Annotated in this window: 103 protein-coding genes and 2 pseudogenes (1 of these 105 cut by a window edge); 55 read left to right on the top strand and 50 right to left on the bottom strand. The window is 73.2% G+C overall.

The window, feature by feature from the left end:
• Nucleotides 1-128: 128 nt before the first annotated feature.
• Nucleotides 129-893: a VOC family protein gene (locus tag ACF07S_RS11020; protein ID WP_391974041.1), complete on the bottom strand. Its 765-nt coding sequence runs from the start codon at nucleotides 891-893 to the stop codon at nucleotides 129-131.
• Nucleotides 894-1,015: 122 nt separating this feature from the next.
• Entirely contained in the window at nucleotides 1,016-1,414 is a 399-nt protein-coding gene (locus tag ACF07S_RS11025) for a VOC family protein (RefSeq protein ID WP_391964146.1), read from the bottom strand.
• Nucleotides 1,415-1,497: 83 nt separating this feature from the next.
• Here ACF07S_RS11025 and ACF07S_RS11030 point away from each other — a divergent pair, with 83 nt between their 5' ends.
• Nucleotides 1,498-2,073 carry a GNAT family N-acetyltransferase gene (locus ACF07S_RS11030; protein ID WP_391964145.1) on the top strand — a complete coding sequence of 192 codons (576 nt, stop codon included), beginning with the start codon at nucleotides 1,498-1,500 and terminating at the stop codon, nucleotides 2,071-2,073.
• Here the strand turns inward: ACF07S_RS11030 and ACF07S_RS11035 are convergent.
• Nucleotides 2,063-2,746: a glycerophosphodiester phosphodiesterase gene (locus ACF07S_RS11035; RefSeq protein WP_391964144.1), complete on the bottom strand. Its 684-nt coding sequence runs from the start codon at nucleotides 2,744-2,746 to the stop codon at nucleotides 2,063-2,065. The two genes, ACF07S_RS11030 and ACF07S_RS11035, sit on opposite strands and share 11 nt — an antisense overlap.
• A gap of 253 nt (nucleotides 2,747-2,999) precedes the next feature.
• Between ACF07S_RS11035 and ACF07S_RS11040 the strand changes: the two genes are divergently transcribed.
• The 3 genes from ACF07S_RS11040 to ACF07S_RS11050 are packed head-to-tail and all read left to right on the top strand — an operon-like array spanning nucleotide 3,000 to nucleotide 6,249.
• Nucleotides 3,000-4,397, top strand: a complete 1,398-nt coding sequence (locus tag ACF07S_RS11040) for a DUF6421 family protein (protein WP_391964143.1) — start codon at nucleotides 3,000-3,002, stop codon at nucleotides 4,395-4,397.
• A 38-nt stretch (nucleotides 4,398-4,435) separates the two neighbouring features.
• Nucleotides 4,436-5,182: an SDR family NAD(P)-dependent oxidoreductase gene (locus ACF07S_RS11045; protein ID WP_391964142.1), complete on the top strand. Its 747-nt coding sequence runs from the start codon at nucleotides 4,436-4,438 to the stop codon at nucleotides 5,180-5,182.
• Entirely contained in the window at nucleotides 5,179-6,249 is a 1,071-nt protein-coding gene (locus tag ACF07S_RS11050; protein ID WP_391974111.1) for a threonine aldolase family protein, read from the top strand. Before ACF07S_RS11045 ends, ACF07S_RS11050 begins: the two co-directional genes overlap by 4 nt.
• A 257-nt stretch (nucleotides 6,250-6,506) precedes the next feature.
• Here ACF07S_RS11050 and ACF07S_RS11055 read toward each other — a convergent pair whose 3' ends face one another.
• On the bottom strand, nucleotides 6,507-7,235 hold the full coding sequence (locus ACF07S_RS11055) for a lysophospholipid acyltransferase family protein (protein WP_391964141.1): 729 nt from the start codon (nucleotides 7,233-7,235) through the stop codon (nucleotides 6,507-6,509).
• A gap of 239 nt (nucleotides 7,236-7,474) precedes the next feature.
• On the opposite strand from ACF07S_RS11055, the gene ACF07S_RS11060 reads away from it, so the two are divergent.
• The 8 genes from ACF07S_RS11060 (at nucleotide 7,475) to ACF07S_RS11095 (ending at nucleotide 14,753) form a co-directional block, all read left to right on the top strand.
• Nucleotides 7,475-7,831 carry a TlpA family protein disulfide reductase gene (locus ACF07S_RS11060; protein WP_391964140.1) on the top strand — a complete coding sequence of 119 codons (357 nt, stop codon included), beginning with the start codon at nucleotides 7,475-7,477 and terminating at the stop codon, nucleotides 7,829-7,831.
• Nucleotides 7,832-8,042: 211 nt separating this feature from the next.
• Nucleotides 8,043-8,552 (top strand): flavin reductase family protein, encoded by a 510-nt coding sequence (locus tag ACF07S_RS11065; RefSeq protein ID WP_391964139.1) that lies wholly within the window; start codon nucleotides 8,043-8,045, stop codon nucleotides 8,550-8,552.
• A 217-nt stretch (nucleotides 8,553-8,769) separates the two neighbouring features.
• A complete protein-coding gene (locus ACF07S_RS11070; protein WP_391964138.1) occupies nucleotides 8,770-9,558 on the top strand; it encodes an electron transfer flavoprotein subunit beta/FixA family protein in 789 nt (262 codons plus the stop codon).
• A gap of 55 nt (nucleotides 9,559-9,613) precedes the next feature.
• Nucleotides 9,614-10,576 (top strand): electron transfer flavoprotein subunit alpha/FixB family protein, encoded by a 963-nt coding sequence (locus ACF07S_RS11075; RefSeq protein WP_391964137.1) that lies wholly within the window; start codon nucleotides 9,614-9,616, stop codon nucleotides 10,574-10,576.
• Between the two features lie 270 nt (nucleotides 10,577-10,846).
• Complete coding sequence (locus ACF07S_RS11080) at nucleotides 10,847-12,178, top strand: DUF6986 family protein (protein WP_391974042.1); 1,332 nt, start codon at nucleotides 10,847-10,849, stop codon at nucleotides 12,176-12,178.
• Nucleotides 12,179-12,257: 79 nt separating this feature from the next.
• Nucleotides 12,258-12,755, top strand: coding sequence for a DUF2975 domain-containing protein (locus ACF07S_RS11085; protein ID WP_391964135.1), 498 nt, complete (start codon nucleotides 12,258-12,260; stop codon nucleotides 12,753-12,755).
• Entirely contained in the window at nucleotides 12,755-12,991 is a 237-nt protein-coding gene (locus ACF07S_RS11090; RefSeq protein ID WP_391964134.1) for a helix-turn-helix domain-containing protein, read from the top strand. The genes ACF07S_RS11085 and ACF07S_RS11090 overlap by 1 nt, the downstream gene beginning before the upstream one ends.
• Nucleotides 12,992-13,037: 46 nt before the next feature.
• Nucleotides 13,038-14,753: a protein kinase gene (locus tag ACF07S_RS11095; protein WP_391964133.1), complete on the top strand. Its 1,716-nt coding sequence runs from the start codon at nucleotides 13,038-13,040 to the stop codon at nucleotides 14,751-14,753.
• A gap of 37 nt (nucleotides 14,754-14,790) precedes the next feature.
• Here ACF07S_RS11095 and ACF07S_RS11100 read toward each other — a convergent pair whose 3' ends face one another.
• Nucleotides 14,791-15,885, bottom strand: coding sequence for a LacI family DNA-binding transcriptional regulator (locus ACF07S_RS11100; RefSeq protein WP_391964132.1), 1,095 nt, complete (start codon nucleotides 15,883-15,885; stop codon nucleotides 14,791-14,793).
• A 242-nt stretch (nucleotides 15,886-16,127) separates the two neighbouring features.
• Between ACF07S_RS11100 and ACF07S_RS11105 the strand changes: the two genes are divergently transcribed.
• The 3 genes from ACF07S_RS11105 (at nucleotide 16,128) to ACF07S_RS11115 (ending at nucleotide 18,596) form a co-directional block, all read left to right on the top strand.
• Nucleotides 16,128-17,099, top strand: coding sequence for an ROK family protein (locus ACF07S_RS11105; protein ID WP_391974043.1), 972 nt, complete (start codon nucleotides 16,128-16,130; stop codon nucleotides 17,097-17,099).
• Nucleotides 17,100-17,220: 121 nt separating this feature from the next.
• Nucleotides 17,221-17,412, top strand: coding sequence for a hypothetical protein (locus ACF07S_RS11110; protein WP_391964130.1), 192 nt, complete (start codon nucleotides 17,221-17,223; stop codon nucleotides 17,410-17,412).
• Nucleotides 17,413-17,555: 143 nt separating this feature from the next.
• Nucleotides 17,556-18,596 (top strand): NUDIX domain-containing protein, encoded by a 1,041-nt coding sequence (locus ACF07S_RS11115; protein ID WP_391974044.1) that lies wholly within the window; start codon nucleotides 17,556-17,558, stop codon nucleotides 18,594-18,596.
• Between the two features lie 21 nt (nucleotides 18,597-18,617).
• Here the strand turns inward: ACF07S_RS11115 and ACF07S_RS11120 are convergent, their stop codons facing one another.
• Together ACF07S_RS11120 and ACF07S_RS11125 are read right to left on the bottom strand one after the other, a co-directional pair.
• Nucleotides 18,618-19,400, bottom strand: a complete 783-nt coding sequence (locus ACF07S_RS11120; protein WP_391964128.1) for an MBL fold metallo-hydrolase — start codon at nucleotides 19,398-19,400, stop codon at nucleotides 18,618-18,620.
• 75 nt (nucleotides 19,401-19,475) lie between these two features.
• Nucleotides 19,476-20,837 (bottom strand): dipeptidase, encoded by a 1,362-nt coding sequence (locus ACF07S_RS11125; protein WP_391964127.1) that lies wholly within the window; start codon nucleotides 20,835-20,837, stop codon nucleotides 19,476-19,478.
• A gap of 194 nt (nucleotides 20,838-21,031) precedes the next feature.
• On the opposite strand from ACF07S_RS11125, the gene ACF07S_RS11130 reads away from it, so the two are divergent.
• Entirely contained in the window at nucleotides 21,032-22,270 is a 1,239-nt protein-coding gene (locus ACF07S_RS11130) for a geranylgeranyl reductase family protein (protein WP_391974045.1), read from the top strand.
• Between the two features lie 291 nt (nucleotides 22,271-22,561).
• Here ACF07S_RS11130 and ACF07S_RS11135 read toward each other — a convergent pair whose 3' ends face one another.
• Nucleotides 22,562-23,449 carry an SDR family oxidoreductase gene (locus ACF07S_RS11135; RefSeq protein WP_391964125.1) on the bottom strand — a complete coding sequence of 296 codons (888 nt, stop codon included), beginning with the start codon at nucleotides 23,447-23,449 and terminating at the stop codon, nucleotides 22,562-22,564.
• 119 nt (nucleotides 23,450-23,568) lie between these two features.
• Nucleotides 23,569-24,732 (bottom strand): MFS transporter, encoded by a 1,164-nt coding sequence (locus tag ACF07S_RS11140; RefSeq protein ID WP_391964124.1) that lies wholly within the window; start codon nucleotides 24,730-24,732, stop codon nucleotides 23,569-23,571.
• Nucleotides 24,733-24,995: 263 nt separating this feature from the next.
• Between ACF07S_RS11140 and ACF07S_RS11145 the strand changes: the two genes are divergently transcribed.
• Both ACF07S_RS11145 and ACF07S_RS11150 read left to right on the top strand, forming a co-directional pair.
• Entirely contained in the window at nucleotides 24,996-25,571 is a 576-nt protein-coding gene (locus tag ACF07S_RS11145) for a hypothetical protein (RefSeq protein ID WP_391974046.1), read from the top strand.
• 190 nt (nucleotides 25,572-25,761) lie between these two features.
• On the top strand, nucleotides 25,762-26,388 hold the full coding sequence (locus tag ACF07S_RS11150) for a class F sortase (RefSeq protein ID WP_391964122.1): 627 nt from the start codon (nucleotides 25,762-25,764) through the stop codon (nucleotides 26,386-26,388).
• 53 nt (nucleotides 26,389-26,441) lie between these two features.
• Here ACF07S_RS11150 and ACF07S_RS11155 read toward each other — a convergent pair whose 3' ends face one another.
• From ACF07S_RS11155 to ACF07S_RS11175, 5 genes are all read right to left on the bottom strand, one after another.
• Entirely contained in the window at nucleotides 26,442-28,079 is a 1,638-nt protein-coding gene (locus ACF07S_RS11155) for a cellulase family glycosylhydrolase (protein WP_391964121.1), read from the bottom strand.
• A 75-nt stretch (nucleotides 28,080-28,154) separates the two neighbouring features.
• Nucleotides 28,155-29,243 (bottom strand): GDSL-type esterase/lipase family protein, encoded by a 1,089-nt coding sequence (locus ACF07S_RS11160; RefSeq protein ID WP_391964120.1) that lies wholly within the window; start codon nucleotides 29,241-29,243, stop codon nucleotides 28,155-28,157.
• Between the two features lie 172 nt (nucleotides 29,244-29,415).
• Nucleotides 29,416-30,909: a tripartite tricarboxylate transporter permease gene (locus tag ACF07S_RS11165; RefSeq protein ID WP_391964119.1), complete on the bottom strand. Its 1,494-nt coding sequence runs from the start codon at nucleotides 30,907-30,909 to the stop codon at nucleotides 29,416-29,418.
• A gap of 1 nt (nucleotide 30,910) precedes the next feature.
• Nucleotides 30,911-31,450, bottom strand: a complete 540-nt coding sequence (locus ACF07S_RS11170) for a tripartite tricarboxylate transporter TctB family protein (RefSeq protein ID WP_391964118.1) — start codon at nucleotides 31,448-31,450, stop codon at nucleotides 30,911-30,913.
• Nucleotides 31,447-32,430 carry a Bug family tripartite tricarboxylate transporter substrate binding protein gene (locus tag ACF07S_RS11175; RefSeq protein ID WP_391964337.1) on the bottom strand — a complete coding sequence of 328 codons (984 nt, stop codon included), beginning with the start codon at nucleotides 32,428-32,430 and terminating at the stop codon, nucleotides 31,447-31,449. The genes ACF07S_RS11170 and ACF07S_RS11175 overlap by 4 nt, the downstream gene beginning before the upstream one ends.
• A 305-nt stretch (nucleotides 32,431-32,735) precedes the next feature.
• Between ACF07S_RS11175 and ACF07S_RS11180 the strand changes: the two genes are divergently transcribed.
• Nucleotides 32,736-33,512, top strand: coding sequence for a response regulator (locus ACF07S_RS11180; RefSeq protein WP_391964117.1), 777 nt, complete (start codon nucleotides 32,736-32,738; stop codon nucleotides 33,510-33,512).
• Between the two features lie 232 nt (nucleotides 33,513-33,744).
• On the opposite strand, the gene ACF07S_RS11185 is transcribed toward ACF07S_RS11180, so the two are convergent.
• The 3 genes from ACF07S_RS11185 to ACF07S_RS11195 form a co-directional block, all read right to left on the bottom strand.
• Nucleotides 33,745-34,416: a phosphatase PAP2 family protein gene (locus tag ACF07S_RS11185; RefSeq protein WP_391964116.1), complete on the bottom strand. Its 672-nt coding sequence runs from the start codon at nucleotides 34,414-34,416 to the stop codon at nucleotides 33,745-33,747.
• A gap of 191 nt (nucleotides 34,417-34,607) precedes the next feature.
• Nucleotides 34,608-36,443 (bottom strand): glycoside hydrolase family 15 protein, encoded by a 1,836-nt coding sequence (locus tag ACF07S_RS11190; protein ID WP_391974047.1) that lies wholly within the window; start codon nucleotides 36,441-36,443, stop codon nucleotides 34,608-34,610.
• 60 nt (nucleotides 36,444-36,503) lie between these two features.
• Nucleotides 36,504-37,283, bottom strand: a complete 780-nt coding sequence (locus ACF07S_RS11195) for a DeoR/GlpR family DNA-binding transcription regulator (RefSeq protein WP_391974048.1) — start codon at nucleotides 37,281-37,283, stop codon at nucleotides 36,504-36,506.
• A gap of 124 nt (nucleotides 37,284-37,407) precedes the next feature.
• On the opposite strand from ACF07S_RS11195, the gene ACF07S_RS11200 reads away from it, so the two are divergent.
• Together ACF07S_RS11200 and ACF07S_RS11205 are read left to right on the top strand one after the other, a co-directional pair.
• The gene (locus ACF07S_RS11200) at nucleotides 37,408-38,289 is read left to right on the top strand and encodes an SIS domain-containing protein (RefSeq protein ID WP_391974049.1); all 882 of its coding nucleotides are present in this window, start codon (nucleotides 37,408-37,410) and stop codon (nucleotides 38,287-38,289) included.
• A gap of 20 nt (nucleotides 38,290-38,309) precedes the next feature.
• The gene (locus ACF07S_RS11205) at nucleotides 38,310-39,179 is read left to right on the top strand and encodes a ketose-bisphosphate aldolase (protein ID WP_391974050.1); all 870 of its coding nucleotides are present in this window, start codon (nucleotides 38,310-38,312) and stop codon (nucleotides 39,177-39,179) included.
• Nucleotide 39,180: 1 nt separating this feature from the next.
• Here the strand turns inward: ACF07S_RS11205 and ACF07S_RS11210 are convergent, their stop codons facing one another.
• Nucleotides 39,181-40,326, bottom strand: a complete 1,146-nt coding sequence (locus ACF07S_RS11210) for a methyltransferase (RefSeq protein ID WP_391964111.1) — start codon at nucleotides 40,324-40,326, stop codon at nucleotides 39,181-39,183.
• A gap of 133 nt (nucleotides 40,327-40,459) precedes the next feature.
• Here ACF07S_RS11210 and ACF07S_RS11215 point away from each other — a divergent pair, with 133 nt between their 5' ends.
• From ACF07S_RS11215 to ACF07S_RS11225, 3 genes are read left to right on the top strand one after another with little or no spacing between them, the layout of a single operon-like run.
• Nucleotides 40,460-41,734, top strand: a complete 1,275-nt coding sequence (locus tag ACF07S_RS11215; protein ID WP_391974051.1) for an ROK family protein — start codon at nucleotides 40,460-40,462, stop codon at nucleotides 41,732-41,734.
• Nucleotides 41,731-42,621 carry an NAD(P)-dependent oxidoreductase gene (locus tag ACF07S_RS11220; RefSeq protein WP_391974052.1) on the top strand — a complete coding sequence of 297 codons (891 nt, stop codon included), beginning with the start codon at nucleotides 41,731-41,733 and terminating at the stop codon, nucleotides 42,619-42,621. Before ACF07S_RS11215 ends, ACF07S_RS11220 begins: the two co-directional genes overlap by 4 nt.
• 36 nt (nucleotides 42,622-42,657) lie before the next feature.
• Nucleotides 42,658-43,080, top strand: a complete 423-nt coding sequence (locus ACF07S_RS11225) for a PPOX class F420-dependent oxidoreductase (protein WP_391964108.1) — start codon at nucleotides 42,658-42,660, stop codon at nucleotides 43,078-43,080.
• Between the two features lie 173 nt (nucleotides 43,081-43,253).
• Here ACF07S_RS11225 and ACF07S_RS11230 read toward each other — a convergent pair whose 3' ends face one another.
• The 4 genes from ACF07S_RS11230 to ACF07S_RS11245 all read right to left on the bottom strand — a co-directional run bounded on the left by ACF07S_RS11230 (nucleotide 43,254) and on the right by ACF07S_RS11245 (nucleotide 45,797).
• Nucleotides 43,254-43,838: a DUF4865 family protein gene (locus tag ACF07S_RS11230; RefSeq protein WP_391974053.1), complete on the bottom strand. Its 585-nt coding sequence runs from the start codon at nucleotides 43,836-43,838 to the stop codon at nucleotides 43,254-43,256.
• Nucleotides 43,839-43,871: 33 nt separating this feature from the next.
• A complete protein-coding gene (locus ACF07S_RS11235; RefSeq protein ID WP_391964106.1) occupies nucleotides 43,872-44,435 on the bottom strand; it encodes a TetR/AcrR family transcriptional regulator in 564 nt (187 codons plus the stop codon).
• Between the two features lie 298 nt (nucleotides 44,436-44,733).
• Nucleotides 44,734-45,279, bottom strand: coding sequence for an ATP-binding protein (locus ACF07S_RS11240; RefSeq protein WP_391974054.1), 546 nt, complete (start codon nucleotides 45,277-45,279; stop codon nucleotides 44,734-44,736).
• A gap of 194 nt (nucleotides 45,280-45,473) precedes the next feature.
• The gene (locus ACF07S_RS11245) at nucleotides 45,474-45,797 is read right to left on the bottom strand and encodes a hypothetical protein (protein ID WP_391964104.1); all 324 of its coding nucleotides are present in this window, start codon (nucleotides 45,795-45,797) and stop codon (nucleotides 45,474-45,476) included.
• A gap of 334 nt (nucleotides 45,798-46,131) precedes the next feature.
• Between ACF07S_RS11245 and ACF07S_RS11250 the strand changes: the two genes are divergently transcribed.
• Entirely contained in the window at nucleotides 46,132-47,256 is a 1,125-nt protein-coding gene (locus tag ACF07S_RS11250) for a PLP-dependent cysteine synthase family protein (RefSeq protein WP_391974055.1), read from the top strand.
• 216 nt (nucleotides 47,257-47,472) lie between these two features.
• Here the strand turns inward: ACF07S_RS11250 and ACF07S_RS11255 are convergent, their stop codons facing one another.
• Complete coding sequence (locus tag ACF07S_RS11255; protein ID WP_391964102.1) at nucleotides 47,473-48,330, bottom strand: DeoR/GlpR family DNA-binding transcription regulator; 858 nt, start codon at nucleotides 48,328-48,330, stop codon at nucleotides 47,473-47,475.
• A gap of 286 nt (nucleotides 48,331-48,616) precedes the next feature.
• Between ACF07S_RS11255 and ACF07S_RS11260 the strand changes: the two genes are divergently transcribed.
• Nucleotides 48,617-50,983, top strand: coding sequence for a hypothetical protein (locus ACF07S_RS11260; RefSeq protein WP_391974112.1), 2,367 nt, complete (start codon nucleotides 48,617-48,619; stop codon nucleotides 50,981-50,983).
• 5 nt (nucleotides 50,984-50,988) lie between these two features.
• Here ACF07S_RS11260 and ACF07S_RS11265 read toward each other — a convergent pair whose 3' ends face one another.
• The 3 genes from ACF07S_RS11265 to ACF07S_RS11275 all read right to left on the bottom strand — a co-directional run bounded on the left by ACF07S_RS11265 (nucleotide 50,989) and on the right by ACF07S_RS11275 (nucleotide 55,087).
• Nucleotides 50,989-53,424, bottom strand: a complete 2,436-nt coding sequence (locus ACF07S_RS11265; RefSeq protein WP_391964101.1) for a right-handed parallel beta-helix repeat-containing protein — start codon at nucleotides 53,422-53,424, stop codon at nucleotides 50,989-50,991.
• Nucleotides 53,425-53,777: 353 nt separating this feature from the next.
• The gene (locus ACF07S_RS11270; protein ID WP_391974056.1) at nucleotides 53,778-54,605 is read right to left on the bottom strand and encodes an MOSC domain-containing protein; all 828 of its coding nucleotides are present in this window, start codon (nucleotides 54,603-54,605) and stop codon (nucleotides 53,778-53,780) included.
• Nucleotides 54,606-54,646: 41 nt separating this feature from the next.
• Nucleotides 54,647-55,087 carry a DUF6643 family protein gene (locus tag ACF07S_RS11275; protein WP_391964099.1) on the bottom strand — a complete coding sequence of 147 codons (441 nt, stop codon included), beginning with the start codon at nucleotides 55,085-55,087 and terminating at the stop codon, nucleotides 54,647-54,649.
• A 296-nt stretch (nucleotides 55,088-55,383) separates the two neighbouring features.
• Here ACF07S_RS11275 and ACF07S_RS11280 point away from each other — a divergent pair, with 296 nt between their 5' ends.
• Nucleotides 55,384-56,643, top strand: coding sequence for a TerD family protein (locus ACF07S_RS11280; RefSeq protein ID WP_391974113.1), 1,260 nt, complete (start codon nucleotides 55,384-55,386; stop codon nucleotides 56,641-56,643).
• Between the two features lie 6 nt (nucleotides 56,644-56,649).
• Here the strand turns inward: ACF07S_RS11280 and ACF07S_RS11285 are convergent, their stop codons facing one another.
• On the bottom strand, nucleotides 56,650-57,867 hold the full coding sequence (locus ACF07S_RS11285) for a glycosyltransferase (RefSeq protein ID WP_391974057.1): 1,218 nt from the start codon (nucleotides 57,865-57,867) through the stop codon (nucleotides 56,650-56,652).
• A gap of 16 nt (nucleotides 57,868-57,883) precedes the next feature.
• On the opposite strand from ACF07S_RS11285, the gene ACF07S_RS11290 reads away from it, so the two are divergent.
• The 6 genes from ACF07S_RS11290 to ACF07S_RS11315 all read left to right on the top strand — a co-directional run bounded on the left by ACF07S_RS11290 (nucleotide 57,884) and on the right by ACF07S_RS11315 (nucleotide 64,410).
• On the top strand, nucleotides 57,884-58,678 hold the full coding sequence (locus ACF07S_RS11290) for a glutamate racemase (protein ID WP_391964097.1): 795 nt from the start codon (nucleotides 57,884-57,886) through the stop codon (nucleotides 58,676-58,678).
• 50 nt (nucleotides 58,679-58,728) lie between these two features.
• Nucleotides 58,729-59,274: a hypothetical protein gene (locus ACF07S_RS11295; protein ID WP_391964096.1), complete on the top strand. Its 546-nt coding sequence runs from the start codon at nucleotides 58,729-58,731 to the stop codon at nucleotides 59,272-59,274.
• A gap of 55 nt (nucleotides 59,275-59,329) precedes the next feature.
• Complete coding sequence (lnt, locus tag ACF07S_RS11300) at nucleotides 59,330-60,940, top strand: apolipoprotein N-acyltransferase (protein ID WP_391974058.1); 1,611 nt, start codon at nucleotides 59,330-59,332, stop codon at nucleotides 60,938-60,940.
• A gap of 56 nt (nucleotides 60,941-60,996) precedes the next feature.
• Nucleotides 60,997-61,521 carry an NUDIX domain-containing protein gene (locus ACF07S_RS11305; protein WP_391964094.1) on the top strand — a complete coding sequence of 175 codons (525 nt, stop codon included), beginning with the start codon at nucleotides 60,997-60,999 and terminating at the stop codon, nucleotides 61,519-61,521.
• 9 nt (nucleotides 61,522-61,530) lie between these two features.
• The gene (locus ACF07S_RS11310) at nucleotides 61,531-62,331 is read left to right on the top strand and encodes a 3-hydroxybutyrate dehydrogenase (protein WP_391964093.1); all 801 of its coding nucleotides are present in this window, start codon (nucleotides 61,531-61,533) and stop codon (nucleotides 62,329-62,331) included.
• Nucleotides 62,332-62,418: 87 nt separating this feature from the next.
• Nucleotides 62,419-64,410, top strand: coding sequence for a helix-turn-helix domain-containing protein (locus ACF07S_RS11315; protein WP_391974059.1), 1,992 nt, complete (start codon nucleotides 62,419-62,421; stop codon nucleotides 64,408-64,410).
• Between the two features lie 45 nt (nucleotides 64,411-64,455).
• Here ACF07S_RS11315 and ACF07S_RS11320 read toward each other — a convergent pair whose 3' ends face one another.
• Together ACF07S_RS11320 and ACF07S_RS11325 are read right to left on the bottom strand one after the other, a co-directional pair.
• On the bottom strand, nucleotides 64,456-65,841 hold the full coding sequence (locus ACF07S_RS11320; protein WP_391964091.1) for an MFS transporter: 1,386 nt from the start codon (nucleotides 65,839-65,841) through the stop codon (nucleotides 64,456-64,458).
• Between the two features lie 350 nt (nucleotides 65,842-66,191).
• Nucleotides 66,192-66,497: a hypothetical protein gene (locus ACF07S_RS11325; protein ID WP_391974060.1), complete on the bottom strand. Its 306-nt coding sequence runs from the start codon at nucleotides 66,495-66,497 to the stop codon at nucleotides 66,192-66,194.
• Between the two features lie 177 nt (nucleotides 66,498-66,674).
• On the opposite strand from ACF07S_RS11325, the gene ACF07S_RS11330 reads away from it, so the two are divergent.
• Complete coding sequence (locus tag ACF07S_RS11330) at nucleotides 66,675-67,472, top strand: SDR family oxidoreductase (protein ID WP_391974061.1); 798 nt, start codon at nucleotides 66,675-66,677, stop codon at nucleotides 67,470-67,472.
• A 258-nt stretch (nucleotides 67,473-67,730) separates the two neighbouring features.
• Entirely contained in the window at nucleotides 67,731-69,266 is a 1,536-nt protein-coding gene (locus ACF07S_RS11335; protein ID WP_391964088.1) for a glycoside hydrolase family 43 protein, read from the top strand.
• Nucleotides 69,267-69,432: 166 nt separating this feature from the next.
• Here the strand turns inward: ACF07S_RS11335 and ACF07S_RS11340 are convergent, their stop codons facing one another.
• Together ACF07S_RS11340 and ACF07S_RS11345 are read right to left on the bottom strand one after the other, a co-directional pair.
• Entirely contained in the window at nucleotides 69,433-70,320 is an 888-nt protein-coding gene (locus ACF07S_RS11340) for a septum formation family protein (RefSeq protein WP_391974062.1), read from the bottom strand.
• 326 nt (nucleotides 70,321-70,646) lie between these two features.
• Nucleotides 70,647-72,371 carry a VanW family protein gene (locus ACF07S_RS11345; RefSeq protein WP_391974063.1) on the bottom strand — a complete coding sequence of 575 codons (1,725 nt, stop codon included), beginning with the start codon at nucleotides 72,369-72,371 and terminating at the stop codon, nucleotides 70,647-70,649.
• Between the two features lie 453 nt (nucleotides 72,372-72,824).
• Here ACF07S_RS11345 and ACF07S_RS11350 point away from each other — a divergent pair, with 453 nt between their 5' ends.
• From ACF07S_RS11350 to ACF07S_RS11380, 7 genes are all read left to right on the top strand, one after another.
• Nucleotides 72,825-73,217, top strand: coding sequence for a VOC family protein (locus ACF07S_RS11350; RefSeq protein ID WP_391964084.1), 393 nt, complete (start codon nucleotides 72,825-72,827; stop codon nucleotides 73,215-73,217).
• Nucleotides 73,218-73,384: 167 nt separating this feature from the next.
• Complete coding sequence (locus ACF07S_RS11355) at nucleotides 73,385-73,615, top strand: DUF3072 domain-containing protein (protein WP_391974064.1); 231 nt, start codon at nucleotides 73,385-73,387, stop codon at nucleotides 73,613-73,615.
• A 232-nt stretch (nucleotides 73,616-73,847) separates the two neighbouring features.
• A complete protein-coding gene (locus tag ACF07S_RS11360) occupies nucleotides 73,848-74,360 on the top strand; it encodes an SRPBCC family protein (protein WP_391964082.1) in 513 nt (170 codons plus the stop codon).
• 118 nt (nucleotides 74,361-74,478) lie between these two features.
• The gene (locus ACF07S_RS11365; protein ID WP_391974065.1) at nucleotides 74,479-76,809 is read left to right on the top strand and encodes an FdhF/YdeP family oxidoreductase; all 2,331 of its coding nucleotides are present in this window, start codon (nucleotides 74,479-74,481) and stop codon (nucleotides 76,807-76,809) included.
• 347 nt (nucleotides 76,810-77,156) lie between these two features.
• Nucleotides 77,157-78,713, top strand: coding sequence for a protein kinase (locus ACF07S_RS11370; protein ID WP_391974066.1), 1,557 nt, complete (start codon nucleotides 77,157-77,159; stop codon nucleotides 78,711-78,713).
• A 483-nt stretch (nucleotides 78,714-79,196) separates the two neighbouring features.
• Complete coding sequence (locus ACF07S_RS11375; protein ID WP_391964079.1) at nucleotides 79,197-79,607, top strand: DUF2243 domain-containing protein; 411 nt, start codon at nucleotides 79,197-79,199, stop codon at nucleotides 79,605-79,607.
• Nucleotides 79,562-80,530, top strand: a complete 969-nt coding sequence (locus ACF07S_RS11380) for a cytochrome c oxidase assembly protein (RefSeq protein ID WP_391974067.1) — start codon at nucleotides 79,562-79,564, stop codon at nucleotides 80,528-80,530. Before ACF07S_RS11375 ends, ACF07S_RS11380 begins: the two co-directional genes overlap by 46 nt.
• A gap of 6 nt (nucleotides 80,531-80,536) precedes the next feature.
• Here ACF07S_RS11380 and ACF07S_RS11385 read toward each other — a convergent pair whose 3' ends face one another.
• Complete coding sequence (locus ACF07S_RS11385; RefSeq protein WP_391964077.1) at nucleotides 80,537-80,695, bottom strand: hypothetical protein; 159 nt, start codon at nucleotides 80,693-80,695, stop codon at nucleotides 80,537-80,539.
• Nucleotides 80,696-80,826: 131 nt separating this feature from the next.
• Between ACF07S_RS11385 and ACF07S_RS11390 the strand changes: the two genes are divergently transcribed.
• The 4 genes and pseudogenes from ACF07S_RS11390 (at nucleotide 80,827) to ACF07S_RS11405 (ending at nucleotide 83,537) form a co-directional block, all read left to right on the top strand.
• Complete coding sequence (locus tag ACF07S_RS11390) at nucleotides 80,827-81,291, top strand: hypothetical protein (RefSeq protein ID WP_391964076.1); 465 nt, start codon at nucleotides 80,827-80,829, stop codon at nucleotides 81,289-81,291.
• Nucleotides 81,288-82,463, top strand: a complete 1,176-nt coding sequence (locus ACF07S_RS11395) for a zinc-dependent alcohol dehydrogenase (RefSeq protein ID WP_391964075.1) — start codon at nucleotides 81,288-81,290, stop codon at nucleotides 82,461-82,463. Before ACF07S_RS11390 ends, ACF07S_RS11395 begins: the two co-directional genes overlap by 4 nt.
• Before the next feature lie 12 nt (nucleotides 82,464-82,475).
• Entirely contained in the window at nucleotides 82,476-83,183 is a 708-nt protein-coding gene (locus ACF07S_RS11400; protein ID WP_391974114.1) for a phosphodiesterase, read from the top strand.
• Nucleotides 83,184-83,313: 130 nt separating this feature from the next.
• Nucleotides 83,314-83,537: pseudogene (locus tag ACF07S_RS11405) on the top strand (DUF6400 family protein).
• 396 nt (nucleotides 83,538-83,933) lie between these two features.
• Here the strand turns inward: ACF07S_RS11405 and ACF07S_RS11410 are convergent.
• Nucleotides 83,934-85,877, bottom strand: coding sequence for an ATP-binding cassette domain-containing protein (locus ACF07S_RS11410; protein WP_391964074.1), 1,944 nt, complete (start codon nucleotides 85,875-85,877; stop codon nucleotides 83,934-83,936).
• 337 nt (nucleotides 85,878-86,214) lie between these two features.
• Here ACF07S_RS11410 and ACF07S_RS11415 point away from each other — a divergent pair, with 337 nt between their 5' ends.
• Entirely contained in the window at nucleotides 86,215-86,808 is a 594-nt protein-coding gene (locus tag ACF07S_RS11415) for a helix-turn-helix domain-containing protein (protein WP_391964073.1), read from the top strand.
• A 12-nt stretch (nucleotides 86,809-86,820) separates the two neighbouring features.
• Here the strand turns inward: ACF07S_RS11415 and ACF07S_RS11420 are convergent, their stop codons facing one another.
• Nucleotides 86,821-87,846: an SMP-30/gluconolactonase/LRE family protein gene (locus tag ACF07S_RS11420; RefSeq protein WP_391974068.1), complete on the bottom strand. Its 1,026-nt coding sequence runs from the start codon at nucleotides 87,844-87,846 to the stop codon at nucleotides 86,821-86,823.
• Between the two features lie 171 nt (nucleotides 87,847-88,017).
• Between ACF07S_RS11420 and ACF07S_RS11425 the strand changes: the two genes are divergently transcribed.
• The 3 genes from ACF07S_RS11425 (at nucleotide 88,018) to ACF07S_RS11435 (ending at nucleotide 92,207) form a co-directional block, all read left to right on the top strand.
• The gene (locus ACF07S_RS11425) at nucleotides 88,018-89,826 is read left to right on the top strand and encodes a flavin-containing monooxygenase (RefSeq protein WP_391964071.1); all 1,809 of its coding nucleotides are present in this window, start codon (nucleotides 88,018-88,020) and stop codon (nucleotides 89,824-89,826) included.
• Nucleotides 89,827-90,069: 243 nt separating this feature from the next.
• Nucleotides 90,070-91,131, top strand: a complete 1,062-nt coding sequence (locus ACF07S_RS11430) for a nitrous oxide reductase family maturation protein NosD (protein WP_391974069.1) — start codon at nucleotides 90,070-90,072, stop codon at nucleotides 91,129-91,131.
• Between the two features lie 47 nt (nucleotides 91,132-91,178).
• Nucleotides 91,179-92,207, top strand: coding sequence for a methyltransferase (locus ACF07S_RS11435; protein ID WP_391974070.1), 1,029 nt, complete (start codon nucleotides 91,179-91,181; stop codon nucleotides 92,205-92,207).
• A 106-nt stretch (nucleotides 92,208-92,313) separates the two neighbouring features.
• Here ACF07S_RS11435 and ACF07S_RS11440 read toward each other — a convergent pair whose 3' ends face one another.
• The 7 genes from ACF07S_RS11440 to ACF07S_RS11470 are packed head-to-tail and all read right to left on the bottom strand — an operon-like array spanning nucleotide 92,314 to nucleotide 97,580.
• The gene (locus ACF07S_RS11440; RefSeq protein ID WP_391964068.1) at nucleotides 92,314-92,649 is read right to left on the bottom strand and encodes a TcmI family type II polyketide cyclase; all 336 of its coding nucleotides are present in this window, start codon (nucleotides 92,647-92,649) and stop codon (nucleotides 92,314-92,316) included.
• A gap of 26 nt (nucleotides 92,650-92,675) precedes the next feature.
• Nucleotides 92,676-93,158 carry an SRPBCC family protein gene (locus ACF07S_RS11445; protein ID WP_391964067.1) on the bottom strand — a complete coding sequence of 161 codons (483 nt, stop codon included), beginning with the start codon at nucleotides 93,156-93,158 and terminating at the stop codon, nucleotides 92,676-92,678.
• A gap of 1 nt (nucleotide 93,159) precedes the next feature.
• Complete coding sequence (locus ACF07S_RS11450) at nucleotides 93,160-93,420, bottom strand: acyl carrier protein (protein WP_391964066.1); 261 nt, start codon at nucleotides 93,418-93,420, stop codon at nucleotides 93,160-93,162.
• Nucleotides 93,421-93,448: 28 nt separating this feature from the next.
• Nucleotides 93,449-94,696 carry a ketosynthase chain-length factor gene (locus tag ACF07S_RS11455; RefSeq protein ID WP_391964065.1) on the bottom strand — a complete coding sequence of 416 codons (1,248 nt, stop codon included), beginning with the start codon at nucleotides 94,694-94,696 and terminating at the stop codon, nucleotides 93,449-93,451.
• On the bottom strand, nucleotides 94,693-95,961 hold the full coding sequence (locus tag ACF07S_RS11460; protein ID WP_391964064.1) for a beta-ketoacyl-[acyl-carrier-protein] synthase family protein: 1,269 nt from the start codon (nucleotides 95,959-95,961) through the stop codon (nucleotides 94,693-94,695). Before ACF07S_RS11460 ends, ACF07S_RS11455 begins: the two co-directional genes overlap by 4 nt.
• A complete protein-coding gene (locus tag ACF07S_RS11465) occupies nucleotides 95,958-96,425 on the bottom strand; it encodes a cupin domain-containing protein (protein ID WP_391964063.1) in 468 nt (155 codons plus the stop codon). Before ACF07S_RS11465 ends, ACF07S_RS11460 begins: the two co-directional genes overlap by 4 nt.
• Nucleotides 96,426-96,455: 30 nt before the next feature.
• Nucleotides 96,456-97,580 carry a SchA/CurD-like domain-containing protein gene (locus tag ACF07S_RS11470; protein WP_391974071.1) on the bottom strand — a complete coding sequence of 375 codons (1,125 nt, stop codon included), beginning with the start codon at nucleotides 97,578-97,580 and terminating at the stop codon, nucleotides 96,456-96,458.
• A 235-nt stretch (nucleotides 97,581-97,815) separates the two neighbouring features.
• Between ACF07S_RS11470 and ACF07S_RS11475 the strand changes: the two genes are divergently transcribed.
• A complete protein-coding gene (locus tag ACF07S_RS11475) occupies nucleotides 97,816-99,537 on the top strand; it encodes an FAD-dependent oxidoreductase (RefSeq protein ID WP_391974072.1) in 1,722 nt (573 codons plus the stop codon).
• Between the two features lie 185 nt (nucleotides 99,538-99,722).
• Here ACF07S_RS11475 and ACF07S_RS11480 read toward each other — a convergent pair whose 3' ends face one another.
• Nucleotides 99,723-100,691 (bottom strand): hypothetical protein, encoded by a 969-nt coding sequence (locus ACF07S_RS11480; RefSeq protein ID WP_391964060.1) that lies wholly within the window; start codon nucleotides 100,689-100,691, stop codon nucleotides 99,723-99,725.
• A gap of 146 nt (nucleotides 100,692-100,837) precedes the next feature.
• Complete coding sequence (locus ACF07S_RS11485) at nucleotides 100,838-102,283, bottom strand: glyceraldehyde-3-phosphate dehydrogenase (protein WP_391974073.1); 1,446 nt, start codon at nucleotides 102,281-102,283, stop codon at nucleotides 100,838-100,840.
• 199 nt (nucleotides 102,284-102,482) lie between these two features.
• On the opposite strand from ACF07S_RS11485, the gene ACF07S_RS11490 reads away from it, so the two are divergent.
• Nucleotides 102,483-102,884 carry an SseB family protein gene (locus ACF07S_RS11490; protein ID WP_391964058.1) on the top strand — a complete coding sequence of 134 codons (402 nt, stop codon included), beginning with the start codon at nucleotides 102,483-102,485 and terminating at the stop codon, nucleotides 102,882-102,884.
• A 16-nt stretch (nucleotides 102,885-102,900) separates the two neighbouring features.
• On the opposite strand, the gene ACF07S_RS11495 is transcribed toward ACF07S_RS11490, so the two are convergent.
• From ACF07S_RS11495 to ACF07S_RS11510, 4 genes and pseudogenes are all read right to left on the bottom strand, one after another.
• Nucleotides 102,901-103,290 (bottom strand): MarR family winged helix-turn-helix transcriptional regulator, encoded by a 390-nt coding sequence (locus ACF07S_RS11495; RefSeq protein WP_391964057.1) that lies wholly within the window; start codon nucleotides 103,288-103,290, stop codon nucleotides 102,901-102,903.
• A 507-nt stretch (nucleotides 103,291-103,797) separates the two neighbouring features.
• Nucleotides 103,798-104,136, bottom strand: coding sequence for a VOC family protein (locus tag ACF07S_RS11500; protein ID WP_391974115.1), 339 nt, complete (start codon nucleotides 104,134-104,136; stop codon nucleotides 103,798-103,800).
• Between the two features lie 133 nt (nucleotides 104,137-104,269).
• Nucleotides 104,270-104,457, bottom strand: a pseudogene (locus ACF07S_RS11505) (substrate-binding domain-containing protein); the annotation flags it as partial.
• A 145-nt stretch (nucleotides 104,458-104,602) separates the two neighbouring features.
• The gene (locus ACF07S_RS11510) at nucleotides 104,603-105,700 is read right to left on the bottom strand and encodes a fatty acid desaturase family protein (protein WP_391974074.1); all 1,098 of its coding nucleotides are present in this window, start codon (nucleotides 105,698-105,700) and stop codon (nucleotides 104,603-104,605) included.
• Nucleotides 105,701-105,868: 168 nt separating this feature from the next.
• Here ACF07S_RS11510 and ACF07S_RS11515 point away from each other — a divergent pair, with 168 nt between their 5' ends.
• A complete protein-coding gene (locus ACF07S_RS11515; protein WP_391964332.1) occupies nucleotides 105,869-106,540 on the top strand; it encodes a FadR/GntR family transcriptional regulator in 672 nt (223 codons plus the stop codon).
• Between the two features lie 82 nt (nucleotides 106,541-106,622).
• Nucleotides 106,623-107,639: an asparaginase gene (locus ACF07S_RS11520; RefSeq protein WP_391974075.1), complete on the top strand. Its 1,017-nt coding sequence runs from the start codon at nucleotides 106,623-106,625 to the stop codon at nucleotides 107,637-107,639.
• Nucleotides 107,640-107,752: 113 nt separating this feature from the next.
• On the opposite strand, the gene rho is transcribed toward ACF07S_RS11520, so the two are convergent.
• The gene (rho, locus tag ACF07S_RS11525) at nucleotides 107,753-108,892 is read right to left on the bottom strand and encodes a transcription termination factor Rho (RefSeq protein WP_391974076.1); all 1,140 of its coding nucleotides are present in this window, start codon (nucleotides 108,890-108,892) and stop codon (nucleotides 107,753-107,755) included.
• Between the two features lie 349 nt (nucleotides 108,893-109,241).
• Between rho and ACF07S_RS11530 the strand changes: the two genes are divergently transcribed.
• Complete coding sequence (locus tag ACF07S_RS11530; RefSeq protein ID WP_391974077.1) at nucleotides 109,242-109,970, top strand: class I SAM-dependent methyltransferase; 729 nt, start codon at nucleotides 109,242-109,244, stop codon at nucleotides 109,968-109,970.
• A gap of 237 nt (nucleotides 109,971-110,207) precedes the next feature.
• Here ACF07S_RS11530 and ACF07S_RS11535 read toward each other — a convergent pair whose 3' ends face one another.
• Together ACF07S_RS11535 and ACF07S_RS11540 are read right to left on the bottom strand one after the other, a co-directional pair.
• Nucleotides 110,208-110,951 (bottom strand): GntR family transcriptional regulator, encoded by a 744-nt coding sequence (locus tag ACF07S_RS11535; RefSeq protein ID WP_391964053.1) that lies wholly within the window; start codon nucleotides 110,949-110,951, stop codon nucleotides 110,208-110,210.
• Between the two features lie 293 nt (nucleotides 110,952-111,244).
• A protein-coding gene (locus ACF07S_RS11540; protein ID WP_391964052.1) for an acetylxylan esterase crosses the window boundary here: on the bottom strand, nucleotides 111,245-112,052 show its 3' portion. The gene runs 161 nt beyond the window's last position; the window shows 808 of its 969 coding nt (coding positions 162-969); its start codon lies off the right edge, out of view; the stop codon is at nucleotides 111,245-111,247.

A 112,052-nucleotide genomic window follows, 5' to 3' on the forward strand; every position in this document is an offset into this window, starting at 1 on the left:
GGGGTGTCCCCCCCCGGGCTCGGGGCCTAGTGGGGCGCGTGGCGGGGGTGCCGGCGGGGGGGGGCCGCGGCCGGGGGGGGGGGGGGGGGGGGGGGCGGGCCCGGGGGGCCGCCCCGCCCGCAGCGCGCTCACGCCTCGTCCGCCGCCCGGTACACGCCGAACATCGCCCCCTGCGGATCGCGGAGCACCGCGATGCGCGGGCGCTCCGGGTGCGAGACGGGCTCCATCAGCACCGTGCCCCGCGCCCCTGTCGCGGTCGCCGCGGCGGCGTCCACGTCGCCGACGGCGAAGTACGGCAGCCAGTGCGCCGGCACCTCGTGGGGGAACCTGTCGTCCATCGTCACCATGCCGCCGAAGTCCGCGCCGCCGACGCCCCACTGGGGGTAGCGCCCGGAGGCGGTCACGCTCCAGCCGAACACGGCGGTGTAGAAGGACACGGCCTGCCGCGGCGCGCGGGTCAGCAGCTCCACCCAGCCCAGTGACCCGGGCGCGTTGAACACCCCGGCGCCGGGGAAGGCGGCCGCCTGCCACAGCTGGAAGACGGCACCGGTGGGATCGGCGGCCACCGCGAAGCGGCCCATGTCGAACACCTCCGTCGGACCGAGCAGCGTCTGCCCGCCCGCGGCGGCCACCTCACGCAGGGTGGCCTCGGCGTCGGTCACCGCGAACGACACGTTCCAGGCGACCGGCTGCGACTCCTCGTACAGCGGCGTCAGCGCCGCGACCGCCGCGTCCCCGAGGCGGGCGACCGTGTAGCCGCCCGCCCCGGGGCGCGGATCCGTCTCGGGGCGCCAGCCGAACAGCCGCGTGTAGAACCGCTGCGCGGACTCCGGATCGGTGGTCCCCAGCTCGGCCCAGCAGGGCCCTCCGGTCACCGGCGCGGACAGTTCCATGGCGTTCCCTCCGCCGTGGGGCACTCCGGCCGCGGACAACCCGGAGCCACCGGGTGCGGCCGGCCCCCCTCCGCACGCTAAGCCCGGCCCCCGGCCCCGTCCATCCGGCGGGGAACCGGTCCTCAGATCCCCGGCCGGTACCGCAGGGGGTGGTCGGCGGGAATCTCGACCAGCACGATCGGTGTGCCGTCCGGGTCCGCGATCCACATCTCGACCAGCCCCCAGGGCTCCCGCACCGGAGGACGGACGACGCCGACCCCCTTGGCGGCCAGTTCCCCGTGCGCCGCCGTGATGTCCTCGACCTGGAGCCACAGCCGTACCGCCGGGGACACCGCGGCGGGGTCCGCCGAGCGGCCCGACAGCTCCAGGAACCCGCCGCCGAGGAAGTAGACGGTGCCGCGCTCCGGGCCGGTGCCGAACTCGCGGTGGACGGCCAGGCCCAGCTGCTCGCCGTAGAAGGCGCGGGAGCGGTCGGGGTCGGTGGGGCGGAGCAGGATGCGGCTGCCCAGTACATGCACCATGCGGCCGAGGGTAGCGGCCGGGTTAGTCTCGTTCCGGCCCGGCCACGCCGGAACGCGCCGCAGACGACATCGGAGACGTGCCCATGGAATCCGCCACCGACACCGCACTGACCTTCCGCGATGCCACCGGCGCCGATGTGGGCGCCCTCGTCGCGTTGATCGAGTCGGCGTACCGGGGGGAGTCCAGCCGGACCGGGTGGACCACCGAGGCGGACATCCTCCAGGGGCAGCGGACCGACCCGGAGGGGGTGCTGGAGGTCGTCGAGTCGCCCGGCAGCCGGCTGATCACGGTGGAGCGCCAGGGCCGCATCGTCGCCTGCTGCCAGCTCGAACACCGCGGCGCGTACGCCTACTTCGGGATGTTCGCGGTCAGCCCCGAGCTCCAGGGTGCCGGACTCGGCAGGACGATCATCGCGGAGGCGGAGCGCCGGGCCAGGGAGACCTGGGGCGTGAGCGAGATGCACATGACGGTGATCTCCGTGCGGGAGGACCTGATCGCCTGGTACGAGCGGCGCGGTTACCGACGGACGGGACGGATGACGCCGTTCCCGTACGGCGACGAGCGTTTCGGCATTCCGCAGCGCGCCGATCTGCAGTTCGAGCTGCTGGTCAAGGAGCTGACCGGTCCCACGCACGGGGACGCGCCCGTCACGCGGTGAAGCGGCCGGTGCGCTTGATCTCCGGGTAGTCGGTGGTCGCTCCGTCCAGTCCCAGTGCCCGGACCAGTCTGAGGTGGTCCTGGGTGTTGACCACCCAGCCGACGACCGCCAGATCCGCCTTCCGGGCCTGCTCCACGATCTCCAGGGTGAGCCGGCGGATGTCGAGGCAGACGGTCGAGGCGCCGGCCGCGACCGCCCGCTGCACGACGCCGTTGTCGTAGCGGCCGGCGATCAGTGCCGTGCGCACCCCGGGCACCAGCCGGGCGATCTCGGTGATCGCCTCGTCGTGGAACGAGGAGACCTCGACCCGGCCGGCCAGGTTCCGTCCGTTCATCACCCCGGCCAGCGCGCGGGCCGCGCGCACGTCCTTGATCTCGGCCTGGAGCGGGGTCCGGACGGCGTCCAGGACCTCCTCGAAGACGGGGACGCGCTCGCCGTTCCCGGCGTCCAGGGCGCGCAGTTCGGCGAGGGTCTTGTCGGCGACGGCGCCCGTGCCGTCCGTGGTGCGGTCCACATCCGCGTCGTGCATGACGACGAGCGCGCCGTCCTTGCTCAGGTGCAGATCCAGTTCGATGACGTCGAGGCCCGCCTCCTGGGCGGCGGTGAAGGACCGGAGGGTGTTCTCGGGAGCGACACCCATGACTCCGCGGTGACCGATGGTGAGGAAGTTCAAGACGCGACTCGCTTCCGTCGACGGCGGCGGGGGACCGTGTCCCCATGGCCCTCCTGGACCGTATCGCCTGTGCCCGCGCCGTCCAGAGGCTGAACCCCGATCGTGTGCGGTGTCGCCCCAATGGGTGTTCCACAGGAAAAAACGCGGTGAAGGTGGGGGTGGGGCAGGATAATTTCCCGAGGTGTTACTTGCTGGGAGAAACCTCGTATGTATACGGTCCTCTTACGCGAGGTTCTCCTGTAGAGGATGGGACATGACGGAAATTCTTGTGCAGGTGGGTGCGGAGGAACAGGTTCCTTCGGTAGGCAGGGTGGTGGAGCACCCGGCATGGCCCGTGCTCAAGGATGCCGTGGAGCGGATCAGGCCCTGGCAGTCCAAGGACGGGTCGATCGACTTCGACGCCGAGGGCGCCCCGTCGCGGGCCGACGCCGAGCGCGCGGTGCGGGAGGTGACCGGGGCCGTGAGGACGCTGTCCCCGCTGCTGCCCCACGACCGTGCCTACCACGAGGCGCTGGCCGAGGACCTGGCCCGCTGGGCCGGGGGCGGCTTCGAGGTGCCCGACTTCCTCGACTCGCTGCTGGCCTTCCAGCCGGCCGCGCGCCGTGAGCACGGCCTGCAGCACCTGGTCGTCTTCCCGATGTACACGCAGAACGGCAACCCCGACCGCAACCTGGAGGCGGTCGTGCTGCGCATGGTGTGGCCCCAGTGGCTGGCCGAGCTGGAGCGCACCCGCTACGACAACCCGATGTTCTGCGGCATCACCTTCGAGGACTTCACCGCCGGCTACGACACCAACTCCGCGGTGCTCTTCCCCGAGACCGTCGCCGTGCGCGAGGCCCCCGAGCGCTTCACCTGGGGCGGCATCTTCTGCGACCGCGAGGCCGCCCGCTTCCGCCGGGTCACCGAGGCCGCCGTCGACATCCTGGGCCTGGAACTGCCCGAGGACGTCGCCGCGATGGTGCACGACCAGAAGCGCTGCGAGGAGGCCTTCGTGCTCTGGGACATGGTCCACGACCGCACCCACAGCCACGGCGACCTGCCCTTCGACCCATTCATGATCAAGCAGCGCCAGCCGTTCTGGATGTACGGCCTGGAGGAGCTGCGCTGCGACCTCACCGCCTTCAAGGAGGCCGTGAAACTCGCCGGCGACGGTGTCCCGCAGGCCCGTGACGTGCAGGTCGCGGTGCTCTTCGACCGGATGTTCCGCTTCCCGGTCACCGGTGAGCGGGTCCGCAACTACGACGGCCTCGGCGGCCAGCTGCTCTTCGCCTACCTGCACAAGCACGACGTCGTCCGCTGGACCGACAACAGGCTCTCCATCGACTGGGAGCGCGCCCCGCAGGTCACCAACCGGCTGTGCGCCGAGATCGAGACGCTGTACCGGGACGGCATCGACCGCCCCAAGCTCGTCCACTGGTTCGCCGGCTACGAGCTGGTGTCCGCCTACCTCTCCCCGCACCCGGGCTCCAAGTGGGCCAAGGGCCCCGAGGCGCTGGACCTGACGCAGCCGCCGCGCAGACTCGTCGATGACGTGCTTCCGGACGAGTTTCCGCTGAGCATGTTCTATGAGGCACTGTCCAAGAAGCTGAAGCACGTGATCGCCTCCGCCGAGGGCATCACGGCGGACGGTGCCGGGCGGGTCGCCGCGTGAGCGATCGCGAGTCCACAACTGCTCAGGAGGCGAGGACCATGGGGAACGGGGCGCTCGAGGGTGCGGTGATCGCGGTGGCCGGCGCGGGGGGACCCGCGGGACGGGCGGCGCTCCTCAGGCTGGCCGAGGCGGGAGCGACCGTGGTCGGCTCCGACAACGACCCGGTACGGCTGGCCGAGGCCGTGGACGCGGCGCGCTACGCCCACGGCGGCGCCACCGTCACCGGTGACACGGTCGACCTGCTCGACCTGAACTCCACCCGCGAGTGGGCCGCCCGCACCGAGAAGGAGTTCGGCCGCATCGACGGTCTGGTCCACCTCGTCGGCGGCTGGCGCGGCAGCGAGACCTTCACCAAGACCAACCTGGACGACTGGGACCTGCTGGAGCTGCTGCTGGTGCGCACCGTGCAGCACACCTCCCTCGCCTTCCACGAGGCGCTCCAGCGCAGCGACCGCGGCCGCTACGTCCTCATCAGCGCGGCCGGTGCCAGCAGGCCCACCGCGGGCAACGCGGCGTACTCCGCCGCCAAGGCCGCCGCCGAGGCGTGGACCCTCGCCATGGCCGACTACTTCCGCAAGGCCGGGGGCGAGCAGGGGCCGACGTCGGCGGCTGCGATCCTGGTGGTGAAGGCGTTGGTGCACGACGCGATGCGCGCCGAGCGCCCCAACGCGAAGTTCGCGGGCTTCACGGACGTCAAGGACCTCGCCGAGGCCATCGCCGGCGTCTGGGACGAGCCCGCCGCGGAAGTGAACGGAAACCGTCTGTGGCTGACCGAGAAGCCGTGAACCCGCCGAGGACCGACGCGCGTCGTCATCACGACCCGGACGTCCGCGGTTTCGCCAGCGACAACTACGCGGGCGCCCACCCGGAGGTCCTCGCCGCCCTGGCCCTGGCCAACGGCGGGCACCAGACCGCGTACGGCGAGGACGCGTACACGGAGAACCTCCAGCAGGTCGTCCGCAGCCACTTCGGCCCCACCGCCGAGGCCTTCCCGGTCTTCAACGGCACCGGCGCCAACGTCGTCGCGCTCCAGGCGGTCACCGACCGCTGGGGCGCGGTGATCTGCGCCGAGAGCGCCCACATCAACGTGGACGAGGGCGGGGCGCCGGAGCGGGTCGCCGGGATCAAACTGCTCACCGTGCCCACCCCGGACGGCAAGCTCACCCCCGAGCTGATCGACCGCCAGGCCTACGGCTGGGAGGACGAGCACCGGGCGATGCCGCAGGTGGTCTCCCTGGCCCAGGCCACCGAGCTGGGCACGGTCTACACCCCGGAGGAGATCCGCGCGATCTGCGAGCACGCCCACGCGCACGGCATGAAGGTGCACGTCGACGGCTCGCGGCTGGCCAACGCCGCCGCCACGCTGAACGTGCCGATGCGCACCTTCACCAACGCGGCCGGGGTGGACATCCTCTCCCTGGGCGGCACCAAGAACGGCGCGCTGTTCGGCGAGGCGGTCGTCGTGCTGAACCAGGACGCCGTCCGCCACATGAAGCACCTGCGCAAGCTGTCCATGCAGCTCGCGTCCAAGATGCGCTTCGTCTCCGTGCAGCTGGAGGCACTGCTGGCCCGGGACCTGTGGCTGCGCAACGCCCGGCACGCCAACGAGATGGCCCAGCGCCTGGCCGAGGGCGTGCGCGCCGTGCACGGTGTGGAGATCCTCCATCCGGTGCAGGCCAACGCGGTCTTCGCACGGCTGCCGCACGACGTGGGCGAACGCCTGCAGAAGCGGTTCCGGTTCTACTTCTGGGACGAGGCCGTGGGGGACGTCCGCTGGATGTGCGCCTTCGACACCACCGAGGACGACGTGGACGCGTTCGTGGCGGCGCTCAAGGAGGAGATGGCCCGCTAGCGCGTCCCGCACGCAGGTGCGGCCGGCCGTGAAGGTGTGACCCCCCGATCGGCCGCAGCCGGCGCCCCCCGGGCCCCGCGGCACGGGCGCGGGGTTCGGCGATCCGGCCGCCCCGCGCCCGGTACGGCCGGGGCCGCCACCGCCTCGATCCGGCGCCGCGTCCCTCGCCGCGCAACGCGGCCGACCGGACGGAACCGGCCGGCGGGACGCCGGTCCCCGGTGCGCGGGACCCCGTCGACAGCGCGGTGCGCCGCGTGTCAGCGGGCCTCGGCCTCGCGGACCTGCTCCGGGGTCGGGGCCGTGCCGCCGAGGTGGGCCGGCATCCACCACGTGTCGTCCTGGTCCTTGGGCCGCACCGGGTAGGCGCGCTGCGCGGCCTCGAGCAGTTCCTGCACCCGTTCGCGCAGCTGCCGGGTGATCGCACCCGCGTACTTGTCCCTGGATGCCTCGATCGCCTCGCCGACCCGGATGGTGACCGGGGTGTGGCTGCGCCCGAAGTTGCGCGGCCGGCCCTTGGTCCACAGCCGCTGCGTGCCCCACACCGCCATCGGGATCAGCGGCACGCCCGCATCCTGCGCCAGGCGCGCGGCGCCCGACTTGAAGCTCTTGAGCGTGAACGACTGCGAGATCGTCGCCTCCGGGAAGACGCCCACGATCTCTCCGGACCGCAGCGACCGCAGCGCGTGCTCGTAGGCCGCCTCGCCCTGCGTGCGGTCCACCGGGATGTGCTTCATGCCGCGCATCAGCGGGCCGGAGACCCGGTGCCGGAAGACCGACTCCTTCGCCATGAAACGCACCAGGCGCTTCTGCGGGAGCGCCGCCAGGCCGTTGAAGACGAAGTCCAGGTAACTGATGTGGTTGCTCACCAGCACGGCGCCGCCCGAGCGCGGGATGTTCTCCGAACCCTGGCAGTCGATCTTGAGGTCCCAGACCTTGAACAGGGTGCGGGCGAAACCGACGACGGGACGGTAGACAATTTCTGCCATGGGCGGGTTGGCACCCTTCCTTCTCTGCCTGGGAAGGGGAGTCTCCCAGTCGAAGTTACGCAGCCGTAGGTTTACGGCTTGTCGCAGATGGTGCCCGAAGAACGGCCGGTGAACCAGTCCCGGCACCCGTCGGCGGCGAGATTCTTGTCACGTCCGTTCCCGGCCCGCCACGGGCTTCGCACGGGCGACGGGAATGTCCGTCGGCCCGGGAACGCTGGAAGCGGTCGACAGCGGAATCCATGGCGGGAGAGTGGCGCGTGCGCGGTCGGGACGACGGGGAACGGCTCGGGGCGGGGGAACCGTGGGCCGGGCTGGGGGCCGAACTGGGAGAGCGCGCCACCCTCGTGCAGTTCTCCAGCGCCTTCTGCGCGCCCTGCCGGGCGACCCGCGGGGTGCTGGCCGAGGTGGCCGCACTGGTCCCGGGCGTGGCCCACGTGGAGATCGACGCCGAGGCCCACCTGGACCTCGTACGGCGGCTGGACATCGTACGGACCCCGACGGTGCTGGTCCTCGACGCGGCCGGCCGGATCGTACGGCGCGCGACCGGACAGCCGCGCAGGGCCGATGTGATCGCCGCGCTCGGGGAGGCCGTGTGAAGTGCGCCGGGACCGTGGTGAGGTACCTCCCGCAGCACGGGAACGACTTGACTGCGCGGGCCGTCCGTCGTCAGCCTGACCGCATGCTTTCGGAACCTCCTCGTCCCCGGCGGGCACCCGGCCGCGCCGGGACCGCCGCCGCGCGCGTGCGCGGACCGGGCCGGTGAGCAGCCGCGAGCCCGTTCGCCACCCCCCGCGGAAGGACGGTTCCATGACGGCCGCGTCCGGCCCCGGCACCGCCCGGGCCGCCTCACCCGACCTGTTGCGCTCCGTCTTCCGCAGGCACGCGGCGGGGGTCGCGGTGATCACCGCGCGTGGCGGCGGAGGGCCCGTCGGCTTCACCGCCACCTCGCTCGCCTCCGTCTCCGCCGAGCCCCCGATGCTGTCCTTCGCGGTCGGCACCGGGAGCTCCAGCTGGCCCGCGATCGCGACGGGCGGCCATGTGGGTGTGCATGTGCTCGGGGAGCACCAGCGGGAGCTGGCGGCGACCTTCGCGCGCAGCGGCGCCGACCGCTTCGGTCCGGCCACCGCCTGGCGGGAGGGGCCCGAGGGGGTCCCCGTGCTGGACGGCGTGCCGGCCTGGATGGTGTGCGAGGTGGTGGCGCGGGTGCCCGCCGGTGACCACCGGATCGTGGTCGCCGAGGTCCTGCTCGGCGACCCCACCGGTCACGGCCGTCCCCTCGTCTACCACCAGGGACGCTTCAGCGCCCTGCGCGACTGAGCGGGGTTCGTCCCCTTCGCGGAGCCGTCGAGTTCCGGTTACGCTGCGTTGCGAAGGTCACAGTTCAAAGCGCTTGCTCAGCGGGAAGGAACTAGGTGTACTGACGAGTAATATTTCGGTCGGAGCGTGGGCCGCCCCGACCGGGACCGCCTGCTTCAGGCGCCTATGCTGCCTGGAGGCAGGCAGCCAGAAATGACGATGCAGTAGGAGAGCCGGCGTGAGCTTGAGGATCGTTGTCACCGTGAAGTACGTGCCCGACGCCACTGGCGACCGGCACTTCGCCGATGACCTGACCGTCGACCGGGACGACGTGGACGGTCTGCTCTCCGAACTGGACGAGTACGCGGTCGAGCAGGCGCTGCAGATCTCGGAGAACTCCGACGACGACGTGGAGATCACCGTGCTGACGGTGGGTCCCGAGGACGCCAAGGACGCCCTGCGCAAGGCGCTGTCCATGGGCGCGGACAAGGCGATCCACGTCGAGGACGACGACCTGCACGGCACCGACGCCATCGGCACCTCCCTGGTCCTGGCGAAGGCGATCGAGAAGGCCGGCTACGACCTGGTGATCTCCGGCATGGCCTCCACCGACGGCACCATGGGCGTCGTGCCGGCGCTGCTCGCGGAGCGCCTGGGCGTGCCGCAGGTGACGCTGCTGTCCGAGGTCTCCGTCGAGGAGGGCACGGTCAGGGGCCGCCGCGACGGCGACTCCGCCACGGAGCGGCTCGAGGCGTCCCTGCCGGCGGTCGTGTCGGTCACCGACCAGTCGGGCGAGGCGCGTTACCCGTCGTTCAAGGGCATCATGGCGGCCAAGAAGAAGCCGGTTCAGTCCTGGGACCTGTCCGACCTCGGCCTGGAGGCGGAGGAGGTCGGCCTGGAGGGCTCCTACACCACGGTCGACGCCGCGACCGAGCGCCCGGCCCGTACCGCCGGCACGATCGTCAAGGACGAGGGCGAGGGCGGCAAGCAGCTCGCCGAGTTCCTCGCGGGTCAGAAGTTCATCTGAACCCCGGATCCGCCGACCGCCCCTCACATCTCGCAAGCAGGAGAGAAGAAGTCCCATGGCTGAAGTTCTCGTCTACGTCGATCACGTGGACGGCGCCGTCCGCAAGCCGACCCTGGAGCTGCTGACGCTGGCCCGCCGCATCGGCGAGCCGGTCGCCGTCGCGCTGGGCAACGGCGCCGGTGACACCGCCGCCACGCTGGCCGAGCACGGCGCGGTGAAGGTCCTCACCCACGAGGCCGCCGAGTACGCCGACTACCTGGTCGTCCCGAAGGTCGACGCCCTCCAGGCCGCCCACGAGGCCGTCTCCCCGGCCGCCGTGCTGGTCCCGTCCTCCACCGAGGGCAAGGAGATCGCCGCCCGTCTGGCGCTGCGCCTCGGCTCGGGCGTCATCACCGACGCCGTCGACCTGGAGGCCGGTGACTCCGGTCCGGTGGCCACCCAGTCGGTGTTCGCCGCCTCCTACACCACCAAGTCCCGCGTCTCCAAGGGCACCCCGGTCATCACGGTCAAGCCCAACAGCGCGACCGTGGAGGCCGCTCCGGCCGCCGGCGCCGTCGAGGCCCTGTCGGTGACCTTCTCCGCCGCCGCGACCGGCACCAAGATCACCGGCCGTACGCCGCGCGAGTCGACGGGGCGTCCGGAGCTGACCGAGGCCGCGATCGTGGTCTCCGGCGGCCGCGGTGTGAACGGCGCGGAGAACTTCGGGCTCATCGAGTCGCTCGCCGACTCGCTCGGCGCGGCCGTCGGCGCCTCGCGCGCCGCCGTCGACGCCGGCTGGTACCCGCACACCAACCAGGTCGGCCAGACCGGCAAGTCGGTCTCGCCGCAGCTGTACATCGCCTCCGGCATCTCCGGCGCGATCCAGCACCGGGCCGGCATGCAGACCTCGAAGACCATCGTGGCGATCAACAAGGACGCCGAGGCCCCGATCTTCGAGCTGGTCGACTACGGCGTCGTCGGCGACCTGTTCGACGTCGTGCCGCAGCTGACGGAGGAGATCAAGACCCGCAAGGGCTGATCCCTGCAGGTCCACACCGTGACCGGGCCCCCGCGACCACTTCGGCCGCGGGGGCCCGGTGCGTCACGCGGGCGCCCGTCGTCCGCCGGTGAGGACTCCCGGACGAGTGCTGTACGGGAGGGCGCGGGGCGGCGGCGGTGGCGGGCGCGCTCCGCGGTCCCACCGGGGCCGGATGTCCCGTGAGACGGTGTTGACCGGCGGGAAGGCCGCCCGATAACTTCATTCTACGAATTGTTGATTCCGTATCGCGGAAGCCTAGGAGGGTGTGGAATGGCCCAGGGGCAACGGGAACGGGTGGCGACGACTCTCTCGGGCGCCGTCAGCGAGGAGATCAGCGCCTCCCTCGCGCCGGTCGACGCGGAGCTGGAGCGCCGCTACCCCGGAGACCCCGGCACCCGTCAGCCCGTCCACACCGTCTACGTCCCCGGCGACGCCTTCGCCGCCGACACCGTCCGCGTCTGGGGCGACCGGGCGCTCGCCGCGCTCGAGGAACACGCCCCGACCGCCGACGCCTTCGCCGCAGTGCTCGGGCTGGACGCCGCCCTGGCCGAGGACGTGTACGACCGTGTCCGCGCCAAGCTGGAGCGCGAGCCGGTGGAGGACCTGCGCGTCGACTTCGAGGACGGCTACGGCAACCGTCCCGACGCCGAGGAGGACGAGGCCGCGGCCCGCGCGGCACGGCTGATCGCCGCGGCGCACGCCGGGGGCACCTCCCGGCCGGAAGGCGGGGGAGGCGGCGCGGCCCCGTACGCGGGCATCCGCATGAAGTGCCTGGAGGCCGCCGTGCGCGACCGGGGCATCCGCACCCTCGACATCTTCCTCACCGGTCTGCTGGAGGCCGGCGGTCTGCCCCGCGGGCTGGTCCTGACCCTGCCCAAGGTCACCTGTCCCGAGCAGGTCGGCGCCATGGGCCGGCTCCTCGGCGCCTTCGAGGAGGCGCGCGGCCTCGAGCCCGGCCGGATCGGCTTCGAGATCCAGATCGAGACCAGCCAGGCCATCCTCGCCGCCGACGGCACCGCCACCGTCGCCCGCATGATCCAGGCCGCCGAGGGCCGCGCCACCGGACTGCACTACGGCACCTTCGACTACAGCGCCTGCCTCGGCGTCTCCGCCGCCTACCAGGCGAGCGACCACCCGGCCGCCGATCACGCCAAGGCCGTCATGCAGGTCGCCGCCGCGGGCACCGGCGTCCGCGTCTCGGACGGCTCGACCAATGTGCTGCCTGTCGGTCCGGCCGAGCGGGTGCACGACGCCTGGCGCCTGCACTACGGCCTCACCCGCAGGGCCCTCGCCCGCGCCTACTACCAGGGCTGGGACATGCATCCCGGTCACCTCCCCACCCGCTACGCCGCCGTCTTCGCCTTCTACCGCGAGGGCTTCGAGCAGGCCTGTGCCCGCCTCGTCCGGTACGCCGGCCGGGCCGGCGGCGACGTCATGGACGAACCCGCCACCGCCAGGGCCCTCGCCGGCCACCTGCTGCGCGGTCTGGACTGCGGCGCCCTGGACGCCGCCGAGGTGTCCCGGGCGAGCGGACTGGCCCGCGCCGACCTGGAGAGCCTCGCCTCGCCCCGGCGCGGCGGCCCGGCGGCCCCCGCGCAGTAGGCCGGGCGCACTCCGCCCACTTGCCTTCCCCTATCGAATTTCGATAGATTTCCATCGTGGATCGGGTGAAGGAGGGGCGATGGGACAGCTGACCGTACTGGCGCTGCGCGCCGTGATCGTGGCGTTGCTGGCGGGTTCCCTGGGAGTGCAGGTGCTGATGGTGCCGCTGCTGGCGCGCGACCTCGACGGGCTGGACGCCGCCCACTCCTCTCTGCGGGCCCCGTTCCTGCTCATCGTGGTCCTCGTGGTACTGGCCGCCCAGACCGTCCTGGTCTGCGTCTGGCGCCTGGTGACGATGGTGCGGCGCGGCACCGTCTTCTCCCACGCCGCCTTCCGCTACGTGCACATCGTCATCGGCGCGTTCGTCGCCGCCGCCCTGCTGGTGTTCGCGCTCGGAGTGCTGCTGGCACCGGGCGAGGCCGTCGCCCCGGGCGTCGTACTCCTGCTGGGCGGGGTGGGCCTGGCCGTCCTCGGGATCGCCCTCGTCGTCCTCGTCCTGCGGATGCTGCTGGCGCAGGCCGTCGCCCGGGACGTCGAGGCGACGCGGATGCGGGCCGAACTGGCCGAGGTGATCTGATGCCGATCGCCGTCGACATCGACGTGATGCTGGCCAAGCGGAAGATGTCCGTGGGCGAACTCGCCGAGCGGGTCGGGATCACACCGGCCAACCTGGCGGTGCTGAAGAACGGCCGCGCCAAGGCGGTGCGCTTCACGACCCTCGCCGCGCTCTGCGACGTGCTCGAGTGCCAGCCGGGGGACCTGCTGCGCTGGGAGCCGGAGGAGACGCCCGAACCTGTCACCCGCGCCCCTTAGGCTGTACGCCACGCACGGTCGGTGGTGTCACAGGAACGGGGCAACGGTGTCGACGGGGGAGTACGGACAGGGGGACGGGACCGGTCGGCTGCTGGCCGGCCGTTACCGGATCGCCGCGCAGCTCGGGCGCGGCGGCATGGGCGTGGTCTGGAAGGCGGTGGACGAAGTCCTGGGCCGCGAGGTGGCGGTCAAGGAACTGCGCACCTACACCGACGCCGCCGCTCCCGAACTGGCCGACCTCGGACTGCGGATGCAGCGCGAGGCGCGCGCGGCGGCCAGGGTGCGCCACCCCGGCGTCATCGCCGTGCACGACATCACCGAGGTGGACGGCCGCCCGCTGATCGTCATGGAGCTCGTCGACGGCCCGTCCCTGGACGACGTGCTCCGCGACCGCGGCACCCTCGATCCCCGGGAGGCCGCCGGGATCGGCGCCGAGGTGATGGACGCGCTGGCCGCCGCGCACCGGGCCGGGGTGCTGCACCGCGATGTGAAGCCCGGCAACATCCTCCTCGACCGGTCCGGCCGGATCGTCCTCACCGACTTCGGCATCGCCACCATGGAGGACCCCGGCGACGGCTCGGCGACCCATCTCACCCGGAGCGGTGAGATCGTCGGCTCCCTCGACTACCTGGCCCCCGAGCGCGCCCAGGGCGCCGTACCGGGACCGGCCTCCGACGTCTGGGCGCTGGGCGCCACGCTCTACGCGGCCGTGGAGGGCGCCTCGCCCTTCCGCCGCACGTCGGCGTTCTCCACCCTCACCGCGATCGTCTCCGAGCCCCTCCCCGAGTCCCGCCGGGCCGGACCGCTCGCACCGGTCCTCGGGCAGCTGCTGGACAAGCGGCCCGAGTCCCGCCCGGAGGCCGCGCAGGCGCGCGCACTCCTGGAGGCCGTCGCCACCGGCGTGGACACCCCGACGACCACGCTGCGCCGGCCCGTGCCCCCACCCGGCCGCACCGGGACGGAACGCGGCGTCCCGGCGGTGCCCCCGGGCTTCGGGCCACCGCGGCCGCCGGCCACGCCGGAGGCGGAAGGGCCCGCCGCGGACCCGGTCCCCGAGGCGGGTTCCACCCCCACCGGTCCCATGGGCGCGGCCACGGGCTCCCGCCGCAAGGGGCGCGCGCTGCTCGCCGCCGTGGCCGTCACCGTCGTGCTCGCCGCGGCCGGGGTCGCGGTCGCCGCACTCGACTCCTCGGACGGCACCCGGACGGACGCCCGGACCGGCGGCACCCGTGGCGACGCCCCGGCCTCCCCCGCGCCCTCCGGCGACCCGGACACCGGCCGCGGCACGAGTCCCGGGCCCGATCCCGGGGGGAGCGCGTCCGCGCCGGACCGGCCCGGCGCGGAAGAAGGGGGCGCCGACGCCCCCGGCGACGGTCCCGAGGCGAGCCGCGCGGGCAGGACCCCGGACAGCGGCGCCTCCGGCGACGGCGGTGCCGACAGGGGTGCGCCGGGGGGTGACGGCGGCGCGACCACCGAGGCGCCGGTCTGCCACGCCATCGGCGACGGCAAGTACAACTGCCGGGTCTGGCGCACCGCCGCGTCCTACACCGCCTCCGGCACCGAGGCCGGCATCCTCAACGCGGGCACCAACTACTTCTACTGCCAGCAGGACCTGGGCCGCCGCGAGACCCACGGGGAGTGGACCAATGTCTGGTGGGCCCGCACCGACGACGACAGCGGCAACGCCGGTGTGTGGGTCAGTGACGTCTACATCGCGGGCGGCGCCAACGACGCCCCGGTGCCCGGACTCCCGCACTGCTGAGCGGACACCGGCGCCGCCCCGGCGGACGGACCCGCGCTCAGTGCGCCGGGGGCAGCTCGCCCGAACCCCGGGTGATCAGCCGGGTGGGGATCTCGATGCGCTCCGGGGTGAGCAGGGTGCCGTCCAGCTGGCGGAACAGACGCTCGGCGGCCGTCCGGCCGATGGCCGCCGCGTCCTGGGCGACGACCGTGACACCCGGCTGGAGGAGATCGGCGAGCTCGATGTCGTCGAAGCCGACCAGGGCGACCGGGCGCGCGTGCTCGCTCAGCACCCGGATGACCGTCACCGTCACCCGGTTGTTGCCCGTGAAGATCGCGGTGACCGGGTCCGGGCCGGAGAGCATCTCCTCGGCCGCCCGGCGCACCCGCTCCGGCCCGGTGACGCCCAGCGACATCCAGGAGTCCGCCACCGGTATGCCCGCGTCCTCCATGGCGGTCCGGTAGCCGCGCAGCCGTTCGGCCGCGGTGTGGATGCGGGGCATGTCGCCGATGAAGCCGATCCTGCGGTGTCCGTGCGCGATGAGGTGGCTGACACCGTCGCGGGCGCCGCCGTAGTTGTCCGACACGACGACGTCCACGTCGATGTGCCCGGCCGGGCGGTCCACGAAGACGGTGGCGACCCCCGCCTTGATCTCGGGTTCCAGATACCGGTGGTCGTCGCCGGCCGGGATCACCACCAGCCCGTCCACCCGGCGGGCGCACAGCGCCAGCACCAGTTCCTGCTCCCGGTCGGCGTCCTCCGCGCTGGAGCCGTTGATCAGCAGGGCGCCGTGCGCGCGGGCCACCTCCTCGACCGCCCGGCTCAGCGGTCCGTAGAACGGGTCCGCGAGGTCCTCCAGGACCAGGCCGATGCTCGCGGTGCGGCCCTTGCGCAGCACCCGGGCGCTGTCGTTGCGCCGGAAGCCCAGTGCCTCGATCGCCTCCTGGACACGGCGCTCCGTCTCCGGCGTGACACCGGCTTCGCTGTTGACCACCCGGGAGACCGTCTTGAGCCCGACCCCGGCGCGCGCGGCCACGTCCTTCATCGTCGGACGGTTGCCGTAACGGTTCCCTGGGGGGCGTTCGGTGCGGCGGGTCGTCTCCGGCACGGTGCGGTGTCCTGTCCTGTCGTCCACGGGGATGCGCTGGTCCATGGGGTTGTATGAGGATGTGGCGTCGAGCATAGAGCCTGGACAACGTTGTCAAGGTCAGGAGACACTGTCCCACGCACACTCCGGCCCGGACCGCACCGCTCGATGGGCCGTTGTCCGTGCTCCACGTGTTGCCTCCTGGTCGCACGTGGTCGTTCCCGGTACTTTCTCGTGGTTTTTGATGTTCTTGATGTTCTTGATGTTTTTCTGATGTTTCCGATGTTCGACGGGGAGATCCGACGCTGATGCACACCGACCTCGTGGCTGCGCTCGACATCGGCGGCACCAAGATCGCCGGCGCGCTGGTGGACCGCCGGGGCCGCATCCTGGGCCGCGCCCAGCGGCCGACGCCCGCCCAGGAGGACGGCGAGACCGTGATGAGGGCGGTCGAGACGGTGCTCGGTGACCTCGCCTCGTCCCCGCTGTGGCAGCGCGTCGGCGCGGTGGGCATCGGCAGCGCCGGTCCCGTGGACGCCTCCGCCGGCACGGTGAGCCCGGTCAACGTGCCCGGCTGGCGGGACTACCCGCTCGTCGCCCGGGTCCGCGCCGCGGCCGGGGGTCTGCCCGTGGAGCTGATCGGCGACGGCGTGGCCATCACGGCCGCCGAACACTGGCAGGGCGCCGCCCGCGGCCACGACAACGCGCTGTGCCTGGTGGTCTCCACCGGGGTGGGCGGCGGCCTGGTACTCGGCGGCCGGCTGCACCCCGGGCCCACCGGGAACGCCGGCCACATCGGCCACATCAGCGTGGACCTCGACGGCGACGTGTGCCCGTGCGGCTCGCGCGGCTGTGTGGAGCGCATCGCGAGCGGCCCCAACATCGCCCGGCGAGCCCTGGAGAACGGCTGGCGGCCCGGTCCGGACGGCGACACCTCCGCCGCCGCGGTGGCGGCCGCCGCCCGCGCCGGGGACGCGGTGGCCGTGGCGTCCTTCGAACGGGCGGCCAGGGCGCTGGCCGCGGGCATCGCGGCCACCGCGACGCTCGTCGAGATCGACATCGCGGTGATCGGCGGCGGCGTGGGCAAGGCGGGCGAGGTCCTCTTCGCCCCGCTGCGCCGGGCCCTGGCCCAGTACGCGACGCTGTCCTTCGTCCAGCGCCTCGCGGTGGCACCGGCGCAGACGGGCACCGACGCCGGCCTGGTGGGCGCCGCGGCGGCGGCGCTGGCGACGAGCACGAGCACGAGTACGAGCACGGACGCGGCGGTCGCGGGAGTGTGAGGCGGGGCGCCGGGCAGTCGGCGGGCCGACGGTGTCCGTCCGGGCGCGGTCGGCCGGACCGACGGGCGGTGCGCGGGAATCCGTGCGTGACCCGACGGCCTTCTCGGCAGTTGGGCCGGGCATGAAGAAGCGCAGCATGCTCGCCATCGCCTCCCTCGCCACCGGCTTCGTCGTCGCGGCGGTCACCCCGTCCCACGCGCTGGGCGAGGGCCTCGGCGGTCTCGAGGTCGACGACACCGTCAGCACCCTCGACCGGACCGTCGCCGAGGACAACACCCTGGTCCTGGACGTTTCCCGGGAGGACAGGGCCTGACGCGTCCCCCGGCCGTGCCGTGCGGCGCCGGCGCCCTCGACGAGAGGGCACCGGCGCCGCTGTCACGCGCTCTCAACTGAAGCTGGTTTCCGTGGCAGGGTGGAGCGGGCAAGCCACAGGGGGCCGACGGAAGAGGGGGAACCGTGATCGTCTGGATCAACGGCGCGTTCGGTGCGGGGAAGTCCACCACCGCGCGCGAACTGATCGAGCTGATCCCGAACAGCACACTCTTCGACCCCGAGGTGGTCGGCGGAGCACTGGACCAGCTGCTTCCGCCCAAGCGCCTCGCCGAGGTCGGCGACTTCCAGGACCTTCCGATCTGGCGACGACTCGTGATCGACACCGCGGCCGCGATGCTCGCCGAGCTGGGCGGGACCCTCGTGGTCCCCATGACCCTGCTGCGCCAGGAGCACCGCGACGAGATCTTCGGCGGCCTCGCCGCCCGCAGGATCCCGGTCAGGCACGTCCTCCTGGCTCCGGCGGAAACGATTTTGCGTGAGCGAATAGCCACCCGCGAGATCCCCGCGGACCTCCCCGACGGCGAGATACGCGTCCGGCAATGGTCGTACGACCACATCGAGCCGTACAAGACGGCCCTCGCCGCCTGGCTCACCTCCGACGCCTACCCGATCGACACCGGGGTCCTCACCCCCTTCGCCGCCGCCCTGCGGATCGCCGAGGCGGTCGGCAGCGGGGAGGTGCCCGCCTGCGACATCGTGCAGACCCCCGAGCCCACCGCCGAGACGGTCGCCGCCGGTGTCCTCCTCTTCGACGAGCAGGACCGGGTGCTGCTCGTCGACCCGACCTACAAGCCGGGCTGGGAGTTCCCGGGCGGGGTCGTGGAACGCGGTGAGGCACCCGCGCGTGCGGGCATGCGCGAGGTCGCCGAGGAGACCGGGATCCGTCTCGACGACGTACCCGCGCTCCTGGTCGTGGACTGGGAACCGCCGGCGCCGCCCCGTTTCGGCGGCCTGCGCCTGCTCTTCGACGGCGGCCGCCTCGACTCCGCGGAGGCCGGACGCCTGCTGCTGCCCGGTCCGGAACTGCGCGGCTGGCGTTTCGTGTCCGAGGCCGAGGCCGCCGACCTGCTGCCTCCCGTCCGCTACGAACGGCTGCGCAGGGCACTACGGGCCCGGGAACGCGGGAAGGCGATGTATCTGGAGGCCGGAGTGCCGGTCGGGTGAGGCCGGAGCGGCGGCCGCCGCTCAGCGGTCCGCCGCGCCCCCCGTGCCCCCGTCGTCCGCGTCCGCGTCGCCGGGACGCGCGTCCGTCTCCCTCTCCGCCGCCGCACGCAGCGCCCGGTCCGCCCGCGCGGTCACCGGATCCCCGTGGCCGAAGCAGGCCACCTCCACGTCGAGCGCGGCCAGCCGGCGGCAGGCGGCGAGGACCTGGTTCCGGTCGAGGTTGAACACGCCCGGCATCACGGTGCCGTCCACGGGCGAGGCGGCGACCGTGTCCCCGGTGAACAGCACGCCGTGCAGGGGCAGATGGAGTGCGATGCTGCCGCGGGTGTGCCCCGGGACGTGTACGACGCGCGCCCCGTCGCCCAGATCGAGGACATCGCCGTCGCGCAACTCCGTGACCCGCGCGGGGTGTTCGAAGTCGGGCGGCGGCAGGAGCCGTACCGCCCGCTCGTGCAGGGGACGCTCCCAGTCCTCGAACGCCGGTGGCGGACCGGGCACCTCACCGAGTACGTGCGGCGCGTCCAGCCGGTGGGCCAGCACCTCCGCGCCGGTGAGCGCCGCCACCTCGGCGGCCCCGCCCGCGTGGTCCTCGTGGAAGTGGGTGAGCACGATGCGGCGTACGTCGTGCGGGTGCCGCCCGAGGGCGGTCAGGGCCTCGGCGATCGGCGCGGCGGAGCCCGCCGGGCCGGCGTCGACCAGCGTCAGCCCCCCGTCCCGCCCCGCAGGGCCGTCGTCCCACAGGTAGGCCTGGCCGACCGGGAAACGCAGGAGGTGCAGACGGGGGGAGAGCGCGATGACGTCCATGGCACGACCGTACGGACGGGCCCCCGGCCGCGGACGGCCGTTCTGCCGACGGCAGAGCGGCGGACCGGCCCGCGGTCAGCTCGCGCCGGACGCGTAGGCGCGCAGGAACAGCGCCTCCGCGACCGACAGCCGCTCCAGTTCCCCGGGGGACACGCTCTCGTCCACCGCGTGGATCCGCGCCTCCGGCTCGCTCAGGCCGATGAGCAGGATCTCCGCCTTCGGGTAGAGGGAGGCGAGGGTGTTGCACAGCGGGATCGAGCCGCCCTGACCGGCGTACTGCATCTCCTGGCCCGGGTACGCGACCGCCATGGCGTCGGCCATGGCCCGGTAGGCGGGACTGGTGGTGTCCGCGCGGAACGCCTGGCCCTGACCGATCTGCTCGGTGACGACCCGCGCGCCCCACGGCGTACGGGACTCCAGGTGCGCCCGGAGCAGCCGGGTCGCCTCGGCCGCGTCGACGCCCGGCGGCACCCGCAGGCTGACCAGCGCACGGGCGCTGGCCTGCACGGACGGCGTGGCGCCGACCACCGGCGGGCAGTCGATGCCGAGCACGGTGACCGCCGGGCGCGCCCAGATGCGGTCGGCGACGGTGCCCGAACCGATCAGTTCCACCCCGTCGAGCACCTTGGCGTCCTCGCGGAACCGCGCGTCGTCGTACTGCAGTCCGTCCCAGGCGCAGTCACCGCTCAGCCCGTCGACGGTGGTGGAGCCGTCCTCGGCGCGCAACGAGTCCAGCACGCGCACCAGCGCGGCCAGCGCGTCGGGCGCGGCCCCGCCGAACTGGCCGGAGTGCAGGTTGCCCTCCAGGGTGTCGATCCGCACCCGCACCAGCGTCATGCCGCGCAGGGTGGAGGTGACCGTCGGCAGCCCGACGCGGAAGTTGCCCGCGTCGCCGATGACGACGGCGTCGGCCTCCAGCAGCTCCGGGTGTTCCTCGGCGTACCGCTCCAGACCGCCGGTGCCCTGCTCCTCCGAGCCCTCCACGATCACCTTGACGTGCACCGGGACGCCGCCGTCGGCCTTCAGCGCGCGCAGCGCCAGCAGGTGCATGAGGACGCCGCCCTTGCAGTCGGCGGCCCCGCGCCCGTACCAGCGGCCGTCCCGCTCGGTCAGCTCGAAGGGCGGGGTGGTCCAGCCCGACTCGTCCAGCGGCGGCTGCACGTCGTAGTGCGCGTACAGCAGCACGGTCTTCGCACCCTGCGGGCCCGGCAGGTAGCCGTACACCGACTGGGTGCCGTCCGGGGTGTCCAGCAGCGCCACGTCCCGGAAACCCTCGGCGGTCAGCGCGTTCGCGATCCAGCGTGCCGCGCCCTCGCTCTCCTCGCGCGGGAACTGGCCGAAGTCCGCCACCGACTTGAAGGCCACCAGCTCGGTGAGCTCCTCCTGTGCCCTGGGCATCAGCGAGGCGACGGTCGCGGCGACCGGATTCGACGGCATGGGCACGCTCCTTGTGGGTGCGACGTTGTACTTCCGCGTACTTCTTCGTACGAGATGATCGTGCGGTGTGCGTGAGGACCCGTGTACGAGGCACTCACGCCGCCGATCCTCCCACAGCGGCCCACGGTGACCGCCGCCGTAGGATGCGGAGGGACAACAGCGGCAGGCGGCTGGATCGGGAGCAGTAGACCATCGTGAGCAGCGAGAACTCTTCGGCGGACGACGTGCAACAGGTGTGGGACGTCGTCGTGGTGGGCGCGGGACCCGCGGGGGCGTCGGCCGCCTACGCGGCGGCGGTCGCGGGGCGGCGCGTGCTGTTGCTGGAGAAGGCGGAGCTGCCCCGCTACAAAACCTGCGGCGGCGGCATCATCGGACCCTCGCGCGACGCGCTGCCTCCCGGTTTCGAGCTCCCGTTCAAGGACCGGGTGCACGCGGTGACGTTCTCGAACAACGGCCGCTTCAGCCGTACCCGCCGCTCCCGGCAGATGCTGTTCGGACTGATCAACCGGCCCGAGTTCGACCAGCAGCTGGTGGAGCACGCGCAGAAGGCGGGCGCCGAGCTGCGCACCGGCGTGGCCGTGCAGCGGGTCGAGCAGCACGGCTCCGCCGTACCGGACCGGCGCACGGTCGCCCTCGTCCTGCAGGGCGGTGAGACGGTGCTCGCGCGGGCCGTGGTCGGCGCGGACGGCAGCGCGGGCCGGATAGGAGCACACGTCGGGGTCAAGGTCGACCAGGTCGACCTCGGCCTGGAGGCGGAGATCCCGGTCCCGGAGACCGTCGCCGAGGACTGGAGGGGACGGGTGCTCATCGACTGGGGCCCCATGCCGGGCAGTTACGGCTGGGTCTTCCCCAAGGGCGACACGCTGACCGTCGGGGTGATCTCGCGGCGCGGTGAAGGCGCCGCGACCAAGCGGTACCTGGAGGACTTCATCGGACGGCTCGGCCTCGCCGGCTTCGAACCGAGCATCTCCTCGGGCCACTTGACCCGCTGCCGCGCCGAGGACTCCCCGCTGTCGCGCGGGCGGGTGCTGGTGTGCGGGGACGCGGCCGGGCTGCTGGAGCCGTGGACCCGCGAGGGCATCTCCTTCGCACTGCGCTCGGGCCGACTGGCGGGGGAGTGGGCGGTGCGGATCGCCGAGGCGCACGACGCCGTGGACGCGCGCCGGCAGGCGCTGAACTACGCCTTCGCCGTCAAGGCGGGCCTCGGCGTGGAGATGAGCGTCGGTAAGCGGATGCTGGCCGCGTTCGAACGGCGTCCCGGGGTCTTCCACGCGGTCCTCACCGGTTTCCGCCCGGCCTGGAACGCGTTCAGGGACATCACGCGCGGTTCGACGTCGCTCGGCGAGCTGGTCCGCACCCACCCGCTGGCCCACCGCGCCCTGATGGCACTGGACCGGCGCCCCGCGGAGGCGACGGACGGGGCCGGCTCCTGACCGCGGTCCGGCAGACCGGACGGCCGGGGCGGCGCGGCTCCCCGGCGGCCCGGCCGTCCGGCTCCGCGCCGCCCTGCCCGCAGTGCCGTGCGGCCGGATTCCCGTCCGGGACGGTCGCCTGCCCGGCACCCTCCCCGGTGAGGGCGCCCCGCTGGTCACGGCGCGCCGGCGGACGTACTCCGCGGGGCGTACGGGTGATCGCCACCGGCAGCCGTCCCGGTTTCCCCGGGGTCCGAAGAAACCGGGCAGTGTCCACGGGGGAGCGTGCCGTACGGACCACCCGCCCCGGCGCTACGGCAGCGGGGTCCCGCCCGTGGCGTTGACGATCTCGGCGGTGATGTACGACGCCTCCTGGGAGGCGAGGAAGACGTAGGCCGGAGCCATCTCGGCCGGCTGGGCCGGCCGCCCGATGGGCGCCTGCTTGCCGAACTCCTGGGTGTCCGGCATGGTCGCCGGGATCAGCGGCGTCCACACCGGTCCCGGCGCCACGCCGTTGACCCGGATGCCCCGCTCGATCAGCATCTGCGCCAGCCCCTGGGTGAACGTGACGATGGCGCCCTTCGTGGTCGCGTAGTCCAGCAGGTGCGGGCTCGGCTTGTAGGCCTGGACGGACGTGGAGTTGATGATGCTGCCGCCTTCCGGGATGTGCGGCAGGGCCAGCTTGCACAGCCAGAACATGCCGTACAGGTTGGTCCGCATCACCCGGTCGAACTGCTCGGTGGAGATCGCCTCGATGCCGTCGGGCTGTGACATCTGGTACGCCGCGTTGTTCACCAGGATGTCGATCCGGCCGAACTCGGAGACCGCGCGGTCGACCAGCGCCCGGCAGTTCTCCTCCTCCCGGATGTCGCACTCGACGGGCACGGCCCGCCGGCCGGCCTCCTCCACCCACCGCACGGTCTCGGCGGCGTCGTCCTTCTCGCTGTCCAGGTGCGTGAAGATCACGTCGGCGCCCTCGCGGGCGAACGCCAGGGCGACCGCCCGGCCGATTCCGGAGTCCCCGCCGGTGATCAGGGCCTTGCGGCCGGCCAGCCGGCCGCTGCCCCGGTAGGACTCCTCACCGTGGTCCGGCGGCGGGTCCATGGGACCGGTCCAGCCGGGATGCGGCTGGTCCTGGGAGGGGAAATCGGGGGTCGGGTGCCGCTCGGCGGGGTTCTGCTCGGTCACGGTCTCTCCCATGCTCCGTGGGCTCTCTGGCTCGGCGTCCGCCGGTGAGGGACCGGCGGCCACCGGGCACCCGGGTACCCTGCCGTCGGCGAATGATCCGGCCGGCCGGAGAACCGCGGAGGCGGGGCTGCTCAGCCGGCGGTCACGTGACGCGTCGCGAAGCCGATGACGGTGGCGAGCGCGGCCAGCACCGCCACGCTGGTCAGGGCGGCCGGAAGGCTGAACCAGTCCGCCATGAAGCCGATCGCCGGGGGCCCCAGGAGCATGCCGCCGTAGCCCAGGGTGGAGGCGGTCGCCACCCCGCCGGGGCCCGCGAGGGCACCCGCCCGCTCGATGGCCACGGGAAAGAGATTGGCCAGCCCGATGCCGGTCACCGCGTATCCGAGCAGGGCCGCCCACAGGGAGGGCGCGAGCGCGCCGAGCAGCATCCCGGCCGCCGCGGTGGAGCCGCCCGCGAGCACGGTGCGGGTCCGGCCCAGCCGCTCGAGCAGCGTCGTACCGGTGAGCCGCCCGATCGTCATGCAGAGCGCGAAGCACGCGTACCCGACGGCCGCCGCGCCCGGCGAGGCGCCCAGGTCCTGCTCCAGGTGGAGCGCGCCCCAGTCGGCCAGCGCCCCCTCGCCGTACGCCGTGCACAGCGCGATGAGCCCGAAGACGATCACCAGTGCGCGGGTCCGGCGGTCCGGCCGGCGCGGAGCGCCCCGCTCGGGCCGCCCCCCGCCCGCCGGGACCGGCGGCTCGCACCGCAGGAGCGAGCGCCCCGCGACGGCCGTGACCAGCAGCCCGACGACGGCGAGCCCCCACAGATGCCGGGTCGGTGAGAGGGAACCGGCGACCAGGGCGCCCAGTCCCGCGCCGATCATGCCGCCCAGACTGAACGCGGCGTGGAAGCTGGGCATGACGGGCCGGCCCAGCGCGGCCACCAGATCGACGGCGGCGCTGTTGAACGCGACGTTGATGCCGCCGTACGCCGCGCCGAACAGCAGCAGCACGGCGCCGAGCGGGACGACCGAGTGCGTCAGCGGGGGCAGGCCGACGCTGAGGCAGAGCAGGACCGCGCAGACCACGGTGACCGGGTGACTGCCGTACCGCCGGCACAGGCGGCCGGTGAACGTCATGGTGACGACCGCCCCGGCGGAGACGCCGAGCAGGGCGAGACCGAGGGCGCTCGCGGAGGCGCCGGTCTGCTCCTTGACGGCCGGAATGCGCACCACCCAGCCGGCGAAGACGAAACCGTCGAGGGCGAAGAAGGCGGTCAGGGCGAGACGGAGCCGGACGAGGCCGGGACCCGGCACCACAGGGTGCGATCGGGTTTTGTTTGTCAACGGCACAAAAGCAGGCTAGGCGGACGCGGAGGCCCGGGCAAGGGAGCCGGAGGGAGGCGGGCGGGGCGGCGGTGGGGCGCGGCCGGTGCGCTCCATGGGAGTGACGGCGTAACCCGTGTGACCGCCCCGGATGGTGGGACCGCGCGGCATGACCAACGGTGGACCATGCCGGAGAACGGGACAACCGTGCTGACGAGACGTCAGCTGCCCGGCCTCCGCGGAAGGATGCTCAGATGCGCTCTGCCCGCATGGTGCTCGCCACTGCGACGGCCACGGCGGCCCTCGCCATCGCCGCGCCCGTGGCCCACGCCGATCACGCCGGTGACGAGGGCCGCGACAAGTCCTCGTACAGCGAGGAGCAGGAGGAGAAGGGGAAGCACGACAAGCCGCACGGCGGGATGCACACGGGTGGTGGGGCCCTGGCCGTCGTCGGTGGTGGCGAGGGTCACGACAAGTCCTCGTACGGCGAGGAGCAGGAGGAGAAGGGGAAGCACGACAAGCCGCACGGCGGGATGCACACGGGTGGCGGGGCCCTGACCGGCGCCGACGAAGAGGACTGGGGCAGCGCCAAGGACCCGAAGCACGACTCCGGGACCTACAAGGACAAGGGCGACTCGCAGAGCGAGGAGTCCTACAGCGGCAAGCAGGACAAGGAGTGGAACCACGACAAGCCGCGCGGCGGAGTGCACACCGGCGGCGGTGGCCTCGCCGAGCCCGGTGTCACCGCGGGCGGTCTGGCCGCACTCGCGGTGCTCGGCACCGGCGCGTACGCGCTGCGCCGCAAGAAGGTCTCCGGGGACATGGCCTGAGCCGTGCCCGGCGTCATAGCGGCCGGGGCCGTCGTGCGCGCCTCGCGCGCCATGACGGCCCCGCCCGCTCCCTCGTGTGCCGTACCCGCTGCCGTGCCCGAATGAGGTGGTTCCCCCGATGGCAGCCAGCCCCCCTTCACCCCTCGAAACCGGTCCGGCGTCGCCGATGAGGCGGAGACTGCGCGCCGTCATGACGGCGGTCTTCTGGAGCGGGACCGGCCTGGTGCTGGCCACGACGCTGCTGGGCGGCGCCGAGGACCCGGCCGACGACGCCCACGGACCGCACGCCCCTCCCGCGGTGTCCGCCGCGCCGTCCGGTCCCGCCGCGAGCTCCCCGGCCGCCGGCGAACCGAGAGGCAGACACCTGCCGCGGTCCGAGCCGACCCGGCTGCTCGTCCCCGACATCGACGTCGACGCCCCCTTCACCGGCCTCGCGCTCAACGGCAAGGGCCAGCTCGAGCCCCCGCCGCCGCACCACACCAACCTGGTCGGCTGGTACGCCAAGGGCGTCTCCCCGGGGGAACGCGGGACGGCGATCATCGCCGGGCACGTGGACACGGCGACGTCCCCGGCCGTCTTCGCGCGCCTGGGCGAACTGGACAAGGGGGACCGTTTCCGGGTGCTGCGCGAGGACGGCAGCACGGCGACGTTCGTGGTGGACGAGACGGAGTCCTTCGCCAAGGACGACTTCCCCGACGAGCGCGTGTACGCCGACACCCCCGACGCCCAGGTCCGGCTCATCACCTGCGCGGGGGAGTACGACCGTGCCGCCAAGGACTACACCGAGAACCTGGTGGTCTTCGCCCGCCTCGTCTGATCCGGCCCGGTGGCTGCCCGGAAGGGGGAGGGACCCTCCGGGCAGCACGTCCCTCAGGCCACGGAGCAGCCGGCGCCGTTCAGGCTGAACGCCGTGGGGACGGGGTTCGAGCCGGCCCGCGTGCCCGTGAAGCCGAGGGTGACCGAGCCGGACGCCGGGATCGCCGCGGTGTACGAGGCGGAGGCGACGCTGACCTCGGCACCGCTCTGGGCCGGGGTGCCGCCCCACATGTTGGTGATCCGCTGGCCGGCGGGGAAGGTCCAGCGCAGCGTCCACCCGTCGACCCCCGAAGCCCCGGTGTTGCGCACCGTGACCTCGCCCTGGAAGCCGCCGGGCCACTCGCCCGTCACCCGGTAGCCGACCTCGCAGCCTCCCGTCGCTCCGCCGGAGGACGTGGTGACGGTCACCGCGGCGGAGCGCTGCGAGCGGTTGCCGGCGGCGTCCCGGGCGTAGACGGCGAAGGTGTAGGAGGTGTTCGCGGTGAGGCCGGTGACGGTGGCGGTGGGGGTGGTCGTCGTGGTGACGACGGACTCCGCGCCCCCGCTGATCCGCACGACGTCGTAGCCCGTGACACCGTTCGCGTCGGTGGCGGCGCCCCAGGCGAGGGTCGCGGACGAGGCGGTGACCGCCGAGGCGGCCGGGGTGCCCGGAGCGGTCGGTGCCGTGGTGTCGCCGCCGGATCCGGATGAGTAGATCGCCGCTTCCCGCGCGGTGGCGGCGATGCCGTTGGCGCCGTTGAAGAGGCGCTGCCCCCAGCTGGTCGGCCGGGCGGGATCGAAGTCCGTGACCATGTCCAGGTACTCGACCCCGCCGCCGTTGCCGCTCCACGACCAGCCGAGGTAGCCGAGGCGGAGCTGCTGGGTGACGGCCAGGATGGTGTCCTCGTCGGGGTTGCCGTCGGAGTGGTCGTGCCCGAACTCGCCGACCACGATGGGGAGTTTCGCGGCGACGAAGCGGCCCAGATAGTCGCTGATCTCGGCGGCGGTGTCGAACACGCCGTACATGTGGATGGAGAAGACCGTGTTGGCGTCCGGGTCCGCGGCGAAGACCGAGGGCGCGTTGTCGCGCATGGTGAACGCCCAGTCCTGACCCCAGTTCGGGGCGTCGACCATCAGGGTGTGGTCGAAGCCGGCGTCGCGCAGCTTCCGGATGGCCGCCTTGGTGTCGGCAGTCCAGCCGGTGTAGCCGGTGTTGCCGTACGGCTCGTTGCCGATGTTGACGATGACGTAGTCCTCCTGGCCGGCCAGGGCGCTTCGGACGCCGATCCAGTAGTCGGCGGCGCGGGAGAGGGTGACCGCTCCGCTCTGCTCGCCGTAGCCGGTGGTGTCGTGCACCTCCAGGACGCAGATCAGCCGGTTCTGCTTGCACTGCGCGACCACGTTCGCGACGTCGGCGGCGTCGTTGCGGGTCCAGCGGTCGCCGCTGGACAGGACGACGCGCACGGTGTTGGCGCCCTTGGCCTTGATGTGCGCGAGCGAGCCGATCCGGTCGGCGTACCAGGTGTGGGCGTGGTTGACACCGCGCATCACGAAGTCGTTCCCGGAGGCCTCGAGCAGCCGGCCGTTCTCGACGCGGAAGCCGGTCGGCGCCGCGTGGGCGGGGGGCGTCAGGGCGAGCAGCGGGAGGAGGAGTCCCAGGAGGGCGGCGACGAGGCCGGCCGCTCGCGGGAAGGGGCGTGCGGGGAATCTCATGACGGCTCCAGAGGGTGCGGTGGACGGTCCGTGTGGTGGGTCTGTCCGTGCCGTGTGCCAGGAGGTGGCCGTGTGTCAGGAGGTGGCCGTGCAGTCGACGGTCGCCGTCGGGGAGGCGGAGGCCGCCGGGCCGGTGGCGATGAGGCCGAAGGAGGCGCTCGCGCCGGGCGCGAGGGCGCCGTTCCAGCCCGCGTCGGTGACGGTGGCCGTACCGTCGGCGGCCGTGCGGAGTGTGCCGTTCCAGACCTGGGTGACGCGGGCGCCGTCAGCGGGCACGACCTTCACCGTCCAGCCCGCCAGGGGAGCGGTGGAGGTGTTGCGCACCGTCACCTCGGCCTGGTGGCCGCCCTGCCAGGAGGAGACGGTCCGGAAGGAGGCGGTGCAGGCGGGGGTGCCGGGTCCGCCCGGGTCACCGGGGTCTCCCGGGACGCCTTGCTCCAGGACCGCGGCCAGGGCCGGGAACCAGCGGGCGGCGATCTTCTCGTTGCCCGCGGCGTTCGGGTGCACACCGTCGTAGGTGTCCGTCGCCGTGTCGAAACCCGTCCACTGGTCGACCACGGTCACCGGGGAACGGCTGGTGCTCGTCGCCGCGGCCCACCCGGGGATCCGGGCGTTGAGGTCGGTCACGCGCTGGGCGCAGGCGGCGCACGAGCTCGGGTTCATGGGGATGATCTGGGCGACGAGCACCCGCGTGTCCGGGTCGGACGCCCGCATCTGCCCCACGAGCCTGGTGTAGGCGGCGAGGACGCGGTCGGGGGAGACGCCGCTCCAGACGTCATTGGTGCCGAAGTGCATGACAACGATGTCTGGCCGGGTTGCCGCCAACCGGGCGGGAAGCAGGTTCTGATCGGCCACGTTGGTGACCAGTTCGCCGCCGTGCCCCTCGTTGTCCCCGTCGTGCGTCACACCGCAGCCCTGTGCGGGCAGGGTGCCGACGAAGTCGATGCCCGTGTGGCCGGCGTCCAGCAGCCGGTTCCACAGCAGGGCCCGCCAGCAGCCGGGCGAACCGGTGATGGAGTCGCCCAGCGGCATGATGCGCACCGGGGCGGCCCCGGGTGCCGCCGCCGCGTCCGGCGCGAACGTCGCACCGAGGGGCAGCAGGAGGGCGGCCAGCAGGCCGAGAAGCGGAAGCGTGCGTAAGCGCAAGAGGCGGTTGCCGCGCATGGTGTTCCCTTCCCTGGATGAGGTGGGAGCGCTCCCATGAGGCCATCAAGCCACTGTTGTCATTAACGCGTCAAGAGCTTGGGCGGATTGCGGTCGCGGTGCCGCGCCGGTCGTACGCCGTCGGGGCGCGGCCTCGGCGTGCCGCGCCCCGATCGGCGAATCGCGCGTTCGATCAGGTCCCGGCGCCCTTGCGGGGCAGTGCCTTGCGCACCAGCGGCCAGACGAGGAGGAGGACGACGATCGCGTAGACGATCACCGAGAACGGCGTGTCGACCAGGCCCGTGACACTGCCGTCGCTGATCTGCAGGGCGCGGCGCAACTGCTGTTCGGCCGCCGGCCCGAGGATGACACCGATGACGGCGGGCAGCACCGGCAGCCCGTAGCGCCGCATGCCGAAGCCGATCAGGCCGATGACCAGCAGGATCACCAGGTCGATCACCTCACCGCCCACCGCGTACGCGCCCACCGCCGCGAAGAACAGGATCCCGGCGTATAGGTACGGCCGCGGAATGCGCAGCAGCTTCGCCCACACCGGTGCGAGCGGCAGGTTCAGGGCGAGCAGCAGCACCATGCCGACGAACAGCGACGCGATCAGGCCCCACACCAGGTCCGGCTCGCGTTCGAAGAGCAGCGGGCCGGGCTGGATGCCGTACTGCTGGAAGGCGGCCAGCATCACCGCGGCGACCGCCGTGGTCGGCAGGCCCAGGGTCAGCATGGACACCAGCGTGCCCGCCGCCGAGGCCGACGCGGCCGACTCCGGGCCCGCGACCCCCTCGATGGCGCCCTTGCCCCACTCGTCCTTGTGCTTCGACAGCCGCTTCTCCGTGACGTACGACAGGAAGGTCGGGATCTCCGCCCCGCCCGCCGGGATCGCGCCGAACGGGAAGCCGATGAACGGGCCGCGCGCCCAGGCCTTCCAGGTGCGCCTCACATCGGCGCGGCCCAGCCACGGCCGCCCCACCGGGACCGGCTCGGGCGGCCTGCGCCGCAGATGGGCGGCGACCCACAGCGCCTCGCCGATGGCGAACAGGCCCACCGCGACGATCACCACGTCGATGCCGTCGGCGAGTTGCAGGGAACCGAAGGTCAGCCGCTGCTGACCGGTCATCCGGTCCAGGCCCACCAGACCGATCGTCAGGCCGATCAGCAGCGAGGCCAGGCCCCGGATCCGGGACGAACCGAGCACCGACGTCACGGCGATGAACGCCAGCACCATGATGGCGAAGTAGTCGGGGGCGCCGATGTCCACCGCGAGGTCGGCGACGGTCGGCGCCAGCACGACCAGCAGGATCGTGCCGACCATGCCGCCCGCGAAGTGCCCGATGGCGGCTGCCGCGAGGGCCTGGGCGCCGCGTCCGGACTTGGCCATGGGGTTGCCCTCCATGGCCGCGACCACGGCGGCGCTCTCACCGGGCGTGTTCAGCAGGATGGAGGTGGTCGAACCGCCGAACATGGCGCCGTAGTAGATCCCGGCGAACATGATGAACGCGCCGGTCGGATCGAGCCCGTACGTCACCGGAAGCAGCAGCGCCACCGCCATCGCCGGGCCTATGCCCGGCAGCACGCCGATCGCGGTGCCGAGCAGCACGCCCACGGCGGCCCACAGCAGGTTGAGCGGCGTGAGGGCCGTGCCGAAGCCGTCCATGAGGGAGTCGAAGGCGTTCACGTCACAGCACTCCCATCAGCGGACCACCGGGCAGCGGCACTCCGAGCAGGTTGTCGAACACGACGTAGGTGACCAGGGAGACCACCGCCGCGATGAGCGGATCGCGGTCGAATCTGCGGCTGCCGAGCGCGAAGGCCGCACCCCAGAAGAGCAGCGCGCCCGCGACGGGGAAACCGACCGGCTCGATGAGCACGGCGGCGCCGAGGAAGACCCCGGTCAGCAGGAGCACCGTGCGCCAGTCGGCGGGCTCGGACAGGTCGATGTCCTCGCCGGTCTCGGCCTGCCCCCGGCCGCCGCGCAGCACGTCGACCGCGAGCAGGGCGGCGACGACGAGCAGGCCGGTGCCGACGGCGACCGGCACCGTCCGCGGGCCCACGGGTCCGCGCTGGGTGATGTCGACGCCCATGGTGAGCGCGTCCGTCAGCACGAGCACGCCCAGGGCCAGCAGCAGGACGCTGACGCCGAGTTCGGAGTGGTCGCGGAGCCAGGAGCGCCGCCCGGCGGCGGGCGCCGGGGTCGTGTCGGCGGTCGGTGTCGTCACAGTCCCAGCTCCTTCAGTACCGAGACCACGCGCTTGTCCTCGGCGTCCAGGAACGCGCCGAACCTCTCGCCGGTCAGGAAGGCGTCGTCCCAGCCGTTCCGCTTCATCGACTCCCGCCACTCCCCGGAGTCGTGCAGCTCCTCCAGCAGGCGTACGAGCTTGCCGCGCTCGGCGTCGCTGAGACCGGGCGGGGCGACGACGCCGCGCCAGTTGGTGAAGCTCACCTCGTACCCCGCCTCCCGGAGCGTGGGCGCGTCGAGCCCGGCGACGCGCTCCGGGCCGGTGACCGCGAGGAGCCGCAGTTCACCCGACTTGATCTGGTCGAGGTACTCACCGACGCCGGAGACACCGAAGGCGACCTTGCCGCCGAGGATCGAGGCGAGCAGTTCACCGCCGCCGTCGAAGGGGATGTAGTTCACCTGCTTCGGCGCGATACCGGCGGCCCGCGCCATCAGCATCGGCGCGAGGTGGTCGGGGCCGCCCGGGGAGGAGCCGCCGCCCACCGGGAGTCCGCCGGGGTTCTCCTGCCAGGCGCCGATCAGGTCGTCGATCGTCTCGTAGGGGGAGTCCTTGCCGACCACCACGACGTCCTGCTCCTCGGTGAGCCGGGCGATCGGAGTGGTGTCCGCGAGGGTCCTGGGCGCGTCGTTGGAGCGGACGGCGCCGACCACGCCCAGCCCCATCGACATGGCGAGCCTGCCGTTGCCGTGCTCGTTCACCAGCCGGCTCAGGCCCACGGTGCCGCCGGCGCCGGGCAGGTTGAACACCTCGATGCTGTGGGTGAGCCCGGCGTCCTCGGCGTTCCTCGCGGCCGTACGGGCGGTGATGTCGTAGCCGCCGCCGGGCGTGTTGGGAACCATGAAACGCAGGCCCGGGATCTGTGTGCCGCTCTCGGCGCCGCTGCCGGTCGTGAGCAGCGGGGGGCCCACGAGTACGAGCACGGCGGCCCCGAGCAGGGCGAGGGGTGTGCGCAGGCGCACGAGTGCCACCACCTGTCGGTCGGTCGTCTGGGATCACGCCAGGCCCTGTGGGGGGAGGGTGACGCGGGCCACATGGTGCCCGCGCACCGCCGGGCTGTCGCGCTTGCGGAACCAATGGAGGTTGTGGTCATTGCGTCAGCGCGGCGGCGCCAGTGGCGTACGTCTCTTTCCCCGGCCGCAGGTGGGCGCCATCATGGGCGGCTCCGGCACCCGTGCGACGCCGTGTCGCGCGGGGCGGGGGCGGACCGTCCGCCCGCACGGCCACCGGCCACCTCACCGGCGCGGTGGCGGAAGGAGCGGAACCGATGACCAGCACGCGGGGCGAGCACGCCACGCCCGCGAGCGGCGACACGATCGACGTGCTCGTGGTCGACGACGACTTCAGAGTGGCCCGGGTGCACCGCGCCTACGTCGAACGCCTCGACGTCTTCCGGGTCGTCGGCGTCGCCGGAACCGGTGAGCAGGCCGTCGCCGCCGTGGACGAACTCCGTCCCGATCTGGTGCTGCTCGACCTGTATCTGCCCGATCTCTTCGGTCTGGACGTCATCCCCCGGCTGCGCACCGCCGGGCACGACTGCGACGTGATGGTCATCAGCGCCGCCCGGGAGGCGGACGCGGTGCGCGGTGCGGTCCGGCACGGGGTCGTCGACTACCTGCTCAAGCCGTTCGAGTTCGAGGACCTGCGGGGGCGGCTCGAGCGCTATGCCGTCCAGCGCGGCCGGCTGCTCGGCACGGTGGTCCGTGGGCAGGCGGACGTCGACCGGGTGCTGGCGGGGGCGGCGGTGCCGCCGTCGCCCGTGCTCCCCAAGGGGATGAGCGCGGAGACCGCCGGGTTGATCGAGCGCGTCCTGCGTGAGGCCGACGGCACGCTGTCGGCCACCGAGTGCGCCGGTCTGACCGGTGTCTCCCGGGTCAGCGCCCGCCGCTACCTGGAGCACTTCCACACCCTCGGCAGCGTCGAGGTGTCACTGCGGTACGGGGCGACGGGGCGGCCGGAGCGGCGTTACCTGTTCCTGGGGCAGCGAGGCGGGGCCGGCGAGCGCGTCGGCGGGCTTCGGCCGGGGGGCGAGGCGCGGGCGTAGCGGGACCGCAGGCCGCCCGGCCGGGGTCGTGGAGGTGCGGAGGGCCCCGCCTGCGGTCCCGCCCGGGGCCGCAGGTCGGGGGAAAGCTCTTTCCGAGAGTCTCCTCCTCCCCCGCCCGTCCCCTCCGCGCCGCAGGCGGCGACCGCGGCCGTTCGCCGCCGTTCGCCGCAGGCGCTCGTGGCACCCCGTCGGCGCCGGTCCGGTCCGTATCGACGCGGTCCGCCCCCGTCCGTCAGGGGCGCCGCAGGAACCGTGCCCGGCCGGGGGCGTAGGACGCCGGAAAGCGGGCTGCCGCCACCGCGAGGGCGGCGGCGGCGCTGGCGATGCCGAGAACGGCGCCCGCGGCCACGTCGCCCGGGTAGTGCACACCGGTGTGGACACGGGAGTAGCCGACCGCGCCCGCCAGCGCCCCGAGCGGCACCGACGCGGCGGGCAGGACCGTACCGACCGCCGTGGCGAACGCGACCGCCGACGCGGTGTGCCCGGAGGGGAAGGAGGCCGACGTCGGCATCGGCACGTGCCGGTCCACCGTCACCCGGGCCGCCTCCCGGTCCGGGCGGGCCCTGCGGACCAGGCGCTTGCCCAGCAGGTTGGCCGACGCCGACGCCACGGCGATGGCGCCGACCCCGGCGAGCGCCGCCCGGCGCGGCCGTGCCCCGCCCAGTGCGAGGACACCGGCGACGGCGAACGAGATCTTGGAGTGGTCGGCGGTGTGGGACAGGCGGCGCAGTGCCCGGTCCAGGGCTGGCGTGGGGGTGGCCGCCACCGCCGCGTACAGGGCGCCGTCCACGGCCCTGAGATCGCCGAGCACTGCGGAGGCGATCCTGCGCAGTCCGTCGGCGGGCGGCACGGGGCCGGTGAGGGGACGGGTGACGTCCTGGTCGGTGGTGGGCGGCTCGGTCATCGGTCTCTCCCGCGGTGGCATCGTGGAGTGGCGCGTCCGCTCCGGGGGCGGACAACACCAGGTGCCCACGGTACGCATGATCCAATCGAGTGGTCCGCCCGGCCCGGCCCACCGGTGCGCGGGCCGTCCGGAAAGCGCCGGCCGCACCGCGGGTCCGCGCGGTCCGGACGCCGCGGCGGGGCCACCGGGCCTCAGCCGAGCGCCCGGTCCAGGTTGAACGCGGCGCTGATCAGCGCGAGATGCGTGAACGCCTGCGGGAAGTTGCCCTGTTGTTCCCCGGTGCAGCTGATCTCCTCGGCGTACAGGCCGAGATGGTTGCCGTACGTCAGCATCTTCTCGAAGGCCAGGGACGCCTCGTCGAGCCGTCCGGCCCGGGTCAGCGCCTCGACGTACCAGAACGAGCAGATGGAGAAGGTGCCCTCGTCGCCGTGCAGCCCGTCCGGGCTCGACCGCGGGTCGTAGCGGTAGACCAGGGAGTCGGACACCAGGTCCCCGGCGAGGGAGTCGAGCGTGGACAGCCACTTGGGGTCGGTCGGCGCGATGAACTTCGCCAACGGCATCATCAGAACCGCCGCGTCCAGGACGTTGCCGTCCTCGTGCTGCACGAAGGCCCGGCGCGACGCCGACCAGCCGCGGCTCATGATCCGCCGGTAGATGGTGTCGCGGGTCGCCTGCCAGCGCGGGAGGTCGGCGGGCAGGCCGCGCCGGTTGGCCATCCGGACGGCCCGCTCGATCGCCACCCAGCACATCAGCCGCGAATACAGGAAGTTCCTCCGTCCGCCGCGCGACTCCCAGATGCCCTCGTCGGGCTGGTCCCAGTGCGCGCACACCCAGTCCACCAGTGCCGTCACATGGTCCCACTGCTCGCTGGAGACGGGCTCGGCCCACTTGTCGTACAGGTAGACGGAGTCGATCAGCGCCCCGTAGACGTCCAGTTGCAGCTGGTCGGCCGCCGCGTTGCCGATGCGGACCGGTGCCGACCCCCGGTGGCCCTCCAGGTGGTCCAGTTCGCGCTCGGGGAGTTCGGTGCGGCCGTCGATGCCGTACATGATCTGCAGGGGGCCCGACGGGCTGCCGTCGCCCGGGCTGATGTGCCGCGAGACGAACCCCATGAACGCCTCGGCCTCCTCGGCGAAGCCCAGCCGCAGCAGCGCGTACACACAGAACGCCGCGTCGCGCACCCACACGTACCGGTAGTCCCAGTTGCGTTCCCCGCCGAACTCCTCGGGCAGGCTGGTCGTCGGCGCCGCCACGATCGCGCCGGTCGGCGCGTAGGTGAGCAGCTTCAGCGTGAGGGCGGAGCGGTGCACCATCTCCCGCCAGCGGCCCCGGTAGCGCGAGGAGGACAGCCAGCGCCTCCAGTACGCCACCGTCGCGCCGAACTGCCTCTCCGCCTCCCCGCACTCGCACTGGCTCGGGGGCACCCCCTCGCCCACCTGGTCCAGGGCGAACACCGCCGTCTCGCCCTCGGTCAGTTTGAATTCGGCCCGCACGTCCGGTCCGTCCGTCTCCAGCGGGACGGTCGAGGTGAGCGCGAGGGACAGGTCCCGGGAGTCGAAGACCGCGATGCCGTCGTCCAGCCGCAGGGTGTGCGGCCGGGTGCCGTAGCCGAAGCGCGGTGCCACCCGGGTCCGGAACGGCAGGGAGCCGCGCACGCACACCACCCGCCGGATCAGCCGGTGCCGCCTCTTCTCGACGGGCTCGTCGGCGACAGGCATGAAGTCCTGCACCTCACCGAGCCCCTCCTCGGTGAAGAACCGGGTGATCAGGACGTTGGTGTCGGGGAAGTAGAACTGCCTGGTGCGCGCGGGCACGGCCGCCGCCAGTTCGAAGCAGCCGCCGCGATCGGCGTCCAGGATCGCGGCGAAGACGCTCGGCGAGTCGAAGGACGGGCAGCAGTACCAGTCGACGGTGCCGTCCGTGCCCACCAGGGCCACGCTGCGCAGGTCGCCGATCAGCCCGTGGTCGGCGATGGGCACGTACCGGCGCGTCCCGAACGTGTCCCGCTCCTCGGTCGTCCCGCCCATCGCAGCCTCCCTGGCCCGGCACGCCCCACCTGCCAGCTTAGGTCCTGCCCGGCGATCCGCTCAGACGGCGACGACCCGCAGTCCCGCCTCCTCGAAGCGGCGCACCTCCTCCGGGTCCGCCGCCGAGTCCGTGACCAGGGTGTCCACCGACCCGGCCGCGCAGATCCGGGCGAACGCCCGCCGGCCGAGTTTGCTGGAGTCGGCGGCCACGACCACCCGCGCGGCCCGCTCGCACAGCAGCCGGTTGGTCGCGGCCTCCGCCTCGTCATGGGCCGCCGCACCGTGCCCGGCGTCGAAGGCGACGACGCCGAGCACCGCCACGTCCAGCGTGATCTGCCCCAGCACCCCGTCCGCGAGCGGCCCGACCAGCTCGTACGACTGGGGCCGCGCCACCCCGCCGGTCAGCACGATCTTGAACTGCGGCCGTACGGCCAGTTCGTTGGCGATGTTCAGCGCGTTCGTCACGACGGTCAGGGCGGGTGACCCGGAGGCGAGATCGCCGCGTACGGCCAGCGCCCGCGCCACCTCCGTGGTGGTGGTGCCGCCCGTCAGCCCGACCGCCTCGCCCGGCGCGACGAGATCCGCGACCGCCTTCGCGATCCGCTGCTTCTCCGGGGCGTGCCGCGCGGTCTTGTAGCGCAGCGGCAGCTCGTACGACACCCCGTGCACCACCGCGCCGCCCCGGGTGCGCACCAGCATCTGCTGCTCGGCGAGCCGGTCGAAGTCGCGCCGGATGGTCGCGGCCGACACCGCCAGCTCGCCGGCCGCCTCCTCGACGTCCAGCCGTCCGCGCTCGACGAGCAGGTCCAGCAGTGCCTTCCAGCGGGCGTCGCGCGACATCCGCCCTCCCGTTCCCTCGGTCCCCGGTGACCTTAACGCATCCCCTGGGCGACCTGATGCTTGATTATGCTCGAAACGGCGCTCTATCTTGCAAGAACAATCATCGAGCCTCCGGAGGCGCGGCATGACGCATGTCGAGGACGAACTCAACAGCCAGCCCGAGTGCTGGCGGCGCGCCGCCGCGCAGGCCGGGGCGCACGGCCCGGTGCTGCCGGCGCCGGGGGAGCGGGTCGCGGTGGTCGGCTGCGGCACGTCGTACTTCATGGCACAGGCGGTCGCCGCCCTGCGCGAGGACGCGGGCCAGGGCGAGACCGACGCCTTCGCCGCCTCGGAGTTCCCGCACCGACGGGCCTACGACCATGTCGTCGCCCTCACCCGCTCCGGCACCACCACCGAAGTCCTGGACCTGCTCGGCGGGCTGAGGGGCCGCGTCCGCACCACCGCGGTCACCGCCGACCCCGGCACCCCCGTGATGTCGCTCGCCGACGGGACGGCCGTCCTCGACTACGCGGACGAACGCTCCGTCGTCCAGACCCGGTTCGCGACCACGGCCCTCACCCTGCTCCGCGCCCACCTCGGACTGCACACCGGGGCGGTCGAGGAGGACGCGCGGACGGCCCTCGCGACACCGCTGCCCGAAGGGCTCGTGGACTGCCGTCAGTTCACCTTCCTCGGCCGCGGCTGGAGCGTCGGACTGGCCCGTGAGGCCGGGCTGAAGATGCGCGAAGCGGCACAGTCCTGGACGGAGGCCTATCCGGCGATGGAGTACCGGCACGGACCCATCAGCATCACCACGCGGGGGACGGCCACGTGGATGTTCGGCACGGCCCCCGACGGGCTGGCCCGGCAGGTCCGCGACACCGGCGGACTGTGGGTCGAGGGCACCCTCGACCCGCTCGCCGAACTGGTGCGCGCCCAGCGGCTCGCGGTGGCCGTCGCGGCGGCCCGCGGTCTGGATCCCGACCGGCCCCGGCACCTCACCCGTTCCGTCGTCCTCGCGCCCTGACCCGCCGGAAAGGACGGACCGTGCCCCTCACCACCACCGGCGAGCTCGTCACCCGCGCCGCCGAACGCCGCTCGGCGGTCGCCTCGTTCAACATCATCACGCTCGAACACATCGAGGCCGTCATCGCCGGCGCCGAGGCGTCGAACGCCCCCGTCGTCCTCCAGGTCAGCGAGAACGCCGTGACGTTCCGCCGGGGACGGCTGCTCCCGCTCGCCCGCGCCGCCGTCGCCGCCGCCGAACGCGCCGCCGTGCCCGTCGCGCTGCACCTCGACCACGTCCGCAGCGACGCCCTGCTGCGTCAGGCCGCGGACGCGGGGTTCGGCTCCGTGATGTACGACGCGGCCCGGCTGCCGTACGCCGACAACCTCGCCGCGACCCGGGCCGCCGTCGACTGGGCCCACGCCCGAGGGCTGTGGATCGAGGCCGAACTGGGGGAGATCGGCGGCAAGGACGGGCAGGGCGCGCTGGACGCCCACGCCCCCGGCGCCCGTACCGACCCCGACCGGGCCCGCGCCTTCGTCGCGGACTCCGGCGTGGACGCGCTGGCCGTCGCCGTCGGCACCACCCACGCCATGACCACCCGCACCGCCCGCGTCGACCACGCCCTCCTCGAACGGCTGACCGCCGCCCTGGACGTCCCCCTCGTCCTGCACGGCTCCTCCGGCCTCCCCGACGACGAACTCGCCGCGGCGGTCACGGGCGGCATCGCCAAGGTCAACGTCGGAACCGCGCTGAACATCGCCATGACCGGCGCGATCAGACAGTTCCTCACCGCCCACCCCGAGGCGGTCGACTCCCGCGGCTACCTCACCGTGGGCCGGGAGGCGATGACCCGGGCGGTGGCGGCCGTCATCGAGGTGCTGGGACCGGCCCCCGGCGCGGCGCCCTGAACTACCGCTTCACCGCCTTCAGCACCACGAACTTCCGGTCCGACGCCACCACTTCGCTGTTGCCGAACAGCCGCCGCAGCGTCACGTGGTACCCCAGGTGCCGGTTGCCGACCACCCACAGCTCGCCGCCCGGGCGCAGGGTCCGCCGGGCACCGGTGAACATGCGCCGGGCCGTGGCGCCGGTGGTCGCCTGATGGGAGTGGAAGGGAGGGTTGCTGAGCACCAGGTCGGCACTGCCGTCCGGCACGCCCGCCAGGCCGTCACCGACCCGGAACTCGGCGGCGCCGGGGACGTCGTTCGCCCGGAACGTCGCCTGCGCGGACGCCACCGCCTGGAAGGACTCGTCCACGAACAGCACCTCGGCCGCCGGGTCGGCCAGCGCCGCCGCCGTGCCGACGACGCCGTTGCCGCAGCCCAGGTCCACCACCCGCCCGCCGCCCCGGGCGGCGGGCAGGTGCTGGAGGAAGAAGCGGGTGCCGATGTCGAGGCGGTCGGCGCAGAAGACGCCCGCGTGGTTGACGACGGTCCGCCCGGAGACGGGGCCGATGCCGTCGGGCAGGGTGTAGCGGTAGGGCCAGGGGCTGGCGGGGCGTTCCCGTCCGGGATCCGGTGTGCAGAAGATCAGGCGGGCCTTCTGCTCGGCGAGCGAGGTGCGGGTGGGGCCGAGGATCCGCTCGAACAGGTGCAGCGTCGAGGTGTGGATCTCCTTCACCATGCCGGTGCCGACGACGACCGTGTCCGCGTGCACCGCCGGTGCCAGCCGCAGCAGCTGGTCCTCCAGCAGTGCCAGGCTCTTCGGCACCCGCACCAGCAGCACGTCGATCCGGTCCGGCGGCGGGTCCTGGGTGCTGAGCAGACGGACCGTGTCCGGCCCGGCGCCGTTGCGGGCCAGGTTGGCGCGGGTCGCCTCCTGCCCGAGCCAGGAGTCGGTGATCTGCGTCGGCCGGTGCGCCGCGAGCGCCGTGGCCAGCGCGCCCCAGCGGTCACCGACGACCACGACCGTGCCGGTGAGCGGGACCTGCCGCTCGGCGAGATGCCTGAGGAGATACGCGTCGGACGCGTCCCAGGCCCGCAGCCTGTCGCGTGGGTCCTCGGGGAAACGGGCCAGCACCGGCTCGCCCCAGGGAGTCGTCATACGGTCGTTCATCGTGCTGCCAGGCTAGCCGAGCCCCGGCTCGGGCCGCGTCCGACAGGGGGGAGCCACGGACGGCCGGACAGCACGCCGCGGGCCGGCGGCCGGTGGCCCGCGCCGGTTTGCGGATCATGGGAGACTCGCCTGCATGAGCGGGAAGGCGGACCCCCGGCCGGCGGGGGAAGGGACCACCTCGAGGACGCGGCTGGACCGGGGACGCGGTGCGCTCGGGCCCGCGCTGGAGCTCGTGCACACCGGACGCGCGCCGACCCGCGCGGTGCTCACCGCCGAGCTCGGCGTGACCCGGGCGACCGCCGGAGCGGTCGCCGCCGAGCTGGAGGCGCTCGGACTGATCCGGGTGGACGCCCGGCCCGCTGCGGCGACCGGCTCGCAGGGTCGCCCCTCGCACCGGCTCTCCGTCGCCGAGGACGGCCCCGTGGCGCTCGCCGCGCAGGTGCACTCCGACGGTTTCCGGGCGGCCCTGGTCGGGCTCGGCGGCCGTATCGTCGCCACGGCGCCCGGCTGCGAGGTCGTCGACGCGGACCCGGCGAAGGTCCTCGGGTCCGTGGTCGCGGCCGGCGCCGAGCTGTTGCGGGAGACCGGACGGCGGTGCGTGGGCGCCGGGCTCGCCGTGCCCTCGGCGGTGGCCGAACCGGAAGGGCTGGCACTCAACCCCCTGCACCTGGCCTGGCCCGCGGGGGCAGCGGTCCGGGAGATCTTCGCCGAGCAGGTGCGCGCGGCCGGCCTCGAAGGGCCCGCCTTCGCGGCCAACGACGTCAATCTCGTCGCCCTCGCCGAACACCGGCACGGTGCCGGGCGCGGCTCCCGCGATCTGCTGTGCGTGGCCACCGGCCACCGCGGGGTGGGCGGCGCCCTGGTCCTCGACGGCCGCCTGCACTCGGGCAGCGCGGGACTCGCCCTGGAGGTCGGCCACCTCACCGTCAACCCCGAGGGCCGCCCCTGCCACTGCGGCAGCCGCGGCTGCCTGGACGTCGAGGCGGACCCGCTGGCCCTGCTCACCGCGGCGGGACGCGCACCCGGCCCCGAGATGTCCCTGCTGAGACAGGCCGACGACCTCATCCGCGGACAGTACGACGACCCGGACGTGCGCACCGCCACCGAGGCCCTCATCGACCGCCTCGGCCTGGGCCTCGCCGGACTGGTGAACATCCTGAACCCGGACCGGATCATCCTCGGCGGCCTGCACCGCACCCTGCTGGAGGCCGATCCGGACCGGCTCCGCGCCGTCGTCGCCGACCGCAGTCTGTGGGGCCGCAGCGGCGGAGTCCCGATCCTGCCCTGCACCCTGGACCACAACAGCCTGGTCGGTGCGGCGGAACTTGCCTGGCAGCCGGTACTGGACGATCCGCTCGGGGCACTGGTACCGGAGGACGGCCCGACCGACAGAAAGCCGACGTCATGACCGAACAGCTCACCGTGAGCGTCCTGGGCACCGGCATCATGGGCGCCGCGATGGCCCGCAACCTCGCCCGCGCCGGCCACACCGTCCGCGCCTGGAACCGCACCCGCGCGAAGGCCGACCCGCTCGCCGCCGACGGCGCGCACGTCGCCGACACCCCCGCCGAGGCGGTCGACTCCGCCGACGTCGTGCTGACCGTGCTGCACGACGGCCCCGCCACCCTGGAGACGATGCGCAGGGCGGCACCCGCCCTGCGCCGCGGCACCGCCTGGGCGCAGTCCACCACCGCGGGGATCGAGGGAGTCGCCGAACTGGCCGGCTTCGCCCGCGAACAGGGCCTGCTCTTCTACGACGCCCCGGTCCTGGGCACCCGTCAGCCCGCCGAGGCCGGCCGGCTGACCGTGCTCGCCGCCGGGCCCGCCGAGGGCCGGGACAGGGTGACCCCCGTCTTCGACGCCGTGGGCGCCCGCACCGTGTGGACCGGGGAGGACGGCGCGACGGGCAGCGCGACCCGGCTGAAGCTGGTCGCCAACAGCTGGGTGCTCGCGGCCACCGCCGCCGCCGGCGAGACCCTCGCCCTGGCCCGGGCCCTCGACGTCGCACCGGACGGCTTCTTCGACCTCATCGCCGGCGGCCCGCTCGACATGGGCTATCTGCGCGCCAAGGCCGCCCTGATCCTCGACGGGCGGCTGTCCCCGGCCCAGTTCGCCGTGACCACCGCCGCCAAGGACGCCAGACTGATCGTGCGGGCCGGCGAACGGCACGGCGTCCGCCTGGACGTGGCCGCCGCGAGCGCCGAACGCCTGGAGCGCGCCGCGGACCTGGGCCACGGCGACGAGGACATGGCCGCCGCCTACTACGCCAGCTTCGACGACGTCCCCACCGCCTGACCGCGTCCCACCGCCGAACCCACCGAGGAGTCCACAGTGTCCAAGCCCCCGCTGCCCCCCGAGGCCGACGCCCTGCTGCGCCGCCCCAACCCCTGCGTCATGGCCACGCTCCGCTCCGACGGCACCCCCGTCTCCACCCCCACCTGGTACCTGTGGGAGGACGGCCGCGCGCTGATCAACCTCGACGAGGGCCGGGTGCGCCTGAAGCACCTGCGCCGCGACCCGCGCATCACCCTCACCGTCCTGGCCGAGGACGACTGGTACACCCACGTCACCCTGATCGGCCGCGCCACCGGCCTGTACGACGACGAGGGCCTGGCCGACATCGACCGCCTCTCCCGGCACTACACCGGCAACCCGTACCCGGAGCGGAAGCGCGCCCGGGTCAGCACCTGGATCGAGGTCGAGCGCTGGCACGGCTGGGGCGCGATGCGGGACAGCGACCAGGCGGCCACCTGACCGCCGGCGCCCGGCCGGGGCTCAGCCGAGGGCCACGGCGAGGGCACGGCCGGGATCCCCGGTGAGCACGCGGTCCACCGCCTCCGCACCGACGGCGTGCCCGGGGCGGGGCCGCATCCGGTCCGGCGGACACGGCATCCCGGGACCGCCGTCCGGCGACCGGGCGGCGGCGGTCACCACCGGCGTCCCCGGGGCAGCAGGTCCCGCTCCGGCGCCGACAGGCGCAGCACCTGGAAGACCTCGCCGTCCGCCGCGGGCGCGTCGTGCCGCCAGAGCGAGAAGTGCACCAGTTCCCAGCGGCCGGTGTCCACGGCGGCCGCCGCGAGCACCGCTCCGTCCGCGCCGGCCAGCCGCGCGCACTCCCGGACCGCCTCCTCGGCCACCTCGCCCACCGGCACGCCGTCCGGCACCGGGCGCCGGTGCAGGACGGCGACGACCGCCGGGTCGTCCGCGGCCGCCCCCTCCTCGTGGGCGAGCCCCGTCCACTGCCGCACCGGGGGCCGTCCGAAGTCGTCGGCGATCCCCTGGAAGCCGCCGCCCCAGAGGAAGGCGTTCATGCCGGCCACCGTGTTCCACAGGTAGAACGGCGCGTACTGGTTGACCGGCGAACCGTGCACCCCGCGCTCGCGCACCAGATACGCCTTGACGCCGAGGCCCGGCCACGCGTCGAGCAGATGCCCGCGACGGGCCACGCGGTCCCGGACGATCCCCATGTCGTAGTCGGCGGGCAGGGTGAGCCGGTACTGCAGGGCGTGCAACGGGGCCTCCCGGGCCGGAGTCGGTGAGATGCGTCATCGGCCGTTCGGCGCGAGCAGGGAGAGCAGACCGCGTACGGCCGCGTCGAAGGCGGCGGGGGAGCCGGAGGCGCGGGCGAGGACATAGCCGCCCTGGACGGTCGCGACGACGGCCGCCGCGATCTCGTCGCTGTCCAGACCCGGCGCGAACCCGCCCTGCGCCTTGCCCTCCTCGACGGCCTCGGCCAGTCGCGCGCGCAGCCAGGCCACGGTCTCGTCCACCGGCGCGCGCAGCGACTCGTCGGCGACGACCTCCGGATCCATGGTGAGCCGCCCGACCGGACAGCCGCGCAGCGCGTCGCGCTCGCGCAGCAGATACGCCTCGATGCGCTCGTACGGCGTGCCGGGACCGTCCAGGACCGCCGCGACCGCGGTCCGCATCTCCTCGGCGGTCCGCCTGATCGCGGCCAGCGCGAGATCCGGCTTCCCCTTGAAGTGGTGGTACATGCTGCCCTGGCCGGCGCCCGCCCGCTCCAGGATCGCCTTCGGGCTGGTGCCCACGTAGCCGCGCTCCCACAGCAGTTCGCGGGTGGATTCGATCAGTCGTTCCGAGGTGCTCACGGCAGCCAGTGTACATACCAGTAGTTACATGAGTCGAGCTGTTCCGCGCACTGTGGGGTGGACGCCGCGGCCCCGGACGGAGCGCGAGGGGCGCCGGCTCGCCCGTCGCGGTGCCCGGTCACCGCTCGGCCGGACGTGCTCCGCGCCGTCGCCACGCGGTGACGGCGGACGGCCGGGCCCGCCGGGGCGTGTACCGGGCGGGCCTTCGCGCGGCCTCGGGCGGTGCCGCGGGCGCGGGCTGCCGCCCCGTGGGCGAACCGGGCCGAGGGGCTCCGGTGGCGGCTGGGTCACCGCCCGGTCAGCCGGCAACGGCGGACCGGGCGGGAGCGGGTGCGGGCCGGTGGCCCTCGGCGGCGTGCTCGACGAGCGCGACCTCCGGGAAAAGGCGCTCGGGGCGTTCACCGGCCGTGAGCAGCGGACGCCGGTCCCAGGCGGGCGGGGCGGCCGGGGACGGCGTCGGCAGGATGAACCACACGGTCTTCCCGGCCTCGCCGTCCGGCGCCGCGCCCCAGCTCTCGCTCATCGCGGCCACCATCGCGAGCCCGCGCCCGCAGGTGGCGAGCGGACCGGCGTCCGCCACGACCGGCAGGCGCGGGTCGTGGTCGCGCACCGAGACCTTGAGCCGGTCGAGCCGCAGCTCCATCTCGACGGTGCACGTCTTGTCGGGCCGGGCGTGCCGGTGGACGTTGGACAACAGCTCCGTCACACCGAGCGAGGCCCGGTCTATCAGCGGGTCCATATGCCAGTAGCGCAACTGCGCAGATACGATTCTGCGGACCTGGCCGATCCGCGACGGCAGGGCTTGCAGCTCCACCGTGCAGTGCCTGCTTGGATGACTGATCACAGCTGCGACTCCCGATGTCAGGTCCGGAGGAACGTCCGGAAGAACACGGAGTACGGATCCAGCAGGGCGCCTGCGTGACACTGCCGCCTGCTGTCATGGCCGGCGGGCTGGTTCGCAGCGTTATCGCCGGTAAACCCAGAGTGACGTGAGACCAGAGTGACGCAGGGGGTGAGGCGGCGCAACTCGCGTACATCTCAGGCGCCACGCCCCGACGCCCGGCGGACGGCTTCTATGAAACGGCGGGCCGCCGGCGGGCCGGGTTCGCCCGGTGCGGGGTCGTGGTCGCCGAGGGTGAGCAGGTAGCGGTTGCCGTTGAGATCGGCCAGTGCCCGGTCCTCCGGCGCGAACCAGGGCCGGGACGCCCGTACCGCCTGCACCGGCGCGCTGTCGATCTCACTGCCGTAGCTGGTGAGCAACTCCAGCCGCCCGCCGCTGATACGCACCTGTCCGGCCCGGGTGAGCGAACGCAGCCGCTTGCCGATCCGCACGCCCCTGGCCGTGAACTCCGGCTCCGCCATGCCGCCCGCCCCCTTGTGCGCGTTCGGTGTACCGGACCGCGCTCCGCGGGCCGGCTCCTGTCCAGATCCAGTGTGCCCCGGTACGGGAATTGCTCCCGCCGGTGCAGTCTGCCCGCACCCGACGCCCGGCACCAGTGCACGCGCCTTTGTCGCCCGGGGCACGGGGAGCGCTCGTACCCCGGTGTCCCTGCGCCCTCGCGCCCCCTGTGCCCCAGGGTGCCTTTGAGGCGCCCAAAGATATGTTTATGCAGGTGAGAGGCTGTTCGGATGGTGTTTATGATCGGGAAGCCGGACGCGCGAGACGCCGTCGGCGCTCAGTGTAAGGAGCCCCGCCGTGAGCACCCCCCACCAGCCTTCGACCGGCACCACCCTGGACGTCGACCACAGCGACCCCGCCTACCGGGCATGGCTGAAAGAGGCCGTGCGCAGGGTGCAGGCCGACGCCAACCGCTCGGCCGACACCCATCTGCTGCTTTTCCCGCTGCCCGAGCGGTGGGGCATCGACCTCTACCTGAAGGACGAGTCGACCCACCCGACCGGCAGCCTCAAGCACCGGCTGGCCCGTTCGCTCTTCCTGTACGGACTGTGCAATGGCTGGATCCGCCCGGGCCGCCCGGTGATCGAGGCGTCCAGCGGCTCCACGGCCGTGTCCGAGGCGTACTTCGCGAAACTGATCGGCGTGCCCTTCGTCGCCGTCATGCCGCGCACGACGAGCGCGGAGAAGTGCCGCCTGATCGAGTTCCACGGCGGGCAGTGCCACTTCGTGGACGACCCGCGGAAGATGTACGAGGAGTCGGCCCGCCTCGCGGTGGAGACCGGCGGCCATTACATGGACCAGTTCACCTACGCGGAACGGGCCACCGACTGGCGCGGCAACAACAACATCGCCGAATCGATCTTCCGCCAGCTGCGGCTGGAACGGTTCCCGGTGCCGGCGTGGATCGTCGCCACGGCCGGCACCGGCGGCACCTCGGCCACTCTCGCGCGCTACGTCCACTACATGCAGTACGACACCCGCGTCTGCGTCGCCGACCCGGAGAACTCGTGCTTCTTCGAGGGCTGGACCACCGGCGATCCGGACGTCGCCTGTGACCGCGGTTCCCGTATCGAGGGCATCGGGCGGCCCCGTATGGAGCCGAGCTTCGTGCCCGGCGCGATCGACCGGATGATGAAGGTGCCCGACGCGGCGAGCGTCGCGGCGGTCCGCGCCCTGGAACGGGCCATCGGCCGCAAGGCGGGCGGCTCCACCGGCACCGGACTGTGGAGCGCGCTGAAACTCGTCGCGGAGATGGTGGCCGAGGGGCGGCGGGGGAGCGTGGTGACGCTGCTGTGCGATCCGGGGGACCGGTACCTGGACAAGTACTACTCGGACGCCTGGCTGGCCGAGCAGCACCTGGACATCGCACCCTGCACGGCGGCCATCGAGTCCCTGCTGAGCACCGGCACCTGGCCCGGCTGACAAGCTGCCCGCGAGCCGCAGGACCGGCGACATCGCCCCGGCCGGGGCCGCCCGCCCCCGACGTGGGCGGGAACAGCGCCGTGCGTCGGCCGTCGACGTCCACCGCACGCGCGGGCCCGTCCCGGCCGCCGCTCCTCGGCCGGGACGCGGGCACCCGGCACGCCGCTCACGTCGACGCGGTACGCCTGCCCGCCGGGCGCCCCGGCCGGCGTCCCGTCAGATGTCCTCGGACTGCGCGCAGTCCTCGGGCTGCGCGGGGTCCTCGGGCTCGCCCGCCACCACCAGCCGCCGCAGATGCTCGGACACCTCCGCGCGCGCCGGCCCGGGCAGCCCGGAGTCCGTGACGAGGGTGTCGACCTGCTCCAGGGAGGCGAACGAACTCAGCCCCACCGTGCCCCACTTGGTGTGGTCGGCTACCACGACCACCCGCCGGGCCGACTGCACCAGCCGGCGGTTGGTCTCGGCCTCCGCGAGGTTCGGCGTCGACAGTCCCGCCTCCACCGATATCCCGTGCACCCCGAGGAACAGCAGATCGAAGTGGAGCGCCGCGATCGCCTGGTCGGCCACCGGCCCCACCAGCGAGTCGGACGGCGTGCGCACCCCGCCCGTCAGCACGACCGTGGCCGCGCCCTGCCGGGGCCCCGAGCTGCGCTGCGCCGCGTGGAAGACATCGGCCACCCGCACCGAGTTGGTGACCACCGTGAGGTCGGGTACGTCGAGCAGCCGGTGCGCCAGCGCGAACGTGGTCGTACCGCCCGAGACCGCGATCGCCGCGCCCGGGGAGACCAGTTCGGCCGCCGCCCGCGCGATGTCCTCCTTGGCGCTCAGCTCCAGACCCGACTTCGCCTCGAACCCGGGTTCGTGCGTGCTCGCCTCGACCACCGGGACCGCGCCGCCGTGCACCTTCTCCAGCACGCCCTGCCGGGCCAGCGCGTCGAGGTCGCGGCGGACCGTCATGTCCGACACCCCGAGCTTGCGGGTCAGCTCGTTGACCCGGACCCCGCCCCGGCGCCGGACCTCGTCGAGGATCAGGGTGCGCCGCTGCTCCGCGAGCAGGTTCTGATTCTCGCTCACGTACGCTCCGGTCCTTTCGCCGCAAAGCCGTCCGACACGCCCCGCGCCCTGTCACGAGCAGGTCGCCGCCCGTCACCGGCGCGCGGACGTCTCATCCTCGCATGCCGGGCCGCGGGCGGCGCCACCGGCAGTTCGTCGCGCGCATGTCATTGATGTCCCGTATGTTGCTTGCTTGTCACACGGATCGGGGAGATTACGTGACGAGGGGTGCGGGCCGCTCCGCCACGGGAGATCCTGGGTCAGCACCGACGGAGCCGACGGGGTGTCACGGGGGATGTGCAGGGCAGTGGAGAGCGCGCAGCAACGAGGTCCGGCCGAGGCGGCCGGGGGTCCGGGAACCCGGCCACCGCAGTCCGGTACCGCTCTGGAACTCCTGGTCCACGGAGTGGGCGGCACCACACCCGAGGAGATGCTCGACGATCCGCGCACGGTCCGGATCACCGGGGACGACATCGCCGCCGTCTTCCGCCGCGCCGACGACGCCGACGCGGAGCGGCAGCCCGCCCGGCGCCCGGAGGAGCCCGTCCCCGAGGCGTACGTGTGGTGCAACCTGACTTCCGGCAACGGCACCCGCGCCCTGTGGTTACTGCTGCTGCCCTTCATGGTCGTCAACCTCGCCCACTGGATGCGCCCCACCGCCCGGGGCCGCCGGCGCACGGTCCGGCTGTACGGGCTCCTGGTGCGGCTGGCCGGACTGAGCCTGACCGTGCTCCTCGTCGCGGCCGCCTGCGAGGTCGCCCTCGACCTGGCCGCCTGGCAGTGCGCGGGCACCCACGCGTGCGCCGAACGGCACTCCTGGCTCGGCTTCCTCTCGCCCGGCATCTCCGACGGCGGCTGGTGGAGCGCGCCGGGCCGCAGGCTCGCGCTCGCCGCCCTGGTGCCCACCGCCCTCACCGGCCTGCTGTGGTTCCTGTCGCTGCGCACCTGGAGCACGTACGAGTCCCAGCGGCCGATGGCCCACGACCCCGGGTCCGAGGAGGACGACGGCCACACCGCACTGGGCCGCCCCGGCTTCTGGTACGGCCGGCGCCTGGTCGCCCGGCTGCGCGCCGCCCACACCGCCGCCGGGCTGCTGACGGTCGCGGCGGCCGTCGGCTCCGCCGCCGCCCGCCACGACCGCGGGCCGGGAGGCCCGGCCGCCCTCGCCGTCCTCGGACTGCTCCTGGAAGTGGTGCTGGCCGCCGGGGCGTGCGCCGTGGTGGGGGTGGTCTGCCGCCGGGGCCGCACCGAAAGCCGGCCGGACGGCGAACTCGACCGGCGCCTGGTGCGGTACGTCCCCCTCTCCGCCCTCGTGCTGCTCGCGCTCACCCTGGTGTACGCCGGCTGGGAGCGCCCCGGCTGGGAGTCGGCGGGCCGGCTGCCGGGCGACGCCGCCTTCGGTGCCCTCGCCCTCGCGCAGGGCCTGCTGGTGGTCGTCCTCGCCGCGGTCGCCCACACCCTGCACCGCACCGACCCCGACCGGCGCGCCGCGATCCGGGGACTGGCGGGGCCCGCGGTCGCCATGCTCGCCTGCGCGCTGGGCGGCGTGATGTCCGGCGGTGTCTCCCAGCGGGTGTCCGACTGGCTGGACGGCACCGGGACCTCGATGCCCGGACCGCCGGTGCTGCTCACCTGGCAGGCGTCCGTGATCCCTCCGCTGCTGGTCCTGCTGCTGGTGACGTGCGGCTGGCTCGCCCGGCGCGCCGTGCGGATCGCGCGCGCCGAACGCGCCGCCGTGGAACGGGAGTACGCCGACGAGAGCGGCGACCCCGGCCGCACCCGCCGCATCGCCTCCGTACGCGCCATGGCCGCGCTCACCGACCGCGGACCGCGCATCCTCGCCGTCACCTCCACCGCGACCCTGCTGCTGGGCGCCGGCGCCCTCGCCGGCGCCCTGGCCACCGACGAGACACCCGGCGAGGCGGCCCGGGGCTCCTGGGCCGCCGTCCACGGCGCGGCCGAGACCGCGCAGGCGCTGGGCTCCTGGCTGGTCGGACTCGGCTTCGTCCTCCTCGTCACCTGGGGCCGCCGCGCCTACAAGGACGCCTCCGCGCGGCGCACCATAGGCATCCTGTGGGACGTGGGCACCTTCTGGCCGCGCGCCGCGCACCCCTTCGCGCCGCCCTGCTACGCCGAGCGCGCGGTGCCCGACCTGACGTGGCGGATCGCCACCTGGACCAGGGCCACCGGCGGGCGGCTGGTGATCTCCGGCCACTCACAGGGCAGCGTCCTCGCCGCCGCGACGGCCTGGCAGCTCCCGCCGTCCACCCGCAGGCGCGTCGCCCTGCTGACCTACGGCTCCCCGCTCGAGCGGCTCTACGGCCGCTGGTTCCCCGCCCACTTCGGGCCGGACGCGCTCAGCTCCCTGCACCGGGAGGTCGACTGCTGGCGCAACCTGTACCGGCTCACCGACCCCATCGGCGGACCGATGCGGCTGCCCGGCGACCGAGGCCCCGACGTGGACCGCCCCGCGCTCAGGGATCCCCTCGCCTACGGCCGCGACGAGGCCCATCCCCTGCCCGCACCGATCCTGGGCCACTCCGACTACCAGGCCGACCCGGCGTTCGCCGAGGAGCGCCGCCGGCTGCTCGCCCGTCTGCGACCGGAGGTGCCCGCGCCGCGGCACACGGACGAGCCCGGGGGCATCCCCTCCCGGGACAGCGACGGACCCTGACGGTTCTAGGGCAGCGCGGGCAGGTCCTCGGCGAAGAGGAGGGTCAGGTCGTCGGTGGTCGGCTCGTCGAGCTGGGCGACCCGGCTCGCGTGCCGCTCGACCATCGCCTCGAAGGTCTGCCGTGCGGTCCGCCCGTTGCCGAACGCCGGCCCCTTGGGTATCTCGGCGAAGTACGTCAGCACGGCCTCGTCGGCGCCCGGTGCCAGCCGGTACTCGTGCTCCTCGGCCTGCTGCCGCACGATCCGCAGCAGCTCCCCGGGGCCGTAGTCGCCGAAGGTGATGGTGCGTGAGAAACGGGACGCCACACCGGGGTTGACCGACAGGAACCGCTCCATCTCGGCGGTGTACCCGGCCACGATCACCACCACCGCGTCCCGCTGGTCCTCCATCAGCTTCACCAGGGTGTCGATGGCCTCCTTGCCGAAGTCGCGCCCGGCGTCCTCCGGGGAGAGCGCGTACGCCTCGTCGATGAACAGCACACCGCCGCGCGCCTTCTCGAACGCCTCCTGGGTGCGGATCGCCGTGGAGCCGATGTGCTCGCCGACCAGGTCGACCCGGGACACCTCGACCAGATGCCCCTGCTCCAGGACCCCGAGGGAGGCGAGGATCTCGCCGTACAGGCGGGCGACGGTGGTCTTGCCGGTGCCCGGGGAACCCGTGAACACCAGATGCCGCTTGACCGACGCCGCCTTCAGTCCCGCCTGCTGCCGCCGCCGGCCCACCTCGATCATGTCGGTGAGGGCGCGCACCTCGCGCTTGACGCTCTCCAGGCCCACCAGCGCGTCCAGTTCACCGAGCACGGCCGCGGAGGTGCGGGTTCCCCGCTCCGGGGCCGTGGCCGGGGCGGATGTCCGCTCGGTACCCGGGCCGGCGACCGTGCCCAGCGGACCGGCCGTGCGGCCCTCGGTCTGCACGGCCGGCTCCGGTGCCGCGGGCGACCGCAGGTCACCGCTCTCGTCGCTCGTGCAGTCCTCGACGACCGGGCCGCCCGAGCCGGACGCCCCGTCCGCGCCGCCCTCGGCGAACTCGTAACCACCGCGCGCGCAGCGCTCCGTACGGCACTTGCGCAGCGTCGTACGGCTGCCGTCGATCACGTGGAAGCCGTAGCCGCCGCTGCCGGTGACCCGGCAGTTGTGGAAGGTGCCGCGCCCGCCGGCCGAGACGTAGACCCCCGCCTCGGCCGGCGATTCGATCGTGCAGCGCTCGACGGTCGGGTCGGCGCCCTTGGTGACGATCACGCCCGTCTGCACGCCGCCCAGGGTGCAGTTGTCGAGCGTTCCGCCACTGCCGTGGTCACGGAACCAGGCGCCCGTCGCCGCCTCCCGGATGCGGCAGTCGTCGAGCTGCGCGGTGGCCCCGTCGCTCACCGACACGGCCGTGTTGCGCACCTGCGACAGATCGCTGTCGACGACGTCCGCGCGCGAGCCGCGGTCGAGGACGAACAGGGCGTCCGGCACGTCGTGCACCCGGCAGGAGTCCAGGACGGCGGTGGCGCCGTCGCTCACCCACACCGCCGGATAGTCGCCGGTGCTGTCGGAGATCTCGCACTGGTTGGCGTCCACCCGCGTACCCGGGTCCCAGACCGACAGACCGTTGCGGCCGAAGCGCCGCACACTGGTGCGGGTCAGGGTGAGCACCGAGCGGGACCGCAGGTCGACCGCGTTCTCCGGGATGTCGTGGATCCGGCAGTCGGCCAGCGTCAGCACCGCGTCCGTGTCGAGCGTGACCCCGTCCCCGGTCGTCCGGTGCACCTCGCAGTCGGTGAGGTGCGCGGTGGCGCGGGCGGTCACCTGGACGCCGCTGCCCCGTACCTCGTAGACCTCGCAGCCGACCGCCTCCAGCGCCGAGTTCTCCCCGGTCGCGGTCAGTCCCGAGCCGGAGGCGTGGTGCACCCGGCAGCGCTCGAGCCGGGGATGGGCACCGCCGCGCACCGCGACCCCCGCCTGCCCCGCGGCGACCACCTCGCACTCCTCGAACACCCCGCCCCCGCCGTCGACCACGGCGATGCCCACGCCCGCCGGATTGTCGACCGTGCAACGGCGCACCGTGGGCCGCGCGCCGCCGCGCACCTCGATGCCGGACGCGGACCGGGTGACCACGCGGACGTCACGCAATTCCGGGGTGCCCTCCTCGACCAGCACGGCCGGGACGGTGGTGTCCTGGCCCTCGACGTGCAGGTCCTGCACCACCGCCGAGGCGCGCACGGTCAGCGGGACGCCGTCCACGGGCGCTATGCGCACCGATCCGGGTGCGCCCTCGGCGCCGCGCAGGGTCACCGCCCGCTGCAGGACGAGGTTCTCCCGGTAGGTGCCGGGAGCGACGGTGAGGACGTCGCCTTCGGCCGCGGCCTCCAGGGCGGCGGCGAGCGATGCGTACTCACCCGTGCGGCGCCGCCACCTCGACGTGCCGGTGTGCGTCACCTGGACCGTGCCCTGTGCCATGGCGTAGCTGTGCCCCCACCTCGTCGTACTGTGGCTCGTTCGTGCTCGTGCCGCCGCCGATCGGTTCGGCCGCACCACCGTAGCGTGCGCGCGGGCCCCCGGTTGACCAGAGCCGGAACCAGGTCGGCCGCCGGTGCCGGTCCCGTCCCGGTCCGGGCCCGCCTCGTCCGGCACCCGGTCCCGACGGGCGTACCGGCGGCGGTCCATGTGCCGAAGCGGTCCCCGGGGCGCGGCTCCCCGGGACGCGTCGGCGCCGGCCCGCTCCGCTCGGTGCCGTCCGGCTCCCATGGACCCCTCGCGAGCGGCCGGCGCGCGGCCGCGGGCACCGGTTCCCGGGCGCGGTCGGGAACCGGTCAGACCGTCATGCCGACGGGATCGCCCACCCGGATCGTGCCGGTGGACAGCGGGACCAGGTTCTGCCCGAAGAGGAGCTTGCCGCCGGTGCGCTGATGCTTGGCCAGGGTGTGCAGCGGCTCCCTGCCGCGCCGCGCGGTGTCCTGGTCGGTGGTGGTCACCACGCACCGTGCGCACTGCTTGGCGACGCGGAAGGCGACTTCACCTATGGTGATCCGCCTCCACAGCTCCTCCTCCCAGGGAGCCGTGCCCTCGACGACCACGTTCGGCCGGAAACGGTTCATCGGCAGCGGGCCCTCGTCCGGGTGTCCGCCCTCCGCGATCAGTGAGTTGAGGTGGCCGAGCGAAGCGGTCGTGGTGAGCAGCAGCGGATAGCCGTCGGCGAAGGAGACCGTCTCGCCCGGCAGCGCGTAGTCGGGGTCGACCGGCCGTCGGGTGGCCGGGTCGTCCAGGTGCACGAGGCGCACACCGGTGCCGAGGAAGGCGCTGCACCAGGCGTGCACGGCCGCGTCCTCGGCCGGGACCACCTCGACCTCGGTGCCGAAGAGGTCCACCGGGACCGTCCCGCCGGACACCGGAACGGCCACCGTCACCGGCGCCGCCCCGGGCGCGGACAGCCGGACGCCGCCGCCGGGCAGCAACTCGGCGCCGGCCAGGGCCAGTCGCGGGTGACGACGCTGTGTGACGACCTTTCCCCCGTCGTCGACGAGCATCCAGCGCCGGTCCCCGGCCGGACCCCAGGGCTCCACGACGACCTCCCGGAGCGGCAGGCTCCGGAACGCCTTGACCGGATGGATGTGGATCGAGTGCACACGGGCGTTCCCCATGGGGCCATCGTGCCATCCGGCACCGACAGCCCCGGGTCGGCTCAGTACCCGCGGTACTGCTGGTTGCTGTACGGCTCCTGGTAAGGAGTGGGAACCGGCCGGGGGGCCGCGGGGCGCATCGCCTCGTAGCCGACGGGCTGGGCCGGCCGCGGCGGCTGCGGGCCGGGGTAACCGCGCGGCGCGGTGGCCTGCTGCGGGATGTACGGCGCGGGCGCCTGCTGGAACGGGGCGGGCGCCTGCTGGAACGCGGGCTGCGGTGCCTGCGGGTAGCCGTACACCTGCTGGGACGGGGCCGCCGGGAGGGCGGGCAATGCCGAGGGGAGCGCGGGCAGGTGACTGGCCGGCGTCTCGTAGGCGGCGGGGACCCGGATCGGGGCGATCTGCGGGGTGCCCCGCTCGGCCACGAGCGAGTCGTAGATCGGGGTGTCCGGGAAGGAGGCGGAGTAGTAGCCGCCGCCATAGCTGGAGCGGGGGGAGGTCATGGCATATAAGTTAAGCCCACGATGTGTTGGTTGGGGAGACCGATAAGAGGGTTGTTTTCCGTGCCCGCCGTGACCGGGGTTCCCCAATACGAGTGAATGTGGGCGAAGAGGGCAATTCGTCAGGGGTAATTCGTGTAAAGGGCGAGTTCCGGGCGGGTTACCGGCTGGTCGGCGGCCGGCAACCCGCGTACTCCCGTGGGAGTTCCGTACCCGGGGGATTAGGTTGTGCGGACGAGAACCGACGGATGCCGGGACCCTGCCCGGCGCGGCGACCCGTGATGGGGGCGGACATGTCGATGCCGAAAGGATCGAACACACCGGTGCCGAGTACGGCACTGCGGGCGGACGTGGGCTGGCGCTCCGGTCCCGGGGTCCCCGACGCGGACGCCTCGGCGCTCCTGCTGACCGGCGGGAGGGTCCGCTCCGACAGCGACTTCGTCTTCTACAACCAGCCCGCCCACTCCTCCGGCGCGGTCCGGCACGAGGGCAAACGGGACACCGGCGGCCGGGTCACCGACACCCTGCTCGTCGACCTCACGCGCGTGGAGCCCGGCATCGAGACCGTGCTCCTGGCCGCCTCCTGCGACGGCGGCGCCTTCGGACAGGTCCCGGAGCTGTACGTCGAGGTCAGGGACGCCGGTGACGGCACCGTGGCGGCCCGTTTCGACAGCGCGGGCGCCACCACCGAGACGGCGTTCGTCCTCGGCGAGTTCTACCGGCGCCAGGGCGCCTGGAAGTTCCGCGCCGTCGGCCAGGGCTACAGCAGCGGCCTCGAGGGCCTCGCCACCGACTACGGCATCACCGTGGACCGGCCGCAGCACACCACCCCGACCGCCCCGGCGGCCGCGGTCGCGCCCGTCGCCGCCCCGGTCACCGCGCCCCCGCCCCCCGCGGCCCCGCCGGCCGCCCCGCCGGTCCGGCTGACCAAGGTGACGCTCACCAAGGCGGCCCCCTCGGTCTCGCTGACCAAGCAGGGCGGCACCTCGGGCGCTCTGCACGTCAACCTCAACTGGCAGGTGCGCAAGCAGTTCTCGGGATGGGCCGGCAAGCTGGGCCGCCCGGTCGCCATGCACTCCGACCTCGACCTCGACCTGTGCGCCCTGTACGAGCTCACCGACGGCAGCAAGGGCGTCGTCCAGGCGCTCGGCAACGCCTTCGGGGCGCTGCACCAGCCCCCGTTCATCCACCTCGACGGCGACGACCGCACGGGTGCCGTGACGACCGGCGAGAACCTCACCGTCAGCCTCGACCACAAGCAGTTCTTCCGGCGCATCCTGGTCTTCGTCACCATCTACGAGGGCGCCCGCTCCTTCGCCGACCTGAACGCCACGGTCACCCTGCGGCCGCAGCACGGCGCACCGGTCGACTTCTCGCTCGACGAGTGCACCGTCCCCTCGACGGTGTGCGCGCTCGCCCTGATCACCAACACCGGCGGCGGCGAACTGGTCGTCCGGCGCGAGGCGCGCTACCTGGTCCCGGAACGGGGGGTGAGCCCGCAGCGCACCGTCGACCACGCCTACGGCTGGGGCATGAACTGGACCCCGGGCCGCAAGTGAGGACGGTCAGCCCTCCTCCGGCACGGCGCCGGGACGCGCGTAGGTGCGGCCCTTCCACGCCGCACCGTGCCCCCGGTGGTGCCGCACGGCCGAGTCCACCGTCATCAGGAGGTACAGCAACGCGGTGAACGGCAGCAGCGGAGCGAGCCACACCGGCTGCCGGTAGTAGCGGAGCATCGGCACGTACGTCCCCGCCATCACCAGCCAGGCCGCCGCACCCAGGCCACCCGTGACCGGGCTCCCCGCCACCGCGCCCGTGACCGCCGCGACGGGCGGCACCAGATACACCAGCACCAGCCCGGCGACCGTGCCGGCCAGCAGCGGCGGGCTGTGCCGCAGCTGCGCGTACGCGCTGCGCGAGACCATGCGCCACAGATCGCCCAGCCGCGGATACGGACGCACGCTGTCGACCCGGTCCGCCAGGCCCAGCCAGAGGCGTCCGCCGCCGCGCTTGACCGCGCGGGCGAGGGCCACGTCGTCGATGACGGCACCCCGGATCGCCTCCGGGACACGCGCCCGCTCGGCGGCCTCGGCGCGCAGCAGCACACAGCCGCCGGCCGCGGCGGCCGTCCGGGACCCCTCCCTGCCGATCCTGCGGAACGGGTACAGCTGCGCGAAGAAGTAGACGAAGGCCGGTACGACCAGTCGTTCCCAGCGGCTCTCCACCCGCAGCCGCGCCATCTGCGACACGACGTCGTACGTCCCGGCGCGCGCGGCCGCCACCAGCCGGCGCAGACTGTCCGGGGCGTGCGCGATGTCGGCGTCCGTCAGCAGCAGGTACTCGGGACCACGCGCGCGTGCCAGGCCGATGCCGTGGCGCACCGCCCACAGCTTGCCGGTCCAGCCGGGCGGCGGCTCGCCCGGGGAGCCCACGGTGAGCGGCAGCCCGCCGTGCCGGCGCGCGAGCTCGCGCGCCAGCGCCGCCGTGCCGTCCGTGCTGCCGTCGTCGACGAGGAAGACCTCGGCCCGGCCCGGATAGTCCTGGGCGAGCACCGACGGCAGGCTCGAGGGCAGCACGGACGCCTCGTCACGCGCGGGGACGACGACGCACACCGGCGGCCACTCCCGCGGCTCCCGCAGCGGCGGAAGCCGGACGTCCGTACGCCAGAACCAGCCCTGGCAGAGCAGCAGCCACGACCAGGCGGCGAGTGATCCGGCGGCACTCCACACAACGGCGCTCACGTGCCGCAGTCTGCCCCACGGGGCGGGCCCGAAGCGGCTCATCGTCTATCGTGGCCGGGTGAAGATCGCGCTCATGGACTCCGGAATCGGTCTGCTGGCGGCCACCGCCGCGGTACGGCGTCTCCGCCCCGACGCCGATCTCGTCCTCTCCCTCGACCCCGACGGGATGCCCTGGGGACCCAGGACACCGCGGGACCTCACCGAGCGCGCCCTCGCCGTCGCGAAGGCGGCGGCCGCACACCGCCCCGACGCGCTGATCGTCGGCTGCAACACCGCCACGGTGCACGCCCTCACCGCCCTGCGGGCCTGCCTCGAACCGGGACTGCCGGTCATCGGCACCGTCCCGGCGATCAAGCCGGCCGCGGCCGGCGGCGGACCGCTGGCGATCTGGGCCACACCGGCCACGACCGGCAGCCCCTACCAGCGCGACCTGATCGAGAACTTCGCCGACGGCGTGACCGTGGCCGAAGTGCCGTGCTGGGGGCTGGCCGAGGCCGTGGAGCGGGCGGACGAGACGGCGATCGACGCCGCGGTCGCCGCTGCCGCCGAACTCACCCCGGACGATGTCACGACCGTCGTCCTCGGCTGCACCCATTACGAACTGGTCGCCGAGCGCATCCGGGCCGCCGTGCAACGCCCAGGCCGCCCGCCGCTCGCCCTGCACGGCTCGGCCGGAGCGGTGGCCGCGCAGGCCCTGCGCCGCCTCGGCGGGCACCCCGCCCCCGAGGTGCCGGCGAGCGGCACCCTGACGGTGCTGCTGAGCGGACGGGAGGGCGCGCTGCCCGAGGCCGCGCTCACGTACGCGGAAGGCAGGCTGCTCCGGGAGGCCACTCCCGCCCGGACGGCGCAGTAACGCTTCGCCGCACGGGACCCGCCGCGCGCATCCTGAGTAGTCTCGACTGTATGAGGGACGACCGCCACGGCGCCCATGCCCCCTGCCCCGAGGTCTGGACCGGTCGCGCGACCAACCGCCTCCAGTGGTTGCTTTCGCTGATCGGCGCCGCCTGCATGGCGCTCGGCATCGCGCTGGCGGCCGGCTCCGCGTGGACGAACGGCGTCGCGCCCCTGGTCATGGCCGTCGTCGGATGCATCGCCGCCGGGCTGCTGGTCCTCTTCGGCACCCTCGCCTTCGTCCACGTCGCGCTGCGGGTCGACGAGGACCACCTGGAGGTGCGCTGCGGCCACATCGGCGTGCCGCGCCGCCGCATCCCGCTGTCGCACGTCGCCGGCGCGGAGTTCGCCCCGCACGTCACCCCGCGCCATTGGGGCGGCTGGGGTTACCGCTGGCGGCCCGAGAAGGGCACGGCGGTCGTCGTGCGCCGCGGCGAGGGCGTCGTCCTGCGCCTGTGGGACGGCCACACCTTCACGGTCACCGTGGACGACGCGGAGGCGGCGGTGCGCGTCATCCGCGACCGCCTCCGCCCCCGCGGGCCGGACGCGGAACACTGAGCCCCCCGCACGACCGTCCTGCCGGCCGCCAGGTCACGCGCCGTAGACTCCCGGAGTGACCGTCACCGCAACCTCCGTCGGCGAGTCGGACCCGATGCCGCCGCAGAGCGTGCCCACGGCGCGCGGCAGGCGGCTCGCGCGCCTCTTCCCGGCCGCCGCAGCCGCGCTCTCGGGCCTGCTCCTCTACGTCAGCTTCCCGCCGCGCACCCTGTGGTGGCTGGCCCTGCCCGCCTTCGCCGTCTTCGGCTGGGTGCTGCGCGGCCGGAGCTGGAGGGCGGGACTCGGTCTGGGCTATCTCTTCGGCCTCGGCTTCCTGCTGCCCCTGCTGGTGTGGACCGGTGTGGAGGTCGGCCCCGGGCCGTGGATCGCCCTCGTGGTGATCGAGGCGGCCTTCGTCGCGCTGGCCGGCGCCGGTGCGGCCGCGGTGTCGAAGCTGCCCGGGTCGCCGGTGTGGGCGGCGGCGCTGTGGATCGCCGGCGAGGCGGCACGCGCCCGCGTGCCGTTCAGCGGCTTCCCCTGGGGCAAGACCGCGTTCGGTCAGGCGGACGGTGTCTTCCTGCCGCTCGCCGCGCTCGGTGGCACCCCGGTGCTCGGTTTCGCCGTCGTGCTGTGCGGCTTCGGCCTCCACGAGATCGCGCGGACAGTTGTGCGGGCCCGCCGCGCCGAAACCGTGCGGTGGGCCGCGGCGGCCGTCGGTGTGCTGAGCGTCGCCGTCCCGCTGGTGGCGGCCTTCGCGGCCCGGACGCTGGTCGGTGACAAGGCCGAGACGGGCACCGTGACCGTCGCGGTCGTCCAGGGCAACGTGCCTCGCCTGGGTCTCGACTTCAACGCGCAGCGGCGCGCCGTCCTCGACCACCACGCGCGCGAGACGGAGCGGCTGGCCGCCGAGGTCGCGGCCGGCACGGCCGAGCGGCCGGACATCGTGCTGTGGCCGGAGAACTCCTCCGACATCGACCCCTTCACCAACGACGACGCGCGCGCCGTCATCGACAAGGCGGCCAAGGCCATCGGCGCGCCGATCTCGGTCGGCGGCGTGGTCGCCAGGGACGGCAGGCTGCTCAACGAGCAGATCCTGTGGGACCCGGCGAAGGGCCCCGTCGACACCTACGACAAACGGCAGATCCAGCCGTTCGGCGAGTACCTCCCGCTGCGCTCGCTCGTGGGGGCGGTCAACGACGACTGGACGTCGATGGTCCGCCAGGACTTCAGCCGGGGCGGCGAGCCCGGCGTGTTCCGCATGAACGGCGCCGAGGTCGGCCTGGTCACCTGCTACGAGGCCGCCTTCGACTGGGCGGTGCGCGACACGGTCACCGCCGGCGCGCAGCTCATCTCGGTGCCCAGCAACAACGCCACCTTCGGCCGCAGCGAGATGACCTACCAGCAGCTCGCCATGTCCCGGGTGCGCGCCGTGGAGCACGGCCGCGCCGTCACCGTGCCGGTGACCAGCGGGGTCAGCGCGGTCATCATGCCCGACGGGAGGATCACGCAGAGAACCGGCATGTTCGTCGCCGACTCGCTGGTGCAGGAGGTGCCGCTGCGCTCCTCGCGGACTCCCGCGACCCGCCTCGGAATCCTCCCGGAGACCGTCCTCGTCCTCGTCGCCGTGGGCGGTCTGGGCTGGGCCGTCGCCCGCGGGGTGCGCGGGCGACGTGCCGGTGACGTGTAGACGTACGCCGTCCCCGGTGCGGGCGAGCACCACGACGGGCCGGTTAGGGTCGGGGCATGGCTACTCCCGACTTCATCCGCACGCTGCGCGCCTCCGCCGGTCATCAGCTGTTGTGGCTGCCCGGGGTCACCGCCCTCGTCTTCGACGACGAGGGCCGGGTACTGCTGCACCGGCGGTCCGACACCCGCGGGTGGTCGGTGATCGGAGGCATCCCGGAGCCGGGGGAGCAGCCCGCGGCCTGCGCCGTGCGGGAGGTCGAGGAGGAGACCGCGGTCCGCTGCGTCGTCGAGCGGGTCGTCTCGGTCCAGGCGCTGGCCCCGGTGACGTACGACAACGGTGACGTCTGCCAGTACATGGACATCACCCTCCACTGCCGTGCGGTCGGTGGTGAGGCCAGGGTCAACGACGACGAGTCGCTGGATGTGGGCTGGTTCGCCGTGGACGCACTGCCGGAGCTGAACGAGTTCGCGCGCTTCCAGATCAAGCAGGCCGTGTCGGACGCACCCACATGGTTCGACACCACTGGAAGTGGCTGGACTGTAGGGCTCGACCATATGGGGGAACCCAGGGGGGCTGCCTAGGGTCGACCCATGACCGCGCCCCCCGCCCTTCCGGCCCCCCGCACCCCCTCGCTCGACCTCGGTGGCCGCACCGCCCTCGTCACCGGCGCCGCCGGCGGCATCGGCCGCGCCTGCGCGCTGCGGCTCGCCGCGGCCGGGGCCGAGGTGAGAGCCGTCGACCGGGACGCCACGGGACTGGCGGCCCTCACCGAGGCGGCCCGGGAACTCGGCGGCACCGTCGAAGCGCACGTCCTCGACCTCACCGACCTGGACGCCGCCGAACTCGCCGCCGCCGGTACCGACGTGCTGGTCAACAACGCCGGACTCCAGCTGGTCCGGCCCATCGAGGAATTCCCGCCCGACGTCTTCCACACGGTGCTCACCGTGATGCTCGAGGCGCCCTTCCGGCTCATCCGCGGAGCCCTGCCCCACATGTACGGCCAGGGATGGGGCCGCATCGTCAATGTGTCCTCGGTCCATGGTCTGCGCGCCTCGGCCTATAAGTCCGCCTATGTGGCAGCCAAACACGGCCTCGAGGGGCTGTCCAAGACCACCGCTCTCGAAGGCGCACCCCACGGCGTCACGTCCAACTGTGTGAACCCCGCCTATGTGCGCACACCACTGGTCGAGCGGCAGATCGCCGACCAGGCCCGCGCGCACTCCATCCCCCGGGACCGCGTCCTGTCCGAGGTGCTTCTGCAGGACAGCGCCGTCAAGCGGCTCATCGAACCGCAGGAGGTCGCCGAAGCGGTGGCCTACCTGTGCGGTCCCCAGGCGTCGTTCATCACCGGCACCTCACTGGTCCTGGACGGCGGCTGGACCGCGCACTGAGGCATCGGCCGCCGACGGCCGGCCGTCGGCCGGGAGAGTTCTCCACAGGTCTGACGGGGAGGCCGGGGCATGAGGAATCCTGTGGGCATGTCCCGCGATCACCTGCGGTCCGCCGAGCGGAACGCCCCCGCCCCCGCCGGAGCGCCGGGCCGGGCCCCCTCCGGCGCCCGTCCCCGCTCCGGCAGTGCCGAGACGCCGTACCTGGAGCTGCTGGCCCGCGGCGCGTCCGCCGATGCCTACGAGCAGCCGGTGCTGCTCGCCCGCGCCGAAGGACTGCCCCCCGAGCGGATCGCCGCGCTCCAGCAGGCCCGGGCGCTCGCCCTGCGCGTGCGGGCGGAGCTGGAGGGACGCCGCCGCCGCGAGGCCGAGCTGTCCGCGCTCTTCGAGACCGCGCACGATCTCGCCGGGCTGCGCGACCTGGACGCCGTGCTCCAGGCGATCGTGCAGCGCGCCCGCTCGCTGCTCGGCACCGACGTCGCCTACCTCAGCCTCAACGACCCGGCCAGGGGCGACACCTACATGCGGGTCACCGAGGGCTCGGTCGCCGCCCGGTTCCAGCAACTGCGCCTGGGCATGGGCGAAGGGCTCGGCGGCCTGGTCGCCCAGACCGCCCGCCCCTACGTCACCGACGACTACTTCCGCGACGACCGCTTCCAGCACACCCGCACCATCGACGCCGGCGTGCGGGACGAAGGGCTCGTCGCCATCCTCGGGGTGCCCCTGATGCTCGGGCACCACGTCATCGGCGTCCTGTTCGCCGCGGACCGGCGGTCCAGGGTCTTCGAACGCGAACAGATCGCCCTGCTCGGCTCCTTCGCCGCCCTCGCGGCCGCCGCCATCGACACCGCCAACCTGCTCGCCGAAACCCGCTCGGCCCTCGCCGGCCTGGAGCACGCCAACGAGATCATCCAGGACCGCAGCGCCGTCATCGAACGCGCCTCGGACGTGCACGACCGGCTGGCCGAGCTGGTCCTGCGCGGCGGCGGAGTGCACGACGTGGCGGCCGCCGTCTCCCAGGTCCTGGACGGCACGGTGGAGTTCACCGAGGCCGCAGCGGCGCCCGCCCGGGCCCTGGAATCCTCGCGGGCGGAAGGCCACGCGGTACGGCACCGGGACGACTGGATCGCCGCCGTGGCCGCCGGCGGTGAGCTCCTCGGCGCACTCGTGCTGCGCGGCCACCCCGGCCTCGACCCCGTCGACCAGCGCACGCTGGAACGCGCGGCCATGGTCACCTCGTTGCTGCTGCTCGCCCGTCGCTCCGCCGCGGAGGCCGAACAGCGCGTCCGCGGCGAACTGCTCGACGACCTGCTCGACGCCCGCGACCGGGACCCGCGCCTGCTGCGCGAGCGAGCGGCCCGGCTGCGCGCCGACCTCGACGCCACCCACGCCGTACTCGCCGCCCGCCTGGAAGGCGGCACGGCCGACGCCGACGAGGAGGCCGATGCCCGCAGACGGCTGTGGGCCGCGGCCTCGCACCTCGCGGCCACCCGGCAGGGCCTCGCCGCCGCACGCGACGGCGGCACGGTCCTGCTGCTTCCCCTGCCCCCCGGGGACACCGCCACCGACCTGGCCCGCCGCACCGCCCGGCACCTGGGCGCGGCCGTCCACGAACCGGTCACCGTCGGCGCGTCCGCCCCGGTCGAACACCTCACCGCCCGGCCCGACACCGTGGCGGCGGCCTACACGGAGGCCCGGCGCTGCCTCGACGCCCTGCGGCTGCTGGGCCGCTCCGGTGACGGCTCGGCGGCCGAGGACTTCGGCTTCCTGGGGCTGCTGCTGGCCGGCGAGCGGGACATCGCCGGCTTCGTCGACCGCACCATCGGCCAGGTCGTGGCGTACGACGAACGACGCGGCACCGAACTGCTGCGCACCCTCGACGCCTACTTCTCCTGCGGCATGAGCCCCACCCGCACCAAGGACGAACTCCACGTCCACGTCAACACGGTCGCCCAGCGGCTGGAACGCGTCGGCCGCCTCCTCGGCGACGACTGGCAGAGCCCGGCCCGGGCCCTGGAGATCCAGCTCGCCCTGCACCTGCGCCGGTTGTCGGAGGGCACCTGGCCACCCCCGCGGACCTGACCCCCCGTACACGCGGGGCGTTCGGGGGGCCGGGGCCGTACCGGATCAGACCGTGCGCACGTCCTGCGCGGCGGGAGCCTCGGCCGCACCACCCGCGTCACCCGACGGGGCGACCTCCGCCAGGTCACGGTGGCGGGTCTCCTTGGCCGCCGCCACGGCGACGACCGTCAGCAGGCTCGCCGCGATGACGTACAGCGCGATCGGTGTCGAGCTGCCGTAGTCGGAGAGCAGCGCGGTGGCGATCAGCGGCGCCGGAGCGCCCGCCGCGACGGAGGCGAACTGGGCGCCGATGGAGGCACCGGAGTAGCGCATCCGGGTCGCGAACATCTCGGAGAAGAAGGCGGCCTGCGGCGCGTACATCGCCCCGTGCAGCACCAGGCCCACGGTCACCGCGAGGAGCAGGTTCCCGAAACCGCCGGTGTCGATGAGCGCGAAGAACGGGAACATCCACAGCCCCACGCCCACCGCGCCGATCAGATACACCGGACGCCGGCCCCACCGGTCGGACAGCGCACCCCAGGCCGGGATGGTGACGAAGTGGAACGCCGAGGCGATGAGCACGGCGTTGAGCGCGGTCTGTTTCGACACACCGGCCGAGGTGGTGGCGTACACGAGAATGAACGCGGTGATCACGTAGTAGCTGATGTTCTCCGCCATCCGCGCCCCCATCGCCACCAGCACGTCACGCCAGTGGTGCCGCAGAACCGCCACGACCGGCATCCGTTCGGCGCCGGCGTCCGACGTGCGGGCCTCGGCCTGCCGCAGAGCCTGCTTGAACACCGGCGACTCGTCGACGGACAGACGAATCCACAAACCGACGATCACCAGAACCCCGGACAGCAGGAACGGGATCCGCCAGCCCCACGACCCGAAGGCCGAGTCCGACAGCACGGCGGTCAGCAGCGACAGCACGCCGGTGGCCAGCAACTGTCCCGCCGGCGCGCCGGTCTGCGGCCACGAGGCCCAGAACCCGCGCCGCCGCGCGTCCCCGTGTTCGGACACCAGCAGCACGGCACCACCCCACTCGCCGCCCAGCGCGAAACCCTGCACCAGCCGCAGCACGGTGAGCAGCACGGGCGCGAGGCTGCCGATGGTGGCGTGCGTGGGCAGCAGCCCGATCGCGAACGTGGCCCCGCCCATCATCAACAGGCTCAGCACCAGCAGCTTCTTGCGCCCGAGCCGGTCCCCGTAGTGCCCGAAGACCAGAGCGCCCAGCGGCCGCGCGGCGAATCCGACGGCGTAGGTGAGGAACGACAGCAGCGTGCCGACGAGCGGGTCGGAGTCCGGGAAGAACAGCTCGTTGAAGACGAGCGCGGCGGCGGAGCCGTAGAGGAAGAAGTCGTACCACTCGATGGTGGTGCCGATGAGGGACGCGGCGACGATGCGCTTGAGGCTGTTCGGTGCTGGTGGAGCGGTTGCGGGCGACGACATCGGCACCACTTCCTGGGGTGTGACGGGGACGGTTGCGTGTCGCCATACCGTAGGAAGCAGCAGGTCAGAGACGTATGTGGTGGACCACCATAGTTCGGGGACGAGCTATGAGCGCTGTCCCCATGCGTGCTCGTCAAAGGGTGCTTCGGCGGCTCGGAAAGGCTGACTTCGCCACGTTGAACAGGGGCGCGGAGCGGCCCTCGATGTCCAGGGTGCCCATGCGGGAGATCACCGGAAGGATGCGGCGACTGCGCAGCTCGCGCCTTACGGGGATGCCGGTGCGGGTGGCCGTGGGCTTCCACCGGACGTACGAGGGCCCCGGCCGACGGGAGTCGGCCGGGGCCCGTGTTTCAGGACGCGGTGTTCACCGCTCCTCGTCGCACATGCCTTCCTCCAGCTCGTGGATGTCCCGGTCGCCGGATCCGACGCAGGTCCAGCGGTCCGGATCCCGGTACTCCCAGCTGGCGGGATCGGCGGTGCGGTTCGCGTCGTCCGAGGCGGATTCCGGCGTAGCGGTCGGAGAACTCGGCGGCCGCGGCACGGTAGCGGTCGGCGGCCGGGCCGCTGACCTTCTCGCCGGCGGCGAGGCGTTCGCCGGCCTCGGTGAGGGTCTCGGCCAAGGCCAGGCCCTTCTCGTAATCGAGGACTTCGAGCATGTCGGCCTTCGAGCGGCCTGATGGTGGAGTCGGGTATTGGAACTGCCCGAGTACCTGTCTGCTCCGCACCTTGTGTGCCTTGTGGTGGCTGGGTCTGCGCGTCTCAAGGGGAGTGAGCGTGGCAGGGCCCGGGAAAATCGGGTGCCGCGTGAAGGGCGGACCGCCAGGATGAGGATCATGACTGGTGAGACGCGCGTGGCGAGCCGGCAGGACGTGGGAGAGGCGGGGCGCCCGCTTGCCTTGGTCACGGGGGCGGGACGTTCGGCGGGGATCGCGGCGTCCGTGGTACTGAATCTGGCCCGGGCCGGTTGGGACGTGGCCTTCACGTACTGGACTCCGTATGACGCGCGGATGCAGTGGGGCATGGAGCCGGGTGCGCCCGAAGAGCTGCGGAAGAAGGCAGCGTTCCATGGGGCGAGAACGCTTGCGGTCGAGGCGGACCTGAGCGACCCGGCGGTGCCGGCTCAGCTCTTCGACAGCGTCGAGCGGGAGCTGGGGAACGTCACCGCGCTGGTGCTCTGCCACTGCGAGTCGGTCGACTCCGGCTTGCTGGACACCACGGTGGAGAGCTTCGACCGGCATTTCGCGGTCAACGCGCGGGCAACGTGGCTGCTGATCCGGGAGTACGGGCTGCGATTCCGCGGGCAGCACGGAAGCGGGCGGATCGTCAGCCTGACCAGCGACCACACCGCTGGCAACCTGCCCTATGGGGCGAGCAAGGGGGCAATGGACCGGATCACGCTGGCCGCCGCCCGCGAGCTCGCCCATCTGGGAGTGACCTGTAACGCGATCAATCCCGGGCCGACTGACACCGGGTGGATGACCGAAGAGCAAAAGGCGGACATGATCCGATTCACGCCCCTGGGACGCCTCGGTGTGCCGCAGGACTGCGCGAATCTGGTCACGTTCCTCTGCTCGGCAGAGGGCGGATGGATCAACGCCCAGCTTCTCCAGAGCAATGGCGGTCTAGGGTAGCCGAGCACATGAGGCAAGACTCACGGGATCTTCCGGCCGGCGGCGTCGGCGGCGTAGGCGGCCCAGTCCCCGGCCGATGCTTTCTGCCACTGGACGGCGACCTTGATGTGGACGCCGAGCATCCGGGCGAGGATCGCGGCGGGAAGCTCGGTCGCGAGGGTGAACAGCGAGAATTCCCACAGGGGGCGGCCGGCTGTCCAGCCTCCGTGGAAGGCGAACGCTGAGCGACGTCACACCGATCGAAGGGAACACGTTGCTGTGCATACGTACGACAACCCCGTGATCAGCGGGTTCCACCCCGATCCGAGCGTGTGCCGGGTCGGTGACGACTACTACCTGGTGTGTTCCAGCTTCGAGTACTTCCCCGGGCTGCCGCTCTTCCACAGCAAGGACCTCGTGCACTGGGAGCACATCGGCAACGTGCTCGACCGGCCCGGGCAACTGCCGCTGCCCCTCCCCGGCGCCAAGGCGTCCGGCGGCCTCTACGCCCCCACGATCCGCCACCACGACGGCCGTTACTGGGTCATCAACACCAATGTCGACGGCGGCGGCAACTTCGTCGTCTCGGCCGAGCAGCCCGAGGGGCCGTGGAGCGACCCGGTGTGGATCGGCCTGTCCGGGATCGACCCCGATCTGGCGTGGGAGGAGGACGGCACCTGCTGGTGCGCCTTCTCCGGACCTGAGGGCGGCATCGGCATGGCCAGGATCGACCCGGTCGGGGGTGAGGTGCTGGAGGGGCCCTTCGCCACGTGGTCGGGGAGCGGCCTCAAGTATCCCGAGGCACCGCACCTCTACCGCATCGGCGACTGGTGGTACCTGCTGATCGCGGAAGGCGGCACGGAACGTGGCCACAGCGTGTCCATCGCCCGCAGCCGTTCGCCGCGCGGCCCCTGGGAGGGCGCACCCGCCAACCCCCTGCTGTCCCACAGCGGTACCGCCCGCTCCATCCAGAACGTCGGCCACGCCGACCTGGTGGACGCTCCCGACGGCAGTTGGTGGATGGTGCTGCTCGGCGTCCGCCCCCGCGGCTTCACGCCCGACGTGCACGTGCTCGGCCGCGAGACGTTCCTGACCCCCGTGGAGTGGGACGAGGAGGGCTGGCCCGTCGTCGCGCCCGTTCCCGAGAGCCACGCGGCCCCGGGCGGTGCCTGGCACCCCGTTCCGGCCCTGCCCGCCCGCGACGACTTCGAGGACTCCGCTCTCGCGCCGCACTGGGTCTCGCCGTTCGCCCGCCCGGAGGGCTCCTGGTCGCTCACCGAGCGCCCTGGCCGGCTGGTCCTCAGAGCCACCGGCCCCACCCTCGACCGCCCCGGGTACACCTTCGTCGGCCGCCGCCAGCAGCACCACGACTGCCGCGTCACCGCTGCGGTCGACGCAGGTGCGGGACGCGGCGGCCTTTGCGTGCGCCTGGACGAGGCCCACCACTACGAACTGGAGGTCGGGAACGGGGAGGCCGGCGTCGTTGCCCGGATCGGTCCGCTGCGCCAGACCGTGGTCAGCCGACCGGTCCGGTCCGGGCCGCTGACCCTCACCGTCGCGATCCGGACGTCCGACCTCGTGCCCGCGTCGCCCGAACTCACCGACGGCGGGACCACGGGCCCCGACACCGTCGCCTTCTGGCTCGGCGATCCCGACGCCCCGGACGCCCGGCCGCTCGTCGAACTGGACGGGCGCTACCTGTCCACCGAGGTCGCCTGCGGCTTCACCGGCCGTGTGATCGGTATGTACGCCACCGAGGGCACGGTCGCCTTCGACTGGTTCGAGTACGTCCCGGCCCCGGCGCCCCCCGCTTGACGCTCGGCGTGCGGCCGCGTGCGACACCTGTGCCCGTGCGGCACCCGCACGGGCACAGGTGCCGCGAGGCCGTGCCCCGTCCCGGGCCGGCCCGGGACCGGGACAGGTCCCGGGAAGCAGGGGCCGGGTCCTTGACGGGCACGGCCCCCGCTGATCCGGCGGAGCGTCAGCTCGCCCACACCTCGGCCTCGTCGGCCGGGACGGTGGTGGCGAGGCTCAGTTCCTTGCGGGCGGCGACCGACTTGTTCGGGTCGATGTCGGTGAACGCCGGGTCGTAGGCGATGTAGAACGCGTCGGCGTCGGCGGCGTCCGCGGCCTTCCTCCAGTTCCCGGCCGCCTTCGTCAGCGTCGCGCGGAGCCTGCCGACCTCGGTGCCCCCGATGCCGTCCAGACCCTCCACGTGTGCGTCGAGGGCGGCCGCGACGGCCTCGGCCTGCGCCTTGTAGCCGGCCAGGTCGTCCTCGACGGTGTCCTTCTCGGGCTGGTTCGCCCACAGCGCCTCGTAGACCGCGTTCGAACCCTCGAGGTACGTGGTCTGCTCGGGCTCGAGGGACTTCGCGGTGTCCAGCGAGCCGCTGAACGTGCCCTTCTCCATGGTGTAGGTGCAGCTCACCGCGCGGTCACCCGTCGCCCAGCTCTCCTTGGTCGGGGTGTAGTAGGAGAGGGCGGCGCCCTTGGGGAGCGCCCAGGTGTCCGGGGCGTACTTCTGCGCCTCGACCGGGCAGCGGTTGTCCGCGATCGTCGAGACCCCGTCGTCGCCGGGGTACTCCTTGCCCTCGTCGATCGCGAACCCGCCCACGACCTGACCCTCGTGCGCCTCCTTGCAGGGCACGATCTCCACGGCGTACGCCGTCCCCTCGGCCTTGCCGTTCGGGTTGTAGCAGTCGCCGATGTCCAGCGAGAACACGGATTGCTGGCGAGCCACCTTCTTCGCGCCGTCCTTGGCACTGCCGACGGCGTCGGAGACGCCCGAGCATCCCACCGCGCCGATCGCGAGCAGGGCGGCAACGGCGGGTATGCCGCGAAGGGAACGATACGGGGCATGGATTGCCATGGCGTGTACATCCTCTTATATGATCTTTATAAGGGTCGCCCGCATCGTATGCCATTCCTGTGGCCCGGTTGCGCGAAGGCCCTCACCTCATCTCATCGCGGCGTCTCCGACTCGCGAAGGGCCGCGAAGGTTGTATCCGGGCTGCTCACGGGTGGGATTCGAGGGGCCCCGCGACACCGCTGTGGAGCCGGGAGCTGTCGAGCGTGGAGGGACGTGCGCACGGGCGGCCGTACCTCGGGCACCGCGAAACGCGGGCTCGTCGCGCCCTTGCCGCCTTGCCGCCAGGTGGCCTCGTGGAAACGGGCGGTGTCCGAGAGGGTGCGTCCTCAGGGCCTACGCCTGCTCGGCGCCTCTTCGCAGATGATCTCGTCACGCGGGGTGTAGTGCGTGCGGAACGGTTCCCGCCTCACTTCCCGGCCGTCGTCGTGGAAGACCCGCTCCACGGTGACGTCGAAGCCCTCGAGCGGAGTCTGCGGCACGCACTTCTCGGCGGTGCTCACCTTCTTCGCCGGCTGCTGCACATGGCTGCGCGGCCCCTTGACCGACGTGATCCCGTCGTACTTCTTCGTGCCGATGAGGGTGACGGTCACCGAGGTGTCGGTGGACTCGGCCTGGATGTACATGGCCCTGCCGGAGTCGTTGGTGAACCTCAGGTCCAGGCTGCCCCAGGCGACCGTCGCCTCACGGCCCTCGGGGTAGCGCTCGATGTAGAAGGAGTGGGCGCCGTACTCGACGGGCTCGACCCCGGCGAAGAACATCGCGTTGAAGACGGTCGTGGCCACGGCGGAGACGCCGCCGCCGGGCGCCTTGGCGTACTGGTCGTCGAGGATCATGATGCCCTCGGTGAAGCCGTTGGCCCGGGTGCGCTCGCCGACGGTCCGGTTGAAGCTCCAGGTCTCGTTCGGCATGACGACGGAGCCGTTGATGAGTTCCACGGCCCGGCCGACGTTCGTCGTGCGGTAGGCGGCCGGTTCGAAGTCGACGGTGAAGGAGGACATCTTCTCGGTCAGCCCCAGGCGCGCCGCGTTCTCGCGGGTGATCTCCGGCTGGGTCTGCCGCGTGTCCACCGCGCCGGTGCGGGCGGTGCCCGACCTGGTGAGCAGGGGCAGGACGGCCTTGCCCAGGGCCTTGCCGGTGACCTCCACGCCGGGCTCGGCGTCGGCGGCCACCACGGCCTTGTCGCCCTCGAGCCCCAGCCGGGCGTTCCGGGGAGTGGTGGGAAGGCCGCTCAGGGCGTCGGCCACCGCGGGCGTGGCGCGCAGGCCCCCGCCGTCGAGCTTCGGCATGAGCCTGCCGGTGTCGTCCGGCCGCATCGTCAGGTACTCGCCCAGCACGGCCGGGGTGATCGTGAACCGCTTGCCGCCCGCGGTGAGCGTGACCGGTGCCGACATCGCCGGCTGCGCGAACTCGCGTACCGCCCGCCGCACCTGTTCCTCCGTGACCTTCGGCCTGGTCTCGCGTACGGGCAGCACCGTGACCGAGCCCGCCGCGCCGCGCAGGAAGGGAGTGCGCAGGGCGCCGACCGCGGCGTCCACGTTCAGCGCGTACCCGGTGCGCGGGGCGGTCTGCCCGACACGGCCGTCGGTGAAGGAGACGGCGCCGTCGCGGACCTCCTGGTCGAGCGTCTGCGCCAGCTTCCCGAGGGTGGCACGGGCCTTGTCCTCGTCGACCCGCACGACCGGCTCGATGTCACCGCCCGAGCGGAACAGCCCGCCGATCACGCTGACCGGATCGCTGCCGGTGGACGCCGCCCGGTCCACGGTTTCCCGGATGTCGAAGGTGAACCCCGTCTGCCGGGGATCGACCGCGCCCGTGCGGTCGCCGACCTTCACCGCCAGCTTCGGCGGGCCGGCGGCCACCAGGTGCCGCTCCAGCTTCCGGGTGGCCTCCTCGCGGGTCAGGCCCGCGATGCCCACGCCACGCACCGTCGTACCCGCCTCGATCTCACCGCCGATGAGCAGCAGCCCGGCGAGATACAGACCACCGACGCCTGCGGTCAGCACGCCGCCCGCCAGGGCGAGGGGCGGGAGGGAGAGTATTCGGGGGCGCATGGGTCTCCTGAACGGTCGTGTGACGTGCCCGCGATGTCACGGCACTGTGTGCGAGAGCGGTCGGTCAAGCTACGCACAAAAGGGCGCCAAAGGGTATATCCCACGTCACGTCGACCGCTGTGAACCCGCGGGACCCGTTCCCGGGCAGCACCCACACCGCCGACTGGACCGTGGACCGTGGACCGTGGACCGTGGACCGTGGGCTGGGGGCTGGGGGCTGGGGGCTGGGGCTGGGGCTGGGGCTGGGACCGGCCGGCCGCCAGCCGGTGTCCGCCGGCTGAAACGCGACGTTCCGCGTACAGGGCGGTCCCCTCCCGGGCGGGCCGGTCTCCTGGCGGGGTGAAGGGCGTACGACCATCCGGCCGCCGCCCGCGTGGCGTGCCCCGGCGCGGGGACGCGCGTGGTGTGGCCTGAGACGTGCAGGACAACCCACCCGAGGAGGAGACACGGAGCATGTTCGGTCAAGCGCAGGCGTTCAGCGGCTTCTCGGTCGACGACCTCGGCGAGGCCCGCCGGTTCTACGGCGAGACCCTCGGCCTCCGGGCGGAGGAGACCGGGCAGGGGGACATGCGGATGCTGACCCTCACGCTCGGCAGCGGGGCGCAGGTCTTCGTCTACCCGAAGGAGACGCACACCCCCGCGACGTTCACGATCCTCAACTTCCCCGTCGACGACATCGATGCCGCCGTCGCCGAACTGGAGCGGCGCGGCGTCGCCCTGGAGCGCTACGCGGGATTCGACCACGACGAGAGGGGCATCGTCCGGGTCGGCGGCGGCGGTCCCGCGGCGGTCGCGTGGTTCACCGACCCGGCCGGCAACGTCCTCTCCGTGCTCCAGGAGAACTGAGCCGGGGCCGCCGAGCGGTACGGCACGGACCGTCCGGCCCTTCCCCCTGTCCGAGGCACCTGCCGATCCCGCGGTACTGCCGGAGCCGCTCCTCCGACCGGGTCGGATGTCCGTGGTGCCGGAGGTACCGGTGTGGAGACGGCGGACGAAGCGGGTATCCGGACACCATGAGTGATGCGGATCCGACCAAGAACGTGGAGGACTGGGCGACCGGCGACGAACCGGCCACCGGTCCCCAGCTGAGCTACCTGGGCACCTTGGCCCGGGAGGCGGGCGAGGAGGTCCCGGAGAACCTGACGAAGGCAGAGGCGTCGCGGATGATCGACCGCTTGCAGCGGGCCTCGCCCCGCACGGGCGGGGGATCCCCCGACGGGACGGGAGCGGGACCGCCCCCCTGACGGTGGCGTGGGGAGCACTCCCGGTGCCGGCCGCGCGAGTGCACGCCTGCGTGGTCGTGATCCCCGGGCCGTCCGCCGGGTCCGGGACGCCGACGTCCCGGACCCGGCGGACGCGGCCGTCGATCTGCCTGAAACGGTGCTTCCCGGGTACGCGATGGCGCGGGCGAGTGCGCCCGGTGTCGTGCTGTGCGACACCGGTCACGGCGAGCAGAGGGGCAGGGTCACGAGGTCCATGAGCATCATCGAGGAATCGGTCGACATCGGCGTCCCGGTCCGTGTGGCGTACAACCAGTGGACGCAGTTCACAACGTTCCCCCGCTTCATGGACGGCGTCGAACGCGTCGACCAGATCCAGGCGGCGGTGACCCACTGGGTGACCCGGTTCGGCCCGAGGACGTACGAGTACGACGCGGAGATCGTGGAACAGGTCCCGGACCGGCTGGTCCGCTGGGAAGTCCTCGACGGACCCCGGCACACCGGCACGGCGACCTTCGAGGAACGCGACGCCGGCCACTGCCGGGTGACCCTGCGCGTCGACCTGCGGCCCCGGGGAATCGTGGAGCGGGCGTCGGCCACGCTCGGCCTCGCCCGCCGTGTGGTCCACACCGCTCTGACGTCCTTCAAGGACTTCACCGAGGGGCAGGGCCGTGAGACCGGCGCCTGGCGCGGCGAGATCAGCAAGGGCCACGTCCAGCCCACCGAGGGCCGGAGCCGCCCCCACGTACCGACCTGGCCGAGCGGCTGACCCGCCGAGCGGCGGGCGGGATCGAGGGGCCGGCCGGTCGTACCCGGCACACCGGCCACGGGACAGCACACAGGGGGACAGGGGACAGGGGACGCAGGACACGAGCGAGGAGACCACGGTGCAGAAGCCGCCGAGCGAGGAACCGACCGACGACCGCCTCGAGGTCACCCCGCCCAAGACCTGGGCCGCGGGCGTACCGGCGGTGTACCACGCGATGCAGTACTCCCTGGAGCAGACGTCGGCCCGGCGCACGGGGCTCACGCTGCTCAATCTCAACCAGGTCCGCGGCTTCGACTGCCCCGGCTGCGCATGGCCCGAACCCGAACCGGGGCACCGCCCCAGGAACGAGTACTGCGAGAACGGTGCCAAGCACACCAACGACGAGGCCACCTCGCGCCGCATCACGCCCGACTTCTTCCGCCGGTACTCGATCGGCGAGCTGGCCGGGAAGTCCGACCGGTGGCTCAACCAGCAGGGCCGCCTCACCCGGCCCATGGTCAAGCGGCCCGGCTCCGACCACTACGAGCCCATCAGCTGGAGCGCCGCCCTCGACCTGCTCGCCGACGAGCTGAGGGCGCTGGACTCCCCGAACGAGGCGATCTTCTACACCTCAGGCCGCGTCGGCAACGAGGCCGCGTTCGTCCTGCAGCTCTTCGCCCGCGCGTTCGGTACCAACAACCTGCCGGACTGCTCCAACATGTGCCACGAGTCCAGCGGCACCGCACTCAACGAGACCCTCGGCACCGGCAAGGGCGACGTGTCGCTGCGTGACATCCACCACGCCGACCTCATCCTGACCGTCGGCCAGAACCCGGGCACCAACCACCCCCGGATGCTGTCCGCGCTGGAGAACTGCAAGCGCCGCGGAGGCAGGATCGTCGCCGTCAACCCCCTGCCCGAGGCGGGCCTGGTCCGCTTCAAGCAGCCCCAGCGCCCCCGCGGCGTCGTCGGCCGCGGCACACAGATCGCCGACCGCTTCCTCCACATCAGGATCGGCGGTGACCTGGCCCTGTTCCAGGCGCTCAACCTCCTGCTCCTGGAGGCGGAGGAGGCCGCGCCCGGCACCGTCCTCGCCCGGGACTTCATCGACGTCCACACCGAGGGCTTCGAGGAGTTCGCCCGGCATCTGCGCGCCACCGTCTCCTGGCCCGAGGTCGAGAAGGCCACCGGTCTGACCCGCGCCCAGATCGAGGAAGTGCGCGACATGGTCCTCGGGAGCAGGCGTGTGATCGTCTGCTGGGCGATGGGCCTCACCCAGCACCGGCACGGTGTGCCCACCATCCGCGAGGTGGTCAACTTCCTGCTGCTGCGCGGCAACATCGGCCGGCCCGGCGCCGGTGCCTGCCCCGTGCGCGGCCACAGCAATGTGCAGGGCGACCGGACCATGGGCATCTGGGAGCGGATGCCGGACCACTTCCTCGACGCCCTCGCCCGCGAGTTCCACTTCGAGCCGCCCCGCGAGCACGGCTGGGACTCCGTCAACTCCATCCGGGCCATGCGCGACGGCCGTGCCAAGGTCTTCCTCGGACTGGCCGGCAACTTCGTCCGCGCCATCCCGGACAGCGGGGTCGGTGAGGCCGCCATGCGCAACTGCCGGCTGACCGCGCACGTCTCCACCAAGCTCAACCGCTCCCATCTCGTGTGCGGCGAGACCGCCCTGATCCTGCCCACCCTCGGCCGCACCGAGCGGGACGTGCAGGCCACCGGTGAGCAGTTCGTCACCGTCGAGGACTCCATGAGCCAGGTCCATGCCTCCCGCGGCGTCCTCGAGCCGGCCTCGAAACACCTCCTCAGCGAAGTCGCCATCCTCAGCCGCCTGGCCCGCCGCACCCTCGGCGACAAGGTCCCCGTCCGCTGGGAGCGCTTCGAGGCCGACTACGACTGCGTCCGCGACCACATCTCCCGCGTCGTCCCCGGCTTCGAGGACTTCAACACCCGCGTCCGCCGCCCCGGCGGCTTCGGCCTGCCCAACCCGGTCAACGAGGGCGTCTTCCCCACCCCCGCCGGCAAAGCCCTCTTCAGCCGCAACGACTTCGAGGCCCTGACCGCCCCGCCCGGCCATCTGATCCTGCAGAGCCTGCGCTCCCACGACCAGTGGAACACCGTTCCGTACACGGACAACGACCGTTACCGCGGCATCCACGGCTCGCGCCGCGTCGTCCTCGTCAACTGGAACGACATGCGCGAACTCGGCTTGGAGGAGGGCGCGCCGGTCGACCTGGTCGGCGTCTGGAAGGACGGGGTCGAACGCCGCGCGGAGGACTTCCGGGTGGTCGGCTACCCGACCTCACGGGGGTGTGCGGCGGCTTACTACCCGGAGACGAACGTGCTGGTGCCGCTGGACAGCGTGGCCTATCTGAGCAATACGCCGACGTCGAAGGGGATCGTGGTGAGGCTGGAACCCAGGGAGGGGGCCCGTGCGGCGGCGGAAGAGGAATCCCCGGCCTGATTCCGGCACGCACGTGCCCGCCCCTTCGACCGGTGGGACATCCGGCCCCCGCCCGGCCGCCCCGTCAGGGGGTCGCGGACGGCGCATCGGTGAGCGGGACCACCACGCGGGCATCCCCGCACCGGTCCCCGGTGAGGCCTCGCGCACGGGCCGTCCGTTGTGCGCGACGGCCGCGCCGCGGCCGCGAGGAGGCCCCGGCGACCTCGGAACCCACCCGGGATCCCCCGGGACGGGTAGCCCGGCACCTCCCGGGACGGGTAGCCCGGCGTCTCCCGGGTACGTGTGTCCGGCGCCCTCGGTGACGTCGAGCGCCCGCACGGCCCCTCTTCGAAGCATTGGGAGATGAGATGAGGCTCCACGAGTCGGTTCTGGCACTGGCTTCCCGGTTCTCCGACGAGGTGCTCGCCGGACGGTATCGCCTGGACGCGCTCATCGGCTCGGGCGGTGCCGCCGACGTCCACCGAGGACTCGACCTGAGGTTGCGACGGCCGGTGGCGGTCAAGATCTTCCGCACCGGTACCGACGCCGACATGGAGGAGCGCTTCCAGAGCGAGGGGGTGATCCTGGCCCGGCTGCAGCACCCGGGGCTGGTCACCGCGTACGACGCCGGACGGCACGAGGGCCGCGCCTACCTCGTCATGCAACTGATCGAGGGCCCCACCCTCAAGGGCCGCATCGCCGAGGGCCGCCTCCGCCTCGAAGAGACCGCAGTACTCGGCGCCGGCCTGGCCCGGGCCCTGGCCCACGCCCACGAGGCGGGGATCATCCACCGCGACGTCAAGCCGTCCAACATCATCCTGGACGGGTCCGGCAACCCCCATCTGACCGACTTCGGTATCTCCCGGCTGCTCGACGCCACCACCCACACGGCCACCGGCACACTCATCGGCACCGCGGCCTACCTCTCTCCCGAGCAGGTGCTCGGCCGGCGCGTCGGCCTGCCCGCCGACATCTACGCCCTCGGTCTCGTGCTCCTCGAATGCCTCACCGGCAGGCTGGAGTACGAGGGAGCCCCGCTCGAGGCCGCGATCGCGCGGCTCCACCGTCCCCCCGCCCTGCCCGACACCCTGCCGGAGGAGTTCCGGGCCCTGCTGCGGGACATGACCGCCCTGGACGACCGGGCCCGCCCCCCGGCGGGCGAGTGCGCCCGAAGACTGGCCGCCCTGGCGGGAACAGCCCAAGCCGTGCCCGTTCCGGCTCCGGCATCGGCCACGGCCGGGGCGACGGCCGCCCACACGAGCCTCGTCCGGGGGCGGACGCCGGGACGAGGGGCCGACCGCACCAGCACCCACAAGGGCTCGTCGCCCGCCACGGGCACAGCCGGGCCGAGGACCGCGTCCACGCGCGGCCGGGTCCTGATCGCCGGTGGAACCGCCGCGCTCGCCGCCGCCGTGGTCACCGCGTTCGGTGCTCCCGGCGGCTCCCCGGACCAAGGAAACGAGGCCGATCCGCCCCGGGCCGTCAGCCGTCCTTCCCTCCGGGCCGACCCTCCGCACACCCCCGCGGCGAGGAACGACACGACACCGGCGACTCCGTCGTCCTCCTCCCGCGACGCCTCCGCCGGAGCGCTCGGTGACGCCGCGACCGCTCCGAGCCGGGAACCGGACGCCGACGCCGTGACCGGACGGACCACCCGTCCCGCCCCGGCCACCCCGAGCCGGGCACCGGCCACCGACGCCGCCGCACACGGCATCGCGGCCCCGACCCGGGACTCCGGCTCACGCGCCGCCCCGAGCGGCCGGACGTCGGGCGGGCCGGACACGGAGACGGCTGACACGCCGAGGACGGAGACCCCCGACGCACCGCCCGGCGAATCGAAGGAGACCGAGAAGGCCAAGGAGACCGAGAAGGCCAAGGAGGCCAAGAAGACCCGGACCGGGCCACCGCCGGGGAACGAGCGGTAGGACGACGGGCCCCCGGGCCCCGCGCCGTGGAGCCCGGCTCCCGAGCGGGCCGAAGGCGCACACGACCGTGTCCGGGGGACGACCGGACGTGCCCGGCCGACTCCCGGATTCCGCGGGACGGCCGGACCGGGGACGGCACCTCGTTCCGGGGACCGGGGCGGGCAGGCCGCCCCGCCCGTTGACCCGGCAGGGGGAACCGCACGGCTTTCGGGCGTGAGCGGTGACGTGGGGGCGCCCCCGGTGGACAGACTGGAGGCCGACTCCGTGCCCGTCGCGTGGAGCGGGGTGTTCCGGCGGCCCGCGCGCTCCCGTGCCCCCGGGTGGGGTTCGCGATCCGCCGGTGGACCGGTGCGCGGCCCGGCCCGGGGTAGGAGGCGAGCGGAGGCCGAGCCGTTCGAAAGGCGGACGCAGACCGTGAGGACCCGTGACCGGTGGACGGAACCAGGACGGACGGAGCCCCGGCGATCGCTGCTCGTGTGCGCGATGACCGGTGCCGCCGTCATGGCGGCCGTGGACGAGATCGTCTTCCACCAGATCCTGCACTGGCACCACTTCTACGACCGCTCCACCCCGGACGCGGCCCTGGTCTCCGACGGCCTGCTGCACACCGCCGAGCTGCTGGCGCTGGTCGCCGGCCTCTTCCTCTACGCGGACCTGAGGCGCCGCCGTACGCTGTCGCCCGCACACGCCCGGGGCGGGTTCCTCCTCGGCGCCGGCGCGTTCCAGCTCTTCGACGGGATCGTCGACCACAAACTGCTGCGCCTGCACCAGATCCGCTACGGCGTCGACGTGACCCCGTACGACTGGGCGTGGAACCTGGCGGGCCTCGCCCTGCTCGTGGTCGGCCTGTGGCTCGTCGTCCGCGCCGGGCGGCGCGCTCGTCGGTCCTCGTGACGGCCGGCCCGCCCCCGGTCTTCGGGCCGGCGGCCGCCTTCGGGTGCGTCCTGATCTGCGCGGCGTACGTCCTGGCCGCCGCGGGGCTGAGGCGTCGCGGCGACGCCTGGCCATGGGCACGGGACTGTGCCTTCGCCGCCGGGGGAGCGGCGCTGCTCTGGGGGCTGTGCGGCCGGCTCCCGGGCGGGCCGTTCACCGCGCACTCGGTCCGTCATCTGCTCATCGCCATGGCCGGTCCCGTCCTGCTCGTCATCGCGCGTCCCCTCACCCTCACCCTGCGCGTGCTGCCACCCGGCCGCGTCCGGCGGGGGCTGGTGGGCGTGGCGCACTCCGCCCCCGTCGGATGGCTGCTGTTTCCGCCGGCAGCCGCCGTCGTGGACATCGGCGGACTGTGGGTGCTGTACCGCACCGGTCTGCTGTCCGCGACGCATCACCACCCCGTCATCAGCCGGTTGACCGACCTGCACCTGCTGGTTGCGGGCCTGCTCTTCTCCTTCGCCGTCTGCCAGCTCGAGCCCGTCCGCCGCCGGTGGGGCCTGCCCCTGCGGGCGGCGACGCTGCTCGCGGCGGGAGCGGCCCACGCCGTCCTGGCCAAGAGCCTGTACGCCGCCGGTCCGCCGGGCTCCGTCTTCGAGGCGCGCGACCTGCGGCTGGGCGCCCAGGTCATGTACTACGGCGGCGACGCGGTCGAAGTCGTGCTCGCGCTGGTTCTCGCCGTCCGGTGGTACGCGGTCACCGGACGACGGCGCGGCCGGCGAACGGCATCGCCCGTACGCGGTGGTGCCGGCGGGACCAGGGCTCCGGGCGCCCCGCACGGGTACCGCGGAGTTCCCCCGGCCGGGCCCGCGCCCGGTCGTTCCCGAGGAGGGGGCCCACCTCACGGAGAGGGTCCCGGCGCGGGGGATCCCCTCGCGCGGCGCTGATCGTCCTCAGGCCTGACCGCGGGGCAGGGGCCCCGCGCCCGCGTGGCGGCCGGACCGCATCGCGGCGTGACGCTGCCCCGGACCGGGGCCCGAACGGGCGGCCAGGACGTCGGCGACGGCTCCGGTGGTGAACGCGTACACCGCCTTGTGGAGCAGGTCGGCCACCGGCTCGCGCCGGGACCAGGTCCGCGGCGGCGCGTTCCGGCCGGGCCGGCGGTCACCGCCGTTTCGTTCCGGCCGTCACGGAAACCCGCCGCGGGACGGTGACGGTCATGTGCCGAGGCGGAAGGCAGCTCATGAAGAAGGCGTTGTGGACGGTCCCGGTGGCTGTTGCCGGGGCGGCGGTGGTGCGCAGGGCCCGGTCGGGGGGCCCGGCCGACGACCGGGCGGGCGACCGGTGGCTGACGGTGACGGTCAACCGCCCGATGACGGACGTGATGCCGGACGGGAAGCCGCCCGCACCCCTGCGGCGGCTCGAGGACAGGATCGACGTGCGGGTCCGTCCGGCACCGGGCGACCGCGGTACGGAACTGGCGGCGCGGCTGAAGGAGCCGCCGTCCGCCCTGTCGTCGTCCCCGCCCGCGCGCCTGGCCGGCCGGGATCCGCGGCAGGAGGTCCGGGCCGCGCTGCGCGACGCCAAGGCCGTTCTGGAGGCCGGTGAGGTGTTGCGGCCCGACACGCCGCCGACGACCCGCCCGACCCCGGGCGGCAAGCTGGTCGGCCTCCTCGGGCGGCGTTCCGGTGGGGAGGGAGTCCTGTGAAGGCGCTCTGCTGGGAGGGTGTGAACAAGCTGTCCGTCGAGCAGGTCCCGGACGCCGAGGTCCGCAACGACCAGGACATCGTCGTGCGGCTGATCGCGGGCACCACCTGCGGCTCCGACCTGCACCTCATCGGCGGTTACATCCCCGCGATGCGCGCCGGGGACGTGATCGGGCACGAGTTCGTCGGCGAGGTGGTGGAGACGGGTCCCGGGGTGCGCCGGCACAAGGTCGGTGACCGGGTCGTCGTCTGCTCCTTCGTCGGCTGCGGACGGTGCTGGTACTGCGCCAACGACCTGTGGTCCCTGTGCGACAACACCAACACCAACCCCGGTATCGGCCAGGCCCTGTTCGGCTACGAGAGCGCAGGCATCTTCGGTTACTCCCACGCCATGGGCGGCCTGCGCGGCAGCCACGCCGAGTACGTCCGGGTCCCCTTCGCCGACTACGGTGCCTTCACGATCCCCGAGGGCGTCGACGACACCAGTGCGCTGTTCGTCTCCGACTCCGTGCCGACCGGGTGGATGGGCGCCCATCTCGCGGGCGTCAAGCCCGGCGACGTGGTCGCGGTCTGGGGCTGTGGGGCCGTGGGGCAGATGGCCGCCAGGGCGGCGATCCTGCTCGGAGCGGAACGGGTCGTCTCCATCGACCGCGTTCCCGAGCGGCTGGCCATGACCGAGCGGTACGCCGGCTCCGAGACCATCGACTACACCACCACGGACGTCGGCGCCGAACTGCGCGAACGCACCGGCGGCCGCGGCCCCGACGTGTGCATCGAAGCGGTCGGCATGGAGGCGCACGGTGACGGGCCGATGCACCTGTACGACCAGGCCAAACAACAGCTGCGGCTCCAGACCGACCGGCCCACCGCCGTACGCCAGGCCATCCACGCCTGCCGGAAAGCGGGCACCGTCTTCATCCTGGGCGTCTTCGCGGGCGCCGTCGACAAGTTCCCGCTCGGCGCCGTGATCAACAAGGGGCTCACCGTGCGCGGCGCGCAGATGCACGGACAGCGCTACATCCCCATGCTCCTGGACCGGCTCGCCGCCGGTGAGATCGAGACGGCCCACCTGGCGACCCACACCCTCTCGCTGGACCAGGCGCCCAAGGCCTACGACCTGTTCAAGCACAAGACCGACGGCTGCGTCCGCGCCGTCATCCGCCCCGGAATCTGAGGTGGTCCCGTGATGCTCGACAGGGCCGCGCACCGGGTCGCCGACCGACTGGCGCGGCGGCGCTCGGCGCCGGCCCTGCACCCTCACGGGGTGCTGTGTTCCGGGACGCTCGCCGTGTCCGGCCGTACCGGCGGGGAGTGGGGCGTGCCGTGGCTGGACCGGCCCGGCTCGTACGCGGCGACCGTGCGCTGGTCCCGTGCGCTCGGCCTGCCCCGACGGCTGCCGGACGGCCTGGGCCTGGCCGTCCGGGTCATGGATGCCGACGGTCCCGGCACGGCCCTCGACATGCTGTTCACGTCGAGCGGCTCCGGCCGGCTCGGCCGCCACCTTCCGCTGCCGCGGCCCCGGGCGCAGACGGGACCGTACTCCACCCTGCTGTCCTACCGGGTGGGCGACCGCGAACGCGTGCTGGCCGCCTTCCCCGTCCGCGACAGCCGCGACGCGACGGGCGGAGCCCTGCCGACGCTGTGGCAGGAGCTCGCCCGGCGGCCGGTCCGCTTCGACCTGCGCGCGGCCGCCGCCGGCGAACCCTGGCGCACCTTCGCCTCGCTGGCCCTGGAAGCCGTTCACACCGCCCCGGCCACCAGCACGCTGTCCTACGACCCCTATGTCCACAGCCTGCCCGGACTGCATCCGACCGGACGGCTGCGCCGACTGCGTGACGCCGCGTACGCCGGCTCCCGCCGCGGACGGGCGGCAGGAGATCCGGTGGATCCGTAGGGCTGCGCCGCGACGCCGACGAGTCACTCGTCTGTTCGGTGCGTCGCCGGATCCGTCCCGATGAGGTCCGTCACAGTGCCCATCCCGTGGGAAAGCTCCGCGCATGAACGACAGCCCCGGTCCCGGCCCCATGGCCTTCTCGCTCGACCCCACCCTCGAGGAGTCCCCTCGACGCGCCGCGGTGGTGACCGCCCTCGGCGACGACTGGGACCCCCGGCCGTGCTCCGCTCGGAGCAGGAGGCGTACCGCCTGCTGTACTCGCATCTGGACGCGGAGCAGGAGCGGACGTACGCCGTGCTGGTGGACGCGGGCGTGCCGCCCCCGCGGGACGCGGACCGTGCGGCTTCCCGTTGACCCGCAGGCGGACCGGGCCCGGCGGGCCTGGCTCCCCTGCCCGGGACGCGACGACGCCCGGGACCGCGTGACCTGCGCGGTGGACGCCGTCCCCGGTGCCGCCATTGCGGGTGGAAGGCCGTGTCGACCCGCGCGTCCTGACCGACGCCGATGCGGGAGCTGAGGCGGTGCCCGGAGAAACAGGTGTCCCGGGACCCGTCGCACGGCGACCCGGCGCGGGCCGGGTGCCGTGACGCCCTCGGACGTCCCCTGGCTCCCGCTCCGGTTCGGTCCGCTCCCGCGGGCGCGTACGGCGGCGAGCGCACGGACGGGGCGGCTGCGAGCCGGGCGCAGGAACGAGTGCCCGGCCGCGGGCCGCTCCGCCGGTGGCCGGCGCAGCGGCCCGCGAAGCCGGTGTCAGGTGTCGTCGGCGGTCGTTCCGCCGAGCCGTTGCTGGAGTTCCCACAGGGAACGGAACAGGCCCGGCTCCCGGGTGAGTTGCCGGTACGTGCCCTCCTGCACGATCCGTCCCCGGTCCAGGACGACGATCCTGTCCGCCACGGCGACATTGGCGAGCCGATGGGTGATCAGCAGGATCGCCCGGTCCTTCGCCACGTCCCGCAGACCGGTGAAGATGTGGTGCTCGGCCCGCGCGTCGAGGGCCGCGGTGGGCTCGTCCATCACGAGCAGGGCCGCCCGCCGGTGGAACGCCCGGGTGAGGACGACCCGCTGCCACTGGCCTCCGGAGAGCTGCTGTCCGCCGAACCACTCCGAGGTCAGCAGGGTGTCGAGACCGGACCGCAGGCCGGGCAGCATGTCCACCGCCCCGGACGCCTCGCAGGCCGCCAGGACGGCGGCGTCACCGGTGTCGCCCTGGCCGAAGGTGATGTTGTCGCGCAGGGTGAGCGGCAGGTAGGTGTACTTCTGCGGGATCAGGGCGACATGCTTCCACGCCTCCCAGGGATCCGTCTCCGCCGTGGTCGTGTGGTCCCACGCCACCTCGCCGGCCGTGGGCAGCAGCAGTCCGCAGATCAGCCGCGACAGCGTCGACTTGCCCGACCCGTTCTCCCCGACCAGCGCCACGATCTCGCCGCGCCGCACCTGGAGCGACACCCCGCTGAGACTGTCCCTCGGGGAACCGTCGTACCGGTAGGTGACGTCACGGACCTCGAACCGCTCCGGTGCACCCGGCAGGGCCTTCGTACCCCGGCAGGCCGCCATGGCCTGCCCGTGGGCGTTGTCGAGGAAGTTCTGCCAGTCCTGCACGTACCAGCCGGTACGCACCAGCCGGGCACCGCCGTTGATGATGCCGCGTACGGACAGGGTCGCCGTCTGCAGGGCGAACACCGCGCCGCCGCCGGCGGCGAGATCCATGCGCCCGGAGGCCAGGAGCCAGAGCAGCGCCGCCCACACGGCGGCCGACGCCACCCCGCCGGCGGCGGCCCCGGCCAGCCCCATCCGGGCCCCGGTGTCCGCGGCCCTGCGCTCGGCCGCGTTGACCGAGGCGGCGAGCCGCCGGTACCGCGTGATGAGGAACGGCCCGGCCAGACAGGCCCGCATCTCCTCGCTGGACTCCGTGTAGGCCATGTGCCAGCGGAGTTTGTACAGCATCCGGCGCCGTCCCGACGTCTCCAGGCTCGCCAGGTACAGCACGCGTGCCGCCCGCACGTACGCGGCGGCCTGCGGCAGGCACGCCAGGAGCAGCAGAGGCAGGAGCGCCGGGTGGAGCACGGCGAGGACGGTCGCCCCGGCGGTGAGCGTCGCCGTCGAGGCGAGGACGTCCTGGGCCTCGGCCACCAGGTCCGGAGTGACCTGGGCGCCGCGGTCGGCGATGTCGTAGAAGTCGTTGTAGCCGGGCTTGTTGTTCGCCGCCAGTTCCGCGCCGAGCGCGGCCTCGATCATCGTCACCTCGGCCGCCCGGGCCAGTACCGGCCGCAGCCGGCCGGTCAGCCACGTCACCGTGATGCCCAGCACGGCGCGCAGCCCGGTCGCCGTGGCGATGACCGCCAGCTGCGGAGCGGCCTCCCACAACCGCGTCGAGATGTCGCCCGACGAGATCAGCGCGTTGATCGTCCCCGTGACGGCGAGCAGTCCGAGGGCGGCGAGCACGCCGGTGCCGGCCTGGCACGCCAGCAGCCCGGCCGTGGCACCGCGGTCCACCTGCCAGGCCATCTTCAGGGACCGCACCACGAGCGCCGGCAGGCGCCTGGCCATCGTGCCGGTCGTCATCTGCGCACCGGCCTTGGCGCGTGACTCGTCGCGGTACTGGTACTCCTCGTCGTGGGCGTCGGCCGTGCCGTCCGGGACGGCCGCGTCCGATGTGCCGGAAGTCGTCTGATGTGCTGCGTTGGTCGAGGTCAACGTGGTCCCCCTGGTCGCTCGCCCGGTGGTTCGCGGGGCTCAACGACCCGGCCGCGCTTTCGAACACATGTGTTTCGGTCGGCTGCGGAACCCCGCGAACACGGGCTCCGCGCAACGTGTGAGGGGCACCGACCCTTTGCGCCCAAGGGCCGGCTCCGGTCGGCGAGTGGCCGAAACGCCGGAGACGGCCGCCCGCCCGGTGGGTGGTGGGGGGCGCCCGCAGGGACGCGGGCCGGCGACCACCTCCGTCCGCCCGGCCCGGGACCGGCCGGTGCTCCGAAGGGGTGACCGGGGCGCCGTCACGACCGCCCGGGCAGCGGCTCGGTATCCTCTCGGGGTGACGCAGCAGCCCCGCCCCGCCGAGCGGCGGCCCGCGAACGACGGACCGCGGGCCGCCGCCCGCAACCGGGCCGCGCTGGTCGCCGCCGCCCGGGAGATCTGCGCGGAGTACGGTCTGGACGCCCCCCTGTCCGCGATCGCCCGCCGCGCCGGAGTCGGCCAGGGTGTTCTGTACCGGCACTTTCCCGACCGGACCGCCGTGGTGAGCGCGGTCCTGGAGGAGAACGTCCGGCAGGTCGAGCAGGCGGCGGCGGCCGAGGACGCGGACCTGGCCGGCGTCCTCGGTGTCCTGACCTGGCATCTGACGGAGTCGGCGGCCTTCATCGGCATGCTGCACTCCTATGGCGCGCGCAGCCGCTCCGGCACCCCCTCGTACGCTCCGGCCCTGTCCGGGCGGGTCGAGCGCGCCCTGCGGGGCCATCTGCCGGACGGCCACCGGCTGGCCGCGGTGCGGGGCGACCTCGCGATCGCCGTCGCCATGGTCGCCGGTGCCGTCACCGGCCCCACCCGCGAGCAGCGCGAACACCGGGCACTGGCCGCCTGGCGGCTGCTGGGTGCCGAGGTGGGACCGGTGCGGCCCTTCGAGGGGTGAACGGGGCCGCGGTCAGCCGCCGTTGGACTGCCGGACGCCCTCGGCCAGGGCGTCGAAGGCGTACAGACAGCCCCCGGCGGGCCCGCTGACCGTCATGTAGGCCCGGGTCCCCCCGGGTGTGATGGCCACGTTGGTCGCCGATTCGAGCCCCTCGGCGGCACGGGCGGGCACCTCGACGGTGGCCAGGCGCTCACCGTGCCGGTCGTACACCGCCATTGCCGGCCGGCCGTGCAGACCCAGGTAGAGGTTGCCGTCCGCGTCCACGGCGATCGAGTCCGTCTGCGCGATCCCGCCGTCCACCCGGATGGCGGTGTGCTGGGAAGCGACCCCGCCCTTGCCGTCGAGCAGGAGGTAAGAGACGCGGTTCCGCGTGAGTTCGCCGACCCACAGCCCGCGGTACTCCGCGTCGAACGAGATGCCGTTGGGCGCCGCCAGCCCGTCCGCGAGGACGGTGGCGCCCTTCCCTTCGCGGTCGATCCGCACCACGCGCCCCTTCGCCGCGCCCTCGGACAGCCCGCGCGAGTCGCTGACGTACAGGTGTCCCTCCCGGTCGAAGGCGAGGTCGTCGGGGTTCATCCGCGCCCCGTCGACCTCACCGGAGAAGAAGGTCCGCGCATCACCTCCGTCCGGGGCCAGACTGACGATCTCGCCGTGCGCGAAGTCGGTCAGATAGAGGCGCCCGTCGTGCGGGCTGTACTGGGCCGAGGTGTAGGCGCCGCGGTCGTCGGTGTGGACCGTGCGCGAGGTCCCGTCGGCGACGTCGACGCGCAGCACCTTCGGCTCGCCGGCGGGCGCGGTGACGTCGACGACGGTCAGGCGGCCGTCCGTGCCGAAGACGGGACCCTCCAGGAGGGTCATCCCGGTCTCCTCGTGCGCCGTCGTCAGCCGCAGGACCTTCTGCGCGCGGATGTCCCTCACCGCGCCCGGGGCGGCCGGCCGGTCCGCGCCGGGGCCGTCCGTTTCCGTACCGCACCCGGTGAGGGCCAGCACGGCGATCGCGGCGAGCCCGGCCAGGGATCGGATCGGGGGTCGTTGCATGGGGGTCACCCTTCCTGTCCGAGGTGTGCGGAACCTTCTCCGCTCCAACCGGACAACACTGTCCGGTAGTTGCTACGGTAGTGCATGCCTGCTCAAGTCCCGTGATCTGCAGGCCGGTTCACGGACAGGGCGGCTTCCTGGCAGTGAACCGAAGGATCGAGGTCCCCCCACATGACGAACTCCGAAGCGTTGTCCTCCGAGGCACTGGCCGAGCTGAGGCGGCGCTACCGCCTCGAGCGGGAGCGGCGCGTACGACCCGACGGCACCCGGCAGTACCTCGACGCCGACGCCGAGTTCGGCCACTACGCCGCGGATCCCCACGCGGGGGAATCCGCCGGGCGCGAGCCGCTGCGGGACGAGGTGGACGTGGCGGTCGTCGGCGGCGGATTCGGCGGCATCCTCGCGGGGGCGCGGCTGCGCGAGCGGGGTGTCCGGCGCGTCCGGATCATCGAGAAGGGCGGTGACTTCGGGGGAACCTGGTACTGGAACCGGTACCCGGGCATCCACTGCGACATCGAGTCGCACGTGTACCTGCCGATGCTCGACGAGACCGGGTACGTGCCGGAGTGGAAGTACGCCCCCGGCGAGGAGATCCGCCGGCACGCGGTGCGGATCGCCGAGAAGTACGACCTCTACGCGGACGCCCTGTTCTCCACGGCGGTCACGTCGCTGTCCTGGGACGGGACCTCGCAGGCGTGGATCGTCACGACCGGCCGGGGGGACGAGTTCCGGGCCACCTACGTCGTCACGGCGACCGGTACCATGTCCGACCTCAAGCTCCCCGGCATCCCCGGCATCGAGAACTTCGGGGGCCACACCTTCCACACCTCCCGCTGGGACTACGCCTACACCGGCGGCACCCCGGACGGCGGCCTGACCGGCCTCGCGGGCAAACGCGTGGGCGTGGTCGGCACCGGGGCCACCGGCGTCCAGGTCGTCCCGAAGCTGGCCGAGGACGCCGGACACCTCTACGTGTTCCAGCGCACCCCGTCCACCGTGGACGTGCGCGCCAACCGCCGCACCACCGCCCGGGACGTCGGCGCCGACCACGACGGCTGGGCACGCGAGCGCCGCGACAACTTCCTGCGCATCACCTCCGGCGAGTCCGCCGAAGAGGACCTCGTGGCGGACCGGTGGACCGCGTCGTCGGGCCTGCTGGAGAAGCTCCTGCCGAGCTTTTGCCGTCCGGCGGACCGGCAGGCCTTCGAAGCGGCCTACGAGGTCGCGGACGCCGTCAAGATGAACGAGATCCGCGCCCGCGTCGAGCGCCTCGTCACCGACCCGGAGACGGCGGAGAAGCTCAAGCCCTGGTACCGCTACGCCTGCAAGCGCCCCACCTTCTCCGACGCGTACTACCAGGCCTTCAACCGGGACAACGTCACCCTGGTCGACACGGCGGACACGCACGGCATCGAGCGCGTGACCGCGCGGGGCGTCGTGGTCGGCGGCACCGCGTACGAACTCGACTGCCTGGTCTTCGCCACCGGATTCTCCGTCGGAGTCTCCGGCGTCCACTCCGGCAGGCTGCCCGTCCACGGCCGCGGCGGCACCCAGCTGCTGCACGCGTTGCGGGAGCGGGGACCGCGGTCCCTGCACGGCTTCACCCGCGACGGCTTCCCGAACCTGATCCAGCTGGGAGCCGCGCAGAGCGCCAGCAGCGTCAACTTCACGCACGTGCTGGACGAGCACGCCGTCCACGCCGCGGCGCTCGTCGCGGCCGCCGAGGCCGGGGACGCCCTCATCGAACCGTCCCGGGAGGCCGAGGACGCCTGGCTCGCGGTCCTCGCCGAGGACGCCCCCGACCACGAGTGGTTCCACGCGGAGTGCACTCCCGGCTACTACAACCGTGAAGGACGCGGCCGGCCGAACGGCCCGCTCGCCTACCCGCACGGCGCGTTCGCCTTCCACGATCTGCTGAAGCGGTGGCGCGAGGAGTCCCTGCACGAGGTCCTCCGGCCCAGGACCTCCGCCCGGGGCTAGCACGGCCGGCCCCCGCCCCTCCCGCGGACGCTCGGGAAAGGCGGGTGACGACGTGTCAGACCGCGGACCGGCCGTCGCCCACGGGGAGGATCGCGCCGTGGACCCCGCGGCGCCGCGCCCCCCGCCCGACGCCGCCGCCCGTCCGGGGGTTCCCCGCGCGTCCGGCGCACCGCGTCCCGGCGGTTCTGCCCACCTGGGTGATCACCGGTGGCGGGGGGCAACCGCCGCTCATAGCTTCGGCTCATGACCAGACGACACATCGCGTATCTCGCGTGCACCACCGCCGTCGTGGCCGCGGGGCTGGGGGCCGCCCCGTCGGTCCACCGGCCCGCCGTCCACCGCGTGCAGCCCGGCCAGTCGATCCAGAAGGCCGTGGACGCCGCGAAGCCGGGGGACACCGTCCTCCTCGAGCCCGGCACCTACCGGCAGAGCGTCGACATCACCGAGTCGGACATCACCCTGCGCGGCACCGGCGCGAAGCTCACCGTGCTGACGCCCCCCTCGAAGCCCGGCGGGAACGCCTGCGCCAAGGCCGGGAACGGCGTCTGCGTGACCGGGACCGACAAGAACCCCCTCCAGGACGTCACCGTACGGTCGCTGACGCTGAGGGGCTTCGCCGGGAACGGGCTGTGGGCCACCGGTACCGACCGGCTCGAGGTCCGCAACGTGACCGCGGAGGAGAACGGCCGGTGGGGCATCGCCACGGAACGCTCCGTGCGGGGCGTGCTCAGCCACAACACCGCCCGGAACAACGGCGACGCCGGACTGTTCGTCGCCAACACCGTCGACACCGAGGAGGGCGCCCGGGACGCCGGCAGGACGGTGATCCGGCACAACACCATGGCCGGCAACCGGATCGGCGTCACCGTGCGGCGGCTGCGGAACCTGAGCGTCGACCGCAACGAGGCCACCGGCAACTGCGCCGCCGTGTTCGTCGTCGGCGACGAGTCCGAGCCGCGCGCCGGCGCGCTGAACGTGACCCGCAACCACGTCCACGCCAACAACAAGTACTGCGCCAAGACCCCGCGGCTGCCCTTCCTGCAGGGCTCGGGCATCGTCCTCACCGGCGCCGAGGAGACGCTGGTGGCCTTGAACCGGGTGGAGGACAACAAGGGCACGTCCCCGCTGTCCGGCGGCATCGTGCTCTTCAAGAGCCTCGTCGGCACCCCCAACGAGCGCAACGACGTCCGCGACAACCTGGTGACCGGCAACAGTCCGGCAGACCTGGCCGACCGGGACACCGCGAGGAACAACACGTTCAGCCGCAACACCTGCACGCTCTCCGAGCCCGCGGGGATGTGCTGAACGGCTCGCCGTCCGATGACGGCACGACAGCAGAAGCGAGGCGACGGATGACCACCGTTGATCCGGCTCCGCCACCGCCCATGCGGCTGCGGGAGCTCGTGTTCGGGGCGGCGTGCGCCGCCGCCGTACGCGCGGCCGTCCGCCTGGGCGTGGCGGACGCGCTGGACGACAGCCCCATGACCGTCGACGACCTGGCGGCGGCGGTGAAGACCGAGCCGCACACCCTGCGGCGGCTGCTGCGCGCACTGTCCTGCCAGGGCGTCTTCACCGAGAACCCCGACGGCACCTTCGAGCACAGCGAGATGTCCCGGCTGCTGCGCGAGGACGACCCGCACAGCCTGCGGTACATCGCCCTGTGGTGCACCGAGCCGTGGACCTGGAACGTCTGGCCGCTGCTCGACGAGGCGGTGCGCTCCGGCCGCAGCGTCTTCGACGACCTGTACGACCGCGAGTTCTTCCCCTACCTCAACGAGTCGGCCCCCGAGTCCGCCCGCGTGTTCAACCGGGCCATGACGACGTCCAGCGAGCAGTCCGCACGGGATGTGGCCCAGCTGCTCGACCTGGACGACGCCTCCTCGGTCGTGGACATCGGCGGCGGTCAGGGGCACGTCCTGGCCGACCTCCTGGAGAAGCACCCCCACCTCCACGGCACACTGATCGATCTGCCCGGCGTCGTCGAGAACGCCGACCCGCGGCTGCGCGAGGGCGGCGCCCTGGCCGGCCGGACCGACCTCCTGGCGCGGGACTGCCGTGAGGGCGTCCCCGTCCGGGCGGACGTCTACATCATCAAGAACGTCCTGGAGTGGGACGACGACAGCACCCGCCGGGCGCTGGGCAACGTCCGCAGGGCGGCGCGGCCCGGGGCCCGGGTCGTCGTCATCGAGAACCTGGTGGACGACACCCCGTCGATGCGGTTCACCACCGCCATGGACCTGCTGCTGCTCCTCAACGTCGGCGGTGCCAAGCACACCCGGCGGAGCATGGTCGACCGCCTGACCGGCGCGGGCCTCGTCGTCGGGGAGATCCACCCGGTCAACGCCTATCTCCACGCCTTCGAGTGCACCGTCCCCGGCTGATCCCCACCGTCCCCGGCTGATCCCCGAAGACGCGCCCCGACCCCGGGGCCGCCGGCTCCGCGACTGACGCGGGACCGGCGGCCCCGGGGTTTCCCGGTGCGCCGGCTCAGGAGCCGGCGCCGCGCTCCCAGCGGTAGAAGCACCGGGCCATGGCGTCCTTGGGGCTGCGCCACGTGGCGGGGTCGTACGGGCTGACGTACGCCTCCAGCTGCTCGCTGATGCCGCGGAACTCGGGGTGTCCGGCCACCTTCGCGATGGCGGGCGCCGGGTCCTGCTCGGCCTCGATGAGGTGCAGGTACACGTCGTCCCCGAACTGGAAGAGACTGCGCCGGCTGACGCCGACCAGGTGGGGCAGTTCACCCCGGTCGGAGGCGGCGAACACGTCGGCGATCTTCGGCGCCGAACCGGGCGCCATCCGGGCGACGATGAGGGCGTGATGCATCGGCTGTGTCCTTCCCGGCCCGGTGCTCAGCGGGAGGACGCGACGGACGCGTTCTCGCTGTCGCGGGCCACCTGTTCGATCCGGTCCCGGATGAGGGCCAGCTGGGTGCGGGAGTTGCGGTTGATGTTGTCGGTCATCCAGTCGTCGTCGACCGGGGCGTCCGGCTTCATCGCGAAGTCCTGCGTCCAGCGCATCTGGACACCGCCCGGCAGCTCCGTGTACTCCCACAGGATGTCCATGTGCGCGAAGGGGCCCGTCTCGACGCGGCGGGCGCGCACGGTCCGCTTCCCGCGGTCCGGGGTGCGCTCCGACACCCAGCTCCACACCTTGCCGTCCTCGTCCGGGTGCATGGTCAGCCGGAACGTCGTCGTGTCGCCCTCGCGGGAGAGGACCTCCACGGAGGCGTACTCGCTGAAGAGCCGCGGCCAGTTCTCCAGGTCGTTGGTCATCTCCCACACGAGGTCGAGGGGAGCGTCGATGGTGATGCTGTTCTCGGTGTGTCCGGCCATGTCAGGCTCCAGCCCTGAGGGTGCTGTTGACGAGGTCCAGGAACTCCCGGGGGGTCCGGCAGCGCTCCGAGTCGGGGGGCAGCGACCGGTCGTACCGGTTCTCCAGCTCGCCGACGATGCCGAGCAGACCGAGCGAGTCGAGACCGAAGACGTCGAAGGGGGACTCCGCGGACTGCTTCAGTTCCTGGGGGTCGACGGTGATACCGGCCGTCCGCTTGATGAGGGCGGCCAGTTCGTCGAAGGTCACTTCGGTGGTGATCATGGGTGACTGCTCCTTCCCCGCCCGGTGCCTACCGGGCGGATTCGTCACCGCGGCGCACGACCAGCGCCGCGTTGGAGCCCATCAGTCCCCTGCTGAGGACGAGGGCGGTGCGCAGCTCGGCGGGGCGAGCACGCGACATCACCAGGTCGAGGTCGTGGCAGATGTCGAACACGTGGGGCGTGGGAGGTATCCGGCCGTGTTCCATGGCGAGCACGGCGGCCACCGTGTCCAGCACGGGCGCCGCGCAGTACGCGCGGCCGATGCCGGTCTTGGGCGCCGTGACCGGGACCCGGGTGCCGTGCCCGCCCAGGGCGTCGGCGATCGCCAGCGCCTCGGCGCGGTCCGCCTCCGGGACGCCCAGCGCGTCGGCGAACACGACGTCGATCTCCTCCGGTGCGCAGCCCGCCTCGTCGAGGGCGCCGCGGATCGCGCGGGCCAGCCCCTCCCGGGACTCCGCCCAGCGCGAGGCCCCGGTGAACGTGGCGGCGTGGCCGGCCACGACGGCCCGCACGGGCGCTCCGCGCTCGCGGGCCCGCGTCTCGTCCTCGACGACGAGCAGGGCACCGCCCTCGGCGGGCACGAAACCGCATGCCTTCTCGGTGAACGGGCGGTAGGCACGGTCGGGGTCCTCGACGGTGCTGAGCTCGGGGTAGCCGAGCTGGCACACCATCGAGTACGGGGCGAGGGGCGCCTCCGCGGCCCCCACCACCATGACGTCGGTGCCGCGCGCCACGGCACGGGCCGCGTGCGCGAGGGAGTCCAGACCGCCCGCCTCGTCGCTCGCCACCACCCCGCACGGCCCCTTGAAGCCGCCCCGGATGGAGATCTGGCCGGTGCTCGCGGCGTAGAACCAGGCGATGGACTGGTACGGGCCGACGAACTTGGAGCCCCGTCCCCACAGCTTCTGCAGTTCGCGCTGGCCGAACTCGCCGCCTCCGGACCCCGCGGCGGTGATCACCCCGATCGAGAACGGTTCCGCGGGGTGGCCGCTGCCGAGGCCGGCGTCGTCGAGGGCGAGAGCGGCCGCCGCCATCGCGAAGTGGCTGAACCGGTCGGTCTGGACCAGGAACCTGTCCTCGATGAGGGCCGCCGCGTCGAAGGACCTGATCTGGCCCGCCACGCGCAGCGGCAGGTGCTCGCAGCCCTCGCGGGTGATCAGGTCCAGCACGCCGAGGCCTTCACTGACCGACTTCCAGTAGGCGTCGGTCCCCTGTCCGTTGGGCGCGACCACACCGATGCCGGTGATGGCCGAGCGCCGGGGGCGCTGAGTACTCATCGTGTCCTCCCGCCCGCCCCGGTCAGCAGTACCGCGGACTGGAAGCCGCCGAAACCGCTGCCGACGGAGAGCACGTTCCTCAGCCTCCGTTCACGCGCGGTGCCCGGCACGTAGTCCAGGTCGCACTCCGGGTCGGGAGTCTCGTAGTTCGCCGTCGGTGGCACCGCCTGGTGCTTCAGCGCGAGGACGCAGGCGACCACCTCGATCGCGCCGATCGCGCCCAGCGAGTGACCCACCATCGACTTGATGGAGCTCATGGGCGTCTCGTAGGCGTGCGCGCCCAGGGACCGCTTGACGGCGGCCGTCTCGTGCCGGTCGTTCTGGCGGGTGCCGGAACCGTGCGCGTTGACGTAGTCGATCGCGGTGGGGTCGAGCCGGGCCTGGCCGAGCGTGGTGTCGATCGCCCGGGCCATCTCCAGTCCCTCACTGGTCAGACCGGTCATGTGGTAGGCGTTGCCGTAGGTGGCGTAGCCGCTGACCTCGCAGTGGATCTGCGCGCCGCGGGCCCGGGCGTGCTCGTACTCCTCGAGGACGAGCACCGCCGCGCCCTCGCCCATCACGAAACCGTCGCGGTGGGCGTCGAAGGGCCGGGAGGCGTGCTCGGGGTCGTCGTTGTTGGGGGACGTCGCCTTGATGGCGTCGAAGCAGGCCATCGTGATCGGTGAGATCGGCGAGTCCGACGCGCCCGCGACGCAGACGTCGGCCCGGCCCTCGGCGATGGTGTGGAAGGCGTAACCGACCGCGTCGAGCCCGGAGGTGCAGCCGGTGGAGACGGTCTGCACCGGGCCCCGGGCGCCGAGACGCTCGGCCACGACCGAGGCGAGCGTGCTCGGCTGGAACGCCGTGTGCAGCTGTGGCTCGGCCTTCTCGTGGTCCACGTCCCAGCGCCGGCCGCGCTCGCTGACCAGCACGTAGTCCTGTTCCAGGCGGGTGGTGCCGCCGACCGCGCTGCCCAGGGACACCGCGGTGCGCCACGGGTCCCGGGTTCCCGTGTCGAGCCCCGCCTCGCGGACCGCCTCCTCGGCGGCGACCACGGCGAACTGGATGTACCGGTCGGCGCGCCGGCACAGGTCCGCGTCCAGGCCGTGCTCGTAGGGGTCGAAGTCGCACTCGGCGGCTATGCGCGAGCGCAGGCCGGCCGGATCGAACAGGGAGATGCCGCGGGTCGCGGTGCGGCCGGCCGCGAGGAGGTCCCAGAACGCCGTCGCTCCGATGCCGCCGGGAGCGACCACACCTATGCCGGTGACGGCCACTCGCCGGGTCACTTTATGGCTCCACTGGGCTCGGACGGCCGGCCGTGCTCCGGCCCGCCGACCGACAGCTGCGGTCCGGCCACCGCGCCTTCGGGCTCCTCCGTGTCGACGTGGCCGAGGCTCGGGTGCGGGGCGAGCGGACCCAGGTGGAAGACCATACGGGCCTCCCGGTCGCCGACGTTGCGGAAGCGGTGCCGCATGTCGACCGGGATCAGCAGCCCCTGGTCGGTCCGGAGCGGGAACGGCTCGCCGTCCAGGTCCACTTCGAGCGCGCCGCTGACGACGTACACGAACTCCTCGGAGTACGGGTGGTAGTGCTCACCGATGCGCTCGCCGGGCTGGATGATGGCCAGGCCCATGAAACCGCTGGTGGAACCCACGGTGGCCGGCGTGAGGAGGGTCCTGAGGTCGCCTCCGCGCCTTCGGTTGGGTTCCGTCTCGCTCAGGTCCACGATGCGTGGATGCTGTGGGGACATGGTTGATACCTCCGGATGGGGCGGTGACCGTCAGGAAACCGCCGAGCTGCGGTCGGTGACGGGCATCATGTCGGCGTGCGACAGGAGCCGGTTGAGGTTGCGCTCCGAGTCCAGGGAGCCCTCGACGCCGATGGCGGCGCGGTCCAGCAGGCGCTCCAGCTCGGCCGCCTTCCCCGGACCCCTGACTCCGAGGGCGGCCTGCGGGTCGAGGTCGAGTTCGGCGGTGACGTCGATCAGGCGGACCACGATGTCGTCGCGCTGGAAGACGGTGCTCGCGTACACCGGGCCGTCCGGTTCGTCCGCGGCGGCCTCGTCCTGGCGGGCGAGGAAACGGGCCAGCTCCAGGCCGCGGCCCGGTACGGCCGGGTAGTACAGCATGTGCCGCCGCAGCCGGGCGGGTTCCGGGCGGCCGGCCACCACGTGCTGCATGGCCGGGAGCGCCGCCCGGGTGAAGAACATCCGCGCGGAGTCGGATTCGCTCAGGTCCCGGTCGTGCTCCAGGTGGGGATCGATGGCCTCCTCCACCGCCTGGACCTCCGGCTGACTGGCCACGTGGCACAGCGTGGCCAGCAGGTCGCCCTCCACCTCCACGGCTCGTACGACGCGGTTGCCGTGCATGAAGAGCGAGGTGCGGTGCAGCCGTGTGATGCCGTTGATCCGCGTCTCGGGCGCCTCGTAGTTGGCCAGGATCTCCGTGACCTTGGACTCGGAGCCCGGCTTGACGGTGAAAGTGAGGGCGTGGCGGGTGATGCCGACGCCCACGCGGGCCGCCTTCTGGAGGCCCGCCTGCGCGGCCTCGGGAGTGAGCGGCCGTTCCGGGCGGGTCTCGCGCAGGACGCTGTAGCGCATCGACCGGGTGTCCCGGACGCAGCTGTGCATCGGCCGGACGATCTGGATGTGCTCCTCGCTGTTCACCCACGCGAGGAACGGCAGGGCGCTCTCCCACTCGCTGGTGATCAGCCACTGCGACGGGTTCTCGATCGACTGGCACAGTTGGTCGCTGATGTGCCCGGGGACGGACGCGACCTTGGTGCGCATGTACTCGTACGCGTCGAGGAACTGCTCCTGGGCGCCCTCGTACAGGTCGAGCAGCAGGATCACCCGCAGCCTCGAGCCGTCGAACGCCGACTGCGATACGCGTGCCGACATGGTCATCCGGCGTACCTCTCCTCTTCTCGAAAAGGCCGGGAACGACCGCCGCGTCCAAAGAGCCGGGGTCGCCATGAGTCGATCGTTGACGCGACTCTCCGCAGTGCGCGAGCGACGCGGGGCAGGTGGGTGAACCGCGAGCCATCCGGGTGCCGCCGGGGCGCGAACCGGCCCGCACCGGGCATGAAAGGTGCGTCCCCCCTTTCCTCGGCCCGTCGAGGGCCATGCTGGAGGCGTTTCAATGAATCGATCGGATATGGCCGGCCGAGCGGAGCACCGCACGCCGGTCCTCGTCGTCGGCGGCTCTCTGGTGGGCCTGTCCATGTCCCTGTTCCTGGGGCGCCTCGGCGTGCCGCACACGCTCGTCGAACGCCACACGGGCACGTCGATCCATCCGCGCGGGCGGGGGAACAACGTGCGCACCATGGAGCTGTTCCGGACGGCCGGGCTGGAGCGGCGCATCGGCCGGGCGGCATCGGTCCTGGCGGGCAACCACGGCATCCTGCAGACCCCGAGCCTGGTGGACGACGCCGGCGAGTGGCTGCTCCAGGAGATCGACCCCGGCGGCGGGCTCGCCCGCTTCAGCCCCAGCGGATGGTGCCTGTGCAGCCAGAACGACCTGGAACCGGTGCTCCTCGAAGGAGCCCACGAACTCGGCGGGGACCTGCGCTTCGGAACGGAGATGATGTCCTTCGAACAGGACGCCCAGGGCGTGACCGCTCTGGTCAAGAGCCGGGAGACCGGCGAGCACACCAGGATCCGGGCGGACTACCTCGTCGCCGCGGACGGCCCGCGCAGCCCCGTCCGCGAGTCGCTGGGCATCGGGCAGAACGGCCCGGGCGACCTGTTCCACAACGTGAGCCTCACGTTCACCTCCCGTGACCTCGCCGGTGTCGTCGGCGACCGGCGGTTCATCGTCTGCTACTTGACCAACCCGGACGCCGACGGGGCACTTCTCCCGGTCGACAACCGGGAGAAGTGGGTCTTCCACGCCCCTTGGCATCCCGAGCACGGGGAGACGCTGGAGGAGTTCACCGACGAGCGGTGCGCCGCCCACATCCGGCGGGCCGTCGGGGTGCCGGATCTCGACGTGACGATCACCGGCCGGGCCGCCTGGCACGCCGCCGAGCGGGTCGCCGAACGCTACGCCGACGGCCGGGTGTTCCTGGCCGGCGACTCGGCCCACGAGATGTCGCCCACCGGGGCGTTCGGCTCCAACACCGGGATCCAGGACGCCCACAACCTCGCCTGGAAGCTGGCCGCCGTGCTCGGCGGCTGGGCCGCGCCCGGGCTGCTGGAGTCCTACGACGCCGAACGCCGGCCCGTCGCGGAGGCGACCAGCGCCCGTGCCTCCTCCCGCTCGAGCGAGCACAGCCACCCCGGCTACACCCCTGCTCCCGGGGCCCCCGCCCCCGGCCCGGGTGGCCCCGGTGGTCCTGCCGGTCCCGCCGGCCGCGGTGGTCCCGGTGGTCCCGGCGGCCCCGGTATGAAGGCGGGCGGCATCCTCAACGTGGCGCTCTGCTACCGCTATCCGCGCGGCGCGGTCCTGGGCACCGACCCGGCGGCGCCCATCATCCCCGAGGGCGTGATGCTGACCGGCGAGCCCGGCAGCCGGGCCCCGCACCTGTGGCTGGACCGGGCCGGCACCCGGATCTCCACGCTCGACCTCTACGAGCGGTCGCTGGTCCTGCTGAGTTCCGAAAGCGGGGTCTGGCACGAGGCGGCGGCCGGCGTGGCGGCACAGCTGTCCGTCCCGCTCGACGCGTACCGGATCGGCGACGGGCCCCGGGCGGACCTGACGCCCGAGGACGGGGCGGACTGGGCCCTGGCCCACGGCGTCGGTCCGGGCGGCGCGGTGCTGGTCCGCCCCGACGGCTTCGTCGCCTGGCGCTCCGACGCCCCGCCCGCCGACCCGGCGGAGACCCTGCGGGACGCGATCACCACCGTCCTGGCCCGCGACTGACGCGCCCTGCCACGGAGCCCGGCGCAGGACCGGCACGGCCCCGCCACGGGTCCGGCGCGAACCCCGGCCCATGACCGGCGTGACCCCGGCGCGGGTCCGGCGCGCGGGTCCGGCGCGGGCTTCGGCGCGGGTCCGTCACCTCACCGGCGCGGAGCCGGTGAGGTGAGCAGCGGCCTCCGGTGGCCTCAGGCTCCTCCGATACCGCCCTGCCGGCCCCGTTCCGCCTTGGCCAGATGCTGCTCGAACCGCTGGACGGCGGGGCCGTCGACGTCCCACGGCCACGGTGTGACCATGCCCTCCAGCGTCTGGAACACCGAGTGCGCGTCGGCGGCCCGCCCGGCCGCACACAGCGCGTACGCCAGCACGTTCAGGTCGGCCGGCGCCCCCGCGTGCTGGAAGAAGCCCGGCTTCGCCCACAGCGCGGCGGCCTGCTCCAGCGCCGCCGCGATCTGCCCGCCCTCCCACAGCTGACCGGCCGTCATGGCCCGCACACCCCCCTGCGCCAGCAGCCCCTGGTACTGCCGGACACCCGCGGTCAGCTCGACGGCGGCACACGGCGCGTTGGCCGGGATGCGCGTGCGCACCACGTCGACGAAGTCGAGGACGGCGGCGCTGGAACCCCCTTCCTCCGGCGACAGATACGCGAGCATCTGCAGATACGCCTCACGGTGCCAGCGGTCGCGTCCGGTGGCCTCCCGCCAGATGGCGTTGACCTCGTGCTGGCCGTACCGCTCGATCCGCGCGGCACCGAGCAGGACCACCCACGGCAGCGGGTCCTCCGGCCGCAGCCCGGCGGCCCGGTGGCACTGGGAGACCAACTGCCCGGCGTCCTCCAGGTGTCCGTCGCGCAGACCGCGCGCCAGCGCGGTCCAGGAGTGGAACACCAGCGCGTCCGCGTTCTGCGGTTCCCTGTCCAGCCAGGCCGCCGCGATCCCGGCGTCCGCCGTCGCCTCGGCCAGTACCGACACCCGATGGCTGCGGCGGTCCCAGTCGTCCCCCGTCTCCTCCAGCAGGTTGACGACGAGCGTCACGTCGGCGGCCTTGCCGCTCCCGTTCCGCTTGCTCAACCGCCCCAGTACGCGCGACAGCTCGGCATCGTCGAGGGCCGGCACGATACGGGGACGTCTGCTGGAACGACTGCTGAAGAGGGGCATGCAGGAAGACTAGGAACTTCGTGTGCCACGACAACCCGCGCGGGACGATCGTTACCGATCTGCCCCTTACCGAACGGCCCGCAGGCAGAACGGGGCGGGCCGGACATCTCACGGGCCCCACCCCGGTTCCGCTTGCTGACGCCCGGTCAGACCGCCGGGGCCGGGTAGGTCGGGTACTCCACGCCGGAGACGTACTGGACGACCCGGACGACCTGGCAGGAATAGCCGAACTCGTTGTCGTACCAGAGGTAGAGGATCGCGTTGTCGCCCTCGACCTTCAGGGCGCCGGCGTCGACGATCGAGGCGTGGCGCGAGCCGATGAAGTCGCTGGACACCGCGTCGGGGGCGCTGATGAAGTCGATCTGACGCTTCAGCGGCGAGGTCAGCGACACGTTGCGCAGGTGGTCGAGGACCTCTTGGCGGCTGGTCGCGCGGGCCAGCTGGAGGTTGAGGATCGCGATCGAGACGTCCGGCACGGGGACGCGGATGGAGCTGCCGGTGATGGTCGCGTCGAGGTCGGGCAGCGCCTTGGCGACGGCCGAGGCGGCCCCCGTCTCGGTGATCACCATGTTGAGCGGTGCGGAGCGGCCGCGGCGCTCGGACTTGTGGTAATTGTCCAGCAGGTTCTGGTCGTTGGTGAACGAGTGGACCGTCTCCACGTGGCCGCGCAGCACGCCGTACTCGTCGGCCATCGCCTTCAGCGGCGGGACGATCGCGTTGGTGGTGCACGACGCGCAGGACAGGATCCGCTCGTCCGGCTTGAGGGTGTCGTGGTTGACGCCGTGCACGATGTTGGGCACGTCGCCCTTGCCGGGCGCGGTCAGCACCACCTTGTCGACACCGGGGCGCAGGTGCTGTGAAAGCCCCTGGCGGTCACGCCACTTGCCCGTGTTGTCGATCAGGATGGCGTTCTTGATGCCGTACGCCGTGTAGTCGATCTCCGTCGGGTCGTCCGCGTAGATCACCTTGATCGTGTTGCCGTTGGCCACGAGCGTGCTGTTCGCCTCGTCGACGGTGATCGTGCCCTGGAACTGGCCGTGCACCGAGTCGCGGCGCAGCAGCGAGGCCCGCTTGACGATGTCCTGCTCGCCGCCCCGGCGGACCACGACGGCGCGCAGCCGCAGGCCGTTGCCCGAGCCCGACTTCTCGATGAGCAGGCGGGCGAGGAGACGGCCGATCCGGCCGAAGCCGTAGAGGACGACGTCGCGCGGCTCCCGGCGTTCGGCCTTGTGGGCGCCGGTGGCGCCGGCGACGGCCTCGGCGGTGAACTCGGCCACCGTCAGGCCCCGGTCGTCGGCGCGGTGGGTCGCCGCGAGCATGCCGATGTCGATCTGGGACGGGCCGAGGTCGAGCGTGGTGAGCGCCTGCAGGAAGGGCAGCGTCTCGGTGACCGACAGTTCCTCACCGGCGATCTGCCGGGCGAAGCGGTGCGTCTTGAGGATGCTGACCACCGACTTGTTCACCAAGGAGCGGCTGTGCAGCAGGACCGTGACGTCCCGCTCGCGGTGCAGCTTCCCGATGATCGGGATCATCGACTCCGCGATCTCCTCGCGGTGCTTCCAGTTGGTGAACGAGTCTTCGTTGACAGTCACAGCATCATCTTTCGAGCTAGAGGGTGCTCATATGATAGCCGTGAGGGATGGAGGACCCGGAGAGGGTGCCAGGGGGCGTGCGAACGCCTCGGAGCGCGCAGGGTTGCGCCCCATGCGATCGGGTACGCGTGCAGCACCGTGACCGGGGCGGACCAGGTCCCGGGCGGACCGTACGACCGCCGCTAGCAGGGAATCTGTCATGGAAACACCCGCTCACGAGAACAACGCCCCCACGCCCGCCCAGCGGGCCCTGGACGCCCTGTCCGAGAACACCGAGGACACGACGGCGCTGGACGCCCTCGCCGACAGCGACGTGCTGATCCCGGTTCCGGACGACGCGGGCGAGGAGGCCGCCGACCCGGGCGCGGTGGCCCTCCCGGTGCTGGAGCAGCCGGGCGGCACCCAGGTGGTGCCCGTGTTCACCTCGGAACTGGAGATGGCCGGGCTGCTGCCGTTCGTCTCCCGGTACCGTCTGGTCCCGCTCGGCGCGCTCGCCGCCCAGTGGCCGGCCGACGACCTGTCACTCACCATCGACGGCAACTCCGAGCACCGTCTGACGCTCACCTCGGAGGGAGTGCGCACACTGCTGGCCCGCCCCTGACCGGACGGCCCGCGCGCTACTCGCCCAGCGCGCGGGCCAGGGCGGCGCGCTGCACCGGCAGTACCTCGGCGTGCAGGTCGCGGCCCTTGGACGTGAGCGTCACATACACGCCGCGCCGGTCCTCCAGGCACACGCTGCGCTCGACCAGGCCGTCCTTCTCCAGCCGGGCGATGAGGCGGGACAGCGCGCTCTGGCTGAGGTGGACCCGGCCCACCAGGTTCTGCACCCGGCACTGCTCGCCGTCCGTGGGCGCGGCGGTCGCGAGCAGATCGAGCACCTCGAAGTCGGAGGCCCCCACACCGTACGGGTGCAGCGCGCGGTCGATCTCACCCAGGGTGCGCGCGTGCACCGCGAGAATGTCACGCCACCGTTCCTCGAGCCGCACGTCGGCCGTCTCCGCTGCCATACCCGAACGGTAACACCGGTCCGATGTGCGACGACCGCGCATCGACGGACCGTTCCAGCAGGTCAGGCGCGTGCGTCCGGTCCGTACCCGGCACGACGGCTGTCACGGGTGCGTCCGGTGCCGGTGCGGCTCGGCACCCGGCCTGCCGCCCCGGAGTCACTGGTCCGGCGCTGCGGCTTCCGCGGAGGACGGATCACCCCGAGCCCGGGGGAGACGCCCTCGTCCCGGACTCGCGGAGCCACGACGACCCGGGAAGCCACACCCTCATCCCCCACCGGCACCGCCTGGCCGGGCGGATCCGCCCGGAGGACACCGGAGAGCGGGCGCGAGCCCGGCACATCGGCAGGATGTGCCGAAGGGCGCGAGGCGCGTGCCCCACCGCCTGCCGGCACGGCCGGGCCCGCCCGTGCGCGGGCATCCTCCCGCCACGGGATCTTCGCGACGCCGCGCGACCAAGCGGCACAGCCTCCCACGGCCCCCGGTGCCGGCCGCCCCCCGACGGCGCGGTCAGCCGACCAGACCGACCAGGTTGCCGTCCGCGTCCTGCACCGAGGCGATCAGCATGCCGTCGCCCACGTCCCGTACGTCCTGCACGGGCTTCGCCCCCGCCGCCACCAACTCGGCGAGCGTCCGCCTGATGTCGGTCACGTTCCAGTAGGGAACCGGCCCGGTCATGCCCTTGGCGTGGCCGTGGGGGTCGAGGCCGATCTCGTGACCGCCGGCCCGGAAACCGACGTAGTACGGTTCGTCCGCGTACGGATCCACCCCCAGCAGGGTGCGGAACAGCTCCTTCGCCGAGCCGAGATCCCTGACGGGGTAGACGATCGTCTTCAGGCCGCCGATCATGACGTACTCCTCCTCGAAGCGGGCCCGGCACCCGAGTGCGCCGGTCACTTCACGCTAGGCCGGGGGAGGGGCGTAGGGCTTCTCCGATCCTGACCGCCTGACCGCCTGACCCGCCCGGGGACGCCCCGCACGTGGACGCCTGCTTCGGCCGCCCCGCCGGCAGGATCACCGCCGCCGGATCCTCGCCGCCGATCCGGGCCGGCAGCACCCGCGCCGTCCCGGCGCGACGCGGTCCCAGGACTGACGGACGGTGGTGAGCCCGGGGCTCGCGGCGACGGTGGCGGGGGAGTCGTCGAAGCCGCCGACCGCGACGTCCTCCGGGTACGCCGCGACCGCGCTCCGGACGAACGGGGTGCCGGCCCCGCTGTGACGTCGGGCGGAGCCGCGACTCCCGGGGCGCCGGTCCGGAGCGCCGGGTCGTCCCGGACGAGGCACCCCCGGTGGGGGACTTGGACGCCAGGCCCCCTCAGCCCGCCTCGCGCAGCGGCGCCCCGACCTGCCTGAGGTGGCGCAGGGCCTCACGGTGCGAGGCGAGCAGCCCCGTCCGGCGGTACGGGATGCCCAGCTCCGCGCAGTACCGCTCGGTGATGACCTGGGCCTTGCCGAGGGCCGGCGTCGGCATGCTGGGGAACAGGTGGTGCTCGATCTGGTGGTTCAGCCCGCCCATGAACGCGTCGATCAGCACACCGCCGTCGACGTTGCGCGAGGTGAGGACCTGCCGGCGCAGGAAGTCCAGCTCGGTGCCCTCCTCGATCATCGGCATGCCCTTGTGGTTCGGGGCGAACACCGAACCGAGGTAGATCCCGAACAGCCCCTGGTGGACGGCGATGAACGCGAGCGCCTTGCCGGGGGAGAGGACCAGGAGGAGGCCGCCGAGATACACGGCGAAGTGAGCGGCGAGCAGTGTTCCCTCCAGCACCGGCCGTTTCGTCGACGGACGGCGCAGAGCACGGAAACTGCTGACACTCAGATTGATGCCCTCGAGAGTCAGCAGGGGAAAGAAAAGAACCGCCTGGTGTTTGCCGATGAACCGCGCGGGCCCCCTGGCCCGTCCCGCCTGCCGCCGTGACCACACCAGGAGGTCGGGAGCGACGTCCGGGTCCTTCTCCTCGTGGTTGGGGTTCGCGTGGTGGCGCGTGTGCTTGTTCATCCACCAGCCGTAGCTCATGCCCAGCAGCACATTGGCCACCAGCAGCCCGCCGGTCTCGCTGGGGCGCCGGCGGGAGAACACCTGGCGGTGGGCCAGGTCGTGCGCTGCCAGTCCGAGCTGGCCGAACACCAGGGCGAGGGCGGCGGCGACGATCAGTTGGCTCCAGCTGTCGCCCAGCACCACAAAGGCGGCGACACCTCCCGCGAGAGCCAGTGCCACGGCCCCGAAGCGCACCGTGTAGTACAGCGGACGCCGCCCGAGCAGCCCCGCGTCGGTTATGCGCCGGGACAGTTCGGAGAAGTCGCTCCCCTTTTCGCCCCCGCCTTTACCGCGCACTCTTTCCCGCTGGATTCCGCTCCCCTTTTCGCCGTCACGCGGGGAGGAGGCATCCGTGAGCACTGTCGAATCGGTCATGCGTTCAGCATGGGAACGATGCCCCGGGCGCGACATGGTGGTGGCCCCCGAAGAGGGGTGCGGATGGCACCACCCGCCTTGACAGGGACCGGACGCCGGCCGCAGGATCACCCCGTGAACCTGTCAGACAGCCAGACAGGTGAGGTGGGGCCGCGGCGCGTCAGCGCGATGGAAGCGGTGCTCTCCCACCTGCGCGGCGCCATAGAACGCGGCGAGTACGCGATCGGCGACAAGCTCCCTTCCGAGGCGGAGCTGTGCCGCACCCTCGAGGTCTCCCGGCCCGTGCTGCGCGAGGCGCTGCGGGCCCTGCAGACGATGGGCCTGACCGTGTCCAGGACCGGCAAGGGCACCTTCGTCGTCGCCGGCACCGTCGAGGACCCCACCTTCGGCGACTACGCGGCCAGCGACCTGCTGGAGGTGCGCCGGCACATCGAGATCCCGGTCGCCGGATACGCCGCCCGGCGCCGCACCCCGGAGAACCTGGACCATCTGGCCCATCTCCTGGACCGCATGGAGCGGGAGACCGACACCGTCGCGTGGGTGGCGATGGACACCCTCTTCCACCTCACCGTGGCCGAGGCCGCCCAGAATCCGGTGTTCCGCCGGGTCATCGAGGAGATCCGGGACGCGCTGGCCCGCCAGTCCGCCTTCCTCGACCAGCTCGGCGGCCGCCGCGAGCAGTCCAACCGCGAGCACCGGGCCATCGTCGAGGCACTCACCGACGGCTCCGAGCGCGACGCCGCCGAAGCCATGACCCACCACCTCGACCGCGTCGAGACGACCCTCACCGACATCGTGCGCCCCGCGCGTACGGGAACGAAGGCGACCCCGGGCCCCTGAGCCCGCCCCGCCGACGTGAGCACCTCCACCACCGGAGCCGACGCACGACCCCCGCGCCGGCCCACGACCACCCCAGGCAGTGATGAACAGCAGTCTTCCCGCGGACCCACCCCTCATCCGCGAGCCCCTCCACGCGCCCGTCGCCCACCTGATACGCGGCGGAGTCGTGGAGGGCGTCCACTACGGCTCCGTCGTCGTCCTCGGCCCCGACGGCGAGGTCCGCTACCAGCTCGGCGACATCGAGGCCGCCTGCTACCCGCGTTCCGCGCTCAAGCCCGTCCAGGCGGTGGCGATGGTCCGGGCGGGGTTCCCGCTCGACGGCGAGCTGCTGTCGCTCGCCGCGGCCAGCCACTCCGGCGAGGAGCACCACCTCACCGGCGCCCGGCGGATCCTGGAACTCGCCGGACTGACGGAGGACCACCTGCGCAACGTCCCGGACCTGCCGCTCGACCCGGCCGTCCGGGACACCTGGGTGAGTGCGGGCCGCGGGCCCTCCCGGCTCGCCCAGAACTGCTCCGGCAAGCACGCCGCCATGCTGTACACGGCCCGGCTGAACGGCTGGTCCCTCGACGACTACCTCGACCCCGCCCACCCCCTCCAGCAGGCGGTCGCCGAGATCGTCGAGGACCTCACCGGGCAGCGCTTCGCGACGGTCACCGTCGACGGCTGCGGCGCGCCGTTGTTCGCGGTCTCCCTGCACGGCCTCGCCCGCGCCACCGCCCGGATCACCACCGCCGCACCCGGCACCCCGGAGGCCCGGGTGGCCGACGCGATGCGCGAGCACGCCGAAATGGCGTCCGGATCCCGCCGGGACGTGGCCGCGCTGATGCGGGCGGTCCCCGGACTGCTCGCCAAGGACGGGTTCGAGGGCGTCCAGGTCGCGGCCCTGCCCGACGGCCGCGCCGTCGCCGTGAAGATAGCCGACGGCGCCGGCCGGGCCCGGGTCCCGGTCACCGCGGCGGCACTCGCCCGCGCGGGCGTGGACACGTCCCTGCTCACCCGGTTCGCGGGAGAACCGCTGCTCGGGGGCGGGAGGCCGGTCGGCGCGATACGGCCGGTGCCCGCGCTGGACCCGCTCACCTCCCCGGCCGGCGACTGACCGCTGCGGATCCGGCGGCCATGCCGCACACGCGGGAAGGACCCCGGAACCGCGCGCTGCCCCGGCCGGTACCCGGCCGGGGCAGCGCGCGGACGCCGCACTCCGGCGCGGGGTCAGTCCCCGGGCAGGGTCGGCCGGACGCGCCGCAGGAACGCCGAGTTGTCGGGGGTCTCGCGCATCCGCGTCAGCAACGTCTCCAGATCGGTCTGCCCGTCCCGGGACCGCAGCACCCGCCGCAGCCCTCGTACGGCGGTCAACTCGGCACGCGTGAGCAGCAGTTCCTCACGGCGGGTGCCCGAGCCGGTGATGTCCACGGCCGGGAACAGCCGGCGGGCGGCCGCCTCGCGGCTGAGCCGGAGCTCCATGTTGCCGGTGCTCTTGAGCTCCTCGAAGTAGAAGTCGTCGGCGCGAGAGCCGGTCTCCACCAGGGCCGTGGCGAGGATCGTGAGCGAGCCGCCCTCCTCGGCCCGGCGGGCGGCGCCGAAGAACCGCTTGGGCCCGAGCAGCGCGGACGCGTCGACACCGCCGCTGAGCGTGCGGCCGCCGGAGGCGGCCGCGTTGTTGTGGGCCCGGCACAGCCGGGTCAGCGAGTCGAGCAGCACGACGACGTCCTCGCCCGCCTCGACCAGCCGCTTGGCCCGCTCGACGACCAGCTCGGCGAGCGCGATGTGTTCCTTGGCGGGCCGGTCGAAGGTCGAGGCGTACACCTCGCCGCGCACCGAGCGCCGCATGTCGGTGACCTCCTCGGGCCGTTCGTCGAGCAGGACGACCATCAGCCGGCACTCGGGATGGTTGCCGGCGACGGCGGCCGCGAGCTGCTGCAGGAGGACGGTCTTGCCGGCCTTGGGCGGGGCCACGAGCAGTCCGCGCTGCCCCTTGCCGACCGGGGAGAGCAGATCGACGACCCGTCCGGCCAGTGCGGACGCCGGGTGTTCCAGGCGCAGGCGCTCGTCGGGGTGAAGGGGCGTCAGGTCGTGGAAGTGCGGCCGGCCGCGCAGCGCGTCGGGGGTACGGCCGTTGACCCGGGCGATCCCGGTCAGGCCGCGCCGTTCGCCGCGGACGCCCTCCACCTGGTCGCCCCTGCGCAGGCCGTGGCGGCGGATCAACCCGGGGGAGACGGAGGAATCGGAAGGGGAGGGCAGGCAGTTCCCGGCGCGCAGGTGCCCCTTGCCGGCGGAGTCGATGTCGAGGACGCCGGAGGCGAACAGGGGCTGCTGCTGAACGGGAGGGTGGCCGAGTGCGGTGGTGGTCACGGGGATCGGTCCTTTCGCGGACGACGGGCGGGGACATGCGGTGGGGAGGGGGAAACCGCGCGGAGAGGGCGGATACGCGCCTCGGGCGGAGGGAACGGCACCCCCGGGCGGCGGAGAAGTCCTGCCGGCGAAGTGGTGCGGGAAAGCCGGTACACCGGTCGGAAACGACGGGCGGGTCGGCGAACCGAGGGGGTGACGCGAAACCGAGGAGAGCCTCGGAACGGAACTGGCACCGGCGCCCCAGCAAGGGCGTGCCACGAATGCCGCCTACAGCCTACCACCCGGCGCGGTGGTGTGTCCGGCGCGAAGTGAGCGGGCGCCGGGCATCCGCTTCGCCTAGGCTGAGCCGATGTTCAGCCCCGAAGGCCCCCGCCTGCGCGAACTGGCCGTCCAGGCACTGTCGTCCGTGGAACGCGGCTACGACCTGCTCGCGCCCGCATTCGACCACACGCCCTTCCGCACGTCCGACTCGGTGCTCGACGCCACCGCCTCGGCGCTGCGGGGGCACGGGACCTTCGGCTCCGGACTCGACCTGTGCTGCGGTACCGGCGCGGGTGTCGACGTGCTGGGGCAGGTGTGCGCGGACAGGGTCACCGGCGTGGACTTCAGCGCCGGGATGCTGGACGTCGCACGGGAGCGCACCCGGCCGCCGGAGCCGCCGGTCACCTGGGTACGGGCGGACGCCCGGGCGCTGCCGTTCGGGCAGGTCTTCGATCTCGTGGTCAGTTTCGGGGCCTTCGGACACTTCCTGCCGCACGAGCTGCCGGGACTGTTCGCACAGGTCCGTTCGGTGCTGCGACCGGGTGGACTCTTCGTCTTCCCCGTGGTGGCGCCGCCCCGGCCGGGCTCGTTCACCTACGGGATGCTGCTGGGCTTCGACGCCGTGATGCGGGTGCGCAACGCCGTCCGGCGTCCGCCGTTCGTCATGTACTACCGCGCCCTGCGCTTCGGCGACATCCTGCGCGAGCTCACGCGCGCCGGGTTCCCGGTGGAGCTGTGGGCGCTGCCCGAGTTCGGACGGCGACGGGACGGCAGTCCGAAGGTGCGGCTGGTCGTCGCGCGCCGCCCCGGGGCCTAGCCGTCCGGGTTTTCCGGCCCACCGGGACGGGGTGCCGGGTACTCCGGCTCACCCGGCTGGGGCGGGCCGTGCGGCCATGACGTGACATGCCGAGCCCCCTGTCGGTCCGGTGCGGTCCCGGGAGGGCGCGCACGGCGGCCGGGGCGCCGACGCGGTCCGACCGCCGTACGGAACGGTTCGCCGCCCGCGCCGGGCCGCCGGGCCCGTGTCACCAGGGAGGGCTCGTGCCCCGCTCGGTCACACCGCGGCCGGAACCGTGAACTCGTAGACCAGGGCGTCCTGTTGGGCGTCCATGACGAGTTCGGTGATCTCCAGCGGGCGAGCGTGCTGGTCGTGCACCCGACGGGTGACCCGGACGGACGGTGTCCCGGCTGTCCGCGTGATCGTGTCGCGGTGGTGCAGCGTCAGACCCGCCCGGCGCATCCAGTCGTACGCCCGCCGCAGCTCCGCGGCGCCGGTGCCGTCGGCGCGGTCACGGTAGCGGCCCAGCTCCTCGACCTCCGCCAGCGCCACCGCGGAAAACGATGTCACGGCCGTCCGCAGATCCCGTCCGTCGGCCGAAGCGGACCAGTAGCGGTGGACCAGCGTCGGCCGGGCGGGGGCCACCAGAAGGGCCTTGGCGTGCCCGGGTGGCGGTGTCTCCCAGGCGACGGTCGCCCTGGTCACCGCCTCGTGGCCGGCGTACCGGGCGCCGACCGGGAAGCCGGCGAAGGCGGGCGTCTCCACCGGCGGGCCGGGCAGCGAGGCGTGGCTGCCCCGCCGGTCGGTGGCGACCAGTCCGTCACGGCGCAGCATCTGGAGCGCCTGCCGTACGGTCTCCCGGCTGACCCCGAAGTGTTCGGCCAGCTGCCGTTCCCCCGGGAGGCGTTCGCCGGGCGGAACGGTCCCGTCGCGCAGTTCGCCGATGAGTTCCGCCGCGATCCGCCGGTAGAGGGGCTCCCCCGCGGCGAGCGGGGGGTCGTGCGGGGTGGTGCGGGCCATGCCGCGGCCTCCTGTGGGTGACGTTCCGTAGCCGTGCGGGCTCGTTGCGCCACCACATCTAGCATTGGTCTAAACCATGAGGGAAGAGCGGCCCGGCAGATCGGCCGGAACAGCACCGGGTCCGGCCCCCCTCTCATCCCGGTGACACCACGCCTGCGGGCGGCCGGCGCGGCACGCGCCGCCCCGCCGCCCTGACCGAAAGGCGACGGGCGACCGGCTCCACGGCACGTGACGGGCCGCACGGGCACCCCGCGGGCTCGCGGACGCGCGTACGGATCCGCGCCCGGACGGCCTCAGGCGTACGAGCGCATCCAGCGGACCTTGGCCGCCTCCTGGAACGGGCCGCCGCCCTCGTGGTCGTTGAAGTCGTACACCTCGATCGCCTTGTCGTCGTGGGCCCAGGCGTTGAACGCCCCGAAGACGGTCGAGGGCGGGCAGGTCTGGTCCTCCAGGGCCGCCGAGAACAGGGCGGGGGCCCGGCCGCGCGCGGCGAAGTGCACACCGTCGAAGTAGGACAGGGTGCGCAGCGCCTCCCCGGTGCGGCCGCGGTGCGTCTTGAGGTAGAGGCCGATCTCCCGGTAGGGGTGCCGGTCCGTGAGGGTCGCCGCGCGCGGGAAGTCGCACAGGAAGGGCACGTCCGGCGCGATGCCCGCCAGATCCGGGACCAGTCCGCCCACCGCGAGGGTGATGCCCCCGCCCTGGCTGGCCCCCACGGCCACCGTGCGGCTCGCGTCGGTCAGCGGATGCGAACGCGCCGCCTCCACCGCGCGCACGGCGTCCGTGAAGACCCGGCGGTAGTAGTAGTTCTCGGGTGCGTCGATGCCGCGCGTCATGAACCCGGGGTACGCCGGCCCGCCGCCCACCGGATCCCCGGTGCCGCCGCCGGCGCCCCAGGCGCTGCCCTGGCCCCGGGTGTCCATGACGAAGTGGGCACGTCCCGTGGACGCCCACAGCAGATGCTCGTGGGGCAGACCGCGGCCACCGCCGTAACCGATGAACTCCACCACCAGCGGCAGCGGGGCCTCGGCGCCGGCGGGCAGCGTCAGCCAGCCCTTCACCGGATGGCCGCCGAACCCGGCGAACGTCACGTCGAGGACCCGC

This window comes from Streptomyces sp. NPDC016640 (genome assembly GCF_043076215.1).
In the GTDB taxonomy this organism is placed as follows: Bacteria; Actinomycetota; Actinomycetes; order Streptomycetales; family Streptomycetaceae; genus Streptomyces.

Excerpts from the sequence above, each read along its gene's own strand:
- ACF07S_RS11400 (WP_391974114.1), top strand. The coding sequence starts at position 82,476 with ATGCTCGACAGGGCCGCGCACCGGGTCGCCGACCGACTGGCGCGGCGG.
- ACF07S_RS11530 (WP_391974077.1), top strand. The coding sequence starts at position 109,242 with ATGTTCAGCCCCGAAGGCCCCCGCCTGCGCGAACTGGCCGTCCAGGCA.
- ACF07S_RS11185 (WP_391964116.1), bottom strand. The coding sequence starts at position 34,416 with ATGACCGAGCCGCCCACCACCGACCAGGACGTCACCCGTCCCCTCACC.
- ACF07S_RS11440 (WP_391964068.1), bottom strand. The coding sequence starts at position 92,649 with ATGCATCACGCCCTCATCGTCGCCCGGATGGCGCCCGGTTCGGCGCCG.
- ACF07S_RS11275 (WP_391964099.1), bottom strand. The coding sequence starts at position 55,087 with ATGACCTCCCCCCGCTCCAGCTATGGCGGCGGCTACTACTCCGCCTCC.
- ACF07S_RS11390 (WP_391964076.1), top strand. The coding sequence starts at position 80,827 with ATGAAGAAGGCGTTGTGGACGGTCCCGGTGGCTGTTGCCGGGGCGGCG.
- ACF07S_RS11120 (WP_391964128.1), bottom strand. The coding sequence starts at position 19,400 with ATGGACGTCATCGCGCTCTCCCCCCGTCTGCACCTCCTGCGTTTCCCG.
- ACF07S_RS11355 (WP_391974064.1), top strand. The coding sequence starts at position 73,385 with ATGAGTGATGCGGATCCGACCAAGAACGTGGAGGACTGGGCGACCGGC.
- ACF07S_RS11155 (WP_391964121.1), bottom strand. The coding sequence starts at position 28,079 with ATGAGATTCCCCGCACGCCCCTTCCCGCGAGCGGCCGGCCTCGTCGCC.
- ACF07S_RS11330 (WP_391974061.1), top strand. The coding sequence starts at position 66,675 with ATGACTGGTGAGACGCGCGTGGCGAGCCGGCAGGACGTGGGAGAGGCG.
- ACF07S_RS11310 (WP_391964093.1), top strand. The coding sequence starts at position 61,531 with ATGACCGCGCCCCCCGCCCTTCCGGCCCCCCGCACCCCCTCGCTCGAC.
- ACF07S_RS11340 (WP_391974062.1), bottom strand. The coding sequence starts at position 70,320 with ATGGCAATCCATGCCCCGTATCGTTCCCTTCGCGGCATACCCGCCGTT.
- ACF07S_RS11455 (WP_391964065.1), bottom strand. The coding sequence starts at position 94,696 with ATGAGTACTCAGCGCCCCCGGCGCTCGGCCATCACCGGCATCGGTGTG.
- ACF07S_RS11420 (WP_391974068.1), bottom strand. The coding sequence starts at position 87,846 with ATGCAACGACCCCCGATCCGATCCCTGGCCGGGCTCGCCGCGATCGCC.
- ACF07S_RS11215 (WP_391974051.1), top strand. The coding sequence starts at position 40,460 with ATGAGCGGGAAGGCGGACCCCCGGCCGGCGGGGGAAGGGACCACCTCG.
- ACF07S_RS11425 (WP_391964071.1), top strand. The coding sequence starts at position 88,018 with ATGACGAACTCCGAAGCGTTGTCCTCCGAGGCACTGGCCGAGCTGAGG.
- ACF07S_RS11350 (WP_391964084.1), top strand. The coding sequence starts at position 72,825 with ATGTTCGGTCAAGCGCAGGCGTTCAGCGGCTTCTCGGTCGACGACCTC.
- ACF07S_RS11025 (WP_391964146.1), bottom strand. The coding sequence starts at position 1,414 with ATGGTGCATGTACTGGGCAGCCGCATCCTGCTCCGCCCCACCGACCCC.
- ACF07S_RS11135 (WP_391964125.1), bottom strand. The coding sequence starts at position 23,449 with ATGGGAGAGACCGTGACCGAGCAGAACCCCGCCGAGCGGCACCCGACC.
- ACF07S_RS11065 (WP_391964139.1), top strand. The coding sequence starts at position 8,043 with ATGACGGCCGCGTCCGGCCCCGGCACCGCCCGGGCCGCCTCACCCGAC.
- ACF07S_RS11285 (WP_391974057.1), bottom strand. The coding sequence starts at position 57,867 with ATGAGCCGCTTCGGGCCCGCCCCGTGGGGCAGACTGCGGCACGTGAGC.
- ACF07S_RS11280 (WP_391974113.1), top strand. The coding sequence starts at position 55,384 with ATGCCGAAAGGATCGAACACACCGGTGCCGAGTACGGCACTGCGGGCG.
- ACF07S_RS11245 (WP_391964104.1), bottom strand. The coding sequence starts at position 45,797 with ATGGCGGAGCCGGAGTTCACGGCCAGGGGCGTGCGGATCGGCAAGCGG.
- ACF07S_RS11020 (WP_391974041.1), bottom strand. The coding sequence starts at position 893 with ATGGAACTGTCCGCGCCGGTGACCGGAGGGCCCTGCTGGGCCGAGCTG.
- ACF07S_RS11180 (WP_391964117.1), top strand. The coding sequence starts at position 32,736 with ATGACCAGCACGCGGGGCGAGCACGCCACGCCCGCGAGCGGCGACACG.
- ACF07S_RS11375 (WP_391964079.1), top strand. The coding sequence starts at position 79,197 with ATGACCGGTGCCGCCGTCATGGCGGCCGTGGACGAGATCGTCTTCCAC.
- ACF07S_RS11080 (WP_391974042.1), top strand. The coding sequence starts at position 10,847 with ATGGCCCAGGGGCAACGGGAACGGGTGGCGACGACTCTCTCGGGCGCC.
- ACF07S_RS11195 (WP_391974048.1), bottom strand. The coding sequence starts at position 37,283 with ATGTCGCGCGACGCCCGCTGGAAGGCACTGCTGGACCTGCTCGTCGAG.
- ACF07S_RS11190 (WP_391974047.1), bottom strand. The coding sequence starts at position 36,443 with ATGGGCGGGACGACCGAGGAGCGGGACACGTTCGGGACGCGCCGGTAC.
- ACF07S_RS11465 (WP_391964063.1), bottom strand. The coding sequence starts at position 96,425 with ATGTCCCCACAGCATCCACGCATCGTGGACCTGAGCGAGACGGAACCC.
- ACF07S_RS11435 (WP_391974070.1), top strand. The coding sequence starts at position 91,179 with ATGACCACCGTTGATCCGGCTCCGCCACCGCCCATGCGGCTGCGGGAG.
- ACF07S_RS11295 (WP_391964096.1), top strand. The coding sequence starts at position 58,729 with ATGAGGGACGACCGCCACGGCGCCCATGCCCCCTGCCCCGAGGTCTGG.
- ACF07S_RS11270 (WP_391974056.1), bottom strand. The coding sequence starts at position 54,605 with ATGGGGAACGCCCGTGTGCACTCGATCCACATCCATCCGGTCAAGGCG.
- ACF07S_RS11345 (WP_391974063.1), bottom strand. The coding sequence starts at position 72,371 with ATGCGCCCCCGAATACTCTCCCTCCCGCCCCTCGCCCTGGCGGGCGGC.
- ACF07S_RS11110 (WP_391964130.1), top strand. The coding sequence starts at position 17,221 with ATGAAGAAGCGCAGCATGCTCGCCATCGCCTCCCTCGCCACCGGCTTC.
- ACF07S_RS11480 (WP_391964060.1), bottom strand. The coding sequence starts at position 100,691 with ATGCCCCTCTTCAGCAGTCGTTCCAGCAGACGTCCCCGTATCGTGCCG.
- ACF07S_RS11265 (WP_391964101.1), bottom strand. The coding sequence starts at position 53,424 with ATGGCACAGGGCACGGTCCAGGTGACGCACACCGGCACGTCGAGGTGG.
- ACF07S_RS11360 (WP_391964082.1), top strand. The coding sequence starts at position 73,848 with ATGAGCATCATCGAGGAATCGGTCGACATCGGCGTCCCGGTCCGTGTG.
- ACF07S_RS11220 (WP_391974052.1), top strand. The coding sequence starts at position 41,731 with ATGACCGAACAGCTCACCGTGAGCGTCCTGGGCACCGGCATCATGGGC.
- ACF07S_RS11450 (WP_391964066.1), bottom strand. The coding sequence starts at position 93,420 with ATGATCACCACCGAAGTGACCTTCGACGAACTGGCCGCCCTCATCAAG.
- ACF07S_RS11495 (WP_391964057.1), bottom strand. The coding sequence starts at position 103,290 with ATGGCAGCGGAGACGGCCGACGTGCGGCTCGAGGAACGGTGGCGTGAC.
- ACF07S_RS11105 (WP_391974043.1), top strand. The coding sequence starts at position 16,128 with ATGCACACCGACCTCGTGGCTGCGCTCGACATCGGCGGCACCAAGATC.
- ACF07S_RS11075 (WP_391964137.1), top strand. The coding sequence starts at position 9,614 with ATGGCTGAAGTTCTCGTCTACGTCGATCACGTGGACGGCGCCGTCCGC.
- ACF07S_RS11045 (WP_391964142.1), top strand. The coding sequence starts at position 4,436 with ATGGGGAACGGGGCGCTCGAGGGTGCGGTGATCGCGGTGGCCGGCGCG.
- ACF07S_RS11305 (WP_391964094.1), top strand. The coding sequence starts at position 60,997 with ATGGCTACTCCCGACTTCATCCGCACGCTGCGCGCCTCCGCCGGTCAT.
- ACF07S_RS11370 (WP_391974066.1), top strand. The coding sequence starts at position 77,157 with ATGAGGCTCCACGAGTCGGTTCTGGCACTGGCTTCCCGGTTCTCCGAC.
- ACF07S_RS11520 (WP_391974075.1), top strand. The coding sequence starts at position 106,623 with ATGAACAGCAGTCTTCCCGCGGACCCACCCCTCATCCGCGAGCCCCTC.
- ACF07S_RS11145 (WP_391974046.1), top strand. The coding sequence starts at position 24,996 with ATGCGCTCTGCCCGCATGGTGCTCGCCACTGCGACGGCCACGGCGGCC.
- ACF07S_RS11510 (WP_391974074.1), bottom strand. The coding sequence starts at position 105,700 with ATGACCGATTCGACAGTGCTCACGGATGCCTCCTCCCCGCGTGACGGC.
- ACF07S_RS11320 (WP_391964091.1), bottom strand. The coding sequence starts at position 65,841 with ATGTCGTCGCCCGCAACCGCTCCACCAGCACCGAACAGCCTCAAGCGC.
- ACF07S_RS11490 (WP_391964058.1), top strand. The coding sequence starts at position 102,483 with ATGGAAACACCCGCTCACGAGAACAACGCCCCCACGCCCGCCCAGCGG.
- ACF07S_RS11445 (WP_391964067.1), bottom strand. The coding sequence starts at position 93,158 with ATGGCCGGACACACCGAGAACAGCATCACCATCGACGCTCCCCTCGAC.
- ACF07S_RS11125 (WP_391964127.1), bottom strand. The coding sequence starts at position 20,837 with ATGCCGTCGAATCCGGTCGCCGCGACCGTCGCCTCGCTGATGCCCAGG.
- ACF07S_RS11200 (WP_391974049.1), top strand. The coding sequence starts at position 37,408 with ATGACGCATGTCGAGGACGAACTCAACAGCCAGCCCGAGTGCTGGCGG.
- ACF07S_RS11055 (WP_391964141.1), bottom strand. The coding sequence starts at position 7,235 with ATGGCAGAAATTGTCTACCGTCCCGTCGTCGGTTTCGCCCGCACCCTG.
- ACF07S_RS11325 (WP_391974060.1), bottom strand. The coding sequence starts at position 66,497 with ATGCTCGAAGTCCTCGATTACGAGAAGGGCCTGGCCTTGGCCGAGACC.
- ACF07S_RS11090 (WP_391964134.1), top strand. The coding sequence starts at position 12,755 with ATGCCGATCGCCGTCGACATCGACGTGATGCTGGCCAAGCGGAAGATG.
- ACF07S_RS11430 (WP_391974069.1), top strand. The coding sequence starts at position 90,070 with ATGACCAGACGACACATCGCGTATCTCGCGTGCACCACCGCCGTCGTG.
- ACF07S_RS11470 (WP_391974071.1), bottom strand. The coding sequence starts at position 97,580 with ATGACCATGTCGGCACGCGTATCGCAGTCGGCGTTCGACGGCTCGAGG.
- ACF07S_RS11475 (WP_391974072.1), top strand. The coding sequence starts at position 97,816 with ATGAATCGATCGGATATGGCCGGCCGAGCGGAGCACCGCACGCCGGTC.
- ACF07S_RS11150 (WP_391964122.1), top strand. The coding sequence starts at position 25,762 with ATGACGGCGGTCTTCTGGAGCGGGACCGGCCTGGTGCTGGCCACGACG.
- ACF07S_RS11060 (WP_391964140.1), top strand. The coding sequence starts at position 7,475 with ATGGCGGGAGAGTGGCGCGTGCGCGGTCGGGACGACGGGGAACGGCTC.
- ACF07S_RS11515 (WP_391964332.1), top strand. The coding sequence starts at position 105,869 with ATGGAAGCGGTGCTCTCCCACCTGCGCGGCGCCATAGAACGCGGCGAG.
- ACF07S_RS11030 (WP_391964145.1), top strand. The coding sequence starts at position 1,498 with ATGGAATCCGCCACCGACACCGCACTGACCTTCCGCGATGCCACCGGC.
- ACF07S_RS11500 (WP_391974115.1), bottom strand. The coding sequence starts at position 104,136 with ATGATCGGCGGCCTGAAGACGATCGTCTACCCCGTCAGGGATCTCGGC.
- ACF07S_RS11040 (WP_391964143.1), top strand. The coding sequence starts at position 3,000 with ATGACGGAAATTCTTGTGCAGGTGGGTGCGGAGGAACAGGTTCCTTCG.
- ACF07S_RS11085 (WP_391964135.1), top strand. The coding sequence starts at position 12,258 with ATGGGACAGCTGACCGTACTGGCGCTGCGCGCCGTGATCGTGGCGTTG.
- ACF07S_RS11100 (WP_391964132.1), bottom strand. The coding sequence starts at position 15,885 with ATGGACCAGCGCATCCCCGTGGACGACAGGACAGGACACCGCACCGTG.
- ACF07S_RS11535 (WP_391964053.1), bottom strand. The coding sequence starts at position 110,951 with ATGGCCCGCACCACCCCGCACGACCCCCCGCTCGCCGCGGGGGAGCCC.
- ACF07S_RS11315 (WP_391974059.1), top strand. The coding sequence starts at position 62,419 with ATGTCCCGCGATCACCTGCGGTCCGCCGAGCGGAACGCCCCCGCCCCC.
- ACF07S_RS11160 (WP_391964120.1), bottom strand. The coding sequence starts at position 29,243 with ATGCGCGGCAACCGCCTCTTGCGCTTACGCACGCTTCCGCTTCTCGGC.
- ACF07S_RS11210 (WP_391964111.1), bottom strand. The coding sequence starts at position 40,326 with ATGAACGACCGTATGACGACTCCCTGGGGCGAGCCGGTGCTGGCCCGT.